We start from the raw sequence: 112,219 nt of genomic DNA, 5'->3' as shown, positions 1-112,219 counted from the left end.
CCGGCACGGTCTGGATACATCGGCATCGGGGCCGGCTTAGCTCAGCTGGTAGAGCGTCTGATTTGTAATCAGGGGGTCGGGGGTTCGAGTCCCTCAGCCGGCACCATAAATTTCGAACATTCAACGGTTGGCCCGCGCGAGAAAGCCGACCGCGATCAACCCCACGGCGGTGATCATCAGCGCCGCCGGCGCGGCCTCGGCGATGTTTTCGAGGCTGGCCTTGGCATGCACCCGCGTCGCCAGCGTGTCGTAACCGAAGGGGCGCAACAGCAGCGTTGCCGGCAATTCCTTCATGCAATCCACGAAGACCAGCAGCAGCGCCGAGCCGACGCTGGCGCGAATGAGGGGCACATGCACCCGCCGCAGCGTGCCGCCCGCCGTCTGACCGAGAGAGCGCGCTGCCATTGGCAGGCTCGGCGAGACCCGGCCCAAGGCCGCGTCGGCGGTGCCCTGCGCGATGGCAAAGAACCGCACGCAATAGGCCAGCACCAAGGCCGCCGCCGTGCCGGTAAAGATGAGGCCCGGATCGCGTCCCGTGAGGGCAAGGATCGCATCCGCCAGCGCGTTGTCGAAGAACGCCAGCGGGATCAGGATGCCGATGCCCAGCACCGCGCCGGGGGCGGCATAGCCGATCGCCGTCACCGGCAGGAGGAGCACCGGCAGGCGATGCCCCGAAAGCCGCGTGCCATAGACCATGAACAGCCCCGCCAGCACCGTGACGACCGCCGCCACGCCGCCTGTGGTCAATGTGTGATAGAACGCCTTGACCAGCCCCGGCGCCGCCCATTCGCGCGCGTCGAGCGCGTGGCTCACCAGCACCGCGACAGGCAGCACGAAGCCCGCGAGAAACGGCAGCAGGCAAGCCAGCGCGGCCAGCGCGCCGCGCCCGCCCGACAGGCGCATCGGCGTGACAGGGCGCGGCTGACGGGCCGAGCCGAAAAAGCGCGAGCGGCGGCGGCTCAGCTTTTCGAGCGTCACCAGAAACACGATCATCGCCAGCACCAGTGTCGCGATCTGCGCCGCGCCGCCAAGATTGCCCGCCTGCAGCCAGACGGTGAAGATGCCGGTGGTCAGCGTCTGCACCGCGAAATAGTCGACGACGCCGAAATCGTTGACCGTCTCCATCATCACCACCGCGACGCCCGCCGCGATCGCTGGCCGGATCAGCGGCAGGCCGACGCGAAAGAACCTGCCCCACGGGCCGACCCCCAAGGCCCGCGCCACCTCGAACCCCGCGCCGGACTGTTCGCGCAGGGCGGCGCGGGCCAGCAAATAGACATAGGGGTAGAGCGCCGCCGACAGCACGAGGATCGCCGCGCCGCGCGACCGGATCTGTGGAAAAGCGTAATCGCGCGCGTCCTGCCAGCCCATGATCCCGCGCAGGGCGGTCTGGACCGGGCCCGCATATTCGAGAAAATCGACCAGCGCATAGGCGCCCACATAGGCCGGTACCGCGAGCGGCAGCAAAAGTGCCCATTGCAACCAGCGATGGCCTGGAAAGCGGTACATCACAACGAGCCAGGCCGCCCCCGCCCCCACCGCGGCGGTAATCGCCCCGACCGAAAGCATCAGCAGCACCGTATTGCCCAGATAACGCGGCAGCGTCGTCGAGAGGAGATGCGGCCAGATGTTGTTCTCGGGGTTGAGCGCGAACCAGATCACCGACAGCACCGGCAGCAGCACCAGCGCGGCGATCGCCACGGCCCCGGTCGACCACGGGTCCAGACGGGTTCTCGACCCTTTCGTGGCGCTTGTCTGACTGGTTTGATCGGACATGGAGAGGCGGTAGCTCAAAGCAGTTTCGCTGTCCATATAACTCATTATATTGGGGTCGATACGCCGGGGTCGCGGCACAAGATCACAAGGGGCCACCAAGGCTGCCGCGATCGAACGGGAACGGGGACCGAAGCCGCATGGACATCGCCTTTCACATCGGCGCCAACTGCACCGATGACGACCGTTTGCTGAAATCGGTCGCGAAGAACCTGCCGCTTCTGGCGAGCCAAGGCACCCGCGTGCCCAACCCCGCGCGGTATCGCCGCCTGATCCGCGAGACGATCCAGCATCTGCGCGGCGCGCCCCCCGAACCCGGCACCCGGGACGTGCTGATCGATGCGATCCTCGATCACGGCGAGACCACCGAGCGGCTGGTCATGGGCAACCCGGCCTTCATCTGCACGCCGGCGCGGATCTGCGAGGCCGGGTGCTTTCACGAGATGGCGACTTTCAAGGCGCGTTCGCTGCGGGCGCTGTTTCCCGAGGATCGGATCGAGATGTTCCTGAGCATCCGCAACCCGGCGAGCTTCGTGCCCGCCTGCTGGGAGCAGACCCGCGGCCGTGGCTTCGACGCGTTCATGGCCGGTCTCGATCCGCGTTCGATCCTGTGGTCGGACGTGGTGGCCCGGCTGCGGCACGCGGCCCCCGACGCCGGGCTGACCGTCTGGTGCGACGAGGATTCGGCGCTGCTGTGGCCCGATCTGGTGCGGGCGCTGGCCGGGCTCGGGCCCGACGCGCCGATCGAGGGCGCACATGACCTCGTCTACGAGATCATGCACCCAGAGGGCGCGGCACGCCTGCGCGATTATCTCGAGGCGCATCCCCCAGCCTCGCCCGAACAGACCCGGCGCGTGGTGTCGGCGTTTCTCGACAAATACGCCCGCCCCGACGCGGTCGAAAGCGAGATCGACCTGCCAGGGTGGGACGCAGCGCTAATTGCCGATCTGACCGCGATCTACGAGGCCGACCTCGAACGGATCGCGCGGATGGAGGGCGTGCGCTTCCTCGCCGCCTGAGCGGCGAGGTGCGGCGTCAACTCATGCCAAGTGCTGCCTTGTACATGTCGAGCACCGCCTCTTCCTCGGCGATGTCGTCGGCGTCGCGCTTGCGCAGCGCGATCACCTTGCGCAGGATCTTGGTGTCGTAGCCGCGCCCCTTGGCCTCCGCCATCACTTCCTTGATGCCTTCGGAAATGTCCTTCTTCTCGGCTTCGAGATGCTCGACGCGCTCGATGAACTGGCGCAGTTCCTCGCCCGCCGCATTGCTTTGCACGTCGATGACGGATGACTCGCTCATGGGCTTCTCCTGATGGGCCGATAACGGGTCCATTCCCTAGCGCCCGGCCGGGCGGGCTTCAAGCGCCGCCGGGGCCCTGACGGGACGGGAGGCGGGCTTGTGCCGCCGCGGCGGCGGCTTTAGTGCGACAGGCGCAGGATCAGCGGGAGTGCGGGCATGGACATCATCATCTGGATCGGCGCGGCGATCACGCTGGCGGGCTTTGGCGCCATCGTCTGGAGCCTTGTCGCGGTGGTGCGGCTGCGGCGGCTCGGGCTCGATGACGCGCAGATGCGTGCGCGCCTCGCGCGGGTCGTGCCGCTCAATATCGGCGCGCTGATGCTGTCGATGCTGGGACTGATGATGGTGGTGGTCGGCCTCATCCTGTCCTGACGACCTCGCTGCGGCCCCGCCGCAGCGCCGCGTCGATGTCGTCATCCGTCTCAGTGGCGGCCCGCAGCAGGGACGGCGTATTGAAGACGGGGTCCTCCTCGGCCCAGAACTGCATCCGCTCCACCAGCGGGCCAAGGCCCTGCTGTCGGGCCTCGAAGAACGGCCCTCCCGTCAGCCGCGACCAGCCCAGACCGTGCACGGCCAGCGCATCGATATCCGAAGCGCGAGCCACGCGGCCCGCCGCAAGAAGCCGTGCACCCTGCGCCACCGATGCGGCGAGCCTGCGTTGGCCGCTCAGCCCTTCGCTGCCCCGCGTCAGCACCGCCAGAAGTCCCCGTCCCAGAGCGGTCGGACCGGCCCGGCCCGGCCTGCGTTCGAGCAGCGCCGTAGAAATTCGCCGCTCGGCGAAGTAGACATGTCGCAGCGCGAGAAACTGCGGATCGGCCAGCGCGTCGGCATGAGCCGTCCGCTCGAAGCGCAGTGCCGCACCGGCGGGGAGCAGCAGAGCCGCCTCGATGCAATCGACGATCCGCGCAGCGCTGCGCAGCGCAGCCTGAGCGATCGCGCTCTGCTTGCCCCGCACCGTGTCGAGCCACTCCGCCCCGTCAGCCGTCCGTTCGCGCCGACCCGCGACCGGACGGGGCCGGATACCCGCCGCCGCGAGTTGGGCCGCCAGCGCATGAGCCGCGCCAAGAAGATCGTCGGTCACAATGCCGTCAAGCACGCCCATCTCGCGCGCCACCTGCGCCGTGATGGGCCGCCCGCGCAATAACAGGTCGAGCGCGGCCCTAGCGCCGCACAGGGCGGCGAGGCGCTGCCCCCCCCCCGCCCCCGGCGGGAGGCCAAGCACGATATCGGGCAACCCAAAACGCGCCTCGCCTACCGCGAGGCGGTAATGCGCGGCCAGCGCCAGTTCGGCCCCGCCGCCGATGGCGCTTCCGGGCAGGGCCGCCACCACAGGGACCGGCAATCGCTCCAACCTGCGGCAGATCGCAGCAAGCTCGGCGCCCTTGCCCGGTCGATCCAGTTCGCGCAGGTCCACCCCGACCGAGAACACCCCGTTCGCCCCGGTGAGCACGACGCCGCGCGGGCCGTTGTCGCCCTGCAACGCGGCTTCGATCCTGGAAAGCGCGGCGGCGAGCGCATGGCGCGTGGCGGAATCGAGCGCATTGCCCGGGCTCGATTCGAGCGTGATCCGCGCGATGCCGTCGATCAGCCGCGTCGTGACCGTCCCTCCCTGCATCGCCGTTCTCCCCGCATGCTGCCTAGCTTTCGCCATGATCGGCGGCGCGCCGCACAGGCGCAAGTCCCGGCGATTCCGCGGTCCCGGCCAATGGCAGCCGCGCAACGCGTCTGGACGTGTCAGCGGCGAGACGGTAATCATCGCCGCATGGACATACGCCGCATCAGCCCCGACTACGCCGTCAGCCCGCAGATCGAGCCGGAGGACATTCCCGCCATCGCCGAGGCCGGATTTACCACGGTCTTGTGCAACCGCCCCGACGAGGAGGTTCCCGTCGAGCTGCAGGCCGAGACGTTGCGCATCGCCGCCGAAGCGGCCGGTCTGCGCTTTGCGGTCAACTCGGTCACGCATCAGGGGCTGAACCGCGAGATCGTCGATCGGCAGATGCAGGTGCTCGACGGCTCCGACGGCCCGGTTCTCGCCTATTGCGCGTCAGGCACGCGCTCCTCGATCGTCTGGTCGCTCGGCCAGGTCGCGCGGATGGAGACCGACGCCATCATCGAAGCCACCGCCAAGCAGGGCTACGATCTCGAACGCCTGCGTCCGCAGCTCGATGCGCTGCGCGAGGACGACGAAGCCGAGGGTTAGCCCTCGACCGCCGGACGCGCCCTTGATCGTTGATGGCATGGCGCCCGTGATATCCTGCAACCGATCAAGATGCCGACCGTTCGAGCCGGACCTTGCGACATGGCAGCGCGTTCGCTTTCGATACACGAGGTGTCGCGCGATAGAGGTCGAAAGCCTCATTCAGACCTTGGTTAGGTGCCCATGCTGCGCCGGGGCCCACTGGTGGACCCGTTCGTGCGCACGAGGACACCGGATCTGATTTGGCGGTGGGACTTCAACGTGTCTCGCTGGTCGGAGAGGGCGGCAGTTCGACCCGAAAGACACCGCCGCCCTGGCCGGGGAGATAGCGGATGCCGCCACCCAGCCGGGTCATGATCTCGCGGCAGATCGCAAGGCCGAGCCCGGCTCCGCCAGCCTTGCCGGCATCGCTGAGCCTCGAGAACTTCTCGAAGATAACCCGTCCCTGATCGGGGGGAATGCCGGAGCCGTTGTCGATGAAGTCGACGGCGTGGACGGCCGGGTTCCAGACGATGCGCAGCTCGGGCCGCGGCGCGTCGCAATATTTGCGGGCGTTGGCGATCAGGTTGATGAAGACCTGTGCGAGCCGATCGGGATCGGTCACGACCTCCAGCCTGTCGAGTTCGGGATCACGGTGCAGCCCGAGCCCGTCGCGCAAGGGCAATGCCGCATCGAGCGCACGATCGACCACCCCGCCCAAAGAGGTCGGGCGCAGGTCGAGCAGCCCCTGCCCCGCTTCGAGCACCGACAGATCGAGCAGGTCGTCGAGCAGCCGCGTCAGGCGCCCCGCCTCATCCCCGATGATTCCGGCGAAACGCTCCTGCTCGGCCTCGTCGAGCCCGCCCTCGCGCAGGATCTCGGCAAAGGCGCGGATGGAGGTCATCGGCGTGCGCAGTTCGTGGCTGATCTGGCTCAGAAAGCCGTCCTTCTGTACCGAGAGCGCAGTGAGCTTGGCATTGGCCTCGCGAAGCGCCGCCGCCGTGCGCCCGAGCTCGGCCGACTTCTGTTCCAGCCGATTCGAATATTCCATGATCTGCGCGGTCTCGTCCGCCACGGCGATCAGGTCCTCGACCGAGACGCTGACGCCCTCGGTCATCTGGCCGATCATCGCATGCGCCGTCGCCGCTCCGACCGAGCCCGCGAGTTCGCGCTCCAGCGCGCGGATGAATTCGGGGGTGACGTCCGGCAGCCGTCCCTCCTTGCCCTGAAGGGCCGCGTGGCTGGCAAAGATCGCCTGCGCCTCGGGCGCGCCGATGATGCGCTGGGCCATGACAAGCAGCGGCTCGGCGTCGGCGGCCCCGCGTGCCCAGCTTCCCGGCCCTTCGGAGAGTTCGAAGACGCCGACGAACTGCGCACCCTGCAATCGCTCCACCGGGCCGGGAAAGCTCGCCAGCGACACCGCGACAAAGCCCGCGACGTTGAGCGCCAGAGACCACAGCGCTGCGTGCAGCACCGGGTCGAGCCCGCCGGTCCAGAACAGCGCCTGCGGGCGCAGGAAATCAATGCCGAACGGCCCTGCCTGCATCACCCCGGCCGGGATCGCTGTGCCGTCGCCGACGCTGGGCAGGAACATCGCCCAGAACCAAACTGCAAAACCCAGCAGCAGCCCCGTCGCCGCGCCGCCGCGCGTCGCCCCGCGCCAGAACAGCCCGCCGACGAGCGCCGGCAGCACCTGCACCACGCCCACGAAGGCCACCAGACCGATCGAGGCCAGCGCCGTGCCGCCGCCCGACAGCCGGAAATAGAGATAGCCCAGCCCCAGCACACCGAGGATCGAGGCCCGCCGCGCCGTCAGCACCATGGCGCGCACATCGCCCGCCATCATCGCGCCGCCCCTGCGCGAGCGCAGCCACATCGGCACGATGATGTGGTTCGACATCATCGTGGCAAGCGCGATCGTCGCAACCATCACCATCGAGGCGGCCGAGGAAAACCCGCCCAGAAAGGCCCAGACTGCCAGCCCGTCGCGCCCTTGGCTCAGCGGCACCGTCAGCACGAACATGTCGGGGTTGGTGCCTGCGGGCAGGATGTCGAGCCCGGTTACGGCGATCGGCACCACAAAGAGGCTCATCAGCGCGAGGTAGAGCGGAAAGGCCCAACTCGCGGTGGCGAGGTGGCTCTCATCCGCGTTCTCGACCACCAGCACCTGAAACATACGCGGCAGGCAAAGGAAGGCCCCCGCCGAAAGCAGCGTGAAGCCGATCCAGCGTCCGCCCGACTGCTCCCAAGCGGCGATGGGAGAGGCGTCGAGCCGAGCCAGCATGTCGGAGACGCCGCCGCCCAAGCCCCAAACCACGTAGATGCCCAAGCCGACCAGCGCGCCGAGCTTGACCACCGCTTCGACCGCGATCGCCATGACGATGCCGTGGTGGCGTTCGTTGCTGTCGAGGTTGCGGGTGCCGAACAGGATGGTGAAGAGCGCCAGCCCCACGGCCGACCACAATGCTGCCGAGCCGCCGTCCCGCGCCGTCCAGCCGCCCTCTCCGCGTGCCGCGAAGACGTCGAGCGACTGTGCGATAGATTGCAGTTGCAGCGCGATGTAGGGCGTGACGCCGACCACCGCCAGCAGGGTCACGATTACCCCCAGAAGGCTCGACTTGCCAAAGCGCGAGGACACTAGATCGGCGATCGAGGTGATCCTCTGGGCGCGGCCGATGCGCACCAGCTTGCGCAGCAGCCACCACCAGCCGATCATCACGAGGCTGGGACCGAGATAGATGGTAAGGTATTCCAGACCTGAGCGGGCGGCATAGCCGACCGCGCCGTAGAAGGTCCAAGCGGTGCAATAGATCGACAGCGACAGAGTGTAGATCCACGGGCTGCGCAGCCAGCCGTCGCGACCCTGCGCGGCACGGCGCTCGGCCGCGAAGGCCACGCTGAACAGGAAGGCGCCGTACAGCAGCGCGATCGAGACGAGGGCGTTGAAGCCGAGCATCGGCCTAGCCGTCCGTATCAGTGTCGCGTTCGGCCCGGCGCAGCGCACGGGCAAGCGCCGCCGAAGCCAGCACGCTCAGGCCCCATGTCACGAAGAGATAGACCAGCACCGCCGAGACCTGCGTTTCGCCATGCGGCCAGAGCAGCGGCAAGGCCCACAGGAACGCTGCCGCCACAGGGGCCAGACGGGCCGTGTCGTGCAGCCTGCGGCGGCGGTAGGAGGCGCGGGCGAGAAAGACCGGAGGCCTCGTTCCCGAACGCGGGCCCTCAGCCATTGGCAAGCGCGCGCACCCGGTCGAGCACTTCGGCGTTCGAGAACGGCTTGGTCATAAAATGGGTGGCCCCCAAGCGCATCGCCAGATCGCGGTCGCGCGCCTGACCGCGCGCGGTCAGCATCATCACCGGCAATGTCCGCGTCGCCGGATCGCCGCGCAGCTCCTGCAGAATGTCAAAGCCCGAACGGCCCGGCAACATCGCGTCGAGGATCACCAGATCGGGCGGATGCGCGCGCACTCTCTCGACCGCGCTAAGCCCGTCTGAATGGGTGTGCACGGTCCAGCCATCGCGCGACAGGATGAAGCTCACGGCCTCGATGATGTTCGGCTCGTCCTCGATCAGCAGGACACGTCTGGCCATCCTCGGCCCCTCCCTCGCGCACGGTCCTCCCCCGGACCGCGTGCTTTTACCGCGCCACTATCGCCGGGGCGTCCGGTGCTGTCAAAGCCTCCTCTTCCGGGCGCGGCAGCAGCGGCGGCTCGCGCCGGGCCGCGCAGCCGCGACGCGGACACAACCGGCAGCCCGGTCCGACCGCCCTCTCGGGCAGCGTCTGGGGCGCGGCATCCTGTGGCAGCATCAGCATCACCGCCTCGACCCTTGGCGCCGCACCCCAATCCGCGGTGGGCATAAGCGTGGCGACGGTGCAGCACAACACGCCGCCGGTCCCGTCTCCCGTCTCCTCCTCCGCGCCCGGCAACCGCGCCACCGCGCGCAGTGGCCGTCCGGGGCGCACCAGCGCCTCGAACAGCGGCCAGAGCGGACAGGCCGCGCCGCCGCGCGGAAGCGTCAGCCCGTCGAGCGGGCGGCGCCGCAGTATCGCGCCCGACGCGTCGCAGACCACGAGACCCGCCCGGGGCGGGCCGATCCCCGCCGGCAGCGTTGCAAGACGACGCATCACCCGCTCCAGCGGCTGGTTCAGCCACGCTGCGATCACCAGCGGGTCCGGGCTGTCCTGCCAAGCCTGCGCCACGGCGTCGAGCGGCAGCGCCGCGGCATCGGCGCGGTAGATGTCGAGTTGGTGTTTCAGCACGCTTTGCGCCGCGGCGTCGAGCCCCGGCGCGCCGGAGGCGATCTCGTCGGGGCGCATCGCGGGCTGCGCTCCTTCGAGCGCGGGAAGGTGGTGGTCCATCGTCTCGAGGAACCGCTCCACCTGCTCGTGGGGCGATAGTGCGGCCCCGCCCGGATCGCCGCCCGGCGCCTCGAGATAACCTGCGAGCCTGCGGCTGCTATCGGCGAGCCGCAGGCTCTCGGCGTGGATATTGCGGTGAAACCGGGCCTGCCAATCCCGGTCGAGCGTCTCGCTCCCCGCGAGGATCGAAGCGGTGGAGCGGATTGCCGTGGCAGCGGTGATCACCTGATGCAGGGAGGCCGAAAGCTCCGGATCATGGGCAAGCCGGTCGCCCAGCGCCGCGACCTGCCCCTCTAGCGTCTCGATCTGCCGCGCCTGCGCATCGACCAACGCCGCCCAGTCCGGAAACCGCCCAGCGAACTCCTCCGGCGCGCTTCCAGGCCGTCCCTGCGCCGCCGCCGCCGCCGCGAGCCGCGCGACCAGCGCACCGCCCGCCCCTTCGGAAAGCAGCGCGGGCTCGAGATCGAGCGCGCGCGCGATGGCGTTGAGAAGCTTGCCGCCGATGCGGCGGCGATTGTGTTCGATCAGATTCAGATAGGAGGGCGAGACGCCGATGCGCCGCGCAAGCTCACCCTGCGCCACCCCCGCATCCAGCCGCCGCGCCCGGATCCGCGTCCCGGCAAGCGCGCCGCTCGCGGATGGTCCGACGCTCATGCTGCGGTGCCGTTGCTGCAAGCGCGAGAAAAGGGATTTACCGGTTTACGATGGGTCATGTCGATAAATTTACAGCAAATGGCCAACAGTCCAAGCACTTGTTGCGCGATTTTCATCGAAGCCCCGATACTGCCCTTGCATCGAAAGATGTGGCGGCGCGGGTCGGGCGGAGGAGGTCCGGCGCGCATCGACCGGAATATCAGGGAGGAGACCACATGAGACGACAGAACTTCTCGCGGCGCGGCCTTTTGAAGACCGGCGCCGTGGGCAGCGCGGGTCTGGCGATGCCGACGATCTTCGCGTCCGGCGCTTCAGCCTTCACCAACAACCCGACCGGCGGCTCGGTCACGCTCGGCTTCAACGTGCCGCAGACCGGGGCCTATGCCGACGAGGGCGCCGACGAGCTGCGCGCCTTCGAACTCGCGGTCGAGCATCTCAACGGCGAAGGCGACGGAGGAATGCTCAACACGTTCTCCTCCAAGGCGCTCGACGGCACCGGCATCATGGGCAAGAAGGTCGAATTCGTCACCGGCGATACCCAGACCAAGTCCGACGCCGCCCGCGCCTCTGCGCAGTCGATGATCCAGAAGGACGGCGCGATCATGATCTCCGGCGGCTCGTCCTCGGGCGTTGCCGTCGCCGTGCAGGGCCTGTGTCAGGAGGCGGGCGTAATCTTCATGGCCGGTCTCACCCATTCCAACGACACCACCGGCAAGGACCGCAAGGCCAACGGCTTCCGCCACTTCTTCAACGCCTACATGTCGGCCGCAGCACTCGCGCCGGTGCTGCAGAACCTCTACGGCACCGATCGCAAGGCCTACCACCTGACCGCCGACTACACCTGGGGCTGGACCCAGGAGGAATCGATCGCCGCGGCAACCGAGGCGATGGGCTGGCAGACCGCCGAGAAGGTGCGCACGCCGCTCGGCGCGGGGGACTTCTCCTCCTATATCGCGCCGGTGCTGAATTCGGGCGCCGACGTGCTGGTGCTCAACCACTACGGCGGGGACATGGTGAACTCGCTCACCCAAGCCGTGCAGTTCGGACTGCGCGACCGGCAGGCCAATGGCAAGGACTTCCAGATCGTCGTGCCGCTCTATTCGGAGCTGATGGCGCGCGGCGCGGGCTCCGCCATCTCGGGCATTCCCGGCTCGCAGAACTGGGACTGGAAGCTTGAGGACGAGGGCACCAAAGCCTTCGTGAAAAGCTTTGGCGAGAAATACGGCTTCCCGCCATCTCAGGCCGCGCACACCTGCTACGTGCAGACGCTGCTCTATGCGGACGCCGTGACAAGGGCGGGCGACTTCAATCCCTGCGCCGTGGTCGAGGCGCTGGAGGGCTTCGAGTTCGACGGCATGGGCAACGGTCCGACGCTGTACCGGGCCGACGATCACCAGTGCTTCAAGGACGTGGTGGTGGTGAAGGGGGCCGAGAACCCGCAGGACGAATTCCACCTCGTGGAAATCGTCGAGGTCACGCCGACCAAGCAGGTCACCTATGCGCCGGACCACCCGATGTTCGCGGGCGGCGCGCTGGGCGAGTGCAACCCGGGCGCCTGAGCGCCTTTACCATAATCAACCGGTCGCATGATCCGCGACCGGTCCCTCCCGACGCGCGCCCCGAGGGGTGCGCGATCGGGGGCGGTATGACCATCCTCACAAATGGACGGGGACCATGGACGCCATACTCATCCAGATCCTGAACGGGCTCGACAAGGGGTCGGCTTACGCGCTGATCGCGCTGGGCCTGACCCTCATCTTCGGCACGCTGGGCGTGGTGAACTTCGCCCATGGCGCCCTGTTCATGATCGGCGCCTTCTGCGCCGTGACCTTGCAGAAAATCCTGACCATCAGCGTCACCACCATCGATCCCGAGAGGACCGATTTTCTCGGCAACCCGATGAAGGTGCAGACCCCCTATGTCGAGAACTGGTTCGGCCCCGAGTTGGGCGCGGCCATCATCGACTGGTCGGTGCCACTGGCGATCCTGCTGGCGATCCCGGTGATGGTGCTGGTGGGCTTCGTGATGGAGCGCGGGCTGATCAAGCATTTCTACAAGCGCCCCCATGCCGACCAGATCCTCGTGACCTTCGGCCTCGCCATCGTGCTGCAGGAGGTGATCAAGTATTTCTACGGCGCTAACCCGATCCCGATGCCCGCCCCGTCGGCCTTCAAGGGCAGCCTCGACATCGGCGCCTGGCTCGGCTTCGATCCCTATTCGATCATCTACCCCTACTGGCGGCTGGTCTACTTCTTCTTCGCGGCGATCATCATCGCGGGCGTCTTCGCCTTTCTGCAGTTCACCACCTTCGGCATGGTGGTCCGCGCCGGCATGGCCGACCGCGAGACCGTGGGGCTTTTGGGCATCGACATCGACCGCCGCTTCACGCTGATGTTCGGGCTTGCCGCCGCCGTCGCGGGGCTCGCGGGCGTGATGTACACGCCGATCCTCAGTCCCAACTACCACATGGGCATGGATTTCCTGGTGCTGAGCTTCGTGGTGGTCGTCGTGGGCGGCATGGGCTCGCTGCCCGGCGCCGTGCTGGCGGGGTTCCTCCTGGGCATCCTGCAGAGCTTCGCCTCGATGAACGAGGTCAAGTCGCTCCTGCCCGGCATCGACCAGATCATCATCTACCTCGTCGCCATCGTCATTCTGCTGACCCGTCCGCGGGGCCTGATGGGCCGCCGTGGCGTGATGGAGGAATAAGCCATGCTCGGACTTGAGCGCAGAGACACCCTTCTCCTGATCGCGGTGGCCGTCATCACGCTGTTCGCCCCGATCATCCTCAACCCCTTTCCGACAGGATCGGCGCTGGCGCAGTTCAACGCGGGCTATCCCGACCTGATGCAGCGCTTCGTGATCTTCGGGATCTTCGCGATCGGCTTCAACATCCTGTTCGGTCTCACCGGCTACCTCTCCTTCGGCCACGCGGCGTTCCTCGGCATTGGCTCCTACTCGGCGGTGTGGATGTTCAAGCTCTTGTCGATGAACGTGCTCCCGGCGATCCTGCTGTCGGTGATCATGGCCGGGCTTTTCGCCCTCGTGATCGGCTTCGTCAGCCTGCGCCGTTCGGGCATCTACTTCTCGATCCTGACGCTGGCCTTCGCGCAGATGAGCTACAACCTCGCCTATTCGGTGCTCACCCCGATCACCAATGGCGAAACCGGGCTTCAGCTCACCCTGTCGGACCCGCGCATCCTCGACGGCGCCTCGACGGGCGGCCTGCCGGTCACCTCGCTCTTCGGGGCCGAGATGCGTGACACCACGACGCTCTTCGTCGGTCCGTGGTCCTGGGACTTCTCGGTTGGCTACTACTTCTGCGCGGTTCTGCTGCTCGTGGCCTTCTACATCTCGGTGCGGATCTTCCGGTCGCCCTTCGGGATGATGCTGCGCGCGGTGAAGTCGAACCAGCAGCGGATGAACTACACCGGCCTCAACACCCGGCCCTACACGCTCGCGGCCTTCGTGATCTCGGGCATGTATGCGGGCCTCGCGGGCGGGCTTCTGGCGGCGATGGACCCACTGGCGGGCGCCGACCGGATGCAGTGGACCGCGAGCGGCGAGGTGGTGCTGATGACCATCCTCGGCGGCGCGGGCACGTTGATCGGGCCGGTGCTGGGTGCGGGCTTCATCAAGTATTTCGAGAACATCTTCTCGAAGATCAACGACGGCATCCTGCACCAGTGGTTCGCCTTCATGCCCGACGGCCTTGAGAATGTCATCGTCGCCGTCCTCCACCCCTTCATCGGCAAGGGCTGGCACCTGACGCTGGGCCTCATGTTCATGCTGGTCGTCATCTTCCTGCCCGGCGGCCTCGTCGAAGGCGCGCAGCGGACCGGTCGCCTGTTCCGCCGCCGCGACCGTAACGCCGACCACGTGGAATCCGACGCCGCGCGCCAGCGCGCCGCCGCGGAATAAGGAGCGCGACGATGGGCATTCTCGAAGTCAAAGGCGTCAACAAGCGCTTCGGCGGCCTGCAGGCGCTGGGCGACGTCAACCTCTCCATCAAGGAGAACACCGTCCACGCCATCATCGGCCCCAACGGGGCGGGCAAGTCGACGCTGCTGAACTGCCTCGTCGGCAAGTTGATCCCGGATTCGGGCAGCGTCATGTTCGACGGGCAGTCGGTGCTTGGCCGCAAGCCGCACGAGATCAACCAGATGGGCATCTCCCGCGTGTTCCAGACGCCCGAGATCTTCGCAGATCTCACGGTGCTGGAAAACGTGATGATCCCGTGTTTCGCCCGGCGCGACGGCGCGTTCCGGCTGCATGCTTACGAGACGGTGCGCAAGGAAACGGGCATCCGCGAGCAAGCCGAGGAGATGCTCGCCGACGTCAACATGCTCGACAAGCGCGGCATGACCGCCTCGAGCCTGTCGCGCGGCGACAAGCGGCGCCTCGAGATGGCGATGTGCCTGGTCCAGAAGCCCAAGCTGCTGCTTCTGGACGAGCCGACGGCGGGCATGGCGCGGGCCGACACCAACAACACCATCGACCTGCTCAAGGAGATCAAGTCCAAGCGCGACATCACCATGGCGATCATCGAGCATGACATGCATGTCGTGTTCTCGCTCGCCGAGCGGATCACCGTTCTCGCGCAGGGCACGCCGCTGGTCGAGGAAACGCCCGAGAACATCAAGGGTCACCCCAAGGTGCGCGAAGCCTATCTGGGCGAAGCGCAGGTCTGAACGCGGGAGCGAGAACATGGCAGAGACAGCGACATTCGACCGCGATCGCAACAGCGCCGCGACCCACCCCAAATTCCTCTCGGTCTGGGACATCCAGGCCTATTACGGCGAAAGCTACATCGTCCAAGGGGTCAGCTTCGACATCCACGAAGGCGAGATCCTCGCACTTCTGGGCCGCAACGGCGCGGGGAAGACCTCGACGTTGCGCACCATCGCCCGGCTCGACAACCCGGCGCTCAGGCATGGCGAGATCTGGCTCGATCACAAGCCGCTGCACAAGATGAAGGCGCATGAGGCGGCGGGCAACGGCATCGCGCTCGTGCCCGAGGACCGGCGCATCATTCCCGGCCTCACCGTCGAGGAGAACCTGCAGCTGGCGCAGATCGCGCCGCCCGTGGGATGGTCGCTGGAGCGGATCTACGGGCTGTTTCCGCGCCTCAAGGAGCGGCGGCGACAGGAGGGCGTCACGCTGTCGGGCGGCGAGCAGCAGATGCTCGCCATCGCCCGGGCGCTGGCGCGCGACATCAAGGTGCTGCTGCTCGACGAGCCCTACGAAGGTCTCGCTCCCGTGATCGTGCAGGAAATTGCTAAGACGCTGAACGTGATCAGGGATCAGGGGATCACCACGATCATCGTGGAGCAGAACGCCGTCGCCGCGCTCAAGCTCGCGGACCGGGCCGTGATCCTTGACACAGGCTCGGTCGTCTATGACGGATCGGCGCAGGAGGTGCTCAAGGACGAGGCGTTGCGCCAGCGCTACCTCGCGATCTGAGCATCAGGGAGAGAAGAGGAAAAGCTCATGACACCGCAGCTTCACGAGCCAAGCAAGGACACCGTCGCTCGCGCCCATGCCGACCGCGCCGCCTATGACCGGATGTACGCGCAGTCGATGCAGGACCCGGAGGGATTCTGGGCCGAACAGGGCAAACGGCTCGACTGGATCAAGCCCTATGACAAGGTCAAGGAGACCGATTTCACGCTCGGGCAGGTCTCGATCAAATGGTTCGAGGACGGCACACTCAACGTCGCGCAGAACTGCATCGACCGGCATCTCGCGACGCGCGGCACACAGACCGCCATCATCTGGGAGCCAGACGACCCGCAGGCCGAAGCGCAGCACATCACCTACCAGCAGCTGCATTCGCATGTGGGCAAGTTCGCCAACGTGCTAAAGACGATGGGCGTAAAAAAGGGCGACCGCGTCGTCATCTACATGCCGATGATCCCGCAGGCGGCCTATGCGATGCTGGCCTGCGCCCGGATCGGCGCGATCCATTCGGTGGTCTTCGCGGGCTTTTCGCCCGATGCGCTGTCGGCACGGGTGACGGGCTGCGACGCGAAGGTGGTGATCACCGCCGATGAGGCGCCCCGGGGCGGCCGCAACACGCCCCTCAAGACCAATGCCGACAAAGCCTTCGAGAAATGCCCCGAAGGCACGCAGATGCTCGTGGTCAAGCGTACCGGCGGCGCGGTCGAGATGGTCGAGGGCCGCGACCACTGGCTGCACGAGATGGAGGATGGTGTCTCCGACGACTGCCCGGCCGAGGAGATGGGCGCCGAGGACGAGCTGTTCATCCTCTACACTTCGGGCTCCACCGGCCAGCCCAAGGGCGTCGTGCACACGACCGGCGGCTATCTCGCCTACACGGCGATGACGCATCAATACACCTTCGATTACCATGATGGCGACGTCTACTGGTGCACCGCCGATGTCGGCTGGGTCACCGGGCACAGCTATATCGTCTATGGGCCGCTGGCCAATGGCGGCACGACGCTGATGTTCGAGGGCGTGCCGACCTATCCCGACGCCTCGCGCTTCTGGAAGGTCTGCGAGAAGCACAAAGTGAATCAGTTCTACACCGCCCCCACCGCGATCCGCGCCCTGATGGGCAAGGGTGAGCAGTGGGCGGAGGGCTGCGATCTGTCGTCGCTCAAGGTGCTGGGCACCGTGGGCGAGCCGATCAACCCCGAGGCTTGGGAGTGGTACGACCGCGTCATCGGCAAGGGCCGCGTGCCGATCGTCGATACGTGGTGGCAGACCGAAACAGGCGGCCACATGATCACCTCCCTGCCGGGCGCGATCGCGACCAAGCCCGGCTCGGCCACCCTGCCTTTCTTTGGCGTCAAGCCGGTCGTGCTCGACCCGCAGTCGGGCGCAGTGCTGGAGGCGACCGAGGTCGAGGGCGTGCTCGCCATCGCCGACAGCTGGCCCGGTCAGATGCGCACGATCTGGGGCGATCACGACCGCTTCGAGCAGACTTATTTCTCGCAATACAAGGGGTTCTATTTCTCAGGTGACGGCTGCCGTCGCGACGCGGATGGCTATTACTGGATCACCGGCCGCGTCGACGACGTGATCAACGTGTCAGGTCACCGCATGGGCACGGCCGAGGTCGAGAGCGCGCTGGTGGCACACAAGGCCGTCTCCGAAGCCGCCGTGGTCGGCTATCCGCACGAGATCAAGGGACAGGGCATCTACGCCTATGTCACGCTGATGGAAGGGGTGGAGGCCACCGACGAATTGCGCCGCGAACTGGAAGGATGGGTGCGCCGGGAGATCGGCCCCATCGCCAAGCCCGACTGCATCCAGTGGGCCCCCGGCCTGCCCAAGACCCGCTCGGGCAAGATCATGCGCCGCATCCTGCGCAAGATCGCCGAGAACGATCACGATAGCCTCGGCGACACCTCGACGCTGGCCGAGCCGCAGGTTGTCGAAGACCTGATCGCCAACCGAATGAATCGCAACTGATCGCGCCACCGAGCGGGTCCACGGCGACGTGGGCCCGCCCCGACCCCGTTCTTCGTGGTTTGTTCATATTCTACGGCCAAACTCATCCTGATCGCGACCAATGATTCGGGAGCTTTGAATGGAAACCCCTAGATCGATGCCAACGCTGTCCGGCCCGACGATCTCGGCCAACCTGCGCGCGCCGGTCGAAACCCTGCCCGCCTCGCCTTCGAGATCCGACCCGCTGCCCGTCACCCGCCCGTACGCCCCAGCCGTCATCGTGCCGCGCCCGCCCGATCAGGTCAAAATGGGCCTCGTACAAGCCGCGCTGCTCGGCAATGATGTGTCGCCCAAGTAATATTCTCCCCAAAGGGTGCTCAAGCCCTGGGGCATCACCATCCGGCCAAATAGTGAACGCGCGCGGGAGCATCGCGAGGCCGACATGGAACGCGAGCGGCAAGCCACGTTCGCGCCCCGGAACCAGAACAGGATGGCGGCACGGACTTGGCCCGCCCCATCTCCGAGACGCCCCTGATCCCGCCAGAAAACGTACCGCAGGGCCTTGGCACCGGAACCGAGCCGCTGCGCGTCGCCGATTGACGCCGCGCCGTGGCCCGGTCCCGGTCGCGGGCTGCTTTCCTCGTCCGGAGAACCGGCGTATAAGCCCCCGGAACTGCTGCCCGGACGGGCGCTATACGAGGGGCCCTGAGACATGAGCGACACGACCAGCCACGACAGCGACGTCAGCTTCATCCGCGCGCTGGCGGAACTGCTGAACCAGAACGACCTGACCGAGCTTCAGGTCAAGCGCGATTACGGCGAGAACGACAGCCTGAACGTCCGCGTCAGCCGTGCCCGCGAAGTGGTCCAGCAGGTCGCCATGCCGCAGGCGTCGAGCGCCCCCGCGGCACCCGCCGCGTCGATGACCGCCGCCGCCCCTGCCGCCGCCGCCGCGGCCCCTTCGGATGACCCGGCGAGCCACCCCGGCGCCGTCACCTCGCCCATGGTCGGCACCGCCTATCTTCAGGCCGAGCCCGGCACGCCCGCTTTCGTGACCCCTGGCGCGCAAGTGAAGGAGGGCGACACCGTCCTCATCATCGAGGCGATGAAGACCATGAACCAGATTCCCGCACCCCGCTCCGGCACGGTCAAACGCATCCTCGTCGAAGATGGCAGTCCCGTCGAATTCGGCGCGCCGCTGATGATCATCGAGTGAGCCCCATGTTCGACAAGATCCTCATCGCCAATCGCGGCGAGATCGCGCTTCGGGTCGTGCGCGCCGCGCGCGAGATGGGCATCAAGAGTGTCGCGGTGCATTCGACCGCCGATTCGGATGCCATGCATGTCCGCATGGCCGATGAGGCGATCTGCATCGGGCCGCCGCCCTCCTCGCAATCCTATCTTTCCTTCCCTGCGATCCTCTCGGCCTGCGAAATCACGGGCGCGCAGGCGATCCATCCGGGCTATGGCTTCCTATCCGAAAACGCCGCCTTCGTGCAGGCGGTCGAGGACCACGGGCTGACCTTCATCGGCCCCTCGGCGGAGCACATCCGCATGATGGGCGACAAGATCACCGCCAAGGACACGATGAAGGCGCTCGGCGTGCCTTGCGTGCCCGGCTCGGATGGCGGCGTGCCGAGTGTCGAGGCCGCTCGAAAGGTCGCCGCCGAAATCGGCTACCCGGTGATCATCAAGGCCACCGCCGGCGGTGGCGGACGCGGTATGAAGGTCGCCAAATCCGAGGCCGAGATCGAGCGCGCCTTCCAGACCGCGCGCTCCGAATCCAAGGCCGCCTTCGGCAATGACGAAGTCTATATCGAGAAGTACCTTACCACGCCGCGCCATATCGAGATCCAGGTCTTCGGCGACGGCAAGGGCCGCGCTGTGCATCTGGGCGAGCGCGACTGCTCGCTACAGCGGCGCCATCAGAAGGTGCTCGAGGAGGCGCCTGGCCCTTGCATCACGCAAGCGCTGCGCGACCGCATCGGCAAGGTCTGTGCCGACGCCGTGGCCAAGATCAAGTATTCGGGCGCGGGCACGATCGAGTTCCTGTTCGAGAACGACGAGTTCTACTTCATCGAGATGAACACCCGCCTGCAGGTGGAGCATCCGGTGACCGAGGCTATCTTCGGCGTCGATCTGGTGCGCGAGCAGATCCGCGTGGCTTCGGGCCTGCCGATGTCGTTCGCCCAAGACGACCTGCACATTCGCGGCCATGCGATCGAGGTGCGGATCAACGCCGAGAAGCTGCCGAACTTCGCGCCCTGCCCAGGCCGGATCACGCAGTATCACGCCCCCGGTGGCCTCGGCGTGCGCATGGACAGCGCGCTCTATGACGGCTACCGAATCCCGCCCTATTACGACAGCCTGATCGCCAAGCTGATCGTGCATGGCTCCGACCGGGCCGAGGCGCTGGCCCGGCTCAACCGGGCCTTGGGCGAATTGATCGTGGACGGGATCGACACCACCGTGCCGCTGCATCACGCGCTTCTGGGTGAACCTGACATTCTGTCGGGTGACTACAACATCCACTGGCTCGAGCGGTGGCTCGAACAGACGCTGCAAGGGTAGGACGGGGGGCCGCGCATGTCCCCTGCCCGGCTCACGCCCGAGCTGCTGCTGCATGGCTACGCGCAGGGCGTGTTCCCGATGGCCGAAAGCCGGGACGACCCGGAGATCTTCTGGGTCGACCCGCGCCAGCGCGGAGTGTTGCCACTCGACGATTTTCGCCTGTCGCGCAGCCTCGCGCGGCGGATGCGCCGGGGTGGCTTCGAGATCGTCGTGAACAGCGATTTCGAAGGTGTGGTCGCAAGCTGCGCCGACAGGCCCGAAACCTGGATCAACGACGAGATCTTCGAACTCTACGCCGCGCTGCACCGCATGGGGTTCGCCCATTCGGTCGAGGTGCGCCATGAGGGTCAGCTCACGGGCGGCATCTACGGGGTCACGCTGGGTGGGGCGTTCTTCGGCGAAAGCATGTTCTCCCGCCACACCGATGCATCAAAGCTGGCGATGGCCTGGCTGGTGGACCGTCTGCGGCTGGGCGGGTTCACCCTCTTCGATGCGCAGTTCCTGACGCCGCATCTGGCCAGCTTGGGTTTTGTCGAGATCCCGCGCGCGCGTTACCGCGCGGCGCTTGCGACGGCGCTGGAGCAACGGGGCGATTTCATTGCGCCCGGTGCCCCGGCCCCGGTTCAGGACGTCCTGCAGCGCAATGCCCAGACGTCGTAACGCGGATGGTCCATCGCGTTGAGCGCGGGGGCCGATGCGATCATCCAGCCCTGAAACACCGGCGTTTCGACCTCCTGATACCGCACGATCAGCCGCTCATAGGCGTCACCCGCCGGGTTGTCGGCGGGATAGCGGCATTCATCGAGTTCGATCGACAGGTGGCCGACCGTCGCGCTTTCACCCGTGGCAAGGTCGAGATCGGTGACCGCTCCGGTGATCTTGTCGAGCACGCGCAGCACGCCGCCGGGCGCCTGCGCCGCCTGCTGGGCGCCCGCCGGGGCGGCGAGCAGCGCCAGAACCAGCGCCGCGCGGCGGATCATTCGGGCTGCCACGCGTCGTAATCCTTGGTCACGACGGGGGCCGCGCGACGGATTGATCCCGCGGGCGCATAAGCCTGCGCGGTGCCGGTGTGGTTCGGCTCGTGCGCCTTCTCCCAAGGGCGATGGACCATGGGGCGCGTGGTCGGCGGCTCGTCCCAGGTCCGGTGCAGCCAGCCATGCCACTCCGGATCGATGCGGCTCGCCTCGATTTCGCCGTTGAAGATGACCCAGCGCTTCGAGTCGTCGGCGTTGCGATAAAAGATGTTGCCCTGCTTGTCCTCGCCCACCTTCTCACCCTTGCGCCAGGTGAAAAGCTGGGTGCCGAAGGTCTGACCGTTCCACCAGGTGAAGGTCCGCTTGAGAATGCTGCCGAGGCTCATGACTGGTCTCCTGTCCTGCGCCCCGTCATGCCGCAAAGCAGGCGCGAGGTCCAGTGGTCAGCGGGGCCTCGGCGCAGCCGCGCCGTGACCTCGACCTCGATCCGCATCGCGGGCTCCATGAGGCTGCATTCGATCATCGTCGCGGCCGGCGGCGCAGCACCCCATGCGGCCCGCAAGAAAGGCCAACAGGCTGGAAATTCGGCCCTGTCGGGAGCATGTAGGTGACACGCACCACGCGTTCCATGCCCGATCCCGCTGCCTCCAGCGCCGCCGCGACGTTGGCCAAGGCAGCTTGGCACTGCGCCTCGATGCCCTTAGGCAGCGTCATGCTGGTATAGTCGTAGCCTGTGGTGCCGGAGGCGAAGACCCACCCATCGCAAAGGACGGACCGGCCGTAGCCGATCCGTCCCTCGAACTCCGATCCGGACTTGAAACGCTCCATCGCCTCAGCCCGCGGAGGCAGTTTCCTTCTTCGCGCCGTCGGCGTGGATCATCAGCGGCTTGCCGTCGCCGACCGCCTCCTCGTTGACCACCACCTCGGTGACGCTTTCAAGGCTCGGCAATTCGAACATCGTGTCGAGCAGGATGCCCTCCATGATCGAGCGCAGGCCGCGCGCGCCGGTCTTGCGTTCGATCGCCTTGCGCGAGATCGCCTTGAGCGCATCCTCGGTGAAGGTGAGCTTGGTATCTTCGATGTCGAACAGGCGCTGGTACTGCTTGACCAGCGCGTTCTTGGGCTGGGTCAGGATGGTGACCAGCGCCTCTTCGTCGAGATCGGTCAGCGTCGCGATCACCGGCAGGCGGCCGACGAATTCGGGGATCAGGCCGAACTTGAGCAAATCCTCAGGCTCCAGATCGCCGAAGATCTCACCGATGCCACGATCGTCCTGACCGCGCACATCGGCGTTGAAGCCCATGGCCGATCCCTTGCCGCGCTGCGCGATGATCTTGTCGAGACCGGCGAAGGCGCCACCGCAGATGAACAGGATGTTGGTGGTGTCGACCTGCAGGAACTCCTGCTGCGGATGCTTGCGCCCGCCCTGCGGCGGCACGGAGGCCACGGTGCCCTCCATGATCTTCAAAAGGGCCTGCTGCACCCCCTCGCCCGAAACGTCGCGGGTGATCGAGGGGTTGTCGGACTTGCGGGTGATCTTATCGACTTCGTCGATATAGACGATGCCGCGCTGCGCCCGCTCGACGTTGTACTCGGAAGCCTGAAGCAGCTTGAGGATGATGTTCTCGACATCCTCGCCGACATAGCCCGCCTCGGTCAACGTCGTCGCGTCCGCCATGGTGAAGGGCACATCAAGGATACGGGCCAGCGTCTGCGCGAGCAGCGTCTTGCCGCAACCGGTAGGGCCGATCAGCATGATATTGGATTTCGACAGCTCGATGTCGCTGGCCTTGGCCGCGTGGTTGAGCCGCTTGTAGTGGTTGTGGACTGCGACCGAGAGCACGCGCTTGGCATGCATCTGGCCGATCACGTAGTCGTCGAGCACGTCGCAGATCTCGCGCGGCGTCGGAACGCCCTCGGCGGATTTCAGGCCGGAGCCCTTGGTCTCTTCGCGGATGATGTCCATGCACAGCTCGACGCATTCGTCGCAGATGAACACGGTCGGTCCCGCGATGAGCTTGCGCACCTCGTGCTGGCTCTTTCCGCAAAAGCTGCAGTAGAGCGTGTTCTTGCTGTCGCCGCCGGACGTGCTTGCCATATCGAACCCCCGGGCCATCGGCCCTGCTTTATCTCTCGGTCTGCCCTTGCTTGAACGATAGGGCAGCCATTTCGTGGCCACAACGCCAAAATCCCGGCGCGGCGGTGACGGTCACCCCCTGCCGAGGGGATGACCGGCGCCGGATCAACCGGCGGTATTGGGCGTCTTGTCGTCGCCTTGCGACCGGCTGGTCAGGATCTCGTCGATCAGGCCCCAGTCGCGCGCCTCGGTCGGCGACATGAAGTTGTCGCGCTCCAGAGCGGCCTCGACCTTTTCGAGGGGCTGGCCGGTGTGGTGTACATATATCTCGTTGAGCCGGTTCTTGAGCTTCTGCGTTTCGGCGGCGTGGATCATGATGTCCGTCGCTTGCCCCTGATAGCCGCCAGAGGGCTGGTGCACCATGACGCGGGAGTTGGGCAGCGAGAAACGCATGCCCTTCTCACCAGCAGTGAGCAGGAGCGAGCCCATCGAGGCTGCCTGCCCGATCACCAGGGTCGAGACCTTGGGCCGGATGTATTGCATGGTGTCGTAGATCGACAGGCCGGAGGTGACGACACCACCGGGGCTGTTGATATACATCGAGATCTCTTTTTTCGGATTCTCGGCTTCGAGGTGCAGGAGCTGCGCGACGATGAGCTGGCTCATGCCGTCATGCACCGGGCCGTTCACGAAGATCACGCGCTCTTTGAGCAGCCGCGAGAAGATGTCGTAGGCGCGCTCGCCCCGGCTGGTCTGTTCGACCACCATCGGCACGAGGTTCATGTAGGTCTCAACGGGATCGTGCATCTGCTCTGCCTTTTCGGGAACGCTTGCGTCTCATGCGGATCTTGTCCTGACAGAGTCTTAGTGGTCCGCTCCGGGGGTTTCAACTGCACCTCCCCTCCGGCGTCACCGGTAAGGGGCCGCTCGCCATACCCCGGCAGAAGGGGTCTCGCGAGCGGCGCCCGTGACCGTCCGGCAGCGAAACGGCCATGGTCCTCGTGCGCCCTGCAGTCAGTCGTCTCCGCCCGTAAGCAGAAATATCAGGAACGCGACCACCACCAGACCTGCAAGGGCGGCCACCATCGTCGCGATGGTCATGGCGTCCTCATGGGTCGTGTCGTGTCAGGCTGAAACGCACGCGTCGGTGCGAGGTTCCGCCGCGTTGCGGCGTGTCAGACCATCGCCTCGGGCACACCCGGCAGGTTGCGCCCCAATCGCCAGGCCGGTCGCAGCGGATAGGGCAACAAGAACCCCTTGCGCAGCTCGGGCACTTCGGCGCGATCAGCATGGACCATGCCGCGCCAGCGTGCCACCAGCGCGCGGCCGCTTTCGCCCTCGCGCGGGAGGGCGTCGGGGCCCATCCAGTGCGACATGCAGGCCTCCATCAGCGGCATCACCTCGACCCCCGACGACAGCCGCACCCCCGCCTCGGTGTCCCAATGCATGGAGCGGCCATTGAGGTTGGCCGAGGAAACGATGGCATCCCTGCCGTCGGCGATGGTGACCTTGGCATGCACATAGATGATGGGCGCGCGCCAGATCCGCGCACGCGGTCCGCGGTCTTCCTTGGTGGCGCGCCTTGGCGCGGCGGGCGACACGATCAGGGCCCGATCGCCGAAGGCGCGGGCGATCTTGCGCACGCAGCGCGCCTGGAGGTAGTCGCCGTAACGGGCATCGACTCCGGCCGCGGAAAAGGCCGCGTCCTCGGGGGCGGCAGGAAGCACGAGGACGAGGCCGAGATCGGGCTGCGCATGCGCCGCGCGGGCCAATTCGCGCGCCAGATTGCGGTCGCGCATGAACTGCGTCTCGATATAGAGAAGGTCGCGCGCGCCCGAAAAGACATTGCGCTGGGCATCGAAAATTTCGGACACCTTGCGCTCGGGCGACATGCGCAGCACGGCGGGGCTGCGATGCGCCGACAGCGTGCGAATAACGCGGCCCGTGGGCTCGGGCGTACCGCCCGAGTTCACCGCGAGATAGCTGTCGAGATGCCGGTGTGCATCCGCCACCGCCGAGCCGCCCATGAGCAGCTGCACGTCGTGCCATGTCTCCTGCGCGGGCCGGTCGTGCCGCAGCGTGTCGTAGCGGCGGTCGTCGAGATCGAGCCCGCCGATATAGAGCCAGCGGTCATCGAATATGGCCAGCTTTTGGTGATGCGTGGCGAGGTACAGCTCAGGGATCGGCCAGCGCTTGGCCACCAGCTGCCCGCCGCGATAGGCCAAATGCCCTTCGAGGCCGGGCCTGAGGCGCAGCATCTCCTCGCGCTCATCCTCGGGCAGCGCGCCGATCTGCCGCGCGGTGTCGCGCAGCCTGCTCCAGGTCTGGTACCATAGGAGCGCGCGCGGCACGGCCCCCACCCGTGCGGGGTGCATCGCCGCCCGCAGCTTGAGCCGTTCGGGATGGCCCGAGGCCTCGCCTGCCGCAATCAACCCGCGCATCGCGTCCCAAGTCATCGCATGCATCGCGTTGACCGCGATCGGATCGAAATCGGTGATGGCGATCTCGACCTCGAGCCCTTCGCGCAGCTTGTGCGCGATCAGGTCGAACCAGATCTCACCGATTTTGCGGGCGCTCTCCGAATGCAGCTGCGTGAAGGGATCGAACACCCGGAACGACATGCGCACCCGTTTGGTGGCCTCAAGAAAGCACCGCTCGAACACCGGGTAGGCCTGCTCCGCGGTGATCAGCGGCATCGGCACCTCCGGGTCGTCCGGCAGGACCGGGTCGGGCAAGGCCTCGCGACCCCAGCGCGCATGCGCGGGATCGTTCTCGGCATAGTCCGTATCGGTCTTGGAGGTGCCGCGCCGCTCGCGCAGCGGGAACCCCATGCCGTCTTGTCTGCCGCGCGTCATCAGTAATCCTGTGGGTCATATTGCATTTCCCGAACCGGGAACCGGGTCGAGAGCTTGTAGACCCCCAACTCATGCCGGGTTTCGCTGGGTCCACCGAGCTGTGCCGCAAAGGCCTGAATGAGGTTGGTCCCGAGGCCTTGGGCCCGCGGGCGCATGGTGGTGGCATCTCCGTTTTCGGTGGCGGCGGAGTTGGCGATCTCCAGACATACCATATCCTCGGCCTCGCGGCGAAGCGAGACCGCGACCCAAGGCTTGCCGTTCTCGCCGGGAGCCGCATTGCTCAGCGCATTGGCGAGTGCCTCGGAGGTGAGCAAGGACAGCGGTACGGCCTGATCGGGCAGAAGTTCCAGATCCTCGAGGTCGAGCTTGGTTTCGAGATCCGTTCCTGCTCCGGAGGCGACGCTTTGCTGTGCCACGATCTCGCGCAGCAGCCGAGCGGCATTGACCCGGCCCACATCCTGGCTCTCGTAGAGCGTGCGGTGAATCGTCGCGAGGCCAAGCACCCGATCCTGAAGCCGACTCAAAATCTCGCGGGTCGTGGCGTCCGGCGTGCGTCGCATCTGCATCGACATGATCGAAGAGATAAGCTGCAGGTTGTTCTTGACCCGGTGGTGCACCTCCTTGAGCAGGATGCCGCGCTCGCGTAGCTGATCCTCGACCCGAGCCTCGTCCTGCAGGATATTGCCCGCCATCTGCACGAACTCGCCCTCGATCTCGCGCAGTTCGCGCGACATATCGCCCGTGCTGGCCTGTGCCGGCAGCTGCCGGTTGGCACCGAACCGCCGCATGGAGCGGCCCAGATTGCGGACATGGCGGATCACCAGCCGATGAATCGCGTAATAGGCCACCAGCAGGCTCGCGGCCCACATCAGGATCGGAAACAGGCTGGGCAGGAGCGGCGACGCGAACCCCTCGGAGGCGGGCCAGATCCCCAAGGCAAAGACCGCCCCCGTCACCAGCGGCGTCACCGCATAGACAAGTCGTTCCCCATCAGGCGACAGACCGGCAGTGGCGGTCGGGCGCAGACCGGTCTGCGACGACAGATCGAAATCCTCGGGCAGCAGCGTCTCGAGCGGCCGATCTGGGTTCTGCAGGGTCAGGCGCTCGCCCAACTCGTTGTAGGTCACGAGCTGGATCGGGCGGCGCTCGGCCGCGATCAGTCCGGCGGGGGCGGCGATGCGTCGCTGCGGGATGGCGAGCTGCACGTATCCCATGAACTGCCCGTTCTCCTCGATCGGGCTTGCCACGTTGATCACCGGCTCATCCGCGATCTCAGGCCGTTGGCTCAGAGTGACGATGGTCGAAGGCGTCACCGACATCTGCTTCCAGATGCCGGTGTCGCGCATGTCGAGCGGCTGTGCGAGCGAGGAGCAGCGCATGGTGCCGTCGGAATCAACCAAACCGATCATCGCATAGAGCCTGCGCCCCTCAATGTAGCGGTTGAGGTAGCTCGAACAGCTTGTTGGATCGTCAAGTTCGTCGATGACCACGCCAAGCGCTTCGGCCACGCCGAAGGCGCGCTCGATGGTCTGTTCCACCGGCGCGCCGGCCTGCGCGGTAAGCGCAAGCAAGGAAAGTTCGGACCGCCGCAATGTCTCACGCTGAAACTCGGCGGTTTGATAAATCGCAATCAGTCCGATGGGCATAAGCGCGATGGTCAGGAAAGCGACCACGCGCAGCACCAGCCCATGCGCGCTGAACCAGCCGCCGGCTTGCGCCGTCCGGTCCCGCTCGCCTGTCGTGTCCGTCACAAGTGAGGCCCGCCTTGTGCCGCCAGAACGGCCATGGTCGCCTCGTCCGTCATGCTGAGATTGTCGCCCTCATCGAGATGCAACAACTCGGCCAAACGTACGCGCGCGCGGTTGGCCCGGCTCTTGATCGTGCCGATCGCCACGCCGCACATTCCCGCAGCCTCCTCGTAGGAAAAGCCCGAAGCCCCCACCAGAGCCAACGCCTCGCGCTGCTCGTCGGGAAGCTGCGCGAAAGCCCGCAGGAAGTCGTTCATCTGCAGACGGCCGTCATGCGCAGGTTTCTCCGCAAGGCTCGCCGTGAACACGCCATCGACATCCGCCACCTCGCGCTGTGCCTTGCGGCGGCCCGAGTAGAAGGTGTTGCGCAAAATGGTGAACAACCACGCCCGCAGGTTCGTGCCCGGCTTGAACTTGTCGAAATTGGTCCACGCCTTGACCACCGTGTCCTGCACGAGGTCATCGGCCTGGGCGCCATTACGCGTCAGCGACAGCGCAAAGGCCCGCATGGCCGGGAGGTGCCCGACCAGTTCATCTCTCGGATCCTGATGGCTCATTCTAGCCCCTGCCCACCTTGCCTACATGCGCCGATTCCCGATCCGGCTCTGGCTGGCTGGTCTCGGACGATGCGTTCGCCGCACCCTCACCGGATCGCAGCTTCGCCAGAAGGTCCGTGAACCTGTCCGGTAGCGCCTCATCGGTGAGCTGCTGGAACGCACGTTTGAGGTGGGCGTCAATATCGCCGCGCGCGTTCCCTTGGTCCCGCTGTGTCATTCCCGCTTATACCCTCGTCATTTTCGGCAGCCTCGCATAGCATGACTGCATCATGGAACCACAATGCCGATGGCAGCGTTCGGTTCCAGAAAAAATGAATTTGGGGACTCTCAGCCGATGACGACAACCACCACCGCACCCGACCTCGCCACGGTGATCGGGCACGAGCTGCCCTATCTGCGCCGCTATGCGCGGGCGCTGACAGGAAGCCAGGACAGCGGTGATACCTACGCCGCAGCCACCCTTGAGGCGATTCTCGAGGATCGCTCGGTCTTCGATACCGACTCCTCCCCGCGTACGGCGCTGTTCCGGGTCTTTCACCTGATCTGGCAAAGCTCCGGCGCCCCGGTCTCCGGTGACGAGAGCGGTCTTGCCGCCGCGGCGCAGGCACATCTGGCCAAGCTGACCCCGAACACCCGTGAAGCCCTCCTGCTCAATACCATCGAAGACTTCTCCACCGCGGAGATCGCCGACATCATGCAGACCGACGTGGACGAGGTCGAGCATCTCGTGAAGATCGCGCGTCAGGAGATGGAAGACAGCATTTCGGGCCGCATCCTCGTGATCGAGGACGAAGCGATCATCGCCATGGACCTGCAATCGATCGTTTCAGACATGGGCCATGCCATCACCGGTGTTGCGCGCACCCGCGACGATGCCGTGCGCCTCGCCCAGCAGGAAAAGCCCGATCTCGTTTTGGCCGACATCCAGCTCGCCGACAATTCCTCGGGCATCGACGCGGTGCGCGACATTCTCGAAGCGCATGGCAACCTGCCGGTGATCTTCATCACCGCCTTCCCCGAACGCCTGCTCACGGGCGAGCGTCCCGAGCCGGCCTTCCTGATCTCCAAGCCTTACGGCGAGGAACAGGTGCGCTCCGCAGTGAGCCAAGCGATGTTCTTCTCTTCGACCGGCCCACTGCACGGCTAAGTTCCGACATACTCCCCGCCGCTCAGGCGGCGGGGGCCACCAATGCCTGAACGTGGCGGCGAACCGCCTCCGGCACGATCGGTCTCGGCTCGATGAACCATCCCGGCGCGAGCGGACCAGGAGGCGTCACCCGATCGGTTATCACCACCCGCTTCACCCCCTGCCTGAGCGCTTCATGCGCAAAAAGTCTGGCGCGCTGCTCGGCCTCCACACCGACGAAGGCGAGATCGGCCGTTTCCAAAGCCCCCAGAAAAGCGTTCATCTGCGGTAGGCCGCGCAGGATGTGCACGGCAACGTCGGGGCGGCATTCGCTGATGATCTCCATCAAATCCTGCGCCACAAGCGGGACGCGCTCGACGATCAGTACGTTCATCATTCCAATACCTTGTTTCCGAGCCGACAATCGGCCCCACATGGAACATTCCGAACGACCTCGCATTAAACTACGACATAGTGACAGCGAGTTCCGATGAGCACACCCTGCTTGGCCTGCCCCCTTCGCGCACGACGCATCTTCGTAGAGCTTGGGCAGCAGGAAATCCGCGCAATCCAGCGTTTCAAGGCGGGTGAGTTGCGGATCGGACCAGGAACGCCGCTGCTGCTCGAAGGCTCCAACAGCCCACAACTTTACACGGCCCTGTCAGGGATGGGGCTACGTTACAAGACACTCGCCGACGGGCGTCGGCAGGTGATCAACTTCATTTTTCCGGGCGATTTCCTCGGGCTGCAGGCTGGAATGATGGGAGAGATGCAGCATTCGGTCGAGGCGACGACTGACATGACGCTTTGCGTCTTCGACCGCAGCGAGTTTTTTCGCTTTTTCAGCACCCATCCTGCGCGCGCCTTCGACATCACATGGATGGCCGCCGTCGAGGAGCATTTCCTCGGCGAAGCCCTCGCCAGCCTCGGCCAGCGCAGCGGCCTGTCGCGTCTCGCCTGGGCGATCACGCGGATCTATCTGCGAATGCAAGCGCTGGGGCAGATTGACGCAAGCGGCGGGTTCCCCCTGCCCTACCGCCAACAGGATCTGGCGGACGCACTGGGGCTCAGCCTCGTTCACACCAACAAGACGCTGGCCAAGCTGCGCGACAGGCAGCTGCTTTCCTGGAACGAGGGGCGGATGCAGATCCACGATCTGCGGGCGCTAGCCGATCTGGCGGGGGCCGATATCGAGGCCGAGGTCGTCCGGCCGCTTCTCTGAGCGCAGGCTGCGTTGCCACACGACGTTGACCGCCGCGCCCAGCAACACCAGAAATGCCGAGATGTACAGCCACATCAATAGCGCAATCACCGCCCCGATCGAGCCGTAGACTTCGTTGTAATTGCCGAAATTCGACAGGTAAAACGAAAACCCGGCCGATGCGACGAGCCAGAACAGGATTACCAGGAACGCCCCCGGCGTGATCCAGCGGCCTCGCGCGCCGCGCATGTTGGGACCAAACCGATAAAGCACACCAAGTCCCGCCAGAACGATGCCGAAGGCGGCAATCCAGCGGATCGCCTCGAGCAACCAACCGGTGCCTCGTTCCAGCGGCAGCACCTTGATAAGGATCGGCGCGATCACCACGACCAGCATCGCCATTACCGCGATCGAGATCAGCGACAGCGTCAACAAAATCGCTACTGCGAGCTGTCGCAAGCCGTTGCGATTGGGTCTCCCATAGATCTGGTTCAGCCCGAGTATCAGCGAGGCCACACCATTGCGCGCCGAGAATAGCGCCACGAAGGTCGAGAGCAGCGTGGCGAATCCCAACGTTTCGGGTCGCGTCGCGAGCATGAGGTTCAACTGTTCACGCAACAATTCGTAAGCTTCGACCGGGATGATCTCCTCCATCATCACCAGTTGTGTCTCGATCACCGTAGGGTCGGCCAAGAGGCCGAAGATGGCGATGAGGGCTGCCACTGCCGGAAAGATGGCGAAGATCGAGTAGAAGGCGACGCCCGCCGCGATCAGCCCCAACTGCACCTCGCCCGACAGCGCCCAGATCCCGACCAGCAATCGCCAGATCCGACGCGGCGTCAGAAGAAGGAGGGGGGCTGTCTGGTTCATGCGCGCTCCGCTCGCAGGTCCCGGACCCGGTCCGGGTGAGCGGCAAGTCGCTCATGCGCAAACTGACATGGCACGTTCGGGTTGTGAAGGGTGTCGGGAGGGGTGGCCGGCGGCGGGATCTTCTCCGAGGGAATGATCGAGAAGGGCCGCCACCGGCCTTTGGGGAATGCGAGAGACGAGGGAACGGCGTCTCTTCATTCGGTGAACACGCGAGGAGGCAATGGGTTCCCCATATTGTCACCCCATCAGAGGATCAGTTCGCGGCGACCGGAGCTTTTTGTTGCAAAGCAGCAAGATAGGTCCGCGTCCACCATGTAATGTCTGTCTCGCGGATCGATTGCATCAAGCTTAGATGTCGCGATTGCCGCTCGTGCAGCGGCATAGACAGCGCCTGTTCAATGGCGCGCGCGGTCTCGCCTGGATCATAGGGATTGACCATCAAGGCCGCCTCCATCTGCTCGGCCGCCCCGGCAAAGTGCGACAGTATGAGCACGCCCGGATCGGCACCGTCCTGTGCGGCGACGAATTCTTTGGCGACCAGATTCATGCCATCGGCCAACGGCGTCACGAGGCAGGCATCCCCGCGCCGGTACAACCCCGCGAGAATCTCCCGCTCGATGTTGCGCCGGATATAGCGGATCGGGGTCCAGTCCAGTTCGGCCATCTCGCCGTTGACCCGCCCCGTGATGGTCTCGAGTTCCTGACGAATATCCTTGTAGGCCTCGACATCCTCGCGAGAGGGCGGTGCGATCTGAAGCAGGGTCGCCCGGATCTGCGGATCAGGCCGATGCGAAAGGTACTCTCCGAAGGCCGCAAAGCGCTGCGGCAGGCCCTTGGAATAGTCGAGACGATCGACGCCCAGCACCAACCGCTCGCCCGGAGACAGGCGCAGATGCTCGCCCGAATCCGCATGCGCCTCAGCAGCTTCGACAAAGTCGTCCACATCGATACCAATCGGAAAGCTTGCGATCTCAAAGGTGCGGTCCTGGTATTTCATCTTGCCGCGCAACAGGATCTCCGCGCCGTTGTCGCGCAGGAAATCGAGCGCGTTCGATACGTCGCGACGCGTCTGCAGCCCAATGAGGTCGAAGGACGACAACCAATCTGGCATCTGCTTGCGCTCGGGCAAGGCGGGCATGTCGGATGGGTTCGGAAAGGGGATGTGCAGGAAAAATCCGATCCGGTTCATCACACCGCGCTTGCGCAGCGCCTCGGCCAGCGGAAGGAAGTGATAGTCATGCACCCAGAGCACGTCGCCCGGCTGCACGACCTCCGCAATCAGCCCGGCCACACGATCGTTCACTTCGCGGTAGACGCGGGCCTGATCGGGATCGACCGCGAGGAGATCGGTGCGGTGATGGAACAGCGGCCACAGGGTGGCGTTCGCATAACCCAGATAGAAGCCCTGATGCTCTTCTTCAGTGAGATCGAAGCTGTAGCGCTCATAGGGGGTCTTCGCGATCTGGGTCAGACCATGAGCCGCCTCCTCGGGGTAGACCCGCTTGCCGGAGTTTCCGATCCAGACGCCGCCGCGCTCCTTGAGCGCGTCATGAAGCGCCACGACGAGCCCCCCGGACGGGGCCGCCTCCGTAGGAATCCGGTTCGAAACGACGATGAGGCGACCCTCTTCCATGGTCACGCCTCGGCCCAGCGTCGCAGCGTCCTCCGAGCGGCTTCGGGATCACCCAGCCGACAGCCCGCCGCGGTCTCTCCTTCGCCCACCTTCACGGCCAGCCCTCCCTGCTCGGCCACCCAATGCAACGCCGGTTCATCAGTGACATCATCACCGAAGAAGATCGGCATGGTGCCGCTGAAGCCATCGCCTTTCATCATCCGGCGCATCGACACGTCCTTGCCGATTCCGGTGGGGCGCAACTCGTAGGCCATCTTGGAGTGATGCAGATCGAAACCGTCATGGGTCTCCGACAAGGCCCGCAGGAAGGCATAAGCCTGCGCGGCCAGATCCTCATTCTGTCGGAAATGCAGCACCACGCCCGTGGGCTTGCGCTCGCAGACCAGACCGGGATGGGTCGCAGCGAAGGCCTGCGTCATCTCGCCCAGATGTCCAACCACTTCGGGATTGGCCAACTCATGGTTGCGGATCTCCCCTGACAGGCGCTCCTGCGCGCCGTGGCCCCCGATGATCGGCCCGTCGAACCCCTTGAGATACTGCGTCACATCCTCGATCGCACGGCCGGTGATGATCACGACGCGGCCTTGGGTCTTTTTCGAAAGCGCGCGCAAAAGATCATCGAGACCGGGGTCCACGTCGATCGCATCTGGGCGATCGGCCAGTTCCACTAGCGTGCCGTCAAAGTCGAGGAACAGGGTCGAGCGATCGAGCTTTGGCTCGGGCACCCCGTCGACAGTGTGCTCGCTCTGGTGCTCTCCGTGAAATCCGATCATCTCGTAGTACATTCCCTGTCTCCAATACCGAAGGCCATCCGGCCCGCCGCGACCCGGATCCGAAGGAGCCGGGGGCTGCAGAGCACAACCCACGGGCGGAGGTGCGGGTTCCCGTTCGGTACGGGTTCCGCGCCTGCCGCCGCGGCAGCTTGCCACTCAGTTGTCGGGCATGGGGATGCCGTTGACAAGCGTGTCAGCCGGCGGCGAAGCCTGCATGCGTATTGAGCAGGAACTGTGCGAAGACCGGACCGCAGGCCGCGCCGAGACCGCGCGCGTTGCCCCCCACAGCGGCGGCCTCGACCCGGGCGGGAACCAGCCCGCGCAGATCGACGTCCCGCAGCGCCGCGCGAACCCGCGTCACCAGCGCCTCGCGCACCTCTGCCGGAAAGCCCCCATCGATCAGCACCGCCTCGAAATCGATCACGGCGCAGACGGTGGCCGCGGCACGGGCCAGTTCGGCCCCTACCCCGTCGAGCCATGGCTCCAGCACCTCGTCCATGCCGGTCCAGTCCTGCGGCAGCGTCCAGAGCCGCGCCGGATCGTGCCCCGCCGCGACCAGCCGACGTTCCAGCAAATGCAGGGATGCGGTGTCGATGAGCTGCGCGGGACGGCCCCCGGCATCGCGGGTCGGCAGGGAGCCCATCGCGCCCGCGTTGCCGCGCGCCCCGTCGAAGACGGAGTGGTTGAGAACAATGCCACCGCCGATGAAGGAGCCGATGAAGAAATAGGCGTAGTCCCGAAACTCGCGACCGCGCCCATAGACCTGCTCGGCGCGGCAGGCGGCGGTGGTGTCGTTCTCCACGAAGACCGGAAGCGGGGAGAACCGCGCGACCTCCTGCGTGAAATCGATGTCGCGCCAGCCGTCGAGCGCCGCGGGCGGCGCCCCGATGGTCTCCGGCCAGATCCAGAGCTCGTGCGGGCGCGCGACACCTATCCCCGCGATGCGCCCCCGCAACCGCGCGGGCAAGACGGCGGTCAACTCCCCGATACCGCGTTCGAGAAACCCCATGACCTGCCGGATGTCGGGGTAGGCATAGGTGTCCTGAATCTGTCCGCGCACCTGTCCGTGCAGATCCATGATCAGCAGATCGGCGCTGCGCCGACCGATCTTGAGCCCGATCGAGAACGCCCCGTCCGGATTGAGCCCGACAGGCACGCGCGGCTTTCCGACGCGACCTCGCTGTGGCGCACCGCGCGAAATCATGCCATCCTCATCGAGATGTCGCAGGATCACGGAGACTGTCTGCGGCGACAGACCCGAGAGCCGTGCCAGTTCGCTGCCGGGCATCGGACCGTGCCGCTGCATCAACGACAGCAGCAGCCGTCCGTTGTGATCGCGCAGGCCGCGCTGGTTCGCACCGCCTGCGAGGCTGCGCACTTCGGAGTTCTCCATCCTCCGTCCTCCCTACCCCATAATGGCGCTCCCCTTATTAATAAATCAATATGATTTATTTATTGACGGGTCTTCGAAAACGTCGTTACCGTTGGGCATTCCCGGCGGTTGAGGAGCCACGGGGAACATCTGGGAGGATTTAGACGATGAAACACCTTTTCACGGGTACGGCGCTTGCCCTGATCACCGCCGCCGGAGCGGCTCAGGCCGAGAGCCACATGGCGGATGTCTCCGCCTGCCTGATCACCAAGACCGACACCAACCCCTTCTTCGTGAAGATGCGCGAAGGCGCCCAGCAGGCCGCCGAAGAGATGGGCATCACGCTCAATGCCTATGCGGGCAACGTCGACGGCGACCATGAAACGCAGGTCGATGCGATCGAGACCTGCATCGCCAACGGCGCCTCGGGCATCCTGATCACCGCCTCCGACACCTCGGCCATCGTTTCGGCCGTGACGCAGGCGCGCGATGCGGGTCTTCTGGTCATCGCGCTCGACACACCGCTCAACCCGATCGACGCTGCCGACGCCACCTTCGCCACCGACAATTTTCTCGCTGGTGAGTTGATCGGCCAATGGGCCGCGGCCAAGCTCGGCGAGGAGGCTGCCAACGCCAAGATCGCGATGCTCGATCTCGGCGTCAGCCAGCCTTCGGTCGACGTACTGCGCGATCAGGGCTTCCTGACCGGTTTCGGCATCGACACCAAGGACCCCAACAAATGGGGTGACGAGGACGACCCGCGCATCGTCGGCAACGACGTGACGGCGGGCAACGAGGAAGGTGGCCGCACGGCGATGGAGAACCTTCTCGCCAAGGATCCCGAGATCAACGTCGTCTACACCATCAACGAGCCTGCCGCCGCGGGGGCCTACGAGGCGCTGAAATCCTTCGGCCGCGAGAACGACGTGTTGATCGTCTCGGTCGATGGCGGCTGCCCCGGCGTGGCCAATGTCGCCGACGGGATCATCGGCGCCACCTCGCAGCAATATCCGCTGGAGATGGCCAAGCTCGGCGTCGAGGCGATCGCACAATACGCCGAGGACGGCACCCTGCCCGAGAACACCGAAGGCAAGGATTTCTATGATACCGGCGTGAAGCTCGTCACCGACGAGCCGGTCGACGGGGTCGACTCGATCTCGGTTGAGGAAGGCCAGGAGCTCTGCTGGGGCTGACCCGGCGTCACAAACCATTTGGCCTGCGTCCGCTTCGGGGCGCAGGATGACCCTGAGGGGGCGGGCCCGAGCGCCCGCCCCGCTCACGAGAGCCGTGCCATTCGCAGGGCCCGGCCCTTGACGTTCGCCACGGGAGGGGCGCGACATGCCGACAGATACAGATCATTATGAAACCTCGGTGCGAGAGAGACGCGCCGAAGCGGTGGCCGAATTCGCCGATCACAAGCCGAGTCCGCTGCAACGGGTCCAGCACGCACTTCACGTGACACCGGCGCTGGTGCCGTTGATCGTGCTTCTGGCCTCGATCGTGGTCTTTGGCGCGCTCTTGGGCTCGCGCTTCTTCTCGCCCTTCGCGCTGACGCTGATCCTGCAGCAGGTGCAGATCGTCGGCATCGTCGCCGCCGCCCAGAGCCTCGTGATCCTGACCGCCGGCATCGACCTCAGCGTCGGCGCGATCATGGTGCTGAGTTCGGTGGTGATGGGCCAATTCACCTTCCGCTATGGCATCCCGGGTCCGGTCGCGGTGGCCTGCGGCCTCGCCGTCGGCACCGCCTGCGGCTTTCTCAACGGCTGGCTGGTGGCGCGCATGAAACTGCCGCCCTTCATCGTGACGCTAGGCACATGGCAGATCTTCCTCGCAACGAACTACCTCTACTCGGCGAACGAGACGATCCGCGCGCAGGACATCGAGGCCACGGCGCCGATCCTGCAATTCTTCGGGACCAAGTTCTCGATCGGCGGCGCGGTGTTCACCGTGGGCGTGGTGTTCATGATCGCGCTGATCCTCGGGCTGGGCTGGGTGCTGCGCCACACCGCGTGGGGCCGGCATGTCTATGCGCTGGGCGACGACGCCGAGGCCGCGCAGCTGTCGGGCGTCGACGTCAAGCGCACGCTGATCTCGGTCTACATGCTGTCGGGGCTGATCTGCGCCTTCGCAGGCTGGGCCCTCATCGGCCGCATCGGCTCGGTCTCGCCGACCTCGGGCTACGACGCCAACATCGAAAGCATCACCGCCGTGGTGATCGGGGGCATCTCGCTCTTCGGCGGGCGCGGCTCGATCATGGGGTCGCTGTTCGGCGCGCTGATCGTGGGCGTGTTCTCGCTCGGCCTGCGCCTTCTGGGTGCGGATGCGCAATGGACCTATTTCTTCATTGGCGTGCTGATCATCGCCGCCGTGGCCGTGGACCAGTGGATCAGGAAGGTGTCGGCATGAGCATCGGACAAAAGCGCGAGCCCATCCTCACGGGCCGCAACCTCGTGAAGCGGTACGGCAAGGTCGTCGCCCTCGATCACTGCGACTTCGACCTCTACCCGGGCGAGATCCTCGCCGTCATCGGCGACAATGGCGCGGGCAAGTCGACGCTGATCAAGGCGCTCTCGGGTGCCGTGATCCCGGATGCGGGCGAAGTGAGGCTCGAGGGCAAGCCGGTGCACTTCGCCTCGCCCAACGACGCGCGCCACGCCGGCATCGAGACGGTGTACCAGACGCTGGCGATGTCGCCCGCCCTGTCGATCACCGACAACATGTTCATGGGGCGCGAGATGCGCAAACCGGGGTTCCGAGGCAAATGGCTGCGTCAGCTCGACCGGCCCGCGATGGAGAAATTCGCTCGCGACAAGCTCAACGACCTCGGGCTGATGACGATCCAGAACATCAACCAAGCGGTCGAGACGCTTTCGGGCGGCCAGAGGCAGGGCGTCGCGGTGGCGCGCGCGGCGGCCTTCGGCTCGCGGGTGATCATCCTCGACGAGCCGACGGCGGCACTGGGCGTCAAGGAGAGCCGCCGCGTGCTCGAGCTGATCCTCGACGTGCGGTCGCGCGGCATCCCGATCATCCTGATCAGCCACAACATGCCTCATGTGTTCGAGCTGGCCGACAGGGTGCATGTGCACCGTCTGGGCAAGCGCCTGTGTGTTATCGACCCCAAGAATCATTCGATGTCCGACGCGGTTGCCTATATGACGGGAGCGAAGCTCCCCGAGACCGAGTTCGAGACCGCGTGACGGCCGACAACACAGATGAGGCGCGATTGCTTGACGTGACTTCGCACATCAACGCCGTGGCCGACCGGGTCCATGATCTGGCCGGCCGCAAGCCCCGGGTGATCGTCGGCATCGCCGGCGCCCCCGGAAGCGGCAAGTCGACGCTGGCGACCGAGCTGGCCCGTCGTCTGGAACGGCAGAAGCTGGTCACGCGCATCGTACCGATGGACGGGTTCCACCTCGACAATGGCGTGCTCGATCTGTGGGGGCTTCGCACCCGCAAGGGCGCGCCCGAAACCTTCGACGCGCGTGGTTTCCTGCTTCTGATCAAGCGCCTTGTGCGCGGCGAGGAGGTGGTGGCCCCGGTGTTCGACCGCGCGCGCGACATCGCCATCGCTGGCGCGCAGCTCGTCGAGGCCGACGCGCAGGTGGTGATCGTCGAGGGCAACTACCTGCTGTTCGACGAAGCGCCGTGGTCCGAGTTGGCGCGGCTGTGGGACGTCTCGGCTTTTCTCGACGTGCCGCTTCCCGAACTGCGCGCGCGGCTCATCGCGCGCTGGCTCGGCCATGGCCTGAGCCGAACCGCCGCAACCCAGCGTGCGATGCACAACGACGTGCCCAACGCCCAGCGCGTGATCGAACGTCTTCTGCCCGCCGATCTTCTTCTGCGCCCCTCCTATGAGAGCCGACCGCCGCAGCCGGTACAGCATCGCCGCTCCGACTGAGGCCAGTGGCTCGGCATTTGGTGGCGCGATCGATTAATCAATCCGCCGAAAAAACTCGTGAATCCCGTAGCTTCCAATGTTGCTTTGAACATTGCGGGAGACCGATTCTGCCCTATGCTCACAGGAGAGTGAGCCGTACCCCCGGAGGAATGGCGCACCGGGTCGGTTAACGAGGACACGGGACAGGGAGGCCCGTCATCATGCAACATACACATCGCAGACTATCCCAGCGCTCCATGGCCTTCGTGCTGGCCGGCGGGCGCGGCTCCCGACTGCGCGAACTGACGGACCGCCGGGTCAAGCCGGCCGTCTATTTCGGCGGCAAGGCGCGGATCATCGACTTCGCGCTCTCCAACGCCATGAATTCTGGCATCCGCAAGATGGCGGTGGCGACGCAGTACAAGGCCCACAGCCTGATCCGTCATTGCCAGCGCGGCTGGACCTTCTTTCGCGCCGAGCGCAACGAGTTCCTCGACATCCTGCCCGCCTCCCAGCGGGTATCCGAGAGCATGTGGTACCGTGGCACCGCCGATGCCGTGACCCAGAACATCGATATCGTCGACGGCTACGACGTCGACTACGTGGTGATCCTTGCGGGCGACCACATCTACAAGATGGATTACGAACTCATGCTGCAGCAGCATGTGGATTCGGGGGCCGACGTGACCGTCGGCTGTCTCACCGTGCCACGCATGGAGGCGGTCGCCTTCGGCGTGATGCATGTCGACGAGAACAGCCGCATCACCTCGTTTCTGGAAAAACCCAAGGACCCGCCATCGATCCCCGGTCAGCCCGACAAGGCCCTGGCCTCGATGGGCATCTACGTCTTCTCGTGGCCGTTCCTGCGTGACCTGCTGACGCGCGACGCCGAGGACGAGAATTCGAGCCATGACTTCGGCACCGACCTGATCCCCGACATCGTCAAGAATGGCAAGGCGATGGCGCATCGCTTCGACGATTCCTGCGTGCGGGCCGAGGGCCGCGAGGCCTATTGGCGCGACGTCGGCACGGTCGATGCCTTCTGGCAGGCCAATATCGACCTCACCAATTTTGATCCTGAACTGAACCTGTGGGACCGCGACTGGCCGATCTGGACCTATTCCGAGAGCGCGCCGCCCGCCAAGTTCATCCATGACGAGAAGGACCGTCGTGGCTCGGCCGTCTCCTCGATGGTGTCGGGCGGCTGCATCATCTCGGGCACCGAAGTGCGCAATTCGCTCCTGTTCACCCAAGTGCACACCAATTCCTACTCGGTGCTCGATCACACCGTGGTGCTGCCTTACGTCAACGTCGCCCGTCACGCGCGGCTCAAGAACGCGGTGATCGACGCGGGCGTGGCGATCCCCGAGGGGCTGGTGGTGGGCGAGGATCCCGAGGAGGATGCGAAATTCTTCCGCGTCTCGGAGGGCGGCGTGACGCTGATCACGCAGGCGATGCTCGACAAGCGGGCCGCGTCCCTGTGATGCGGGTTCTCTCCGTCGCCTCCGAATGCGCGCCACTGGTCAAGACCGGCGGGCTCGCGGACGTGGCGGGCGCCCTGCCCGCCGCCCTGCGCGCCGAAGGCGTCGAGATGCGCACCCTCCTGCCGGGTTATCCGGCGGTGATGGCCGCGCTCGATCCCGGCGCGGTTCAGGTGATGACGGAGAGCGCGCTCTTCGGCGGCCCGGTGCGCGTGATCGCGGGCCGGGCCGCCGGGCTCGATCTCTTCGTGATCGACGCGCCGCATCTCTACGGGCGCGAAGGCTCGATCTATCTCGGGCCGGATGGTCACGACTGGCCCGACAACCCGCAGCGTTTCGCGGCGCTGAGCTATCTAGCCGCGCGGATCGGCACCGAAGGGGTGACGCTGGACGCACATGAATGGCGTCCCGAACTGCTGCACTGCCACGACTGGCAGGCGGGCTTCGTGCCCGATTATCTCGCGCAGATGGGCGGGCGCTGCGCTACGATCCTGACGATCCACAACATCGCCTTTCAGGGCCTGACCGGCCACCACATGATCGAGACGCTGCGCTTGCCGCGGTCGCGGTTCCATGCGGAAGGCTTCGAATATTACGGCAAGCTCTCGGCCCTGAAGGCCGGGCTGATGCGCGCCGACCGGCTCACCACCGTGTCGCCCACCTATGCGGCCGAACTGATGCGGCCCGAATTCGGCATGGGCCTCGACGGGGTGATGCGCGCGCGCCGCCGCGACCTGTCGGGCATCCTCAACGGCATCGACGAGGCCGCGTGGAACCCCGCCTCGGACCCGCATATCGTCGAAGGCTACCGTCACCCGGCGGGCAAACAGGCGAACCGCGCCGCGCTGCGCGCCGAGATGGGCCTGCCCGAGGCTGCCGGTCCGCTGTGCTGCGTCGTCTCGCGGCTCACCGAACAGAAGGGCCTCGACCTGCTGCTCGACGCCCTGCCCGCTCTGCTGGAGCGCGGCGGTCAACTTGCGCTTCTCGGCTCGGGCGACCGTGCCCTGGAGAACGCCTTTCGGGATGCCGCACGCGAAGACGGGGTGGCGGTGCGCATCGGCTATGACGAGGCCCTGTCGCATCGGCTTATCGCTGGGGCGGACGCGATCCTCGTGCCATCACGATTCGAGCCTTGCGGCCTGACGCAGCTCTACGGGCTGCGCTATGGCACGATCCCTCTCGTGGCGCTCACCGGCGGGCTAGCCGATACGGTAATCAACGCCTCGCCCGCGGCACTCGACCGGGGCGTCGCCACGGGGCTGCAGTTCCACCCGGTATCGGCCGACCCGCTGGCTGTGGCATTGGGGCGGCTGTGCGATCTTCATGCCGAACCGGACACATGGGCGCAGATGCAGGCCAACGCGATGCGCCAGCCCGTGGGATGGTCCAGCTCGGCGAGGGCCTATGCGGCGCTCTACCGGGATGCTATCGCCACGGCATGAGCACCAGAACACGGATCAGCGCCGGCCGGCCGCACCCGCTCGGCGCCACGCCCGATGCGGGCGGCGTCAATTTCGCCGTCTTCAGCCAGAACGCGACGCGCATGCAGCTGTGTCTGTTCGAGCGGTTCGGCCGCGAGACCGCGCGGATCGACATGCCCGAGCGCGAGGGGCATGTCTGGCACTGCTACGTCGCCGGACTGAAGCCGGGACAGCATTACGGCTTTCGCGCGCATGGGCCGTACCGCCCTGACGAAGGGCACCGCTTCAATCCCAACAAGCTGCTCCTCGACCCTTATGCCCGCCAGATCAGCGGTCACGCGATCTGGCACGACGCGCTGCATGGATACGACACGCGCTCGCGGCTCCATGACCTGAGCTATGACACCCGCGACAGCGCGCCCTACATGCCGCGCGCGGTGGTCTGTGACACCTCGAAGCTCTTGCCCGCGCGGCATCCTGACCGCCCCATGGCCGATACGGTGATCTACGAAGCGCATGTCGCCGGGCTCACTGCCGACCGGCCCGACATCGCGAGCCGCGGTCGGTTTCAGGGCCTCGCCTCCGACAAGATCATCGATCATCTGGGACGGCTCGGCGTCACCGCGATCGAGTTTCTGCCCGTCCACGCCTTCGTCAACGACCGGTTTCTCGTGGAGAAGGGGCTTTCGAACTACTGGGGCTACCAGTCGATCGGTTTCTTCGCGCCAGAGCCGCGCTATCTCGCCAGCCACGACATCGCCGAGTTTCGCGCCATGGTGGACCGGTTCCATTCGGCCGGAATCGAGGTGATCCTCGACGTGGTCTACAACCACACCGGCGAAGGCAACCAGATGGGGCCGACCCTGTCGTTCCGGGGCCTCGACAACGCCAGCTACTACCGGCTGGCCGAGAACCGGCGCTACCACATCGACGACACCGGCACCGGCAACACCCTCAACATCGAGCACCCGATGGTGCTGCGGATGGTGATGGACAGCTTGCGCTACTGGGTCGAGGTGATGGGGGTGGACGGCTTCCGCTTCGACCTGTGCACCGCGCTGGGCCGCCGCGCCGAGGGGTTCGACCGCAACGCCCCCTTCTTTCAAGCGCTGCGGCAGGACCCCGTGCTGGGGCAGGTCAAGCTCATCGCAGAGCCTTGGGACATCGGGCCGGGCGGCTATCAGCTCGGCGCCTATCCCGCGCCGTTCTCGGAGTGGAACGACAAGTTCCGCGACGAGGTGCGCGACTTCTGGCGCGGCACGTCCGGCATGATCGGCAAGATGGCCGCCCGCATCTCGGGCTCGGCGCAGCAGTTCGACCACGACAACCGCCCCGCGACCTCATCGGTGAACTTTCTCACCGCGCATGACGGCTTCACGCTGATGGACGTGGTCTCCTACAACGAGAAGCACAATCAGGCCAACGGCGAGGACAACCGCGACGGCCACTCGGCCAACCACAGCGACAACATGGGCGTGGAAGGGTCGAGCGACGATCCCAAGCTCTCGGCCGCCCGCGCGCGCAGGCGGCGCAACATGCTGGCGACGCTGATGATCTCCCAAGGCACGCCGATGATCCTCGCCGGGGACGAGCTGGGCAACAGCCAGATGGGCAACAACAACGCCTATTGCCAGAACAACGCGCTGGGCTGGGTGAACTGGGACGCCACCGACCCCGAATTCCTCGGCTTCGTCCGCAATCTCGTGGCGTTTCGTCACGCGCATCCGATTCTGCGGCAGAAGCGTTTCCTTCACGCGCGCAGCCGCAAGATCGACAACCGCACCGACCTGTTCTGGCGCCGTGCCGACGGCCGCCCGATGACCGAGGCCGATTGGGAAGACCCCGAGCGCCGCCTGCTGGCCTTCGAGATGCGCACCGCGTCGGGCACGCCCGATTACGCGGCGCTCGAATACGCCCTCTTCGTCGTCATCAACAACGGGGGGCCGCGCTTCGTCTCCCTGCCCGCCCCGCCGGAGGGCCATGTCTGGGTGCGCCATATCGACAGCGCCCGGCCCGGTGCGCCCCCCAGACCGCATATGGGCCGCACCCGCATCCGGGGACGCTCCGTCGTCGCCATGGTGCTGGAGCCCGCCGAGCCCCCATCCGAACCCGCAAGCCGAGGAGAATGAACCAGTGCAGCAGATCACGGTGAACACCAAGCCCATTCAGGGCCAGAAGCCCGGCACCAGCGGATTGCGCAAGAAGACCAAGGTCTTCAAGGAGCCGCATTTTCTCGAAAACTATGTGCAGTCGATCTTCGACGGCATCGGCGGGATCGAAGGCAAGACGCTCGTTCTGGGCGGCGACGGGCGCTATTTCAACGACCGTGCCAGCCAGGTGATCCTGCGCATGGCCGCCGCCAACGGCGCGGCCAAGGTGATCGTCGGCCAGAACGCGATTCTGTCGACGCCGGCCGCCTCGCATCTCATCCGCAAGCGCGGCACCGATGGCGGGCTGATCCTCTCGGCCAGCCACAACCCCGGCGGCCCCGACGAGGATTTCGGTCTCAAGTACAACGCCGCCAATGGCGGACCCGCGCCCGAAGGCATCACCGACAAGATCTATGCCGCGACCCAAGGCCTCACCCGCTACCGCATCGTCGAGGCGCAGGACATCGACCTCTCCAGTCCCGGAACCTCGACGCTCGGCCAGATGCTGATCGAGGTCATCGACCCGGTCGCCGATTACGCGATGCTGATGGAGGATCTGTTCGACTTCGACGCGATCCGCGCACTACTCGCAGGCGGGTTCCATCTGCGCTTCGACGCGATGCATGCGGTCACCGGCCCCTATGCGGTCGAGATCCTCGAAAACCGCCTCGGCGCGGCGTCGGGTTCGGTGGTCAACGCCACCCCCTCGCCGGATTTCGGCGGCGGCCATCCTGATCCGAACCCGATCTGGGCCAAGGATCTGGTTGAGGCGATGATGGCCGATGACGCGCCCGATTTCGGTGCGGCCTCGGATGGTGACGGTGACCGCAACATGATCATGGGGCGCGGCGTCTATGTCACCCCGTCCGACAGCCTCGCGCTGCTCGCGGCCCATGCGCATCTCGCCCCCGCCTACAAGGGCGGGCTCAAGGGCGTCGCGCGCTCCATGCCGACCTCGGCGGCCGTCGACCGCGTGGCCGAGAAAAAGGGCATTACCTGCTTCGAGACGCCCACCGGCTGGAAGTTCTTCGGCAACCTGCTCGACGCCGGGAAGGCGACGCTCTGCGGCGAGGAGAGCGCCGGCACCGGCTCTGACCACGTGCGCGAGAAGGACGGTCTCTGGGCGGTGCTTTTGTGGCTCAACATCCTTGCCGAGACGAAGAAGAGCGTGAAGCAGCTGCTCTCCGATCACTACGCGGAATACGGGCGCAACTACTACTCGCGTCACGATTACGAGGACGTGGAGGCCGACCGCGCCAACGCGCTAATGGACGAGTTGCGCGGCAAGCTGGGCAGCCTTCCGGGCCAGAGCTTTGCCGGACAGACGGTGAAGACCGCCGACGAGTTCTCCTATGATGATCCGGTCGACGGGTCGCGCGCCACCGCCCAGGGGCTGCGCGTGGGCTTCGAAGATGGCGGCCGCGTCGTGTTCCGCCTGTCGGGCACCGGCACGGTGGGGGCGACGCTGCGCGTCTATCTCGAATCGCTGGAAACGGATGCCTCGAAGACCGATCGCGACCCGCAGGAGGCGTTGGCCCCGATCATCGCCGCCGCCGACGAGATCGCGGGCATCAAGGCCCATACCGGCCGCGACGCGCCCAACGTCATCACCTGATTGATGTCACCGACCCCGCCGCCCGGGCGGCAGGGTCCCCTCAGAGCCAGCCCTTGGCCTTGAACCAGACCCATGTGCCAACCGCCGAGGCCACCATCGCGCCGAGCGCGATGTAATAGGCGTAAGGCTCGTTCAGCTCGGGCATGTTGGCGAAGTTCATCCCGTAGATCGACGCGATCAGCGTCGGCGGCAGGAACAGCGCTGCCACGACCGACAGGGTCCGCACCACGGCGTTCTCGTCGAGATTGATCATGCCCAGCGTCGCGTCGGTGGCCAGCGCCACGCGGCTGTTGAGAAAATCCAGATGAACCTCCAGCGCGTTGATGTCGCGCATCTGCGCCTTGGCGAGCGTGCCGATCTGCGGATCGCGGTGCTTCATCGTGCCGTTCCAGACGATGAAGGTCGACAGCATCCGCTCCATCGTGAACAGTGCCAAACGCACCTTGGCGGTCAACTCGCCCTGCTGGCCGATGTCGCGCAGCGCCAGCCGCAGCCCTTCGACGTCGTTGGCCTCCTCGCCGTAAACCTCGCTCGCCACGCGGTCGAGCACGCGGCCGGTCGCCTCCAGCAGGTCGGCCTGCCGCGCGATGATCTCCTCGACCAGTCCGAGGAAGATGCGCACCGGCGTGCCCGAGCCCGCGCTCGACCTTTCGGCGCGGGTGGCGAAGGTCTCGAAGGGGCGCGGGCTGTGATGGCGCACCGTCACCAGCCGCTCGGGCGTCAGAAGAAAGGTCACGGGGGCCGAGAACTGCCGTCCTTCGTCGTCGCGGCCCGGCAGCATTACCGTCATCACCTGACAATCGCCTTCGCGGTGCAGCCGGTTGGAGATCTCGATCTCTTCCATGTCCTCGAGCGTGGGCACGTCGATGCCCAAGGCCTCGACCAATGCGGTCTCCTGCGCATTGGGCGACAGAAGGTCGATCCAGAGCGCCGATTCCGGGCCATGTCCCTCGGGCAAGAGAGCAAGTCCTGCCCCGTCAGGCTGATAGGCGGCGATCATCGGCAGTCTCCTAATCCGGGGTGGGGTCATCGAGAGAGGGAGCTAGCGCGCCCGCGCCCGCGTCCAGAGCGGCAGGAGGATTGCGCGAGGCCTCAGTTCTTGTCGTCCGTCCCGTCGCGCGGCGGGTCGAAGACCACGAAGAACTGGTAGGCGCACCAGAGCCCGGCGGCGGCGAAGAGCGCCGCCCAGCCGAGCGAGCCGCGCGACAGTTCGACCAAGGCCCAGAGCAGCGTCACCGCGACCACGAGCACCCGCCGCCACAGGGGAATGAAGAACGGGCTTTGAACGTCGAACAGCTTGCCCATGCGAGACCTCCGCCTTGTATGCCACAGGGCCAAATACGACCGAAACAATTGGTCGCTCTCTTTCGCCCGGCCTGGTTTTCCTTAGCGAAGCCCGGTCTTTGCGATGATCTGCGCAAGCTGCGTCATCGCCATGGCCCGGGCAGCGGCGACACCGCTGGCGCCTTCGGCTTGCGGGATCGGCACGGCAATCTCGAAGGTCTCGGCCCGGTCGCGGCCCAGCGCGTCGCGGGTCGCCACGAAGTACTGCCCGGCCACTTTAAAACGGCCCTGCGCGTCGGCGAGGAACTCCTCGACGCGGACCTCGACACGGGCCTCGGCGAAATCGTCGAAGGGCCACGGCTCGGAGGCCACGCGCGCCCCGGTCGAGAGCCTGAGTGCACGCGACAGCTCCAGCGTCGCGGCGCGCACCGGGTCGTCGGCCCAGAGCAGGTCCTCGGCGGGGGTGATCACCCCCTCGGGCGTCTCGACATAGATCTCCTCGAGCGCCGCATAGGTCGGCAAGGTGATCTCGCGTAGCTCGACCGAGGCGAAGGCGATGGACACCTTCTCCGCCGGGGCGATCTTCGGCACCGCGTAGCGCAGCTCGGGGCCGCCGCAGGCGGCGAGCCCGGCCAGCAAGCCCATGGCGAGAATGGGGCGTTTCATCATAGCCTAGCGTCCTGTCAGAAGCGAATTGGGGCGGCGTTCGATCGCGCGGGCCAGCGAGCCCACCGCCTCGGCGGCCTTGGAAACGTCGCGCAGCGCCGAGCGCAGGTCTCGCAGCGCGGGCTCGGTGCCGTCACCGATCGTGGCAACGGTGCCGTTCGAGGTCACCAACAGCGCCTCGGCGCGGCTGACCAGAGAGGGCAGCGTGCGCGCGGCCTCGGCGAGGCGGTCGGCCGCGTTGGCGGCGGAGGCGAAGGTGGCGTTGGCATTTTCGACCACGCCGCCCTCGCTCACTTGGGCAAGGATCACGCGCAGCTGCGCCAAAGCACTATTAAGCTCGCCCGGCAGCGCTCGCGCCGTGTCCTGCTTGAGGATGCGATCGGCGCTGTTGACGAAGCTGCTCGCCTCGGCGACGAGCACCTCGAGCGGCAGATCGGCGGCCTTGCCCGCCACGGCGTTGAGGCTGTCGATGAGCTGCGGCGCGCCGGCGAGCGAACGGTCGAGCGAATCCGCCGCACTGGCGGCGCTTTCCAGTGCCGCCACGAGGCTTTCGCCGCCACCGCCCGCATTGACCTCGGCCAGAAGTGTGCGCGCCTCGGCCACGCCCAGTTCCAGCTCGCCCGCAAGCGTGCCGATCTGGCCGGGCAGAGCGCGCGCGGCCTCGGTGCCGATCAGGGCGCGGGCGTCCTGCGCCAGACCCGAAACGCGGTCGAGCAGCGCGTCCACGGGCAGCTCCTGCGCCATCGCCGCTACGGCGTCGATCCGCTCGACGAGCTGCGGCACGCCCTCCAGAGAAGCATCGAGCGACGCCGCCGCGGCCCCCGCCGCGTCGACCGTATCGAGCAGCCGCGCCACTCCCTGCTCCTCGTTCAGGCTGGCGATGAGCGTGCGCGCCTCGGCGGTGCCGGTTTCCAGCTCGGCCAGAAGTGCGTTCACGCGGCCCGGCAGGGCGCGCGCGTCGTCGGTGTCGATCAGGCCACGCGCCGCCCCGGCAAGGCCGGTGACCTCGGACAGGAGGCTCTCGAGCGGCAATTCATTGGCAGTGGCGGCCAACGCGTCGATCCGGTTCACCAGCTGCGGAACGCCCGCCAGAGAGGCGTCGAGCGTCCGCACGGCCGCGCCCGCGGCGTCCACCGTGTCCAGCAGACGGGTCACCGCCTGCTGCTCGTTCAGTCCGGCGATCAGACTGCGGGCTTCGGCGGTGCCGCCCTCCAGCTCGGTCAGCAGGGCGCTCACGCGGCCCGGCAGCGCCTGCGTCTCCTCCGCGCCCACGATGGCACGCGCCTCTTCGGCGAGCCCCGACACCTCGGTCAGGAGCCGGTCAAGCGGCAGTTCGGCGGCGGTTTCGGCGACCCGGTTGAGGTTGCCGATGAGCTCGGGCACCCCGTCGAGAGCGGTGTCGAGATCGGCGGTCACGGCGGTCGCGCCATCCACCGCATCGAGGACGCGGCGCACGGCCTCGGCCTCGCGCACCTCGTCGAGGATCTGGCGGACATCGGACACGGCAAGCTCGATCTCGCTCATCACGACGCCGATCTGACCGGGGACCGCCTGCACCTCTTCCGATCCGACGAACCCGCGGATGTCGCCCAGAAGCGCGCGCACGTCGCCCGGCGTCTGCTGCAGATCCTCCGAGCCGATCAGCCGGGCCGAGTTCTCCAGAAAGCTGGTGGCCGAGGCGAGGAGTTCCTCGATCGGCAGGTTGTTGATCCGGTCGAGCGTGCCCTGCGCCGTCGCCTGCACATCCGAAATTTCGCTGCCGGTCACCGGCACCGACGGATAGGGCAGCGCGTCGAGGTCGAGTTCCGCCTGCTCCACGCCGGGCACGTCGATAAGCTGCACCTTGAGACCGCCGGTGAGGATCGAGCCGGTGACGAGCCGCGCACGCAGCCCGTCGGCGACCTCTTCGGTAAAATATTGCAACGCCTGCTCCACGCCGCCGTCATCGGCCATGCCGAGCCGCGAGGGCAGAATGTTGAGCACGGTCTGAAGCCGCACGCCGCGATCGCCGAACCGTTCCGCATCGACGAGACCGTTGAGCCCGGTGACCGAGCCCACGCGCACGCCGTCCAGTTCGACCGCGGCCCCCACGGCAAGGCCCGACACGTTGCCGTCGAAAACCGCCACGAGATTGAGTGAAGGGCCGTCGGGGGTGTTGAAGACAGAGTTCCGCGCCGTTTCCTCGGCGTCGTAGACCTCGAAGATCTGCCCGTCCTCGGCTAGCGTCGCGCCCGACACGAAGGTGTCGAAAGCCAGACCGCCCGCGAGCAGCGCCGCCACGCTGTCGAAGTCGATCTCCGCGCCGCCGGTACCGATCTTGACCGAGAAGCCCGAGGTGTCCCAGAACCGCGTGGTCTCGGTGACGAGGTTGTCATAGGGCGCGTAGATCACCCCCGGTGCCTCGACATAGAAACCGTCGGTCGACACGCCCGCCGCGCCGATCCGACCCGCCTCGACCCCCTTGTAAAGGATCGGGCTATTGCCCGAGAGCACGCCCTCGGTGGCGCGGAGCGTGATCTCGATGCCCTGCTGATCGGGGCCGAGAAGCGGCGCATGGTCGAGGCCATCGAAATCCGTCAGCACCTCGCCCTTGCGCCCGTCCCACTGGCCGCGCAGATAGACGCCGGACAGCACCGTATCGAGCCCCGACACGCCTTCGGTCGTCACCTCGGGGCGCACCACCCAGAACTCGGCATCCTCGTCGATGAAGGGTGCGATGTCCTTTGCGACGCGGATCGAGATCCGCACCCGGTCGAGGCCCTCGGTGAAGCCCACCTCTTCGACCAGACCCACCGCCACGTCGCGGAACCGCAGTTCGGTCTCGCCAGCGAGCACGCCGCCCGCGTCGTCGAAGATCACGTCGATCAGGGGGCCCTGATCCGACCATTGCTTCCAGCCGATGCCCAGCGCCACGGCGAGCGCGCCGATGGGAACCAGCCAGACCACGGAGACGCGGCTGGCGAGCGAACGGCGCGGGCCGTCGAGCGGCACTTCGGGCAGGTCCTCGCTCACGCGCGTGCGGCCCGGTCGTGACGGTCATCATCCGCGCGATCCCAGATCAGGCGCGGGTCGAAGGCTTGGGCGGAGAGCATCGTGAAGATCACCGAGAGTGCGAAGGCGAGCGCCGCCGGGCCCGGCTTGATCGAGGCGGCAAGATTCAACTGCACCAGCGCCGTCAGGATCGCAACCACGAAGACGTCGATCATCGACCAGCGCCCGATGTACTCGACGATTTCGTAGAGCCTGTGGCGCGCATGCGGCTTGGCGCGGCTACCGCGCCTCACCGAAATCGCGAGCCAGGCGATGGCCGCGAACTTCCCCATCGGAATGGCGACCGAGGCGATGAGGATGATCAGCGCCACCACCGGCGCTCCATGTGTCGCAAGCTCGATCGCGCCCTCGACGATGGTGTCCTCGGAAACGGTGAACAGCACCTGCGTGCGCAGCATCGGATAGAGATTGGCCGGAATGTAGCACAGCACCCCCGCCACCCACCACGCCCAGACCCGGCTGAGGCTGTGGCCATCGCGTGACACCAATGCTTTGCCGCAACGCCCGCAGCGCGCCGTCTCGGCGGGCCAGACGCGGGTGCAGCGGGTGCAGGCGACGAGCCCGGCCCTGCGCGCAGTGATTGCGGGCGTGTCGGTGACGGTGCCGCTCATGCCGCCGCCCCTTTGGTGCGGCGCGCGCCATAGCCATGCTCCAGCGCCTCCCAGACCGACCAGCGACACATCCAGCGGTCGTGGATCACGGTGAGAAAGACCAGAGCGGCGAACATCCAGAAGGCGGGGCCGAAGCTCAGATGCGCGAGGTCGGCCACCTTGACCAGCGCCACGGCGCAGCCCAGCGCGAAAATCTCGGCCATCGACCACGGGCGCAGCGCCTCGGCCAGAGCGAAGAGCCGCAGCGCGCCCGGCGGCGCGGGCCGGTCGAACACCAATGGCCCGAGCACGTAGATGGTGAGGATGGCGCGCGCCAGCGGCACCAGCACGATCAGCGCCGTCACCGCCAGCGACAGAAGCAGCAGCGGCCCACCGGTGAAGCTCAGCGCCGCGTCGAGCAACGTCGCCTCGTTGACGAAGCCCTGCCGGCTGATCTTGAGGAACGGAAACCAGACCGCCCCGAGCACGAGGATCAGCGAGGCAGCCGAGAGCATAATGATGATCATGCCCGCGCTCTTGCGCGGCGCGATCAGCACGGTGTGACAGCGCGCGCAGACGGCGCGTTCGCCGTGACGGGGCATCCGCGCGCGGTAGATCGCATCACATTGCGGGCAGGCGATGAGTTGCGCCGGATCGGCGCGGGCGATGTCTGTGCTGTGCATGGGGTCCGCCCGTCAGATCACTCGGGGCGAATGATAGTGCCGTGCAAGGGGAAAGGCCACGGGGCCGGCGCACACGGGACCGTGACGCCACCGGCCATGACGAGGTGACCAGCGGGAACACCCCCTGTCTCGCGGCCATGGCGGGCCTTCCACGTTTCAGCTTACTCCGAGCGAGGGCCGCGATGCTCACGCTTAATCCTTTGGCCCGACCCCGCCCGGCGTCGGCGTCACCACCGTCACCGCCTCTCCCGCCGCGAGCCATGTCTGCGCGCAGGCCGCAAGCGTCTCGACCGTGCCGTCGCGCCGCCGCACTTCCGTGCGCCCCACCTCGCCCGCGCCACCGCCATCGAGTCCTTCAGGCGGGCGGTGCCGGTGCGAGGAAAGGATCGACAGGTCCATGTCCTCGAGAAAACGCAGCGTCCGCCGTGTGCCATCGCCCCCGGGCCACGCACCGTCGCCGCCCGAGCCGGGGCGCAAGGCGAAACTTTCCAACAAGACCGGGAACCGCGTCTCCAGCACTTCGGGGTCGGTCAGCCGCGAATTGGTCATGTGGGTGTGTACGCCCGAGGTCCCGGCGAAGCCGCGCCCGTCGTTCATCTTGCCCGCCGGGCTGCCCGAACAGATCGTCTCATAATATTGATAAGCGTCGTTGCCGAAGGTGAGGTTGTTCATGGTCCCTTGGGCGTTGGCGAGCGCGCCCAGCGCCTGAAACAGCGCGTTGGTGACATGCTGCGAGGTCTCGACATTGCCCGCCACCACGGCGCGCGGCCAGGCGGGACGTAACATGGAGCCTTCGGGAATCACGATATCGATGGGCCGCAGACAGCCCGCATTCATCGGGATCGGTTGCTCGCACATCACGCGAAACACATAGAGCACGGCGGCACGGGCCACCGGTTCGGGCGCATTGAAGTTGTTGTCGCGCGCCTCCGAGGTGCCGGTGAAATCAACCTTGGCGCGCCGGGCCTCACGGTTCACGGTAATCCGCACCCGGATCACCTGCCCGGTGTCGGTCGCGTAATCGCAGGCACAATCCGACAGCCGCCCGATGAGGCGGGCTACCTCCTCGGCGGCGTTGTCCTGAACGTGTCCCATATAGGCGCGCACCACGTCGAGGCCGAACTCATCGACCATCCGCCGCAGCTCGGCCGCGCCACGGGCGTTGGCCGCGACCTGCGCCTTGAGGTCGGCAATGTTCTGGTCTGGGTTGCGGCAGGGCCACTCATGATCGGTCAGCAGATCGCGCAGCGCCGCCTCACGAAAGTTGCCGCGATCCACAAGGTGGAAGTTGTCGATCAGCACGCCTTCTTCGTCCACATTCGTCGCCAGAGGCGTCATCGACCCCGGCGCGGTGCCGCCGACATCGGCATGGTGGCCCCGGCTCGCGCTCCAGAACAGGATTTCACGGCCCGCCTCGTCGAACACAGGCGAGACGACGGTGATGTCGGGTAGATGCGTGCCGCCATTATAGGGCGCATTGAGCGCGAAGACGTCGCCGGGGCGGATCACCGGGTTCTGGCGAATGATCGCCTCGACCGACCGGTCCATGCTCCCCAGATGCACCGGCATGTGCGGCGCGTTGGCGACGAGCGCGCCGTCGCGGTCGAACACGGCGCAGGAAAAATCGAGCCGTTCCTTGATGTTGACCGACTGGGCCGTGTTCTGTAGCGCCATGCCCATCTGTTCGGCGATGTTCATGAAGAGGTTGTTGAACACCTCAAGCAGGATCGGATCGGCCTTCGTGCCCGCCGCGATCTGTCGCGGCGCGGCCTCCTGGCGGGTGAGCAGGATGTCGTCCCGTCCGGTGAGCGCAGCCGTCCAGCCCGGCTCGACCACGATGGTCTGGTTCGGCTCGATGATGAGAGCAGGCCCGCGCATTTCATGGCCGGGCGCCATATCGGCGCGGCGGTGTACCGTGGCCTCATGCCACGCGCCTCCCGAAAAGAAGCGCGTCTTCTCGTCCGCCTTCGCCCGGCCTCGCTCCAGCACATGGGCTACGGACTTGGCCGCGGCATGCGCGGGCTCGGTCCCCTCGACCTCGACCGCCTCGATCACCAGTTCGCGCTCGGGGCTCAGAAACCCGAACTGCGCCTCGTGCGCCGCTTCGAACCTTGTGCGCGCCGCCGCCATGTCACCCGCGTAATCGACCTGAAGCGCGGTGTCCGTACCGGTGTAGCGCAAATGCAGCCGGGTGGCGTAGCTCGCGCCAGACATGCCCTGCCCGGCCAGATCGGCGCGCACCTGCGCCGAAAGCTCCGCGATCAGCCTGTCGAGAGCGTCGCGCGTGTCCTCCTCCAGCAGTTTCACCAGCCCCTGCTGGCGGCCGACCGAAACCGTGGCGAGGCCGATGCCGTAGGCCGAAAGCAGCCCCGAGAGCGGATGCACCAGCACCGCCTCCATGCCCAGCGCATCGGCCACGAGGCAGGCATGCTGCCCGCCCGCGCCACCAAAGGAGTTGAGCAGGTAGCGCGTCACGTCATGGCCGCGCTGAACAGAAATCTTCTTGATCGCGTTCGCCATGTTCTCGACCGCGATGCGTACGAAGCCCTCGGCCGCCTCCTCCGCGCCGCGGTCCTTCGCGATCACCTCGAAGGCCTTGCGCACGCCATCGCGGTCGAGCGGCTGATCCTGACCGGGGCCGAAAATCGCCGGGAAAAGATCGGGGTCGAGCTTGCCCAGCATGACGTTGGCATCTGTCACGGTGAGCGGCCCGCCGCGCCGGTAGCATAGCGGCCCCGGATCAGCCCCGGCGCTGTCGGGCCCGACGCGGAACCGGTTCGCATCGGCGTGCAGCACCGAACCGCCGCCCGCCGCCACCGTGTGAATGCGCATCATCGGCGCGCGGATGCGTACGCCCGCCACCTCGGTGTCGAAGGCCCGCTCGAACGCACCCGCGCAATGCGCGACATCCGTCGAGGTGCCGCCCATGTCGAAGCCGATCACCTTCTCCCAGCCCGCCGCGTGTGCCGTCTCGACCATGCCGACGACGCCGCCCGCCGGGCCCGACAGGACCGCGTCCTTGCCCTGGAACGCCTCGGCCGCTGTCATGCCGCCCGAAGACATCATGAATTGCAGCGTCGGACCCGGCTTGCCCGGCGGCGTGGCCCCCAACGCATCCGAGACCCGTGCGACGTAGCGGCGCAGGATCGGCGAGAGGTAGGCGTCGACCACCGTGGTGTCGCCGCGCCCGACGAGCTTGAGAAGCGGCGAGACCTCGTGGCTGACCGAGACCTGCCCGAAGCCCATGTCGCGCACCATCCCGGCCAGTGCCGCCTCATGCGCGGGCGCGTTCCAGGCATGCATCAGGACGATCGCCACGGCGTCGATGCCCTCCGCCCGAAGCCGGTCAAGCGCCGGGCGCAGCGCCTCCGCGTCAAGCGGCGTCTCGACCGTGCCGTCGGCGCGCACGCGCTCCTCGACCTCGATGACGCTGTCGTAGAGCTGCTCAGGCAGCACGATTTCCTTGGCAAATATGTCGGGACGACCCTGATAGGCGATGCGCAGCGCGTCGCGAAAGCCTCGGGTGATGAGCAGCGCCGTCCGGTCGCCCTTGCGCTCCAGAAGCGCGTTGGTGGCGACGGTCGTGCCCATCTTGACCGTGCCGATGTGCGCGGGCTCGATCGCGCCGCCCAAGAGCCGCCGAATGCCCGCGATTGCGGCGTCCTCATAGCCTTCGGGGTTTTCGGACAAAAGCTTGAGCGGGTGCAGGGTGCCATCCGGCTCGCGGCCCACCACATCGGTGAAGGTGCCGCCACGGTCGATCCAGAAATCCCACACGCTCATGCCCGGTCCCTTGTGCTGCCCACCAAGGGGTGCGCAATCCCCCTTCGATGGTCAAGTGAAGCCCCCTGCGCGCAGACGCCCAGCCTATGGGCAAATGCCCGAAGCTATGGCAGTCTGCGACCGGGAGAATTTCGACGGCTGACGGCGAGGAGGACGGCATGGCGCGCGACTGGGATCTCATCATCTTCGACTGCGACGGAGTGTTGATCGACAGCGAACTGCTGAGCGCGGAGGTGCTGATAGACCTGTTGGCCACCGACGGGGTCGTCATCGACTTCGACCATGTGCGCCGCAATTTCCTCGGCCGCAGCTTTCCCACGGTGGCGCGGCACATCCGTGAGGAGCTGGGCCACGACCTCGCGCCCGATTTCGAGGCGCTCTACCGTGCGCGCCTTCTGAAGCGGTTCGAGACCGAGTTGAAGCCGATGCCGGGCATCGCCCCGGTGTTGGCAATGCTCGGCGCGCGCGGCGTTCCGGTTTGCGTGGCGACCTCGTCCTCCCCGCCCCGCGTGGCGCGCTCTCTCGAAATCGTGGGACTGGCCCCGGCCCTGCCGCATGTTTTCACGGCCAGTCAGGTGGCGCGCGGCAAGCCCGCGCCCGATCTGTTCCTGTTCGCCGCCGAAACCATGGGCGCGGCCCCGGCCCGCTGCCTCGTGATCGAGGACAGTCTGCCGGGGCTCGAAGCCGCGCAGGCCGCCGGCATGTCCGCCGTGCGCTATACGGGTGGCAGCCACCTCGCCCGAGCCCAACTGCGCCACGACCCCGGCATGCCGATCCTTTCGGACTGGGCCGAGTTGCCCGCCCTGCTCGACCGGCTGCGGCCGGAGGCGGTGGGATGAGCCAGTCGCGCTTCACCCCCGAGACCACGCGGCTTGACGACGCCGCGCGCGCGGGCTGGCTCTATTACGTCGCTGGCAACACGCAGGACGAGATCGCGAAGAAGCTTGGCGTGTCGCGCCAGTCGGCGCAGCGACTGGTGTCGCTCGCCGTGTCGGAAAAGCTGGTCAAGGTCCGACTCGACCATCCGATCGCGCGTTGCATGGACCTATCCGGCGCGCTGGCGCAGCGGTTCAAGCTCAAGGTGATCGAGGTGGTCCCCACCGATCCGACCGCGCCGGAACTGCTGACCGGGATCGCCATCGCCGCCGCGGCCGAGATGGAGAAGCTGCTGAAGAGCCCGGAGGAAAGGATCATCGCTTTGGGCACGGGGCGTGCGCTGCGCGCCTGCGTGGAACAGCTGCCGCGCATGGACTGCCCGCAGCACCGCATCGTGTCGCGCCTTGGCAACATGATGTCGGACGGGTCGGCCACGCCCTACAACGCCGTGATCCGTATGGCCGAACGGGTCGGCGCAAAGCATTACCCGTTTCCGCTCCCGGTGGTGGCGCGCGACGAAGAGGAGCTGCGGGTGATGCATGGGCAAGAGCCCGTGCGCCACACGATGCAGCTTTGCGCGCGGGCCGATTTCACGCTTGTCGGCGTGGGTCAGATCGGGATGAACGCCCCCTTGCATGTCGACGGCTTCATGCAGGCTCACGAGATGAACACACTGGTGGCCCAAGGCGCGGCAGGCGAGATCACCAGTTGGGTCTATGACACCGAAGGACGGGTGATGGACTGCGCCTTCAACATGCGCGTCGCCTCGGCACCGCTGACGGTCGGCGGCGACGCCCCGGTGGTCGGACTCGCGGCCGGACCGGACAAGGCGGAGGCGATCCGCGCCGCGCTGCGCGGCGGTCTCATCAACGGGCTGATCACCGATGAGGCGACGGCCGAGCGGCTGCTGAAACAGTAGCCACCCGGCCTGTTCTTGAACTCACCCGCGGGCGTAACGCTCGAGGGTGGCGGCGACGCCGTCGGTCCAGAGCGCCCTGATCTGCCGGGCGAAGGCATCGGCGAAGGCGGGCTGCTGTCCCAGATCGCCGAAGACGGTCTCGTTCGACAGGAACGCGGCGGGATCGTCCTTGGCAGCGATCGCGCGGGTCTTCAGCTCCTCGGCGTGGTCGTCGTTCGGCGCGAGCGCCTCGCCCGCATCGTTGGTGCCGGCGCAGTAGCGGCACCACAACGCCACTTCGAGCGCAAGGCCATCGACATCGCGGCCTGCCGCCAGCGCATCGCGGATCACCGGCAGCACGAATTTCGGCTGCCGGTTCCAGCCGTCGAAGCACAGCCGCGGGATCGTGTCGCCAATCTCGGGGTTCGAGAAGCGCTCTTCGATCTTGCGGCGATAGGCTTCGAAATCGACACCCTCGATCGGCTCGAGCGTCGGGATGATCTCCCGCGCCTCAAGCGCCGCGAGCCAGGACTTGATCCGCGGATCGGCCATGGCGTCATGCACGAAATGATGGCCCAGCAGCGCCGAAGGATAGGCGATGGCCGCGTGGCCGCCATTGAGGATGCGCAGCTTCATCAGCTCGTAGGGCGCGACATCGGCCACGAACTCCGCCCCGACCTTTTCGAGCGCCGGACGGCCTTGCGGGAAGTTGTCCTCGAGCACCCATTGGCGGAACGGCTCGCAGGCGACCGGCACCGCATCGACGAGGTCGAAGCGGTCCTTGACCAGCGCGCGCTCGCGGTCCGAGGTTGCGGGGGTAATGCAATCGACCATCGAGTTCGGGAAGGCGACGTTGTCGGACACCCAATTCGCGAATTCCGGGTCCGACAGCTCTGCCAGCCCGACGACCGTCTGCTTGGCCACGTGCCCGTTCTCGGGCAGGTTGTCGCAGGACATCACAGTGAAGGGGGCCGTGCCCGCATCGCGGCGCTGCCTGAGCGCGGCGAGGATCATGCCGAAGGCAGTCTTCGGCGCGTCAGGGGTCTCGGCGTCGTGGCGAATGTCGGGATGGGACGCGTCGAAGCCGTTGGTCTTGGCGTCGACGAACCAGCCGCCCTCGGTCACGGTGAGCGACACGATGCGGATCGCCGGATCGCTCATGCGCGCGACGAGCTTGGCCGCATCGATCTCGGTGAAATCGATCATGGCACCCGTGACGCGGGCCGAGAGACCGGCAGGGTCGAGCTCGACCACGGTGGTGAGCCAGTCCTGCTTTAGCAGCAGGTCCCGCATCCGCGAGTCGCCGGCGCGTACGCCCGCGCCGCTGATCGCCCAGTCGTGATCCGCCCCGGTCGAGAACAGCCGATCGAGATAGACGGCCATGTGGGCGCGGTGAAAGTTGCCGACGCCGATATGCACGATGCCCGCCGAAAGACCGGCGCGGTCGTAGCTCGGCCCTTCGACGCCTTCGGGGAGGCGATCGAGGGCAGCGGCGTTGAGATCAATGGCCATGTCAGCCTCCTGTAGGAAAGGGATGAGCCGTCAGCTCATCCATTGGCCGCCGTCGACGTTGTAGGTCTGCGACACGATATAATCGGCCTCGTCCGAGGCCAGGAACACGGCCATGCCGGTCAGATCGGCAGGCGTGGCGAAGCGTCCGGCGGGCACGCCGGCGGCGACCTCGGCCTTCTTCTGGCCGGGCTGCTTGCCTTCGAGCCTCGCGAACATGCCATCGACATGCTCCCAATGTTCGCCGTCGACCACGCCGGGTGCGATGGCGTTGACGTTGATGCCGTGCTTGATGAGGTTGAGCCCCGCCGACTGCGTCATTGAGATGACGGCTGCCTTGGTCGAGCAATAGACCAGCACCAGCGGCTCACCGCGACGACCGGCTTGGCTCGCCATGTTGATGATCTTGCCGCCATGGCCTTGGGCGATCATCTGCCGGGCGGCGGCCTGCATGGTGAAGAGCGCGCCTGCGACGTTGACGGCGTAGAGCTTGTCGAAGCTCTCGCGCGTGATGTCGACCGTCTCGGCCGCGTCAAAGAGGGCTGCGTTGTTGACGAGGATATCGATCTTGCCTGCGGTCTCGACAACCTGCGCGATAGCGGCGTCGATGCTGTCCTGATGGCTCACATCCATCTGCACCGCATAGGCGGCATCGCCGATCTCCGAGGCGGCGGCCTGCGCCGCCTCGAGATTGATGTCGGCGATGGCGACGGTCGCGCCCTCCTCGGCATAGCGCTTGGCGAAAGCCAGCCCGATGCCGCGCGCGGCCCCGGTGATCAGCGCGGATTTTCCCGCCAGTTGGGTCATGCGATCCGCAACCCCTGTGCGTCGAAGCGGTGGATCTTGTCGGCCTGCGGCGTCAGATAGACGGTGTCGCCGTGATGCAGACCCACCTCGCCACCGGCCCGGATGGTCAGCGTTTCGGCCAGACCCGTGTCGTGCACGTGGAAGAAGGTGTCCGAGCCCAGATGCTCGGCCACGCCGATCCGGCCCTTCCAGGCGCCGTCGGTGGGTGAGACGTCGATGTGCTCGGGACGCACGCCGATGGTGGCGGCGTCGTGCTTGCCGGCCTCCGCGCCGTCGATCAGGTTCATCTTGGGGCTGCCGATGAAACCCGCGACGAAGGTGTTGCGCGGCGCCTTGTAGAGTTCGAGCGGGCTTCCGACCTGCTCGATGTTGCCGGCGCGCAGCACCACGATCTTGTCGGCCATGGTCATCGCTTCGACCTGGTCGTGGGTCACGTAGATCATCGTGGTATCGAGCTTCTTGTGCAGCTCGGAGATCTCCATCCGCATGCCGACGCGCAGCGCCGCGTCGAGGTTCGACAGCGGCTCGTCGAAGAGGAAGGCCGCCGGTTCGCGGACGATGGCCCGGCCGATCGCGACCCGCTGGCGCTGGCCGCCCGAAAGCTGGCCGGGGCGGCGGTCGAGATAGTCGGTGAGGTTGAGCGCGCGCGCCGCGTTGTCGATGCGCCGCCTCTGCTCATCCTCGGGCATGCCCGCCATCTTCATCGGGAAGGCGATGTTCTTGCGCACCGACATATGCGGGTAAAGCGCGTAGCTCTGGAACACCATTGCCAGGCCGCGCTTGGCGGGCGGCAGGTCGGTGGCGGGTTTACCGTCGATGCGGATCTCACCGGCGGTGACGTCTTCCAGCCCGGCGATCAGCCGCAGAAGCGTGGATTTGCCGCAGCCCGAGGGGCCGACGAAGACGACGAATTCGCCGTCATTGATGGTGAGATCGAGAGGCGGGATGACCTGAACGTCGCCGAACTGCTTGGTCACCTTGTCGAGCGTGATGCGTCCCATTGGTGTCTTCCTTATTTCACTGCGCCGAAGGTGAGCCCGCGGACGAGCTGCTTCTGGCTGAACCAGCCGAGGATGAGGATCGGCGCGATGGCCATGGTCGAGGCGGCCGAGAGCTTCGCGTAGAACAGGCCCTCTGGGCTCGAATAGCTGGCGATGAAGGCGGTGAGCGGCGCGGCCTTGGCCGCCGTGAGGTTGAGCGTCCAGAACGCCTCGTTCCAGGCGAGGATGACGTTGAGGAGCAGCGTCGAGGCGATGCCCGGCACGGCCATCGGCGTCAGCACGTAGATGATCTCGTCGCGCAGGGACGCGCCGTCCATCCGCGAGGCCTCGAGGATCTCGCCCGGGATCTCCTTGAAGTAGGTGTAGAGCATCCAGACGATGATCGGCAGGTTGATCAGCGTCAGCACGATGACGAGGCCGGTCTTGGTGTCGAGCAGGCCGAAGTCCCGGAAGATCAGGTAGATCGGGATCAGCACGCCGACCGGCGGCAGCATCTTGGTCGAGAGCATCCACATCAGCACGTTCTTGGTCTGCTTGCCCGGCACGAAGGCCATCGACCAGGCGGCGGGGATCGCGATGATCAGGCCCAGCACGGTCGAGCCCAACGAGATCACGACCGAGTTCCAGAAGTGCCGGAAGTAGTTCGAGCGCTCCAGAACAGTGGAGTAGTTCTCCGTGGTCCAGTTGAAGAACAGGAACGAGGGCGGTGAGGAAATCGCCTCTGCCTCGGTCTTGAAGCTGGTGATGATGGTCCACAGGATCGGGAAGAAGATCGCGAAACCGATGATCCAGGCGAGGATGGTGTAGCCGGCCTTGCGGCGGGTGGAGACGGCGCGAGCCATGTCAGACGCTCCCTGTGTTCGGCATGCGGTGCGATGGGCGGGGGTGGCGCGGGGTCAGGCCCCGCGCGGCGAAGGTGATGTGCTTAGGCATCGAGGTTCTTTCCGATCATCCGCATCAGGAAGATCGCGACGATGTTGGCGAGGATGATCGCGACCACACCGCCGGCCGAGCCGCCGCCCACATCGAAGTTCAGAAGCGAACGAGCATAGACGAGGTAGGTCAGGTTGGTGGAGGCCACGCCCGGACCGCCATTGGTGGTCACCAGGATCTCGGCGAAGACCGACAGCAGGAAGATGGTCTGAATCAGGATCACCACGGTGATGGCGCGGCTCAGATGCGGCAGCGTGATGTACCAAAAGCGCGAGAGCGGCGAGGCCCCGTCCATTTCGGCCGCTTCCATCTGCTCGGAATCGAGCGACTGGATCGCGGTGAGCAGGATCAGCGTGGCGAAGGGCAGCCACTGCCACGACACGATGCCGATGATCGAAGCCAGAGGCGCGTGGGTAAGGAAATCGAAAGGTTGCAACCCGACTGCCTTGGAAAACTCCGCGAAGAGCCCTGAGACCGGGTTCATGAACATGTTCTTCCAGACCAGCGCCGAGACGGTGGGCATGACGAAGAAGGGCGCGATGACGAGGATGCGCACGATCCCCTGCCCCCAGATCGGTTGATCGAGCAGGATCGCCAGCAGAATGCCTCCGACCACGGTGACGATCAGGACGCCGCCCACGAGCAGCAGCGTGTTGATCAACGCGGTGAAGAAGGCCGGGTTGTTGAAGAACAGCTTGTAGTTGAGGAATCCCACGAAGCGTTCGGTGCCCGGCATCAGCAGGTTGTACCGCAAAAGCGAGAAATACACCGTCAGGACCAGCGGCACGATCATCCAGATCAGCAGCAGTCCGACGGCGGGCGAGATCATGATCCGCGCGGCGGAGCGGGAATGTTGGGTGGCCATCGGTCTCTCCGATTGTCAGGACGGGCGGCGGCACGCCGCCCCCAGGCCCGGTCGCGCTTGGGGCGGCCGGAGGGGACGGCGGGCGGCAGCCCGTAGCGATGGTGGTGAGGGGGCGGTCGTCGGGGTCGTCTGGGTAGGGTGGCGAGGCCGGCCGGGAGGGTCCGGCCCCGCCTGTCAGGCAGGGATTACTGTCCGTAACCCGCAGCCTGCATCTCCTGCGAGGTCAGATCCTGAGCCGCACTGAGCGCCTCTTCGGCCGACATCTGACCGGCGAGTGCTGCCGACATCTGCTGACCTACCGCGGTGGCGATGCCCTGGAACTCGGGGATCGCGACGAACTGCACGCCGGTATAGGGCACGGGGTCCACGGTCGGGTTGTTCGGATCAGCCGCGTTGATGCTCTCAAGGGTCATCTGGGCGAAGGGAGCCGCGTCCAGATACTCCTGGTTTTCGTAGAGCGAGGTGCGGGTGCCCGGCGGCACGTTGGCCCAGCCTTCGTTCTCGGCGACGAGCGATGCGTACTCCTTGGAGGTCGCCCAGGCCACGAAGGTCTTGGCGGCGTCCTCGGCATCGGTGCCCGCGGGGATCGCCAGCGACCATGCCCAGAGCCAGTTGCCGCGCTTGCCCAGACCGTTGTCGGGGGCCAGAGCGAAGCCGACCTTGTCGGCCACGGTGCTGTCGTCACCGGTCACGAAAGAGGCCGCCACGGTGGCGTCGATCCACATGCCGCACTTGCCCTGCTGGAACAGTGCGAGGTTCTCGTTGAAGCCGTTGTTCGCGGAACCCGGGGGGCCGTATTCGTTCAGCAGCATCAGGTAGTCGTCGAGCGTCGCCTTCCATTCGGGGCTGTCGAACTGCGGGGTCCAGTTCTCGTCGAACCAGCGCGCGCCGTAGCTGTTGGACATGGCGGTGAGGAAGGCCATGTTCTCGCCCCAGCCGGCCTTGCCGCGCAGGCAGATACCGTAGACCTCGTTCTCCTTGTCGGTCATCGCCGCGGCGGCTTCTTTGATGAAGTCCCAGGTCGGCGCGTCGGGCATCTCGAGCCCGGCCTCTTCGATCAGGTCGCTGCGGTACATGACCATCGAGCTTTCGCCGTAGAACGGCGCGGCATAGAGCGTGCCGTCGATCGACAGACCGCCGGCGATGGCGGGCAGGATGTCGTCCGCATCGTAGTCCTCGGGGAGGTCGTCGAGGGCCACGAGCCAATCCTGCTTGGCCCAGATCGGAACCTCGTAGGTGCCGATGGTCATCACGTCGTACTGGCCACCCTTGGTGGCGATGTCGGTGGTCACGCGCTGGCGCAGCACGTTCTCTTCAAGGGTCACCCAGTCGAGTTCGATGTCGGGGTGCTGCTCCGTGAAGTCCGAAGCCAGTTCCTGCATGCGGATCATGTCACCGTTGTTGACGGTGGCGATGGTCAGCGTCTCGGCCTGCGCGATGGCAGCCATGCCGCAAAGGGCGGTGGCCCCCATGAGGGCGCGGGTAGTGTTGGTCATATCTCTCCTCCCAAAGTCCGCCAGGGCAATTGCCTAGCTGATGGGCAATTACTCACCCATCTAGTGAGTCGTGTCAAGAGGAACGCATGACGGCATTGCGCCACGCGCATGGTTAATGATTGGTAACTGGCCATGATGTGATGCCCGGCAGACTTCGCTTTCCGGCATTCCGCCCCTAGACTTCAGGGACATCAGGAAGGGCCGCGACGCATGGACGAGACGACAGGAACAAGTCTTGCGGAGACGCGCGGCCTGCGCCAATCGCGAGAAATCGAAGCGCATCTGGCATGGCTCGACAGTTTCACCGGCACCGCGCTGGGCGTGCTGTCGGTGGCCAGCGGCATCTATACCTATCTCGGCGTGTCGTCTCTGCTCGACGATACAGGCGCGCTTTCCGTCTTCGCGGCGATGGCCTATTCAATCGCCGTCTCGGTCGGCATCTTCGTCTTCTGGTCCTACATGCTGCGGCTGTTGCCGGCGGTACGCTCGGCGGCTTCGCGGATCGGGCTGATGGTATCGATGGCGCTTGGGTCGCTTGCCATCGTCGCGATGTCGTCATGGCTCAACGCCGCCGCTCTCGCGGGCGCCGCTGCGGTGGAACAGCACCTCGCGACCACCGTGCAGGAGTACCAGAACGCGCTGGAGCGGGCGAACACCATCGCCATCTCGGCCCAAGGCCTCGGTCGCGACGTGGCGCGCGTGCGCACGAGCTTCGAAGATCTGGGCGAACAGGAGGCCTCCGGCGGACTGTCCGGTTTCGCCGGGCGCGGTGCGGTGTTCCGACTGCTGCGTCAGAAATCCGACGAGCTGACCGCCTTGGAGACACAGATTGCCAGCCAGCAGCCGCTGCTCGATGCGGCCTTTGCCGAAGGCAACGCGACGCTGAGCCGGATGCGCGCGCTGACCGTGGCCCCCGGCCCGGTCGAGACCCGTTCGGTCGAGTTCTCCGAGGAAGCGGTACGCCTCGCGGGCGTCATCACGACGCTGCGTCAACTCTCGGTTGCCCCCCTCGTGGCGCGAGCGGCGCGCGATCTCTCGGCCTCGGTGGTGCTGCCGCAGCTCGATGGCGGCGACGACGCGGCGCGGTCCGGCCAGCAGGCGACGATCGATTCGGTGCTCACCGTTCTGGGCCAGCGCGCCCAGACGCTCGCCTCTGCCGCCGATACAGTGATCGCCATGCCGCCGCCGCCCGACACGACCTATACGCCGATCTCCGCCGCCGATGCGGTGATCCTCTATGCGCGCAACTTCGTGCCCTCATGGGCCGGCGCCATCGCCATCGACCTGCTGCCGGCGGTTCTCGTGCTGATCGTGTCGGTGGCGCAGGCGGCGGTGCGCTCGGGGCGCGAAGGCGTGGCTGTCGAAGAACAGATGACGCTATCGGAGTTGCGCGGCGCCTTGCTCGCTCTGCGCGAGATCGAGGCCACGGCGCCCGCCCCTGCCGCTCCTGCCGATAGGCCACCTTCGGACGCGGCCGATCCGTCAGAGCCGCCGCGCCCGGTCGACCTCGCCCGGCCCGCCGAATGAAGGGTCCGCGCCGTTGGCTCGTCGCTGTGCTCGCCGCCGAGGTGGCGATCGGCGCGCTGCTGTTCGGCGGCGATCTCGCCCGCGCGCTGCCGCGTATCGCATGGCCCTCGACCGCGCCCGGGCTCACCGAACCGGTGCGCCCCGGTGACCAGACCCGGCAGTTCCGCCCCGACCGTCTTCCCACCCGCGACCCTGCGCGCGAGGAACCGGGCGGCAGGCCCCTGCCCGACACTGGCGACATGCCTGACAGACTGCGCATGGAACCGGTCGCTGACGGCATCAGGCTCAGGGGTCGGATAGCTCCAGGCGATGCGGTGCGGCTGACGCCCCTGCTCGACGCCGCCGATCCCCGCCCCGCCATCGCTTGGCTCGACAGCCCCGGCGGTTCGGTCGCGGACGCGCTCGAACTTGGGCGGGTGCTGCGGAACGAAGGCATCGACACCGCTCTCTCGGCCGAGGCGGTCTGCCTTTCGGCCTGTCCCTATCTGCTTGCGGGCGGTGCGGCGCGCCGGGTGGCCGAGGGCGCATGGGTCGGTGTGCACCAGCACTACTTCGACCAGAACGCCGCCCTGCCCGCCATCTTCGCGGTCGAGGACATTCAGCGCGGACAGGGCGATGTGATGGAATACCTGATCGAGATGGGGATCGATCCGGCGCTGATGCGCCACGCGCTCGTCACGCCGCCCGACGAGATCTACCTGCTCCTGCCCGAGGAGCTGGAGCGCTACGGGCTGACCACGCCCGATCCCGCCGGTTGAACACCGCCTCCGCACGCGCCTCTTGACGCGGCGCGTCCGCCTGTCACAAGGCGACCATGAGCACCGGCGCCCTTACGATCGACCTCGACGCGCTCGCCGCAAACTGGCGGGCGCTTGATTCCATGACCGCCTGCGAGACCGGCGCGGTCGTCAAGGCCGATGGCTACGGTCTCGGCGCGCCCCGCGTGGCCCGCAGGCTGGCGCAGGAAGGGGTGCGACGCTTCTTCGTGGCGGTGGCCGAGGAAGGCGCGGTCCTGCGCCGCGCATTGGGCCCCGAACCCGAGATCTACGTGTTCTCGGGGCATATGGAAGGCGACGGCCGCAAGCTTGCCGGTGCGGCGCTGATCCCGATGCTGAACTCGATCGAACAGCTGGCCCGGCATCTCGAATCGCTTCCCGGTCACGCCTTCGGCATCCAGCTCGACACCGGCATGAACCGGCTCGGCTTCGAATGGGCCGACTGGTCCGAAGCCGCGGGCATCGCGCTCGACCATGACCCGCTCTGGCTTACCAGCCACCTCGCCTGCGCCGACGAGCCCGATCACGGGATGAACAGCTACCAACTCGACATCTTCCGGCAGATGACCGACGGACTCGGCGTGCCGCGCTCGCTTTCGGCGACGGGCGGCATCCTGCTCGGCCCCGACTATCATTTCGACCTGACCCGTCCCGGCATCGGCCTTTACGGCGGACATCCTTTCGATGCCGCGCAGCCGGTGGTCCGGCTCGATCTGCCGGTGGTGCAGTGCCGCAACCTGATGGAGGGCGAGGTGGTGGGCTATGGCAACGCCTGGCAGGCGGAGCGCCCGAGTCGCATCGCAACCGTGTCGGGCGGATACGCCGACGGGCTGCTTCGCGCCCTTTCGGGCCGCGCCACCTTCTATCATGGCGACACGCCCTGCCCGCTCGTCGGTCGGGTGTCGATGGACCTCATCACCGTCGACATCACCGATCTGGGCACCGACCCTGATTTCCTGACCCTACTGGGTCCGGCTCAGGGCGTCGATGCGCTGGCACGGGTCGCCGGGACCATCGGCTACGAGGTCCTGACCTCACTCGGATCGCGGTACACGCGGCTCGACAATTCGGGATGATCCCGCCGCGATTTGGGCGATCTGTTCGCACATAGCGACAATAGGATCACAATTTTTGGTGATCATGCGCTTTGAGGAACCGGCGGAGACCCGCCGAGGTTATGGTGGAAACTGACACATCCGTGCCGGAGACCGCCCGTGACACAGACGAACCAGACCGCTTTCGCCACCCGCGCCATGCAAATGATCGCGATGACGATGTTGGCCCTTGCTGCCACCGCCGCCGCCGCCGCCACGATCGCGGCGGCGCTGGGATACCTGCCATGGCTCGAACTCACCGCCCGATTCGGTGAGACGACGCTGCCATGGGCCGGGATGGCGCTTCAGATCTTCCTGACGGTGCTGCTGGTCACGCTGGTGTTCTTCCTGCCCTCCGCAAGCCGCGTTCTCGCGCTCGAAAACAGCCACCGCAATTTCCGCGTCTCTATGAACGACGTGGCGCGCGCCTATCATGTCGCCCACACGGCGGATCGCGCCGGTGTCTTCACCATGTCGTCCGAATTTGACGCGGTGCGCGAACGGCTGGCCTTCCTGCGCGATCATCCCGATTTGGGGCATCTCGAACACGACGTGATGGAAGTTGCGGCCCAGATGGGCGAGCAGGCGCGTGATCTGGCGGATATCTATTCGGATGAAAAGGTTTCTCGCGCCCGCAAATTCCTTGCCCAGCGTCAGGAAGACGCCGAGCGCCAACAGGAACGAATAGTCGAGGCGCTGCATGTGTGCCGCGAGATGAAGCGTTGGGCCGATCAGGTCGAGCTCGAGGAAAGCGTCGTCGCCAGCCAGCTCGCGCAGCTCGACGACCAACTGCAGGCGATGCTGCCGGAACTGGGTTTCGAGCCGCCGCGCCGAGCCGAGCCGTCGGACACCGCGATGCCCGAGGAAGCCCCCAAGGTCGTCAACATGAAGCCGGCGGCGGAATAGGCTCCGAGCGGTCAGGGCCTGCCGTCAACGCAAGGTGAACATTAATGGCCCGGCGCATCGCGCCGGGCCATTGCTCGTGGTGCCATGATCGGGGAAAAGAGCAGCATGGCCAAGGATCTCAACTATGTCTGCACCGAATGCGGCGCGACTCATTCGAAATGGTCGGGGCGCTGCGACGCCTGCGGCGCGTGGAACACCATTCAGGAAGAGACGCCGCTTACCACCGGCCCCGGCGCAAAGGCGATCGGCGCGCATCGTGGTCGCAAGGTGACACTGACCGACCTCGCCTCCACCCCCGAAGCGCCGCCGCGCACCATGTCCGGCGTGGCCGAACTCGACCGCGTGTTGGGCGGTGGTCTGGTGGCGGCCTCGGCGCTGCTGGTCGGCGGCGATCCCGGCATCGGCAAATCGACGCTGCTGCTGCAGGCCGCCGCGCGCTTCGGGCGCAACGGTCTCAAGGTAATCTATGTCACGGGCGAGGAATCTGCGGCGCAGGTGCAGATGCGGGCGCAGCGCCTCGGGCTGACCGACAGCCCCGTGACGCTGGCCGCCGAAACCAACCTGCGCGACATCTTGACCACTCTCGACGCCGAACGCCCCGACCTCGTGATCATCGATTCGATCCAGACCATGTGGTCCGACAAGGTCGAGGCGGCCCCCGGCTCGGTCTCCCAAGTGCGTACCGCGGCGCATGAGCTGACGACCTTCGCCAAGACACGCAACATCGCCGTGATCATGGTCGGCCACGTCACCAAGGAAGGCACGCTCGCGGGTCCCCGCGTGGTCGAGCATATGGTCGATTGCGTGCTCTATTTCGAGGGCGAGCGCGGGCATCAGTTCCGCATCCTGCGCGCCCACAAGAACCGCTTCGGCCCGGCCGACGAGATCGGCGTGTTCGAGATGACCGGCAAGGGCCTCGCCGAGGTCAAGAACCCCTCGGCACTGTTTCTCTCCGAGCGCGACACAGCGACGCCGGGCTCGGTGGTCTTTGCAGGTATCGAAGGCACGCGGCCGATCCTGTGCGAGATTCAGGCGCTGGTCTCCCCCGCCCAGCCCGGTCAGACGCGGCGCTCGGTCGTCGGTTGGGACGGCGGAAGGCTGGCAATGATCCTCGCGGTGCTCGAAAGCCGCTGCGGCGTCTCTTTTGCCGGGCTCGACGTCTATCTCAACGTCGCGGGCGGCCTGCGCATCGGCGAGCCCGCCGCCGATCTCGCCGTGGCGGCGGCGTTGATCAGCGCGCGCGAAGACGCCGCCCTGCCGGTCGATTGCGCGATCTTCGGCGAGATTTCTTTGTCCGGGGCGGTGCGTCCGGTGGCGCAGACGGAAAACAGGTTGAAAGAAGCTGCGAAACTTGGTTTCACGCAGGCCATCCTGCCACAGCGCCCCAAGCGCCGCGCCGGGACGGAAACGGCGGCCGGGCTGGACCTGCGCGAAATGCGCGACCTGCCGGGATTCGTCGATACGGTGTTCGGTCTGGCGCCCGGCGAACGGGAATAAGGGTTCTCATGGAAAGTTTCACGATCATCGACGGCATCGTCGCGCTCATCGTCGTGGTGTCGGCACTTCTCGCCTATTCGCGCGGTCTGGTGCGCGAGGCTCTGGCCATCGCGGGCTGGATCGGCGCGACCGTCCTCGCCTTCATCTTCGCCGATCAGGTGCGCCCGCTGGTGCGCCAGATCCCGGTGGTAGGCGATTTCATCGGCGACAGCTGCGAATTGTCGATCATCGCCGCCTTCGCGGTGGTCTTCGCCATCGCACTGGTGCTGTTCTCGATCTTCACCCCGGTCTTCTCAGGCGCGGTGCAGCGTTCCGCCTTGGGTGGCATCGATCAGGGCCTTGGTTTCCTGTTCGGCGTGGCGCGCGGCGTGCTGCTCGTGGCGGTGGGCTTCTTCGTCTACGAGGTGATCCTCTCGGCGCAGCAGATCCCGATGGTCGAGAACAGCCGCGCGGCGGCGGTATTCGGTCAGCTTACCCAAAGCTTCACCACCGAAGAGCCGCAGGCGGCGCTGGCATGGGTGACGCTGCAATACGAGCAGCTCGTCGGCCTGTGCGGCACCCCCGCCTGATCTCAGAGCAGAAAGGCGCGGATGGCATAGGCCACCGCGCCGACCGTGGCCACGCCCATCGCCCAGAGCGCCACGAACCAGATGATCCGCCGCAGCATCAATGATATCCCTTTTCGGGATCGAGCTTGCCGCGGAACACCCAGTAGGCATAGCCGGTATAGGCGAGGATGATCGGCACCAGAACGATCGCGCCGACGAACATGAAAAGCTGGCTCTTGGCCGGCGCCGCCGCCTCCCACAAGGTAATCTGCTGCGGCACCGCCAATGGCCAGATCGAGATCCCCAGCCCAAGAAAACACAGCGCGAAGAGCACCAGCCCGAGGATGAAGGGGAGCCGATCCCGCTCGGGGTGGAACAGCGTGCGCAACAACAAGAGCGCGATCCCGGCGATCAGGATCGGTACCGGCGCGGTCAGCGCGAGTTGCGGCCAGCCGAACCAGCGCGCGGCATAGCCCGCACCGAGGAACGGCGTCGCGAGACTGACCGCGAAGATGCCGATGATCGTCGCGAAGAAGAAAACGCGCGCCATGACCCGCACCCGGTGCTGAATCTCGCCTTCGAGCTTCATGTTGAGCCAGCAGGCCCCCAGAAAGGCGTAGCCCGCCACCACCGACACGCCGCACAGCACCGAAAACGGCGTCAGCCAATCCCACCAGCCACCCGCATAGGCCCGGCCCTCGACCTCGATGCCCTGCAGGAACGCGCCCAAAATGATGCCTTGGGCCAGCGCCGCCGTGACCGATCCACCAATGAAGGCCGCGTCCCAGGCGCGCTTCGACAGGCGCGACGTGGCGCGCCAGCGATATTCGAACGCCACGCCCCGAAAGATCAGCGCCAGCAGCATCGCGATGATGGCCGGGTACACGGCGGGCATGATGATCGCATAGGCCAGCGGAAAGGCCGCGAAGAGCCCGCCGCCGCCCAAGACCAGCCATGTCTCGTTGCCGTCCCAGACCGGGGCGACCGAGTTCATCATGATGTCGCGGTCCTCTTTCTCCCGGAAGAACGGGTAGAGGATGCCGATCCCGAGATCGAAGCCGTCGAGCACGACATAGACGAAGACCGAAAAGGCCAGCAGCAGCGCCCAGGCGACGGTGAGGTCGATGGAGTAGAACATCAGTTGGCCTCCGGTGCGATGTCGTGGCCGCTTTCGCGCATCTGCCGATCGGGGTTGATGCCCGAGCTGCGGATCGGGCCGGGCTCGACCCGGACGCCGCGCTCGCCCAGCGCCGGGGCATGGTGCATGAGCTTGAGGATGTAGGCGACGCCCGCGCCGAAAACGACGAAATAGATCACCACGAAGGCGATGAGCGAGGTGCCGACCGCGCTCGCCCCCAGCGGCGAATGCGCTTCGGCCGTGCGCAGCGCGCCATAGACGACATAGGGCTGGCGGCCCACCTCGGTGGTGATCCAGCCTGCGATCACCGCGACCAACCCCGAGGGTCCCATCACCAGCGCGGCGCGATGCAGCCACTTGGCATCGTAAAGCCGCCCGCAAAACCGCGCCCAGAGCGAAAGCACCCCCACCCCCAGCATCGCGAAGCCCAAGCCCACCATGATCCGAAAGCTCCAGAACACGATGGCGACGGGAGGCTGATCCTCACGCGGGATCGTGTCGAGCCCGTCGAGCGGTGCATCAAGGTGATGCTTGAGGATGAGCGAAGACAGCTTGGGGATGCCGATGGCATAATCCAGCGTCTGGTTTTCTTGGTCGGGAATGCCGAAGAGATAAAGTGGCGCGCCGTCAGGATGGCTCTCGAAATGCCCCTCCATCGCCATGACCTTGGCCGGCTGATGCTCGAGCGTGTTGAGACCATGCGCGTCGCCGAGGAAGATCTGGATCGGCGCGACGATCGCCGCCATCCACATCGCCATGGAAAACATGGTCCGCACGCCGGGGTTCTGCCGCTCGCCACGCAGCAGGTGCCACGCACCCACCCCGCCGACGATGAAGGCGGTGGTAAGATAGGCGGCCGTCAGCGTATGCGCGAGGCGGTAGGGGAAAGACGGGTTGAAGATGATCGCCCACCAGTCCTCGGGCACGAATTGGCCGTTCTCGGCGATGGAAAAGCCCTGCGGCGTCTGCATCCACGAGTTCACCGAGAGGATCCAGGTGGCCGAGATCGCCGTGCCGACCGCCACCATAAGGCACGCGAACATGTGCAGGCCGGGGCCGACCTTGTCGCGCCCGAAGATCATGATGCCCAAGAACCCGGCTTCGAGGAAGAACGCCGTCAGCACCTCATAGGCCATGAGTGGCCCGATAACCGGGCCGGCCTTGTCAGAGAACACCGACCAGTTGGTGCCGAACTGGTAGGACATGGTGATGCCCGACACGACCCCCATCGCGAAGCAGATCGCGAAGATCTTGAGCCAGTACTTGAACAGCCGCAGATAGGCCTCGTCCCGGCTCCACAGGTAGAGCGCGTTAAGCACCGCCAGAAAGCTCGCCAAGCCGATCGAAACCGCCGGAAAGATGAAGTGGAAGGCGACGGTGAAGCCGAACTGCATCCGGGCCAGTGTGACCGCGTCGAAGCCGAGAAAGGTGTCCATGGGCGAAATCCTTCTGCCTGATCCTGACTTAGGGACAGGGCGCGGGGAAGCAACGCGACATCGTGCCCCCCTATGTGGGAGGCTGCAACGCGCCTCGCGGTGGTGGCGGTCGGGCACGGGCGCGACAACGTGACCGCGAAACGCCTGCTTCGCCTTGCGCAGCGGCGCGCGACAGGGCATTGGGCGACCCGACGGAAAGGATGATATGATCCTTTCGTGACACTCGCACGCAGAGGCCGTACACGGTCTTCGCAACGCACCGGATTCGGAGCCAGCCAGATGCGCGATTTTCCCGCCCACCCCTTCGATGACGACAAGCTCAGGGAGGAATGCGGCGTATTCGGCGTCATCGGCGTCTCGGACGCCGCGAATTTCCTCGCTCTGGGCCTGCATGCGCTGCAGCACCGCGGACAGGAAGCCGCCGGCATGGTCACCCATGACCCCGATGCCGGGTTCTGCTCGGCCCGCCGCATGGGATATGTGCGCGACAACTTCACCTCGCGCGAGGTGCTCGAAACCCTGCCCGGCACGCTCGGGATCGGCCATGTCCGCTACTCGACCTCCGGCCACAAGGGCCAGACCGCGATCCGCGACGTGCAGCCCTTCTTCGGGGAGTTCTCGATGGGCGGCGCCGCCGTCGCCCATAACGGCAACCTGACCAACGCCACGGCGCTGCGGCGCGAGTTGATCGAGCGCGGCTCGATCTTCCAGTCCTCGTCCGACACCGAATGCATCATCCACCTGATGGCGCGCTCCATGGGCCGGTCCATCCCCGACCGCATGGAAGAGGCGCTGCGCAAGTGCGAGGGCGCGTTCTCCATCGTTGCGATGACCCGGACCAAGCTGATCGGCTGCCGCGACCCGCTGGGCGTGCGTCCGCTGGTTCTCGGCAAGCTCGGCGATGGCTGGGTGCTGTCGTCCGAGACCTGTGCGCTCGACATCGTCGGGGCCGATCTGGTACGCGAAATCGAGCCGGGCGAGATGGTGGTCATCACCACCAACGGCGTCGAGAGCAACTTCCCCTTCAAGAGCCGCGCCTCGCGCTTCTGCCTGTTCGAGCACGTCTATTTCTCGCGTCCCGACAGCATTCTCGGCGGCCGCTCGGTCTATGAGACGCGCCGCCAGATCGGCATCGAACTGGCTCGCGAAGCGCCCGTGGAGGCGGATCTCGTCTGCCCGGTCCCCGACAGTGGCACCCCCGCCGCGATCGGCTTCAGCCATGAGAGCGGCATCCCCTATGGCATGGGGATCATCCGCAACCAGTACATGGGCCGGACCTTCATCGAGCCCTCCGAGCAGATCCGCAACATGGGCGTGCGCCTCAAGCTCAATGTCAACCGCGCGCTCATTCGCGGCAAGCGGGTGATCCTCGTCGACGACTCGGTGGTGCGCGGCACCACCTCGCGCAAGATCAAGGAGATGATCCTCGACGCGGGCGCGGCCGAGGTCCATTTCCGCATCGCCTCTCCGCCGACCGCCTGGCCCTGTTTCTACGGCGTCGACACGCCGGAGCGCGAAAAGCTGCTGGCCTCGCATATGAGCGAGGAGGAGATGCGCCGCCATCTTGACGTCGACAGCCTGAAATTCATTACGCTCGACGGTCTCTACCGCGCGGCGGGCGTGGCTGAAGGCCGCGATCCCCAAGCTCCGCGCTATTGCGACGCCTGCTTCTCGGGGGACTATCCGGTCGTCCCGGCGGACATGATCGAAAAGGGCTTCCAGCTCAAGACTGCGGCGGAATAATCCCTCGGTTCAGCGATCCGTCGGCTCCTCCCAAGGGGCGGGCTCCTCGGCCGAACTTCGGCTCCGGGCATCGTTCGCGAACGCCGCCTCAAGATCGTCGATCTCCACCTTGCCCATCTCCATGAAGGCTTGCGCGACCCGGCCTGCCGCGTCGCGATCCGCCTCTGCCAGCAGTTTTGGCAGGGCGGTTGGCAGGATCTGCCACGAGAGGCCGAACCGATCCCGCAGCCAGCCGCAGCGTCCGCCTTCGCCACCCTCGGCGGTCAATGCCGACCAAAGCCGGTCGATCTCGGCCTGATCGCGGGCCAGAACGGAGATAGGCACGGCTTCGGTCAAACGAAGATGCGGACCCGCGTTGAGGGCGACATAGCCGATGCCACCAAGCGTGAATTCGATCACGCTCGGACTTTGATCCGCCTCCGAGTAGCGCACGCGGTCGATCCGGCTATCAGGCAGGAGCGACACGTAAAAGCGCGCTGCCTCCTCGCCCTGCGTATAGAACCACAGGCAAATCCTCTGCATCTTTCGTGTCATCCGCGCCCTTCCGTCCTGCAGGACAGATAGCACGCGATGGCCTCATGTCTTCACTTGGTACCCAATCCGACACTGACGTCAGCGTTGCCAATGGCCCAACTGCGACCAGACGGCGCGGGCGCCGCCGATGGCCAGCGCCGTCTTCACGACCTTGCCGACGAGAAACGGCACGGCCCCCGTCATCACCGCCTCGCCCAGCGTCAGGGGCGTCCGCATGGCCAGCCAGACCACGCCCGGAACCAGCAGGGCCAAGGATGGCAGATACACCGCGAGAAAAAGCCAGCCGAAGCCGTCGTGCCCCCATCGCTGTACCAATCGGGCCGTCAGCCAAGCCATGACGACGAACCCCCACAGATACCCCGCCGTAGGACCGTAGAGCGCCGCGACACCGCTGCCGCCACCGGCAAAGATCGGAAGCCCCACGGCACCAAGCGCGAGATAAACGATGAGCGCGGTTGCGGCCAGCCGCGGCGTGCAGAGCAAGCCGACGAGCGAAACTGCAAGTGTCTGCAGCGACATCGGCACCGGATACATCGGCACGTCGATCTGTGCACCAACGCCCACGAGAAACGCGCCCCCGAAAGCGACACCCATCGTAACCGCCATCCCCTGCCGCGGCAAACCGTCTATCCCTTCGGATGCCTGTGGCATGATCCGTCTCCTCTCGATCGGGATGATGGGCCGCATACTCCGGCTTTCCGGCCTCGCTGGTCAACGCCGAAGCCCTTGCCGGGCGGGGGATAATACTTCAAATGCAGGACATATGACCGATCCACGGCCCTTCGCTGGTGCGTCAGAGCGCCCCGACCGCATCCTTGTGCTTTGCACCGGGCGCTGCGGATCGACCACGCTTGCGCGGGCCTGCGGGCACCTCGACAACTGGAGCGTCGCCCATGAAAGCCGCAGTCACCTCACCGGGGCGGCACGGCTGGACTTCCCGCCCCGCCACATCGAGATCGACAACCGGCTAAGCTGGTTCCTGGGCCGTCTGGACCGGGATCTCGGCGATCGGGCGGGCTATGTGCACCTGCTACGCGACCCCGAAGAGGTCGCCCGCAGCTTCGCGCGCCGCTCGGGTCAGGGGATCTTGCGCGCCTACCGGCAGGACATCCTGACCCACACCCGCTGGCGCGAGCCCAAGTCGACCCTCATCGAACAATGCCGGGACCATGTCGAAACGGTCACCGCCAATATCGAGGCCTTTCTGGCCCACCGGCGCCACAGCATGACGATCCGGCTCGAGAGCATCGAGCGGGACTTCGACCGCCTGTGCGACTGGATCGGCGCGCGAGGCGATCTCGACGCCGCGCGCGCCGAACTCGCGCGCCGCCACAACGCATCCACGGGAGACCCAGCGGCATGACCGAGACCACCTTGCCCGTCCTGATCACCGGCGCCAGCCGCGGCCTTGGCGCCGCCCTCGCCGAAGCCCTCGCACCGGATCGGCACATCATCGCGGTGGGGCGCACCACCGGCGCGCTTGAGGAGCTCGACGACCGTATCCGCGCCGCGGGCGGTCAGGCCACGCTCGCGCCCATGGACATCACCGTGCCCGAGGCGATGCAGCAGCTCTGCCGTTCGATCCACGACCGCTGGGGCGGTCTCGCGCTCTGGGTCCATGCCGCGATCCATGCGGGTCCGCTCGCACCCGCGCCACATCTGGCCGACAAGGACCTCGATCGCTCCATCGCGGTGAACCTGCGCGCCACGGCGCGGCTCGTCTCCTATGTTGCGCCGCTGCTGGGCCAGACCGGACGTGCCGTATTCTTCGATGACCCCGTGGGCGGCAAGAAGTTCTTTGGCCATTACGGAACCACCAAGGCCGCGCAGATGGCGCTCGTGCGCTCGTGGCAGGCCGAAACGGTGAAGACCGGCCCACATGTGCGCATCCTCGCTCCGCGCCCCATGCCCACCGCGACCCGCGCGCGGTTCTATCCGGGCGAGGACCGGGGCAATCTCACCGATATCCACAGCGAGGCCGCGCGCCTGCTGCCGGAGATCCTCGAGGCCTGAGACGCGGGCGTGAGCGTGGCCCGAAGACCGCTCTCGCACGGTTTGGTGAAGGCGGCGCCCTGAGGCGGCCGTCCGCCGGCCGGAATGCTTGCCGCCTCCCGGCCGCTCCCGTAACAAGGGGCCAAAGGGGGCCGCATGCGCATTCTCATCACCAATGACGACGGCATCAACGCACCGGGCCTCAAGGTGCTCGAGGAGATCGCCGCCGAGATCGCAGGCCCTTCGGGCGAGGTCTGGGTCGTGGCCCCCGCCTTCGAGCAATCGGGCGTGGCGCATTGCATCTCCTATACCCATCCGACGATGATCGCCGAGCTTGGCCCCCGCCGCTTCGCCGCCGAGGGCAGCCCTGCCGATTGCGTGCTTGCCGGGTTGCACGACGTGATGGCCCAAGGCCGCCCGGACCTCGTGCTTTCGGGCGTCAACCGCGGCAACAACGCCGCCGAGAACGCCATGTATTCGGGCACCATCGGCGGCGCGATGGAGGCGGCGCTGCACGGTCTGCCAGCGATCGCCCTGTCGCAGTTCTATGGCCCCGGCAACGCCCGCCGCGACGACCCGTTCGAGGCGGCGCGGCAACATGGAGCGGCAACGGTGCGACGCCTGCTCGATCACGCGATCTGGGACGCCGAGGCCGATTACCGGCTGTTCTACAACGTCAACTTCCCCGCCCTGCCGGGGGCCGAGGTACGCGGGCTGCGCGTCGGCCGGCAGGGCTTTCGGCGCGATACCGCCTTTGGGGTGCAGCCGCACGTGTCGCCCTCGGGGCGGCGATTCCTGTGGGTCAAGGGCGGTCGGCAAGACATTCCCACCGGACCCGGCACCGACGCGCAGGACAACCTCGACGGCTATATCTCGGTCGTGCCGATGCGCGCCGACCTTACCGCGCATGACGCGCTCGAGGCGGTGACCGCCGCGCTCGAAAATGGCGCGCCATGAGCTTTGACGCCGATGCAAAGATGCGGTTCCTCTACGCGCTGCGCTCGCATGGGGTGACCGACAGCCGCGTGCTCGACGCGATGGAGAAGATCGACCGCGCGCGCTTCGTGAAGGGTCTTTTCGCCGAGCGCGCCTATGCCGACATGCCGCTGCCCATCGCCTGCGGTCAGACCATCAGCCAACCCTCGGTGGTGGCGCTGATGACCCAGGCGCTCGACGTGCAGCCGCGCGACAAGGTGCTCGAGGTGGGCTGCGGTTCGGGCTATCAGGCCGCGATCCTCAGTTTTCTGGGGCGGCGCATCTATACCATCGACCGGTTTCGCAGCCTCGTCTCCGAGGCGCGCGCGATCTTCGAGGAGATGGACCTGCCCAACATCACGGCGATCACCGCCGACGGCTCCTTCGGGTTGCCCGAACAGGCCCCCTTCGACCGCATCATCGTGACCGCCGCGGCGGAGGATCCGCCCGGCCCGCTCTTGGCGCAGCTTCGGGTGGGCGGTATCATGGTGCTTCCGGTCGGCCAATCGGACACGGTGCAGAGCCTGATCCGGGTGACGCGAACCGAGAGCGGCTTCGACTACGAGGAACTGCGCGCGGTGCGCTTCGTGCCTCTGGTCGAGGGGCTGGGACAGGACTGAAGCGGGGGCTTCCCGCAGGTATCAACCCCCGGGGGACACGGGGGGCAAAGGGAACGAGGACGAGATCGATGCAGACCACCCTATTTCGCCGCGCATGGCGGCCGCTCGCATGCTCCACCGCTCTGGCGCTGCTCGCGGCCTGCGCGGAGCCGTTCGATCCGGACCTGCGCGACATGGGCAACGGGTTCGACACCTCGGCCGCCGCCCTGAACCCGCCGCCACGTCCCCGCCCCGACGATCGCGGCGTGATCTCCTATCCCAACTACCAGGTCGCCGTGGCGCGTGAGGGCGATACGATCGTTTCGCTGGCCTCGCGCCTCGGGCTGGAGCCGGGCACGCTCGCGCGCTACAACGGCGTCTCCGCCGACACCAGCCTGCGCGGCGGCGAGGTGATCGCCCTGCCGAGCCGCGTGGCCGAACCCTCGCCCGCGACCGGCGCGCAGATCACCGGTCCGATCACGCCCAGCAACCCGCCCGTCAGCAGCTCGTCGACCGGCTCGGGTCGGATCGACGTCACTACACTTGCCGGTGCCGCGATCGACCGCGCGACGCCCCAGTCGACGCCCACCAGCCCCGCGGCGGCACCGCAGACCCCCGCCGCGAGCGCCACGGCAAGTTCGCTACCCTCGGCCCCACGCGCCCTGCCCAGCGGTCAGGAGCCGGTGCGCCATCAGGTCGGACGCGGCGAGACGGCCTATTCCGTGGCGCGGCTCTACAACGTGCCCGTGCGCAGCCTCGCGGAATGGAACGGTCTTGGTTCTGACCTCGCGGTGCGCGAGGGACAGTTCCTGCTGATCCCGCCGGGTGGCACGGCGCAGGCCGCGCCTGCCCCAGCGGCACAGCCCGCCCCAGTTGCCGCCCCCGTCACCCCGCCCGGCGCCGGCAGCCCGACGCCGACGCCGCCATCCGCCACGGCCCCCCTGCCCGAGGAACGCCCCGCGCCCGTCGCTTCGGCTCCTGCCGCGACGCCGAGCGCGGCAGCCAACACGCCAACCGCCGCGCCCACGCCTGCACCCGCACCCGCCCCCACGCCGCAGCCGGTGGCCGAGCAGTCCCAGCCCAAGGCCTCGGCCATGGCGATGCCCGCGCAAGGCAGCATCATTCGCGCCTATGCCAAGGGCCGCAACGACGGCATCGACATCGGCGCGCCCGCCGGGAGCGCCGTGAAGGCCGCAGCTGCGGGCACGGTCGCCGCGATCACCACCAACACCGAAGGCATCCAGATCGTCGTGATCCGCCATCCCGACGAGCTTCTGACGGTCTATACCCATGTGGTCGATCTCGCGGTCGAGCGCGGCGCCAGCGTGTCCAAGGGCCAGACCATCGGCAAGGTGAAGGCCGGAAGCCCGAGCCTGCTGCACTTCGAAGTACGCAAGGGCATGGAAAGCCAAGACCCGACCAACTACCTGCCCTGACCGGGGGGCATGCGAAAGGGCCGCCCCGAGGGGCTGGCGCATTCCGGATTTTGGGACACGATCGGCTCCTCGGAAAAAATTTCACCCGGCGCAGAAATGTGCCGGGTGATACCGTCATCTGGTCTCGAACTTTTTCCAGAGAGGCGTTCCATGGAACAGCCATGGGCGGTAGAGCACGCGACGAGGGTTCATGGCTTTGCGTGTTAGGTCGGTCATGCGGCGCGCATCTACTCCCAGCCGCAGGGCGGGCGTGTCCAGGATGGGCGTGATTTTGCGCACTTGCGGAACTTCCACTGTTGCGGAAGACCCTGGGCGTCTCCTCGTGCGCACGGTGCCCGTGGCTACTTTGGTGTTTTTCCGACGGGCCGCGTGGGCGGCGTAAGGCCGATCTTCGAACCAGTTGAAATAAATCCGATAGATGTTCAGGAAGGCTGTTAGCATAGCAGGATTGAATGTCGCGCCGTTGATGTAGCTTGGCCCGTTGCGAGCTGATTTGCCGCCAGCGCGCTTTGTTGGCTTTGTCCGCTCTCGCATCGAGTTCATGAAGGCGGATACTGGCTGAATCGTAGCGTTCAGGTATCTCCGAGCCAACGCGTCCCGAAGATCCTGGTCAACCGGGATTGTGTCGAAGGCAGTCTGCTTGAGCCGATGCCTATAAGCCTTTCGAATGATCGGAAATCCAACGGTTTTCAGGGTTTCGCCACGGATTTCGACTTGGGATCTGACCCATAGTTGGGGAAACTGTGCCGACTGAAAGTTGCTGATCGGGAAGGGGTAGATCTCCCCATGCGGATCGACCTTTATGGACGGCCGCATGGTGTTTTCACAGAACCCCGTGAGCAGTTCCCAATCAGAGGCTACGGTGGCATCCGAGTCGAGCACGCGCTGTTTGTAGGCATCAAATGCGTTGGTGAATGCATCGGACCGCTGACCAATCTGTGGTTCAGATGCTTCCTTATCGAAGGTCATCACATGCCATTCGAAACGATCTTGCTTGATAAGTTCGCGGAATACATGCGGCACTACGCGTGCCATGTTCGCCTCTTGCTCTCCGATGATCGTGAGGCGCTTCGCTGGCAGGAAGTCCCGAAGGCAGGCCAGATGGGCCGCCTTCGTGTAGGTCTGCTTGACCACAGCTCCATTGAAGCTTCCACGGTTGTCGCGATTGGTTTCCTTAAAGCTGAAGTAGTCGTTGCGCAGGACATCGAGGGCCTGCCGATGTGCAGCGGTCAGCCTGATCTCATCAGCAATATGCTCGGGGAGTTTCAGAACCCCATCTGCTTTGAATGCGGCCTCGATGCGCTGCGCATAGACACGCCAATGGCTTTCTGCGCTGGCGAACAGGGCAGCTTCGTCGAGGCGTCCGCTGGGGCGCTGAAAATGCATGGCTGGCACGGTGAAAGCCTTGCCCGATTGCTGGCAATAGTGGCGCCGGATGTTCTTGGGTTGCAGGTTTGAGTCGAGGTAGTGGCCCTCGACGAATGCCACCGGGTCGATTGTCGTGTCGATATTCGCGTCGATCCGGAACACATAACCTGAATCAATGTCGGCGCTGATCGAGCACTGTAGAGGTGTCAGGCGACGGTCGGATCTGGTCTCCCAGTTCAGACTGACGACCGCATCGTCATGAGCGATACGCATGTGCGGGATGCCGCCTTCCGCTTCCCTCTTGTCGCGCCACTCCTTCAGCTTTGCGCGTTCGAAGGCGAGAAGCGTTTTTTCGAGCCAGAGGATACGATTGTAAACACGGCTGACACCGCATCTTTTTCCGGTGTCCGGGTCCGCCAGCAATCTGCGAAGGGTCGTAATCCCAGCTCCATTCACGAGGGCGCGGAGGAGCTGAACATTGTCATGCATCTTCTCCTGCTGTTGATGGTCGAGCGAAACAGAAATCCTGGCGCCCGGCATGCCCTTGCAAGGCTTGTGGATGATCCGGAATGCAGCCGGCTTTGCCTTGCGGCCGTTCTTGCCGGCAGAGATCTTTCCGTGGGTGCCGTTGAAGACGAACTCATCTGGGCGTGCCAGATATCGCGCGCCACAGTTCCCACAAACTGGGCCCTCCAGAACGCCATTGTGGGTGTTGAGGCGGTCGAGCTCCGTCTCGAAGTGCTCGTTCGACAGCGCGGAGAAAGAGACCTCGCAATCACGGTTGCCGCGCATGTGGTGGCAAACGAGTTTCTTGCCGTCCTCCCATCGGTGCGGATCACCCGCATACTCGAATGCCGTGGATACGACCTGGAAGGTATCATCGCCTGACAAAGTGTAGCGACCCCGCCCGCGGGCGAGATCGGGGTTCTCCGTGTAGGCTTTCAGCTTTCGAGCAGCGGCGTTTCGGCCAACGAAGCTCAGGTGAATGAAATCCGGCGCCAGGCCGAAGTTGCCGCAGTCAGGATCACCGCAGCAGTTAAGATTGATTGATCCACGGATCGTGGGGTATATCTGTGGGAGAGAGAGCTTCGGCACGGACTTGGACACGACACAGCCTTTCGTTCTGTTTCGCTTTGACAAGTCAGTCTCCGGTGGCGGGTCAGATATTGGCCAAAGTCCGGAGAACCGAAGCCTTCATCGACAGATTTTTGAGATGTGTGGCTCCGGGACTTTTCTCCCGGAGATCGCGTCGCTGACTACCATAAAAGTTTGTTGAAAATCAAACGCCTGCCGAGCGAAAACTCGGCAGGCGTTGTTTTTGTGTCCCAGAACCCGGAATGCGCCACCGAGGGGCGGCCCTTTTTTCGTTTCCGGCCAGAGCTGTCTTAGCCGATCTTCACGCCCTCGCGGCCTGCCAGATCGGTAAAGAACTGCCACGCCACGCGGCCCGACCGGCCGCCCCGCGTCGCCTGCCACTCGATCGCTTCGGCACGTAGCCGTGCCGCATCGACGGTCAGGCCGAAGGCATCGCAATAGCCTTGGACCATGGACAGGAATTGATCCTGATCACAGGGGTGAAAGCCCAGCCAGAGACCGAAGCGGTCCGAAAGCGAGACCTTTTCCTCGACCGCCTCCGACGGGCTGATCGCGGTGGAGCGCTCGTTCTCGATCATGTCGCGCGGCATCAGGTGACGCCGGTTCGAGGTGGCATAGAGCACGACGTTCTCGGGCCGCCCTTCGATGCCGCCGTCGAGCACCGCCTTCAGCGACTTGTAATGCGCATCGTCATGGCTGAACGACAGGTCATCGCAGAACAACACGAAACGCTGCGGCGCGGCGCGCAGGATCGCGAGGCAGCGGTCGATGCTCTGAAGATCCTCACGCTGCACCTCGACGATCTTGAGCTGCGGAAACTCGCCCTGAAGAGCACCGTGCACCGCCTTGACGAGGCTCGACTTTCCCATTCCCCGCGCGCCCCATAACAGCGCATTGTTCGCGGGCAGGCCCTGGGCAAAGCGGCGGGTGTTGGCAAGCAGCGTGTCCCGCGCGCGGTCGATGCCCACGAGCAGCGAAAGATCGACGCGGCTCACGCGCGGTACCGCGACCATCCGGTCGGGATCAGGCTGCCACATATAGGCGGGCGCTCCGCGCAGCGAGGGCGCGGGCTGGGGCGGCGGGCTCATCCGCTCCAGCGCCAAGGCGATACGGTCGAGCGCGTCCTGGCTCATTTCGGCTCCTCCGGCTCATCCTCGTCCTCGATCCAGAGCCCCTCGGCCCGAAGATGCGCCTCGCGCTTGCGCTCGACGCGCGCCACGAGAAGGATCGAAATTTCGTAAAGCCCGTAGACCACGGTGAACAGGATCACCTGGCTCACGACATCGGGCGGTGTCGCGACGGCGGCGAGCAGCAGGATCGCAACAACCGCGTATTTGCGCACCGCGCCCAGCCCCTTGGCCGAGACCAGCCCCGCCTTGCCCATCAGCGTCAGCAACACCGGCAACTGGAAGCACAGGCCGAAGGCCACGATGAACTTGATGGTCAGCGCGAGATAGGCCTGTGCGGAGCCTTGGAACGCGATGCCAGCCACCGCCGTGTCGTTCTCGACACCGTTGGCCAAGCTGCCCGGTTGCTGGAAGCCGAGGAAGAAATCGAAGGCCAGCGGCGTGACGATGTAATAGGCGAAGGAAGCGCCCAGAAAGAACATGAAGGGCGACGCCAGCATGAACGGCAGGAACGCCCCCTTTTCGGACTTGTAGAGGCCCGGCGCCACGAAACGCCACATCTGGTAGGAGATCACCGGGAAGGACAGTGCCAGCCCGCCCAGCATCGAGATCGACACCGCCACGAAGAAGCCTTCCTGAAGCGCGATCAGGATCAAGCCGCAATCCTCCTGCCCCCGCGCCGCCATGGCGGTGCACAAGGGTCGGGTCAGAAAGTCGAAGATCGGGTTCCAGACCGTGAAACACACGATCATGCCCGCCACGAAGGCAAGTACCGAGCGGATCAGGCGGGTGCGCAACTCGGCGAGGTGCTCGATCAGCGGCGCCGAGCTGTCCTCGATCTCGTCAACGGGGCTCATGATGTCGTGTCATCCTTTCGCGCGGGCGTCGACTCGGCGGGCTCCAGCGGCTCGGCGGGTGCGCTGATCGGCCCTGTTTCGCGGTCCGGCACGATGGAGGGCTCGAGATCGGCCAGCTCCTCCTCGGTTGGGGCCATCGCCTCGCGGGCCTGCCGGTCGGTCGCGGCCTTGGCGGTGGCCTCCTCGACCTTGCGGCGGGCCTCGGCGCGGTCCTCCGAAAGCGTCCCGGTCCCGCCCGGCTTGAAGTTCTTCTTCAGCGCGTCGGTGCCGAACCCCTTCGGGTCGGCGGCGGCCTTGATGGTCTTCTGGATATCGCGCATGCCGCTCTCGTCCGCGGCATCTTCCATGGCCCGCGAGAACTCCCGCGCCATCGCCTTGGCCTTGCCAGTGAAGCGTCCGACTTCACGGAACATCCCCGGCAAATCCTTGGGGCCGACCACGATCAGCGCCACGACCCCGATCAGCAGAAGCTCGCTCCAGCCCAGATCGAACATGTCTGTCCATCCTGTCTCGGGTTACACCCGGTCCTTGTCCTTCACGGTGCCCGCGTCGTGCAGGGTGCCCGGCTCGTGCACGGTGCCCGCCTCGTTCACGGTATTGGACTGATCGTCGATCTCGCGCTTGCCGTCGTCGACGCCGCGCTTGAAGGCGGTGATGCCCTTGCCGACTTCGCCCATCAGCGAGGAAATCTTGCCCCGGCCGAACAGCACCAGCACCACGACGGCGATCAGAAGGAGGCCCGGAAGGCCGATATTGTTGAGCATGGCGTGTCTCCCATCCCGGCGGCCCGACAAGGCCGCGCATTGTCTCGCAGCCCCCAGATACGCGCCCCACCGTCCGGGTAAAAGGCCGGAAACCTTTTTCGTGGGGCAGCAATCCGCTTTTCTTGACACTAAGCTGTCAGTTGTCACTTTTGTGTCAGTTAAAAGGACCTCCCATGCCCCGAGCCGACCGGCTTGTCGAAATGATCCGGATCCTGCGCGACGGACGGCTGCACCGCGCCGAGGATCTCGCGTCCCGTCTGGGCACCTCGCTGCGCACGATCTACCGCGACATGGACCGGCTCATCGCCTCCGGCGTCCCGATCGAGGGGCGGCGGGGTCTGGGCTACCGCGCCACGGCGGCGGTGACGCTGCCGCCCTTGAACCTCACCATGACCGAACTCGAAGCGCTGCATCTTGGCCTCGCAGCGGTGGCGCAGTCCGAGGATGCGGAACTGCGCGAGGCGGCGCGCCTGCTGTCGGGGCGGATCGACGCGGTGCTGCCCGAGGATCGCGGGCGGGCCGGGGGGTGGAGCTTTGCCACGCCGCCGCTTGGCGACGCGGTGGCGGGGTTTCGGCACATGGCTTCGCTGCGCGCCGCGATCCGCGCGCGCCAGAAGCTTCAGGTGACCCTGCGTGGCCCAGAGAGCGCGCAGGTCTTGCGCCCGCTGCGTCTCGACTACTGGGGTCGGGTCTGGACCCTCGCAGGGTGGAGCGAAACGGCCAAGGGCTTTGCCGAGCTGCGGGTGGACCGGATCACCGCCCTGCGGGTCCTGCCGCAGCTTTTCGTGGACGAGGCTGGCCGGACCCTCGCGGATCTGGAAGCGTCGCGCGGCTAATCAGGGCTGGTCCGCCCCCGCGCCGTCTCAGCCTGCCCGCCTCTTGGGAAACACGAAACACCGGTCGCGCCGCATCATCAGCCACAGCCGCGTGCCGGGTTTGGGCAGGAACACAGACGGCACTGAGGCTCGCAGGATCTCACCGTCGTGGTCCATGCGGAATTCCACAAGGCTCGACGCACCCAAGAACCGCGCCCGCTCCACCCTGCCCGCCGCTGGCGTCCCCTCGCGCGTGGTGGGGTTGGGTCCGCGCCCCTGCCGGTCGAAGTCGATGCGCAAATGCTGTGGCCGGATCACGATCTCGACCTCGGTGCCGTCCGGCAGGCCCGGCGTCAGGAAATCTCCGAAGGGCGTGTCGCACAGCGCGCCCTGAACGGTGCCCTCGATCACGTTGATATCCGAGAAGAAGGCTGCTGCCTCGCGGTCCTTCGGCGCGTTGTAGATGTTGTAGGGCGCGCCGTACTGCACCACGTGGCCGTCACGCATCAGCGCGATCTCGTCGGCCATGCGCATCGCCTCGGCGGGCTCATGGGTGACGAGCAGCACCGCGGTGCCCTCGGCCTTGAGAACGGCGAGCGTCTCGTCGCGGATGTCGTCGCGCAGCCGATCGTCGAGCCCCGAGAACGGCTCGTCCATCAAGAGGATACGAGGAGAAGGCGCCAACGCACGCGCCAGCGCCACCCGCTGCTGTTCGCCCCCCGACAGCTCGTGCGGGAACCGGTCGATGTGGCGGCGCATGCCGACTTTGTCGAGCAGCGTCTCGACCCGGGCGCGGATCTCGGCCTTCGGCCCCTTGAGGCCGAAGCCTACGTTGCGCGCCACGTCGAGATGCGGGAACAAGGCGAAGTCCTGAAACATCAGGCCGATGCCGCGCGCCTCTGGAGGCATGTGCAACGCGCCCTCGGAAATCGCCACGCCATCGACATAGACACCGCCCGCATCCTGCCGATCGACGCCCGCGATGATCCGAAGTGTCGTGGACTTGCCGCAGCCCGAGGGGCCGAGCAGGCAGGTCACCTGCCCCGGCATCACCTTGAGCGACACGCCCGACACGACCTCGCGCCCCGCGAAGACCCGGCTGAGATCGCGGATCTCGAGCCGTGCGGCGGGCGCGGTCTGGACAGGGGCGGTCCCGGTGGGCGCAGCCCGGGCGGAGGCGGGTTGTTCGAACACGGCAAAATCCGATCAAATGCGTCGGATTGCCCTAGCAACACCGCCTCGCGCCCGCAAGCTTACATGGTCTGATTGCCGACCCCGCCATCGAGCAGCACGTTCTGACCGACCATGAACCCCGCATGATGCGAGCACATGAAGGCGCAGGTTGCGCCGAACTCGGCCGCCGTGCCGTAGCGCCGGGTCGGGATGCCGGCTTCGCGCTTTTTGCGGGCTTCCTCGACGCTGATGCCTTCCTTCTTGGACACTCCGCCATCGAGCGAGGCGGCGCGGTCGGTGTCATGGATGCCCGGCAGCAGGTTGTTGATGGTCACGCCCGAAGGGGCGACCTGCCGCGAGGTGCCCGCGACATAGCCGGTGAGACCCGCGCGCGCCGAGTTCGACAGGCCGAGCGCCGGGATCGGCGACTTCACCGATTGCGAGGTGATGTTGACCACCCGGCCCCAGCCGCGCTCCATCATGCCCGGCACCAGCGCCTTCATCAGCGCGATCGGCGTCAGCATGTTGGCATCGAGCGCACGGATGAAATCCTCGCGGTCCCAGTCGGTCCACAGGCCCGGCGGCGGGCCGCCCGCATTGGTGACGAGGATGTCGACACCCTGCGCCGCGTCGATCAGCTGCGCCTGCCCATCGGGCGTGGTCACGTCGCAGGCGACGGTGACGACCTCGACCCCGAACCGGTCGCGGATCTCCTGCGCCGCTTGCTCCAGCGCCTCGGCGCCGCGCGCGTTCATCACCAGATCGACGCCCGCCTCGGCCAGCGCTTCGGCGCAGCCACGCCCCAAGCCCTTGGACGAAGCGCAGACCAGCGCCCGTTTGCCCCTGATGCCCAGATCCATCAGATACCTCCCTGTTTACGCACATGGCCTAGCATCGGGTCGCGCGTCGGGCAATGATCGCCCGTCATGCGGCACCCGTCAGGAGAACAGATGACCGACGAGACCGAGCTGCAGCACCTCATGGTCTTCGATGCGGCGGATCTGCGCGTGTCGCACGGCGTGGCGCGAGGCGATCCGATGAGCTTTGCCGACGAGTTGGTGCCGGACGACATCTACCGCGTTGGGCCCGAGGCCCCGGCACGCCGGCTGACGCTACGCGCTAGGGCGGATGCCAGCTTTCGGGTGGTCGATGGCGCGGCGGACGGCCGGGGCGGCCGGACGCTGCACATCGACAGCTGTCTGACGCTGATGGCGCGCGATGGGACGGCGAGCGAGGCGATCGTGCTGGTCGAGGTCGAGGCGGATGCGGCGCTGGCCATCTACCTGTTGCCTCTGGGCCGGCTCGTGCAGGGTGAGGATTACCGCCTCGTGGGGATCGACCGTCACGCCGGGACCCCGCGGCTGGCCCAGCTGGCCTGCGTGTCCTTCACTCGCGGCACGCATATCGCGCTGGCCAGCGGCGCGCAGGTGCCGGTGGAGAATCTGCGCCCCGGCGACAGGATCCTGACGCGCGACGGGGGGCCGCAGCCGCTGCGCTGGGTGGGCCAGACCACGCTGCGCGCGACCGGGCGCTTCGCGCCCGTGCTGATCCGTGAAGGCGCGCTGCACAACGCGCGCGATCTTTGGCTCAGCCCAGATCACCGCATCTTCGTGTGGCAGCGCGAGGACTGCGTCGGCGCGGGCCGGGCCGAGCTGATGGTCCGGGTGCGCCACCTGATCAACGGCGACACCGTGGTGCAGAGCGAAGGCGGCTTCGCCCAGTATTTCCAGCTTGTCTTCGACGCGCATCAGATCGTCTATGCCGAGGGCATCGCCGCGGAATCGCTTCTGGTCGACCACCGCACCAAGGGCGCGCTGCCCGGCAGCATCTCGACCCATGCGACACCGCAGCACCTGTCCTACGAGGTCTCCGAGAGCCTGCTGTCGGGATCCGATGCGGCCGCCTTGTTGCGTCGCGCCTCGGGGCTCTGAACGCTGTCGGCAAGGCCGTTGGGGGCGATTGCTCCTTGCGCGCGCAGCCTTTATAGCGCGGGCATGAACAACCGCCCCGCCCTCCCGCCCGAAATCGCCCGCCGCCGGACCTTTGCGATCATCTCGCATCCCGACGCCGGCAAGACGACGCTGACCGAAAAGTTCCTGCTGTTCGGGGGCGCGATCCAGATGGCCGGACAGGTCCGCGCTAAGGGCGAGGCGCGGCGCACGCGCTCGGACTTCATGCAGATGGAGAAAGACCGCGGCATCTCGGTTTCGGCCTCGGCGATGTCCTTCGATTTCAAGAACTTTCGCTTCAACCTCGTCGACACGCCCGGCCACTCGGACTTTTCCGAAGACACCTATCGCACGCTGACGGCCGTGGACGCGGCCGTCATGGTGATCGACGGCGCCAAGGGGGTGGAGAGCCAGACCCGCAAGCTGTTCGAAGTCTGCCGCCTGCGCGACCTGCCGATCCTGACCTTTTGCAACAAGATGGACCGCGAAAGCCGCGACACCTTCGAGATCATCGACGAGATTCAGGAAAACCTCGCCATCGACGTGACGCCCGCCTCCTGGCCGATCGGCGTCGGGCGAGATTTCCTCGGCTGCTACGACCTGCTGCGCGACCGGCTGGAGCTGATCGACCGGGCCGACCGCAACCGCGTCGCCGAGAGCATCGCCATCGACGGGCTCGATGATCCCAAGATCGCCGAGCATGTCCCCGCGCATCTGCTCGAAAAGCTGCGCGAGGAGGTCGAGATGGCGCGCGAGCTTCTGCCCACGCTTGACCCTCAGGCGGTGCTAGAAGGCCACATGACGCCGATCTGGTTCGGCTCGGCAATCAACAGCTTTGGCGTCCGCGAGCTGATGGAGGGTATCGGCACCTATGGCCCCGAGCCCCAGGTGCAAAAGGCGATGCCGCGCGAGATCGCGCCCGAAGAGAGCAAGGTCGCGGGCTTCGTCTTCAAGGTGCAGGCCAACATGGACCCCAAGCACCGCGACCGCGTCGCCTTCGTACGGCTGGCCTCAGGGCATTTCGAGCGCGGCATGAAGCTCACCCATGTGCGCTCCAAAAAGCAGATGGCGATCACCAACCCGGTGCTGTTCCTCGCCTCGGACCGCGAACTGGCCGAAGAGGCCTGGGCCGGCGACATCATCGGCATCCCCAACCATGGCCAGCTTCGGATCGGCGACACGTTGACCGAGGGCGAAAGCATCCGCGTCTCGGGCATCCCCTCTTTCGCGCCCGAACTTTTGCAGACCTGCCGCGCGGGCGATCCGATGAAGGCCAAGCATCTCGACAAGGCACTGAGCCAGTTCGCCGAGGAAGGCGCCGCCAAGGTCTTCAAGCCGACCTTCGGTTCTGGCTTCATCGTGGGCGTGGTCGGTGCGCTGCAGTTCGAGGTGCTGGCGAGCCGGATCGAGCTGGAATACGGGCTTCCCGTGCGGTTCGAGCCGTCGCAGTTCACCTCGGCGCGCTGGATGGCCGGCGACAAGACCGCGGTCGAGGCCTTTGCGGCGAAGAACAAGCAGCATGTCGCGACCGACAATGACGGCGATCTGGTCTATCTCACCCGGATGCAGTGGGACATCGACCGGGTCGAGCGCGATCACCCGGAGATCAAGCTCGTGGCGACGAAGGAAATGATGGTCTGAGGCGCAGGATGTGAAAGAGGCGACCCGACAGGCCGCCCCTCTCGCGTCGAACCAGAGCCATTGGCTCAGACGAGTTTCGCGTCCATGGTGATCTCGGCGCCCTTGAGGACCTTCGACACCGGGCAGCCGGTCTTGGTGGCCTCGGCAGCCTTGCGGAACTGCTCCTCGGAGGCACCCGAGACCTTCGCGGTCACGTCGAGGTGGATCTTGGTGATCTCGAACCCTTCGCCCACCTGCTCGAGCGACACGGTGGATTGGACATCGATGTCGTCGGCCGTCAGCTCGTCCTTGCCCAGTTCGAGCGACAGCGCCATCGCGTAACAGGCCGCATGCGCCGCGCCAATCAGCTCCTCGGGATTGGTGCCGGGGCCGCCTTCGAAGCGGGCGTTGAAGCCATAGGCCTGATCCTTCAGGACACCGGTCTGCGTCGAGATCTCGCCGCCGCCTTCCTTGATGCCACCGCTCCAATGCGCCTTGCCATGTTTCTTGATCATCGGTCTCTCCATTTCGTGGCGCCCCGGTCACGGGGCTCTGAGGGCAACGCCCGCCGACCCGCCCCGTTCCCCCGTCAAACTTGACCGCGACAGGGTTTCGACATAAGGCACGCCCAAGTCGAACGACCCGGCAATCCGGCCGGGCGGGCCGCGCCTGCTCCTGCGGCCAATCGGTGCCGCAGTCTCGAAAGGCTCACATGACTCAATTCTCCGACCTCAATCTCGATCCCAAGGTGCTCAAGGCCATCGCCGAAGCCGGCTATGAGACGCCGACGCCGATCCAGGCGGGCGCCATTCCGCCCGCTCTCGAAGGCCGTGACGTGCTCGGCATCGCCCAGACCGGCACCGGCAAGACCGCGAGCTTCGTGCTGCCGATGATCACGCTTCTGGGCCGCGGTCGCGCCCGCGCCCGGATGCCGCGCAGCCTTGTGCTCTGCCCCACCCGCGAACTGGCGGCACAGGTGGCCGAGAACTTCGACACCTATGCCAAGCACACCAAGCTCACAAAGGCGCTGCTGATCGGCGGCGTCTCGTTCAAGGAGCAGGACACGCTGATCGACAAGGGCGTCGACGTGCTGATCGCCACGCCGGGCCGACTGCTCGACCATTTCGAGCGCGGTAAGCTTCTGCTTACCGGCGTGCAGATCATGGTCGTGGACGAGGCCGATCGCATGCTCGACATGGGCTTCATTCCCGACATCGAGCGGATCTTCGGCCTGACGCCCTTCACCCGCCAGACGCTGTTCTTCTCGGCCACCATGGCGCCAGAGATCGAGCGGATCACCAACACCTTCCTGTCGAACCCCGAGAAGATCGAGGTGGCCCGCGCCGCCACGACGGGCGAGAACATCAAACAGGGCGTGGTCATGTTCCGCGCCTCGCGCAAGGACAAGGAAGCCGCGGAGAAGCGGGACCTTCTGCGCGCGCTGATCGACGCCGAGGGCGAGGCCTGCACCAACGCGATCATCTTCTGCAACCGCAAGATGGACGTGGACGTGGTGGCCAAGAGCCTCAAGAAGCACGGATATGACGCGGAGCCGATCCACGGCGATCTCGACCAGAGTCAGCGCACGCGGACCCTCGACGGGTTCCGTGCAGGCAACGTGAAGATCCTCGTGGCCTCAGACGTCGCCGCGCGCGGCCTCGACGTGCCCTCGGTCAGCCACGTCTTCAACTTCGACGTGCCCAGCCATGCCGAGGATTACGTGCACCGGATCGGTCGCACCGGCCGGGCCGGGCGCAAGGGCTCCGCCATCATGATCTGCAATCCGCGCGACGAGAAGAACCTCGAGGACGTGGAGCGGCTCGTGCAGAACCCGATCCCGCGCCTCGACGATCCGCGCGGAGCCAAGGCTCCCGCCGCGGCGGCCCCGGCGACCGAGACCGCCACCGAGGAAGAGCGTCCACGCCGCTCCCGCACGCGCAGCCGGTCGCGCAGTCGCGACGAGGCCAAGCCCGAGGCTTTCGCCGATGCCGTCGCGACCGAGACCCCCAAGGTCGAGGCCCGGCCCAAGCAGAAGGCCGACGTCGAACCTGCGTCGAAAGCCGCGTCTGAGCCCGAACCCCGCGTCGAGGCCAAGCCGGCCCCGGACCCGGACCCTGTGCTCGAAGCCGCCCGTGAACAGGCTCCGGCCGAACCTCGCCGCACCGAGCCGCGTGGCAATGAGCGTGACCGCAATCGTGGTGGCCGGGATCGGCGGCGTCACGATCAGCGCGACGAGGAGGTCGTCGGCATGGGCGAGGACACCCCCGCCTTCATCGCCAAGAGCTTTGAGGAACGGCGCGCGGGCTGATGCGTACCTCGGCGTTCCTCACGCTTGCGCTGTTGCTTTCGGCCCTGCCCGCGCAGGCCGAGGAGCAACGCTGCACAGCGACTGTCAATGGCCGCGAGACCGTTGTCACATATGACGATGCCATCGCCTTCGACACCAAGCTCGGCACGCGCGAAAGGCTGTCGCGCTGGCCGGGCAAGGTCTGGAACAAGACCTGGGGCACGCCGCCCGCCTGCGACAGCCGGGTGCTCTATACCTATCTCTCGGTCGAACTGCCGCCCGAGGAGACCGAGGGCTATTGCCTCGATCCCGATCCCGACGACGAGGGTTGGCTCCTCGTGCCCGGCGAACGTGGCGCCACCGCGCAGTGCAGCGTCACCACCTGCGACCGTGTGAACGCAGCAGCCGACGGCGCGATCGACACCGGTGCGGCGCTGGCCGGGCTGGTCCTGACGCCGCCGCCCACCCCCGCCGAGGCCGTGGCCAAGCCGGAACGCCTGCTGCACAGCTCGGGCGCGTTGGTGCTTAAGGGCACGGCGGAATGGCTGGCGACCAGCATCGGCACTACGGCGCCCGGCGTCACGGCGGCGCTGACCGGCCCCGTGGCCATCGGGGCCGCCGCGGCCTCGGTCGTGGTCATCGGTAGCGCGGTCTATGTCTGCAGCGGTTGATCAACGAGACCAAGAGTAGCTTGAACACAAAAAGGGGAGCCGATGGCTCCCCTTTTTTTCATGCTTTATCGTTCGACAATGACGGGTCGGGGCATACCGCCCCGACTCGCCGCCGGTCTGATCAGCTCAGGCGGCTCACCACCACATTCACCTCGGGCTTCTTGCCGGTCTCGGCCTGCGTGGTCGAGCGCGCGATCCGCTTCAATTCGCGGTCAAGCTTGTCCTCGTCGCGCATCATCCGGCGGCCGGCCTTGTTCACAAAGGCGGCCAGATCAGATTCCAGCGTCTCGACCAGCTTGGCCCTGGAACGTCCCGTCTCGGGCAGGCCCATGATCTCGCACCACGGATCGCCCAAGGGCTCGTCATTCTCGTCCACGATCATCGTCACCGTGACATGGCCATTGAGCGCCATGCGGATCCGGTCGCGCACGATACCGTCCATCGCGCCGATCATCACGGACCCGTCGAGATAGCTGCGGCCGGTGTCGACATATTCGGCCACCTTGGGCGCGTTGCCCGACAGGTCCAGCATCATGCCATTGACCGCGACGATGCCCGGCAGGCCCCGCTCGAGACCGAGTTTCACATGCTCGCGCAGGTGGCGGTGTTCGCCATGCATCGGCACGAGGAACTGCGGACGCACGATGTCGTGCAAAAGCTGCAGGTCGGGCCGGTTGGCGTGGCCCGAGACGTGGAACAGGCCATGCGTGTCCTCGATCACGTCCACGCCCTTCTCGGAGAGCTGGTTCATGATCTTGATGACGCCGCGCTCATTGCCCGGGATGGTGCGCGAGGAGAACAGGAAGCTGTCACCCTCCTGCAGCTTCAGGCCGAGATAGGAGCCCTGTGCCAGCTGCGCACTGGCCGCGCGGCGCTCGCCCTGGCTGCCGGTAACGAGGAGCAGCAGCTTTTCGCGCGGGATCGACGCGGCCTCTTCGGGGCCCACGGTCTTGGGAAAACCGTGCAGCAGGCCGCATTCGGTCGCCGTCTCGACCATGCGGCGCATGGCGCGGCCCAGCAGGCAGACGGTGCGCCCGGCCCGGTCGGCGGCGATGGCGATGGTCTTGAGGCGCGCCACGTTCGAGGCGAAGGTCGTGGCAACGACCATGCCCGGCTGCGCCGCGATCAGCTTTTCGATCTCGGGCGCGAGTGTCGCTTCCGAGCGGCCCGGCTGCGGCGAGAACACGTTGGTCGAGTCGCAGATCAGCGCCTTGACGCCGCCCTTGGACACCTCGGCCCAGAGATCGGGGTTGAACGGCTCGCCCACCACCGGGGTGTGATCGACCTTGAAGTCGCCCGAATGCAGCACGCGGCCCTCGGGGCTGTCGATCACGAGACCCGAGCTTTCGGGGATCGAGTGGCTGATCGGCACGAAACCGACCTTGAAGGGGCCTGCGTCGACCGTGGCGGGCCAAGGCTCGACCACGTTGAGGATGCTGTCGGGCGCGCCGTGCTCGTCGAGCTTGTGGCGCGCAATCGCGGCGGTGAACTTGCGCGCGTGGATGGTCGCGCCGAGGCGTTTCCAGAAATGGCCGACCGCGCCGACATGGTCCTCATGGGCGTGGGTGATGAAGATCGCCTCGATGCGATCCTTGCGCGCCTCGAGCCACGAGATGTCGGGCATGATGAGATCGACGCCCGGCGTCGTGTCCATGTCGGGGAAGGTCACGCCGAGATCGACGACGATCAGCCGTTCCTGCCCCGGTTTGCCATAGCCGTAGACATAGGCGTTCATGCCGATCTCGCCGGCGCCGCCGAGAGGAAGGTAGATCAGTCTTTCGCCGCTCATGCGGTCTCCTTGTTGTATCTGTGGATGACGGTCAGCCCGTGCATCGTGAGGTCGTCTTCGATGTCGTCAAAGAGCATGTCGCCCTGCGCGAAGAGGGGCGCAAGCCCCCCGGTTCCGATGATCCGCATCGGGCGCTCGCGCTCCGCCCTGATCCGGTCGCATATGCCTCGCACCAAGCCCACATAGCCCCAGAAGATGCCAGATTGCATGCAGGCGACGGTGTTGGTGCCGATTACTTTCTCGGGCTTGCTCACATCGACATGCGGCAGTGCCGCCGCCGCCTGGTGCAATGCCTCAAGGCTCAGGTTCACGCCGGGTGAGATGACGCCGCCGACATAGGCCCCGTCGCGCCCGACCACGTCGAAAGTTGTCGCCGTGCCGAAATCGACCACCACGAGATCGCCGCCATGCCGGTCCCATGCACCCGCCGTGTTGACCAGTCGGTCGGGGCCCACCTGCGTACCAGCGTCGACGCGCGGCGCGACCGGCAGGCGGCATTCGGGCTTGCCCACCACGAGGGGGCGGCAGCCGAAGTAGCGATCCGCCAGAACGCGTAGGTTGAACACCACACGAGGCACGGTCGACGAGATGATCATCTCGTCGATCTGCGCCTCGATGCCGCCGATCTTCATCAGGGTCGAGAGCCAGACGAAATACTGGTCCGCCGTGCGCTGCCATTCGGTCGAGGTGCGCCAGGTCGCGAGGAATCGCTCCCCGTCCCAGATCGAGAACACGGTGTTGGTGTTACCGCAATCGATGGCCAGAAGCATCGTCGCCCCTTCTAGAAGAACACGTCGGCGGCGCTGATCGCGCGCAGGCCCTTGGGCGTGCGCAGCATCAGGTTGCCGGCCTCGTCCACGGTCTCGAACACGCCCGTGATCTCGTCGGTGCCGGTGCGGGCGGTGATCACCTCGCCCAGCCGGGCGGCGTGGCGCAGCCAGTCCTCGCGGATGCGGGCGAAGCCGAAGGCGTCCAGTTTGCCCTCTTCAGTGGCATAGGCGTTGGCCAGATGGGTCAGGAAGTCCTCCGGGTCAACTACCGGCCCGCCATCATCGGCGACCGCCACGGGTGGGAAAGACGCATCGCGCACGCCCTCGGGCCGGATGGCGAGGTTCACGCCGATGCCGATCGAGAGCCAGTCGACATAGGGTCCCTGCCCCGCGCTCTCCAGCAGGATGCCCGCGACCTTGCCACCATCGAGGAGCACGTCGTTCGGCCATTTCAGGGACAGCCGGGTCCGGTCGACATGGATCGCCAATGTCTCGAACAACGCGATGGCGGCGAGGAAGCTGCGCCGCGCGGCTTCGGTCGGCGTCGCCTCGGGTTTGAAGACCAGGGTGACCGCGAGGTTGCCGGACTCGCTGGTCCAGTCGCGGCCCCGCCGGCCCCGGCCCGCAGTCTGCTCATGCGCCATGATCCATGTAGGCCCGGCAAGGCCAGAGGCCGCGCGTCGCGCGGCCTCGGCCATGGTGCTGTCGACGGTGTCGAGAACGACCCGCTCCCACCCCTCGGGCCAGAGCCCGTGGGAGGCGGCGTCAGTTGACAAGGGTCGCCGCCGCGGCCGCGGCCAGAGGCTCGATGCCGAAGAGATTGATCACGCCGAACACCATCACGGCGGCCGAGGCCATCAGCACACCCCACAGGAGCGGCGAAGTGCCGGTATCGAGCGCCTCGCGCTCTTCGCCGAAATACATGTAGTAGACGATGCGCAGGTAGTAGAACGCGCCGATCACCGAGGCGATGACCCCGAGGATCGCGAGCCAGGTCAGACCGCCCTCATAGGCCGCTCGCAGCACGTAGAGCTTGCCGAAGAAGCCGACCATCGGCGGCACGCCGGCAAGGCTGAACAGCAGCACCAGCATGGCGAGCGCCCGCATCGGCGCATAGCGCGAATACATGTGCAGCGAATTGATGTCAGTGACGGGTCGCCCGTCGCGCTCCATCGACAGGATGAAGGCGAAGGTGCCGATGTTCATGGTGACGTAGATCGCCATGTAGATCAGCATCGCCTGCACGCCGAAGGCGGTGCCCGAGGCGAGGCCCATCAGCGCGAAGCCCATATGGGCGATCGAGGAGTAGGCCATCAGGCGCTTGATGTTGGTCTGGCCGATCGCGGCGATGCCGCCCCAGAACACCGAGACCACCGACAGGAAGGCGATGATCTGTTGCCAGTCGCCGACGATGCCACCAAAGCCGTCGAAAACGACCCGTGCAAAGAGCGCGATGGCGGCCATCTTCGGCGCGGTCGCCATGAAGGCCGTGACCGGTGTCGGCGCGCCTTCATAGACGTCGGGCGTCCACATGTGGAACGGCGCCGCCGAAACCTTGAAGGCGAAGCCGACCATCAGGAAGACGAGGCCGAAGATAAGCCCGAGCGGAACGTCGATCGCGGTGGCGAGGAAGATGCCCTCGAACTGCGTGGTGCCGGCAAAACCATAGACCAGCGAGGCGCCATAGAGCATCAGGCCCGAGCTAAGCGCGCCCAGCACGAAGTACTTAAGACCGGCTTCGGTCGACTTCTCGCTGTCGCGGCGCAGTGAGGCGACGACATACATGGCGAGCGACTGCAGCTCGATGCCCATATAGAGAACCATGAGGTCGTTGGCCGAGACCATCACCATCATGCCAACCACGGCCAAAGTGACGAGAACCGGGTACTCGAAGCGCAACAGGTTGCGGCGCGCGAGGTATTCCTGGCTCATCACCAGCACGATCGCCGCCGAGAGCAGGATCGTCACCTTGGAGAAGCGGGCGAAGCCGTCATCGATGAAGCTGTTGAGGAAGGCCGGGTCGGTGCCCTCGCGTGTGGCGATCAGGAAGGCCACGAGGCCGAACATCGCCGCCGTCGCCCAGATCAGGATGCCGGCGGACTTGTCCTTGGTGGTGTAGACGCCCGCCATGAGCGCGACCATCGCGTAGACCGCAAGGATCACCTCGGGCAGGACGGTCTGGAGATCGAGTGAGAACATGTGTCCTGGTCCTTAGTGCTGTGCCGGGGTCGCGGCGGTCGCCGAGGCGATGGCATTCTCGGAGCCATGCGCCGCGACCGCGACCTCGACCTGATCCACGAGACGGGCGACGCTCGGGCCGGTGATGTCGGTGACGAGGCTCGGATAGACGCCGAGCAGGATCGTCATCACGACGAGCGGCGCGAAGATCCATTTCTCGCGGGCGGTCATGTCGGTGATCGACTTGAGGCTCTCCTTGATCAGGTCGCCCATGACGACCCGGCGGTAGAGAAAGAGCGCGTAGGCGGCCGAGAAGATGACGCCCGTGGTGGCGACGGCGGCAACCCAGGTGTTGGCCTGGAACATGCCCATCAGCGTCAGGAATTCACCGACGAAGCCCGAAGTGCCCGGCAGGCCGACATTGGCCATGGTGAACAGCAGGAACACTGCGGCATAGGCCGGCATCCGGTTCACGAGGCCGCCGTAAGCGTCGATCTCGCGGGTGTGCATCCGGTCGTAGATCACACCGACGCCAAGGAACAGCGCGCCAGAGATGAAGCCGTGGCTGATCATCTGGAACACCGCGCCATCAAGGCCCTGCTGATTGAGCGCGAAGATGCCGGCGGTGACGAACCCCATATGCGCGACCGAGGAATAGGCGATCAGCTTCTTGATGTCTTTTTGCACCAGCGCCACGAGCGAGGTGTAGACGATCGCGATGGCCGACAGCCACAGCACCAGCGGCGCCCAGATCTCGGAAGCGACCGGGAACATCGGCAGCGAGAAGCGCAGGAAACCGTAGCCACCCATCTTCAGCAGGATCGCGGCGAGGACGACCGAACCGGCAGTCGGCGCCTGAACGTGTGCGTCAGGCAGCCAAGTGTGAACCGGCCACATCGGCATCTTCACCGCAAAGGAGGCGAAGAAGGCGAACCAGAGAAGCGTCTGCACGCCGCCCAAGATCTGCACCCCGAGGATCGGGAAGCTCTCGGCCGAGAAGTTGTAGGCCATCAGCGTCGGGATGTCGGTGGTGCCCGCCTGAGCGAACATCGCCACCATCGCCACCAGCATCAGCACCGAGCCGAGGAAGGTGTAGAGGAAGAACTTGAACGAGGCATAGATGCGGTTCTTGCCGCCCCAGATGCCGATGATCAGGAACATCGGGATCAGGCCCGCCTCGAAGAAAAGATAGAACAGCACGAGGTCCAGCGCTACGAACACGCCGATCATCAGCGTCTCGAGCACCAGAAAGGCGATCATGTATTCCTTGACCCGGTGCGTCACATCCCAGCAGGCCGCGATGACGAGGGGCATCAGGAAGGTGGTAAGCATCACGAACAGCAGCGAGATGCCGTCGACGCCCATCTTGTAGCGCATGCCGAGGAGCCACTGGCGATCTTCGACGAACTGGAAGCCCGCCGCGTCCGTCTTGAAGCCTGCGAGAATGAACAGCGACACTGCGAAGGTGAAGACCGTGGTGGCGAGCGCCACCCATTTGGCGTTGCGCTGCGCGGCCGCGTCGTCACCGCGCAGGAACAGCGCGAGGATGCCGGCGCCCAAAAGCGGGATGAAGGTGGTCAGAGAGAGAAGGTTGCCCATCTGTTATTCGGCCCCCCCGGCCAAGGTCATCCAGGTCAGGATCAGGGCAAGGCCCAGAACCATCGCGAAGGCGTAGGTAAAGACGTATCCGTTCTGCGCGCGGCCAGCGAGGCGAGTGAAGAAGGGCACGATGCCCATCGCCACGCCGTTGATGCCGCCGTCGATGACGTTGCCGTCGCCGCGGGTCCACAGGAACCGCCCGATGGCCTGAGCCGGGCGCACGAAGAGAAAGTCGTAGAGCTCGTCGAAGTACCACTTGTTGAGCAGGAAGTTGTAGAGCGGACGCTGGTTGCGCACGAGGGCGGCGGGCAGCTCCGGCCGACGGATATACATCAGCCAGGCAAGGCTCAGGCCAATCAGCATGGCGACGAAGGGGCTGACCTTGACCCAGACGGGGGCGTGATGCGCCTCGTCGATCACGTCGTTGCCCGGCGCCATGTAGATCGCTCCCATGCCCGGAGGCGCTACGGCCACATCGACGGCGGTCGGCACATGCGCCTCCTCGCCCATATCGGCATGCTCGCCCTCGGTCAGCGTGTCCTCGATCACCGCCTCGGCGGCATGTTCGAGATCGCCCTCGGCAAGCGAAGCGACCGCATCGACCGGCCCATGGCCTGCGGCCTCAGCCTCGGCGCCATGTTCGGCCACCGTCACGGGCATGCCGAAGAAGCGCTGCATCCGGGCCTCGTCGCCGAAGAAGGGCGCGTACCACAGCATGCCGGCGAAGATCGCGCCGAGGCTGAGCACGCCCAGCGGCACCAGCATGACGCCGGGGCTTTCATGCGCGTGGTCGTGGGTGTGGTGATCGCCGCGCGGCTTGCCGAAGAAGGTCATGAACATCAGGCGCCACGAGTAGAAGCTCGTCATCGCGGCGGCGAGTACCAGAAGCCAGAAGGCATAGGGCGTGGCCCCCGCATAGGCGCTTTCGATGATGGCGTCCTTGGACAGGAAGCCCGCGAAGCCGATCGAGGTAAGAGGAATGCCGACGCCGGTGATCGCGAGGGTACCGATCATCATCGCCCAGTAGGTATAGGGGATCTTCTTTCGCAGACCGCCATAGTTCCGCATGTCCTGCTCGTGGTGCATCGCATGGATGACCGAGCCGGCCCCGAGGAACAGCAGCGCCTTGAAGAAGGCGTGGGTGAACAGGTGGAACATCGCCACCGAGTAGACGCCCGAACCCGCGGCCACGAACATGTAGCCCAGCTGCGAACAGGTCGAATAGGCGATCACGCGCTTGATGTCGTTCTGCACGAGACCAACGGTCGCCGCATAGAAGGCGGTGGTGGCGCCGAGGAAAACGATGATCGATTTGGCGTCGGGCGCGAATTCGAGGATCGGCGACATGCGGCAGACGAGGAAGACGCCCGCCGTCACCATGGTCGCGGCGTGGATCAGGGCCGACACCGGGGTCGGGCCTTCCATCGCGTCGGGCAGCCAGGTGTGCAGCAGGAGCTGCGCCGACTTGCCCATTGCGCCGATGAAGAGCAGCACCGACACGATCTCGACGGCGCGGAACTCCAGACCGAGGAATTCGAGCTGCATGCGCGCGATCTGCGGCGCCGCGCCGAAGATGTCAGAGAAGTTGATCGAGTCCGCGAGGAAGAACAGCGCGAAGATGCCGAGCGCGAAGCCGAAATCGCCAACGCGGTTGACGATGAAAGCCTTCATCGCGGCGGCGTTGGCCGACGGCTTGCGGTAGTAAAATCCGATGAGCAGGTAGGAGGCGACGCCCACCCCTTCCCAGCCGAAGAACATCTGCACGAGGTTGTCGGCGGTGACCAGCGACAGCATCGCGAAGGTGAAGAACGACAGATAGGCGAAAAAGCGCGGGCGATAGCTTTCGCCTGGGCGGAAGTTCTCGTCATGCGCCATGTAGCCGAAGCTGTAGAGATGCACGAGGAAGGAGACTGTGGTGATCACGATCAGCATGATCGCGGTCAGACGGTCGAGCCGAATAGCCCAGTCCGTGGCAAGGCTGCCGCTCTCGATCCAGCGCAGGATCTGAATCTGCTCCATCTGGCCGTCGAAGCCTAGGAACACGATCCACGACAGCAGACAGGCGAGGCCGACCAGCGAGGTGGCGACCCATTGCGCGCCCGCCTCCGAAATCAGCCGCCAGCCGAAGCCCGCGATCAATGCGCCGACGAGCGGCGCGAAGAGGATGATCGTTTCCATGAGCGCCTCAGCCTTTCATCACGTTGACGTCTTCGACGTCGATGGTGCCGCGGATCCGGAAGAAGCAGACGAGGATGGCGAGGCCGATCGCGGCCTCCGCGGCCGCGACGGTCAGCACGAAGAGCGTGAAGACCTGCCCCACCAGATCGCCCAGATAGGCCGAGAAGGCGACGAAATTGATGTTCACCGCGAGCAGCATCAGTTCGATCGACATCAGGATGATGATGACGTTCTTGCGGTTCAGGAACAGCCCGAAGATGCCGATGACGAACAGCGCCGCCGCGACGGTGAGATAATGTTCGAGCCCTATCGGGGCTTCAGCGAGATAAGCGTCCATCAGTGTCCCTCCGGGCTTTTGCCCGTTCGCGGTCTATCAGAGGCCCTGGCCGGGCTTCACGTCCTTGAGTTCCAGCGCCTTAGCCGGATCGCGGTACATCTGCGCCAGGATGTCCTGACGCTTCACATCCTTGCGGTGCCGCATCGTCAGCACGATCGCGCCGATCATCGCCACCAGCAGCACGAGGCCGGCGAGCTGGAACAGCAGGATGTAGCGATCATAGATCAGCAGGCCCAGAAGCTGCGTGTTCTCGATATCGAAGACGAAGGGCGCGGCGAGGCGCTCGTCATAGCCTTCGGAGTAATCCCAGACGCCGAAGGCCAGAGCCAGCTGCATCAGAAGGACGACGCCGATCAGCAGCGCCAGCGGCATGTATCGGGCCATTTCGGCCTTGAGCTCGGCGAAATCGACGTCGAGCATCATCACCACGAAGAGGAACAGCACCGCGACGGCGCCGACATAGACGATGACCAGAAGCAGCGCCACGAACTCGGCGCCGACCAGCACGAACAGGCCCGCCGAGCTCAGGAAAGCGAGGATCAGCCAGAGCACCGAGTGCACCGGGTTGCGCGCGATCACGGTGAACAGACCGCCCACCACGGTCGAAATCGCGAAGAGGTAGAAGATGATGGCGGCGGCGGTCATCGTGCAGTGTCCTTTCCGGTGTCCTCGTCCATGGCTTCGGTGGCAAGTTCCATCGCCTTGGTCATCGCGGGCACGCCGCCGAACATGCCCGCCTGGGCGATGGTCTCGGCGATCTCCTGTTTCGTGGCGCCCGCCTCGCGCGCATGGCGCACGGTGAGGCGAAGCTGGCTCTCGGCCTGCGCGCCGAGGATGGTCAGACCGGTCAGCGTGAGCAACAGCCGCGTCTTGGCGTCGAGCCCTTCGGGATTGAGGGTGCGTCCCATGAACGCCTCCATCATCTCCTTGGGCATGGTCGGCCAGAGCTGCTCAAAGCCCTTCGGCGTGAAGCTCTCGAGCGCGGGATTCATCTTCCGGGCCCAGTCCTGGCCCATCTTCATCATCTGCGCGAAGGGATTCTGATCGGTCATGGCCCTATCCTGTTCAGCGATACGGCGCGTCGAGCTCGAGGTTGCGGGCGATCTCGGCTTCCCAACGGTCGCCATTCGCCAGCAGCTTGGCCTTGTCGTAGTAGAGCTCCTCGCGGGTCTCGGTGGAATACTCGAAGTTCGGCCCCTCGACGATCGCGTCCACCGGGCAAGCCTCCTGACAAAAACCGCAATAGATGCATTTGGTCATGTCGATGTCGTAGCGCGTGGTGCGGCGCGAGCCGTCCTCGCGCGGTTCGGCATCGATGGTGATCGCCTGCGCAGGGCAGACCGCCTCGCACAGCTTGCAGGCGATGCAGCGTTCTTCGCCCGACGGGTAGCGACGCAGCGCATGTTCGCCGCGGAAACGCGCCGAGAGCGGGCCCTTTTCGTGCGGATAGTTCACGGTCGCCTTGGGCGCGAAGAAATACTTCAGCCCCAACTTCATGCCCTTGGCGAAATCCTGCAGCAGGAAATACTTGGCGGCGCGGGTATAGTCGATCTGCGTCATGCTCAGACTCCCAGGGTCCAGCGGGCCCAGAACCCACCGAGGACCTCGAATTTCGCGAGGAACGCCACGATCACGACCCAGGCGAGCGACATCGGCAGGAACACCTTCCAGCCCAGACGCATCAGCTGGTCGTAGCGGTAGCGCGGGGTGATCGCCTTCACCATCGCAAAGATGAAGAAGACGAAGATCATCTTGAGAGCCATCCACAGGATGCCGTCGGGCAGGCCGGGGATGGGCGACAGCCAGCCGCCGAAGAACATCAGCGACACCAGAGCGCACATCAGCACGATGGCCACGTATTCGCCGATCATGAACAGCAGGAACGGCGTCGAGGAATATTCCACCTGATAACCGGCCACCAGTTCGGACTCGGCCTCGGGCAGGTCGAAGGGCGGGCGGTTGGTCTCGGCCATGGCCGAGATCAGAAACAGGAACAGCATCGGGAAATGCGGGATCCAGTACCAGTTCAGCAGACCGAAATCGCCATCCTGCGCGGCCACGATGGCGCCGAAGTTCATGCTGCCGGTCGAGATAACGATGCCGATGATGATCAGGCCGAGCGAGACCTCATAGGAGATCATCTGCGCGGCCGAGCGCAGCGAGCCGAGGAAGGGGTATTTCGAGTTCGAGGCCCAACCACCCATGATCACGCCGTAGACCTCGAGCGAGGAGACCGCGAAGACGTAGAGCAGCGCCACGTTGAGATCCGCCAGCACCCATCCATCGGCGAAGGGGATCACGGCCCATGCGATGACGGCCATGACGAAGGAGATCATCGGCGCGAGGAAGAACACGGGGCGGTCCGCCCCGGCGGGCACGACCACTTCCTTGACGATGTATTTCAGAAAGTCGGCGAAGCTCTGCATCAGCCCGAAGGGGCCGACTACGTTGGGCCCGCGCCGCTGCTGAACCGCCGCCCAGACCTTGCGGTCCACGAGCAGCAGGAACGCCAATGCCACCAGCAGCGGCACGATCAGCAGGAGCGATTGCCCAAGGATCAGCAGCACGGCGCCGATGCTGGTTTCGGTGAAGAATTCGACCATGGTGCTTCCCTCAGACCGTCGGGATGCCGTTCAGACCGCAGTTCTGGACGGTGACTTCGGCATCGATCGTGCGTAGCCCTTCAGGCAGGGCCGGCGAGATGGTGTAAACAGCATCGGCGCGCCAGTTTCCAGCCGATTCATCGAGTTGCGTACGGACATGGCGCGCGAAGCCGAAGCCGCGGATCAACGCATATTGCGCCGCCGCGCATTCGGCGTAGGCGATCACGTCCTCGGCCCTAGCGCCGCCGCTCATCGCGACGTGAAAGTTCACGAGATCACCATCGAGCAGGCGCGTCTCGACGCCGTCATGCTTGGGCGCGCCTGCCCCGCCCCGCCCCGCCGAGGCATCCACCTCGGCGCAGCCGGCCACGAGGGCCGCCAGGGATATCGGGAGGGCGGCGCGCATCCTCACTCGGCCGCGATCTTCTGCTGCCGACGCGCGCGGGCCTTGCCCGCAAGCTCGCCCATCAGCTCGCTGGCGCGGGCGACGGGGTTGGTGAGGTAATGCTCGGCGACAATGCTTTCGAAATCGCCAAGGCTCTCGTCCATGGAGGCCAGCGTCAGCGGCTGCCACTCATTCTCGGCCACCTCGTCGAGACGGGCGAGGTGCGGATGCGCCGCGACCATGGCCTGACGCAACTGCGCGAGGCTGTTCCACGGTTGCACCGCGTCCATCTCGGCCGAGAGCGCGCGCAGGATGGCCCAGTTTTCCTTGGCCTGCCCCGGCGCGAAGCTCGCGCGCAGCGCCAGTTGCGGGCGCCCTTCGGTGTTGACGAAAAGGCCCTGCTCCTCGACCCAAGCCGCGCCCGGCAGGATCAGGTCGGCGCGATGCGCGCCCCGGTCGCCATGGCTGCCCTGATAGATCACGAAGGGGCCAGAGGGCAGCGCGATCTCGTCAGCGCCCATGTTGTAGATCACCTCGGCCCCTTCGAGCGCGGCTTCGACGCCGCTCTCGCAGGTGGCGCCGACATCCATCGCGCCGACGCGGCTCGCGGCCGAATGCAGAACCAGCAGCTTGCTCTTAGAACGCGTCGCCAACTCCATGGCATGGGCCAGAGCGGCCTCGCCATCGGCCCCGATCAGCGCGCCCTGCCCCACGACGACGACCGAGTCTTCGTCGAGCACGCGGTCGAAATCATGCTCCAGCAGATCGGCCAGCGCCTTGCGGCCGGTGCCTGCATGGGCCGCGTCATAGGTCAGATCGGCGGCTGCACCGACATGTCCCACATTGGCCCCGGCGAGCCATGCCTTGCGGATGCGGGCGTTGAGCACGGGTGCTTCGATGGCCGGGTTGGTGCCGATCAGCATGATGTGCTTCGCGGTATCGAGATCCTCGATCCGCGCGCTACCGACATAGGCCGATCGGTTGCCCGCGGGCAGCTTCGCGCCGTCGGTACGGCACTCGACGACACCGCCCTGCGCTTCGATCAGTTGCTTGAGCGCGAAGGCCGCCTCGGTCGGGACGAGATCGCCGACGAGGCCGACGGTCTTGCGGCCCTTCATGGCGGCGGCGGCGGCGGCGAGCGCCTCGGGCCATTCGGCTTTGCGCAGCTTGCCGTTCTCGCGGATATAGGGGCTGTCGAGGCGCTGACGCGAGAGGCCGTCCCAGACGAAGCGCGCCTTGTCCGACAGCCATTCCTCGTTCACGCCGTCGTGGTTGCGCGGCAGGATGCGCATCACCTTGCGGCCCTTGGTGTCGACCCGGATCGAGGAGCCGAGCGCGTCCATCACATCGACGGTCTCGGTCTTGGTCAACTCCCAAGGACGGGCGTTGAAGGCGTAGGGCTTGGAGACCAGCGCGCCTACGGGGCACAGGTCGATGATGTTGCCCTGCAGGTTCGAATCGAGCGTCTGGCCAAGATAGGAAGTGATCTCCGCATCTTCGCCGCGCCCGGTCTGGCCCATCTGGGAGATACCGGCCACCTCGGTGGTGAAGCGCACGCAGCGGGTGCACGAGATGCAGCGCGTCATATGCGTCTCGACCAGTGGGCCGAGATCGAGATCCTCGGTCGCCCGCTTGGGTTCGCGGTAGCGCGAGAAGTCGACGCCATAGGCCATCGCCTGATCCTGCAGGTCGCATTCGCCGCCTTGGTCACAAATCGGGCAATCGAGCGGGTGGTTGATGAGCAGGAACTCCATCACCCCCTCGCGGGCCTTCTTGACCATGGGCGAGTTGGTCTTGACCTGCGGCGGTGCGCCCTCGGGCCCGGGGCGCAGATCCTTGACCTGCATGGCGCAGGATGCCGCCGGTTTCGGCGGGCCGCCCACGACCTCGACGAGGCACATGCGGCAATTGCCGGCAATGGTCAGCCTCTCGTGATAGCAGAAACGGGGGATTTCGATCCCCGCGGTCTCGCAGGCCTGGATGAGCGTCATCGCCCCCGGCACTTCGATGACCTTTCCGTCGATGCTGACTTTGCGCAAATCGGACATGGCAGGCCGCCCCTTTCCTCGCGTCGGACGCATGCCCCCCTGTGGAGGCTGCGATCGAGGGGGGTTCTAGCGCGGCTCGCCCGGTGATGCCAGACGCATCCTCGTGCCGGATCGGGGAAATTTCCCTCCCCAGTCGTTTGCGGGCTGCGGCACGCGCGCGCAGCCCCGCAAGGTTTACTGAAGCAAGGTGCCGATCCGGCTGCCTGCGGCCATCTCGCGGCGGCCCACCTCGCAATAGGTTTCCCATTCGCCCTCGACGCCGCCCTTTTCACGCAGCAGCGCCCGGGCCTCGGCCTCGAGCTTCTTCTTTTCGGCCTTGTCGTCGATGAAGGCGCTGATCTGCGTGCGCGAATAGCCCAGTTCAAGCGCGTGGCTGCGTAGCGAGTTGAGATAACCGATGCCGGTCAGCCAGCGCGAGTCGAGGCTGTCGCATTTGCGGCCGATCTCGTAGGCGATCGCGGTCGAGATCAGCCCGTCGCGGATCTTGGCATTATCGCGCAAGGCCGGCAGCGCCGCCGTGGCCCCGGCGGCGATGGTGAAGCCGAGGATCAGCGCGGCCGTGCGGGCGAAATGGGATTTGGTCATGAGTGGTCTCTCCTATCGGGCCGGTTCGGAGGGCTGCTCATGTCCACCGCCGGCGCTTCTGGCCAAGACCTTGGCCTCGAACGGCCGATATTCAATATCACGCTGTGGAGAGGGTGCGTGGGGCGGCGGATCGCCGCCCGGCGGTCAGGCGTCGTGCCCACCCTCGGCCATCTCGGCCTCCTCGCGCTTCAACTGCGCCGCGCTCTCACCCTTGGCATGGGCGAGGCGCCTTTCCACCCATGGAACGGCGACATAGGAGATGAGCGGCACCGTGAAGGCGGTGGAGATCAGGATCTCCAGCCAGAGTGGCACACCGGGCGCCAGCCACGAGAACAGGTAGCTCGAAATCAAGACCGCCGGATAGACCGCGAGCCAGACGCCGAAGTTCTTCAGCGCCTGGTCGCGCCAGGTCACGCGGCCCCGAATGCGGCCGCCTTCGCTCACTGAGCCGCGACCGCCGCCGCAACGCCGCGACCGCGGATGCGGTCCTCGATCTCGTCGCGGAAATTGCGGATCAGGCCCTGGATCGGCCATGCGGCCGCGTCGCCAAGCGCACAGATCGTGTGACCCTCGACCTGCTTGGTCACGTCAAGCAGCATCTCGATCTCCTCGATCGCCGCGTCACCGCGCACCATCCGCTCGAGCACTCGCATCATCCAGCCGGTCCCTTCGCGGCAGGGCGTGCACTGCCCACAGCTTTCGTGCTTGTAGAACTTCGACAGCCGCCAGATCGCCTTCACCATGTCGGTCGACTGATCCATGACGATGACGGCCGCGGTGCCAAGGCCAGAGCGCTGCTCGCGCAGCCAGTCGAAATCCATGATCGCGTCTTCCATGGTCTCTGCGCGCAGCACCGGCACCGAGGAGCCGCCCGGTATTACCCCCTTGAGGTTCTTCCAGCCGCCGCGGATGCCGCCGCAATGCTTGTCGATCAGCTCCTTGAAGGAGATCGACATCTCTTCCTCGACGACACAGGGCTTGTTGACGTGGCCCGAGATCGCGAAAAGCTTGGTCCCGGTGTTGTTCGGACGCCCGAAGCCGGCGAACCATTCCGGCCCCCGACGCAGGATCGTCGGCGCGACGGCGATGGATTCGACGTTGTTCACCGTGGTCGGGCAGCCGTAGAGCCCTGCGCCCGCCGGGAAGGGCGGCTTCATCCGGGGCATGCCCTTCTTGCCTTCAAGGCTTTCGAGCAGCGCGGTTTCCTCGCCGCAGATGTAAGCGCCCGCGCCATGATGCAGGTAGAGGTCGAAATCCCAGCCCGAACCGGCGGCGTTGCGGCCCAGAAGGCCCGCGCCATAGCATTCGTCGATCGCCTGCTGCAGCGCCTCGCGCTCGCGGATGTATTCGCCCCGCAGATAGATATAGCTCGCATGCGCGTTCATCGCGAAGGAAGCGATCAGGCAGCCCTCGATCAGGGTATGCGGATCATGGCGCATGATCTCGCGGTCCTTGCAGGTGCCGGGTTCGGATTCGTCGGCGTTGACCACGAGATAGGACGGACGACCGTCGCTCTCCTTGGGCATGAAGGACCATTTCAGGCCGGTCGGAAAACCCGCGCCGCCGCGGCCGCGCAGCCCCGACGCCTTCATCTGTTCGACGATCCAGTCGCGGCCCTTCTTGATGATGTCGCCGGTGCCGTCCCAATGGCCACGGGATTGCGCGCCCTTCAGCGTGCGGTCGTGCATCCCGTAGATGTTGGTGAAAATGCGGTCCTGATCCTTGAGCATCGGCTCACCTTTCGTCGTCCCGACGCGCGCGCCAGGTTTGATATGTCATCCACAATCCCATGACGAACCCGGCAAGGGCCATCAGGTCGAACAATCCACGCCAGCGCATCGGCAGGTCGAGCGCATTGCCGGCAAACACCGCGATCACCCAGAACACACCCGTCCCGGCGAGCACAAGCGCCGCCTTGCGCCCCGCCGCGCCGCTCATGCCCCGTCCGTCAGCTCTCTGGCTTGGCCGATCCAGTCGTCACGCAGCACGCGGCCCTTGAAGCCCTCGAGGTGATCGTCGATCCATGCCGCCTCGCCCTCGGACCAGGCCGCGATCTGCGACAGGTGCCAGACGCCAAGCCGATTGAGCTGATCTTCGAGCTTCGGGCCGACGCCGCGCAGCCGCTTGAGATCGTCGGCATCGCCATGCGGCGCGTCGAGAAGCTCGGGCTTCCTGCGCAGATCGGCGGCCACCCCGTCCGGCATGTCCGGCGTCACGGCCTCGTCCTCGGCCGCCTCACGATCAAGCGCCTCGGCTTGCGAGACCTCTTCGCCGAGATCGCCCTCCGAGCTATTGCCATCATCGGCGTCGAGCACGGCCGTGTCATTCACTTTCCCGGCGTCGCGTGTCTCGGCCATGGCGTTCGGCGGCTCGCTTTGGGTTTCCCGGCCACCTGCCTCGGCCACAGCAGCGCCGGAAGCAGGCTCCATCGGGGTCTCGGACGCAGCTTCGGTTTCGGACGTCGTGGCCGTATCCATGTCCGCGACCTGTCCCTGCTCCGGACGGCCGTTCTTGGCGGGGGATGCGGGGGCGACCTCGTCAGATGCCTCCGCGTCGCGGCAGACCAGTGCCAGAAGCAGCAATGCCGAGGCCACCGCCAGCAGCGCCGCGATCAGCAGCGACGAGAACCAGCCGCGGTCGCCGAGCGCCAGCAGGATCCACAACACGACCCCACCGGCGATCGCGCCGCCGATGCTCATCATCCGACAATTTCCGCCGATGCCGTTCATGCCGTGTCCTCCGAATAGCCCAAGCAATGCGCCCCGCCCTTCTTATTAGGACGGATCGCCGCCGAATCAAACGGATGCGCGGACCGGGCGGGTCCGCGCATCCGTTGCGTGCCTGTCGAGGCCGCAGTCGCCATCACGTGTCGGTCGGCTTCTTCGGGGTCTTGCCGCTTTCGGCGGTGCCGCCCGGTTTCTGGGTCTTGGGAGCGTTGTAAACGCCACCCGGGGCGGCCGGATCGGCGGTGCCGACACGGTCTTCCGTGCTGTCATCCGCATCGGTATCGGGCGCTATCGGCCTGCCACCTTCGGGGGCCTCGTTGCCGACCGTCGCGTCCTGCGGTTCATCGGCCGGAAAGTCGGCCGAGACGGGCTTGGCCGCACTCGAGGCCGGGGCCTCCTGCTCGGTCACGCCGGACGCGTCGGCGCTGCGACCCTTGGCGGGGGTGGGCTCATCAGGATCGGCCTTGCCCTCGGCCACGTGATCGTCCTGACGCTGCCACGGCGTGGTCAGCGGCACCTCGGTGCCGTCGATCCGCTTGATAGTGTCACCGATCTTCACCGCCAGCGCCACGGCAGCGTTGTGCGGATCGCGGTCCTGCGCGCCGTCGGCGAGCGAGGTCAGGTTGTCGATCGGCTCGGCGGCATAGCGGCCGTTCTGCGGACCCGG

109 protein-coding genes and 1 tRNA gene (1 of these 110 cut by a window edge) are annotated in these 112,219 nt (G+C 66.2%); 43 read left to right on the top strand and 67 right to left on the bottom strand.

Annotated elements, in window-relative coordinates; translation table 11 throughout:
* Positions 1-30: 30 nt before the first annotated feature.
* A tRNA-Thr gene (locus ACJASC_RS07165) sits at positions 31-106 on the top strand.
* Between the two features lie 14 nt (positions 107-120).
* Here the strand turns inward: ACJASC_RS07165 and ACJASC_RS07160 are convergent.
* Complete coding sequence (locus tag ACJASC_RS07160; protein ID WP_415144750.1) at positions 121-1,776, bottom strand: ABC transporter permease; 1,656 nt, start codon at positions 1,774-1,776, stop codon at positions 121-123.
* A gap of 137 nt (positions 1,777-1,913) precedes the next feature.
* On the opposite strand from ACJASC_RS07160, the gene ACJASC_RS07155 reads away from it, so the two are divergent.
* Positions 1,914-2,792, top strand: coding sequence for a hypothetical protein (locus tag ACJASC_RS07155; RefSeq protein ID WP_415144748.1), 879 nt, complete (start codon positions 1,914-1,916; stop codon positions 2,790-2,792).
* Between the two features lie 16 nt (positions 2,793-2,808).
* On the opposite strand, the gene ACJASC_RS07150 is transcribed toward ACJASC_RS07155, so the two are convergent.
* The gene (locus tag ACJASC_RS07150) at positions 2,809-3,072 is read right to left on the bottom strand and encodes a DUF2312 domain-containing protein (RefSeq protein WP_021695317.1); all 264 of its coding nucleotides are present in this window, start codon (positions 3,070-3,072) and stop codon (positions 2,809-2,811) included.
* Positions 3,073-3,228: 156 nt separating this feature from the next.
* On the opposite strand from ACJASC_RS07150, the gene ACJASC_RS07145 reads away from it, so the two are divergent.
* Complete coding sequence (locus ACJASC_RS07145; protein ID WP_021695316.1) at positions 3,229-3,444, top strand: hypothetical protein; 216 nt, start codon at positions 3,229-3,231, stop codon at positions 3,442-3,444.
* Here the strand turns inward: ACJASC_RS07145 and ACJASC_RS07140 are convergent.
* On the bottom strand, positions 3,431-4,687 hold the full coding sequence (locus ACJASC_RS07140) for an enoyl-CoA hydratase-related protein (RefSeq protein WP_415144746.1): 1,257 nt from the start codon (positions 4,685-4,687) through the stop codon (positions 3,431-3,433). The genes ACJASC_RS07145 and ACJASC_RS07140 overlap by 14 nt on opposite strands.
* 147 nt (positions 4,688-4,834) lie before the next feature.
* Between ACJASC_RS07140 and ACJASC_RS07135 the strand changes: the two genes are divergently transcribed.
* Positions 4,835-5,275, top strand: coding sequence for a protein tyrosine phosphatase family protein (locus ACJASC_RS07135; protein WP_415144744.1), 441 nt, complete (start codon positions 4,835-4,837; stop codon positions 5,273-5,275).
* A gap of 253 nt (positions 5,276-5,528) precedes the next feature.
* On the opposite strand, the gene ACJASC_RS07130 is transcribed toward ACJASC_RS07135, so the two are convergent.
* From ACJASC_RS07130 to ACJASC_RS07115, 4 genes are read right to left on the bottom strand one after another with little or no spacing between them, the layout of a single operon-like run.
* Positions 5,529-8,207, bottom strand: a complete 2,679-nt coding sequence (locus ACJASC_RS07130) for an ATP-binding protein (protein ID WP_415144742.1) — start codon at positions 8,205-8,207, stop codon at positions 5,529-5,531.
* 4 nt (positions 8,208-8,211) lie between these two features.
* Positions 8,212-8,481 carry a hypothetical protein gene (locus tag ACJASC_RS07125; protein ID WP_415144740.1) on the bottom strand — a complete coding sequence of 90 codons (270 nt, stop codon included), beginning with the start codon at positions 8,479-8,481 and terminating at the stop codon, positions 8,212-8,214.
* A complete protein-coding gene (locus ACJASC_RS07120) occupies positions 8,474-8,842 on the bottom strand; it encodes a response regulator transcription factor (RefSeq protein WP_021695310.1) in 369 nt (122 codons plus the stop codon). The genes ACJASC_RS07125 and ACJASC_RS07120 overlap by 8 nt, the downstream gene beginning before the upstream one ends.
* 46 nt (positions 8,843-8,888) lie before the next feature.
* Complete coding sequence (locus ACJASC_RS07115) at positions 8,889-10,265, bottom strand: short-chain fatty acyl-CoA regulator family protein (protein ID WP_415144737.1); 1,377 nt, start codon at positions 10,263-10,265, stop codon at positions 8,889-8,891.
* Between the two features lie 215 nt (positions 10,266-10,480).
* Between ACJASC_RS07115 and ACJASC_RS07110 the strand changes: the two genes are divergently transcribed.
* The 10 genes from ACJASC_RS07110 (at position 10,481) to aat (ending at position 20,912) form a co-directional block, all read left to right on the top strand.
* Complete coding sequence (locus ACJASC_RS07110; RefSeq protein ID WP_415144735.1) at positions 10,481-11,824, top strand: substrate-binding protein; 1,344 nt, start codon at positions 10,481-10,483, stop codon at positions 11,822-11,824.
* Positions 11,825-11,939: 115 nt separating this feature from the next.
* Positions 11,940-12,971, top strand: a complete 1,032-nt coding sequence (locus tag ACJASC_RS07105; RefSeq protein ID WP_415144733.1) for a branched-chain amino acid ABC transporter permease — start codon at positions 11,940-11,942, stop codon at positions 12,969-12,971.
* Positions 12,972-12,974: 3 nt separating this feature from the next.
* Positions 12,975-14,183 (top strand): branched-chain amino acid ABC transporter permease, encoded by a 1,209-nt coding sequence (locus tag ACJASC_RS07100; RefSeq protein ID WP_415144731.1) that lies wholly within the window; start codon positions 12,975-12,977, stop codon positions 14,181-14,183.
* 11 nt (positions 14,184-14,194) lie between these two features.
* Complete coding sequence (locus ACJASC_RS07095) at positions 14,195-14,953, top strand: ABC transporter ATP-binding protein (RefSeq protein WP_021694230.1); 759 nt, start codon at positions 14,195-14,197, stop codon at positions 14,951-14,953.
* A gap of 16 nt (positions 14,954-14,969) precedes the next feature.
* Entirely contained in the window at positions 14,970-15,725 is a 756-nt protein-coding gene (locus ACJASC_RS07090) for an ABC transporter ATP-binding protein (RefSeq protein ID WP_415144728.1), read from the top strand.
* Positions 15,726-15,752: 27 nt separating this feature from the next.
* Positions 15,753-17,702, top strand: coding sequence for an acetate--CoA ligase (gene acs, locus ACJASC_RS07085; protein WP_415144726.1), 1,950 nt, complete (start codon positions 15,753-15,755; stop codon positions 17,700-17,702).
* 118 nt (positions 17,703-17,820) lie between these two features.
* Positions 17,821-18,039, top strand: a complete 219-nt coding sequence (locus ACJASC_RS07080) for a hypothetical protein (protein ID WP_415144724.1) — start codon at positions 17,821-17,823, stop codon at positions 18,037-18,039.
* Positions 18,040-18,393: 354 nt separating this feature from the next.
* Complete coding sequence (accB, locus tag ACJASC_RS07075) at positions 18,394-18,897, top strand: acetyl-CoA carboxylase biotin carboxyl carrier protein (RefSeq protein WP_415144722.1); 504 nt, start codon at positions 18,394-18,396, stop codon at positions 18,895-18,897.
* 5 nt (positions 18,898-18,902) lie between these two features.
* The gene (gene accC / locus ACJASC_RS07070) at positions 18,903-20,252 is read left to right on the top strand and encodes an acetyl-CoA carboxylase biotin carboxylase subunit (protein WP_415144720.1); all 1,350 of its coding nucleotides are present in this window, start codon (positions 18,903-18,905) and stop codon (positions 20,250-20,252) included.
* 15 nt (positions 20,253-20,267) lie between these two features.
* Positions 20,268-20,912: a leucyl/phenylalanyl-tRNA--protein transferase gene (gene aat / locus ACJASC_RS07065; protein ID WP_415144718.1), complete on the top strand. Its 645-nt coding sequence runs from the start codon at positions 20,268-20,270 to the stop codon at positions 20,910-20,912.
* Here aat and ACJASC_RS07060 read toward each other — a convergent pair.
* From ACJASC_RS07060 to ACJASC_RS07015, 10 genes are all read right to left on the bottom strand, one after another.
* Positions 20,876-21,232 carry a DUF2155 domain-containing protein gene (locus tag ACJASC_RS07060; protein WP_415144779.1) on the bottom strand — a complete coding sequence of 119 codons (357 nt, stop codon included), beginning with the start codon at positions 21,230-21,232 and terminating at the stop codon, positions 20,876-20,878. The genes aat and ACJASC_RS07060 overlap by 37 nt on opposite strands.
* Entirely contained in the window at positions 21,229-21,612 is a 384-nt protein-coding gene (locus ACJASC_RS07055) for an NADH:ubiquinone oxidoreductase subunit NDUFA12 (protein ID WP_415144716.1), read from the bottom strand. The genes ACJASC_RS07060 and ACJASC_RS07055 overlap by 4 nt, the downstream gene beginning before the upstream one ends.
* Positions 21,609-21,749, bottom strand: a complete 141-nt coding sequence (locus tag ACJASC_RS07050) for a hypothetical protein (RefSeq protein ID WP_415144714.1) — start codon at positions 21,747-21,749, stop codon at positions 21,609-21,611. Before ACJASC_RS07050 ends, ACJASC_RS07055 begins: the two co-directional genes overlap by 4 nt.
* Positions 21,746-22,054 (bottom strand): Rid family hydrolase, encoded by a 309-nt coding sequence (locus tag ACJASC_RS07045; protein WP_415144712.1) that lies wholly within the window; start codon positions 22,052-22,054, stop codon positions 21,746-21,748. The genes ACJASC_RS07050 and ACJASC_RS07045 overlap by 4 nt, the downstream gene beginning before the upstream one ends.
* A 4-nt stretch (positions 22,055-22,058) precedes the next feature.
* On the bottom strand, positions 22,059-23,324 hold the full coding sequence (gene clpX / locus ACJASC_RS07040) for an ATP-dependent Clp protease ATP-binding subunit ClpX (protein ID WP_021694239.1): 1,266 nt from the start codon (positions 23,322-23,324) through the stop codon (positions 22,059-22,061).
* Between the two features lie 144 nt (positions 23,325-23,468).
* Positions 23,469-24,110 carry an ATP-dependent Clp protease proteolytic subunit gene (locus ACJASC_RS07035; protein ID WP_021694240.1) on the bottom strand — a complete coding sequence of 214 codons (642 nt, stop codon included), beginning with the start codon at positions 24,108-24,110 and terminating at the stop codon, positions 23,469-23,471.
* 368 nt (positions 24,111-24,478) lie between these two features.
* Positions 24,479-26,158 (bottom strand): phospholipase D-like domain-containing protein, encoded by a 1,680-nt coding sequence (locus ACJASC_RS07030; RefSeq protein WP_415144710.1) that lies wholly within the window; start codon positions 26,156-26,158, stop codon positions 24,479-24,481.
* Entirely contained in the window at positions 26,158-27,909 is a 1,752-nt protein-coding gene (locus tag ACJASC_RS07025; protein ID WP_021694242.1) for a sensor histidine kinase, read from the bottom strand. The genes ACJASC_RS07030 and ACJASC_RS07025 overlap by 1 nt, the downstream gene beginning before the upstream one ends.
* Positions 27,906-28,463: an RNA polymerase sigma factor gene (locus ACJASC_RS07020; RefSeq protein ID WP_045320020.1), complete on the bottom strand. Its 558-nt coding sequence runs from the start codon at positions 28,461-28,463 to the stop codon at positions 27,906-27,908. The genes ACJASC_RS07025 and ACJASC_RS07020 overlap by 4 nt, the downstream gene beginning before the upstream one ends.
* A gap of 1 nt (position 28,464) precedes the next feature.
* Positions 28,465-28,680 carry a NepR family anti-sigma factor gene (locus tag ACJASC_RS07015; RefSeq protein WP_045320021.1) on the bottom strand — a complete coding sequence of 72 codons (216 nt, stop codon included), beginning with the start codon at positions 28,678-28,680 and terminating at the stop codon, positions 28,465-28,467.
* Between the two features lie 117 nt (positions 28,681-28,797).
* On the opposite strand from ACJASC_RS07015, the gene ACJASC_RS07010 reads away from it, so the two are divergent.
* The gene (locus ACJASC_RS07010; RefSeq protein WP_415144707.1) at positions 28,798-29,610 is read left to right on the top strand and encodes a response regulator; all 813 of its coding nucleotides are present in this window, start codon (positions 28,798-28,800) and stop codon (positions 29,608-29,610) included.
* Between the two features lie 22 nt (positions 29,611-29,632).
* On the opposite strand, the gene ACJASC_RS07005 is transcribed toward ACJASC_RS07010, so the two are convergent.
* Positions 29,633-29,983, bottom strand: coding sequence for a hypothetical protein (locus ACJASC_RS07005; RefSeq protein ID WP_131505538.1), 351 nt, complete (start codon positions 29,981-29,983; stop codon positions 29,633-29,635).
* A 96-nt stretch (positions 29,984-30,079) separates the two neighbouring features.
* On the opposite strand from ACJASC_RS07005, the gene ACJASC_RS07000 reads away from it, so the two are divergent.
* Positions 30,080-30,811, top strand: a complete 732-nt coding sequence (locus ACJASC_RS07000) for a Crp/Fnr family transcriptional regulator (RefSeq protein WP_045320023.1) — start codon at positions 30,080-30,082, stop codon at positions 30,809-30,811.
* Here the strand turns inward: ACJASC_RS07000 and ACJASC_RS06995 are convergent.
* The 4 genes from ACJASC_RS06995 to ACJASC_RS06980 all read right to left on the bottom strand — a co-directional run bounded on the left by ACJASC_RS06995 (position 30,755) and on the right by ACJASC_RS06980 (position 35,459).
* Entirely contained in the window at positions 30,755-31,660 is a 906-nt protein-coding gene (locus ACJASC_RS06995; protein ID WP_415144705.1) for a YihY/virulence factor BrkB family protein, read from the bottom strand. The two genes, ACJASC_RS07000 and ACJASC_RS06995, sit on opposite strands and share 57 nt — an antisense overlap.
* A gap of 253 nt (positions 31,661-31,913) precedes the next feature.
* Positions 31,914-33,293, bottom strand: coding sequence for an alpha,alpha-trehalose-phosphate synthase (UDP-forming) (locus ACJASC_RS06990; protein WP_415144703.1), 1,380 nt, complete (start codon positions 33,291-33,293; stop codon positions 31,914-31,916).
* Positions 33,294-33,295: 2 nt separating this feature from the next.
* Positions 33,296-34,078: a trehalose-phosphatase gene (gene otsB / locus ACJASC_RS06985; protein ID WP_021694248.1), complete on the bottom strand. Its 783-nt coding sequence runs from the start codon at positions 34,076-34,078 to the stop codon at positions 33,296-33,298.
* 181 nt (positions 34,079-34,259) lie between these two features.
* Positions 34,260-35,459 (bottom strand): ROK family transcriptional regulator, encoded by a 1,200-nt coding sequence (locus ACJASC_RS06980; protein ID WP_415144700.1) that lies wholly within the window; start codon positions 35,457-35,459, stop codon positions 34,260-34,262.
* A 146-nt stretch (positions 35,460-35,605) separates the two neighbouring features.
* On the opposite strand from ACJASC_RS06980, the gene ACJASC_RS06975 reads away from it, so the two are divergent.
* The 8 genes from ACJASC_RS06975 to ACJASC_RS06940 all read left to right on the top strand — a co-directional run bounded on the left by ACJASC_RS06975 (position 35,606) and on the right by ACJASC_RS06940 (position 45,985).
* Positions 35,606-36,631, top strand: coding sequence for a sugar ABC transporter substrate-binding protein (locus tag ACJASC_RS06975; protein WP_021694250.1), 1,026 nt, complete (start codon positions 35,606-35,608; stop codon positions 36,629-36,631).
* A 145-nt stretch (positions 36,632-36,776) separates the two neighbouring features.
* Entirely contained in the window at positions 36,777-37,844 is a 1,068-nt protein-coding gene (locus tag ACJASC_RS06970) for an ABC transporter permease (RefSeq protein WP_415144698.1), read from the top strand.
* Positions 37,841-38,635, top strand: coding sequence for an ATP-binding cassette domain-containing protein (locus ACJASC_RS06965; protein WP_415144696.1), 795 nt, complete (start codon positions 37,841-37,843; stop codon positions 38,633-38,635). The genes ACJASC_RS06970 and ACJASC_RS06965 overlap by 4 nt, the downstream gene beginning before the upstream one ends.
* A gap of 26 nt (positions 38,636-38,661) precedes the next feature.
* Positions 38,662-39,339, top strand: coding sequence for a nucleoside/nucleotide kinase family protein (locus ACJASC_RS06960; protein ID WP_415144694.1), 678 nt, complete (start codon positions 38,662-38,664; stop codon positions 39,337-39,339).
* A 200-nt stretch (positions 39,340-39,539) separates the two neighbouring features.
* The gene (gene glgC, locus ACJASC_RS06955; RefSeq protein WP_415144692.1) at positions 39,540-40,802 is read left to right on the top strand and encodes a glucose-1-phosphate adenylyltransferase; all 1,263 of its coding nucleotides are present in this window, start codon (positions 39,540-39,542) and stop codon (positions 40,800-40,802) included.
* Entirely contained in the window at positions 40,802-42,241 is a 1,440-nt protein-coding gene (glgA, locus tag ACJASC_RS06950; protein WP_415144690.1) for a glycogen synthase GlgA, read from the top strand. The genes glgC and glgA overlap by 1 nt, the downstream gene beginning before the upstream one ends.
* Complete coding sequence (gene glgX / locus ACJASC_RS06945) at positions 42,238-44,349, top strand: glycogen debranching protein GlgX (protein WP_415144688.1); 2,112 nt, start codon at positions 42,238-42,240, stop codon at positions 44,347-44,349. Before glgA ends, glgX begins: the two co-directional genes overlap by 4 nt.
* A 4-nt stretch (positions 44,350-44,353) precedes the next feature.
* Positions 44,354-45,985, top strand: coding sequence for an alpha-D-glucose phosphate-specific phosphoglucomutase (locus tag ACJASC_RS06940; RefSeq protein ID WP_415144686.1), 1,632 nt, complete (start codon positions 44,354-44,356; stop codon positions 45,983-45,985).
* Between the two features lie 40 nt (positions 45,986-46,025).
* Here the strand turns inward: ACJASC_RS06940 and ACJASC_RS06935 are convergent, their stop codons facing one another.
* The 7 genes from ACJASC_RS06935 to ACJASC_RS06905 form a co-directional block, all read right to left on the bottom strand.
* Positions 46,026-46,985, bottom strand: coding sequence for a magnesium transporter CorA family protein (locus ACJASC_RS06935; protein WP_415144684.1), 960 nt, complete (start codon positions 46,983-46,985; stop codon positions 46,026-46,028).
* Between the two features lie 92 nt (positions 46,986-47,077).
* Complete coding sequence (locus ACJASC_RS06930) at positions 47,078-47,290, bottom strand: hypothetical protein (protein ID WP_415144682.1); 213 nt, start codon at positions 47,288-47,290, stop codon at positions 47,078-47,080.
* Between the two features lie 81 nt (positions 47,291-47,371).
* On the bottom strand, positions 47,372-47,938 hold the full coding sequence (locus tag ACJASC_RS06925) for a PqiC family protein (RefSeq protein WP_415144680.1): 567 nt from the start codon (positions 47,936-47,938) through the stop codon (positions 47,372-47,374).
* A 3-nt stretch (positions 47,939-47,941) separates the two neighbouring features.
* Complete coding sequence (locus ACJASC_RS06920; protein ID WP_415144678.1) at positions 47,942-50,947, bottom strand: MlaD family protein; 3,006 nt, start codon at positions 50,945-50,947, stop codon at positions 47,942-47,944.
* Positions 50,944-51,597 carry a paraquat-inducible protein A gene (locus ACJASC_RS06915; RefSeq protein ID WP_415144676.1) on the bottom strand — a complete coding sequence of 218 codons (654 nt, stop codon included), beginning with the start codon at positions 51,595-51,597 and terminating at the stop codon, positions 50,944-50,946. The genes ACJASC_RS06920 and ACJASC_RS06915 overlap by 4 nt, the downstream gene beginning before the upstream one ends.
* The gene (locus tag ACJASC_RS06910; RefSeq protein ID WP_415144674.1) at positions 51,594-52,259 is read right to left on the bottom strand and encodes a paraquat-inducible protein A; all 666 of its coding nucleotides are present in this window, start codon (positions 52,257-52,259) and stop codon (positions 51,594-51,596) included. Before ACJASC_RS06910 ends, ACJASC_RS06915 begins: the two co-directional genes overlap by 4 nt.
* A gap of 192 nt (positions 52,260-52,451) precedes the next feature.
* Positions 52,452-56,042, bottom strand: coding sequence for a hydantoinase B/oxoprolinase family protein (locus tag ACJASC_RS06905; RefSeq protein ID WP_415144672.1), 3,591 nt, complete (start codon positions 56,040-56,042; stop codon positions 52,452-52,454).
* Positions 56,043-56,200: 158 nt separating this feature from the next.
* On the opposite strand from ACJASC_RS06905, the gene ACJASC_RS06900 reads away from it, so the two are divergent.
* Positions 56,201-56,881, top strand: coding sequence for an HAD family hydrolase (locus ACJASC_RS06900; protein ID WP_415144670.1), 681 nt, complete (start codon positions 56,201-56,203; stop codon positions 56,879-56,881).
* Complete coding sequence (locus ACJASC_RS06895; protein ID WP_415144668.1) at positions 56,878-57,837, top strand: sugar-binding transcriptional regulator; 960 nt, start codon at positions 56,878-56,880, stop codon at positions 57,835-57,837. The genes ACJASC_RS06900 and ACJASC_RS06895 overlap by 4 nt, the downstream gene beginning before the upstream one ends.
* 21 nt (positions 57,838-57,858) lie before the next feature.
* On the opposite strand, the gene ACJASC_RS06890 is transcribed toward ACJASC_RS06895, so the two are convergent.
* The 6 genes from ACJASC_RS06890 to ACJASC_RS06865 all read right to left on the bottom strand — a co-directional run bounded on the left by ACJASC_RS06890 (position 57,859) and on the right by ACJASC_RS06865 (position 64,427).
* A complete protein-coding gene (locus tag ACJASC_RS06890) occupies positions 57,859-59,328 on the bottom strand; it encodes a mannitol dehydrogenase family protein (protein WP_415144666.1) in 1,470 nt (489 codons plus the stop codon).
* Positions 59,329-59,358: 30 nt separating this feature from the next.
* A complete protein-coding gene (locus tag ACJASC_RS06885; protein ID WP_021695721.1) occupies positions 59,359-60,132 on the bottom strand; it encodes an L-iditol 2-dehydrogenase in 774 nt (257 codons plus the stop codon).
* Complete coding sequence (locus ACJASC_RS06880; protein WP_415144663.1) at positions 60,129-61,133, bottom strand: ABC transporter ATP-binding protein; 1,005 nt, start codon at positions 61,131-61,133, stop codon at positions 60,129-60,131. The genes ACJASC_RS06885 and ACJASC_RS06880 overlap by 4 nt, the downstream gene beginning before the upstream one ends.
* A gap of 11 nt (positions 61,134-61,144) precedes the next feature.
* Complete coding sequence (locus ACJASC_RS06875) at positions 61,145-61,975, bottom strand: carbohydrate ABC transporter permease (RefSeq protein ID WP_415144661.1); 831 nt, start codon at positions 61,973-61,975, stop codon at positions 61,145-61,147.
* A gap of 83 nt (positions 61,976-62,058) precedes the next feature.
* On the bottom strand, positions 62,059-62,931 hold the full coding sequence (locus ACJASC_RS06870; RefSeq protein ID WP_021695516.1) for a carbohydrate ABC transporter permease: 873 nt from the start codon (positions 62,929-62,931) through the stop codon (positions 62,059-62,061).
* A 185-nt stretch (positions 62,932-63,116) separates the two neighbouring features.
* Positions 63,117-64,427, bottom strand: coding sequence for an ABC transporter substrate-binding protein (locus ACJASC_RS06865; RefSeq protein ID WP_021695517.1), 1,311 nt, complete (start codon positions 64,425-64,427; stop codon positions 63,117-63,119).
* Between the two features lie 210 nt (positions 64,428-64,637).
* Between ACJASC_RS06865 and ACJASC_RS06860 the strand changes: the two genes are divergently transcribed.
* The 6 genes from ACJASC_RS06860 (at position 64,638) to ACJASC_RS06835 (ending at position 70,796) form a co-directional block, all read left to right on the top strand.
* Positions 64,638-65,954, top strand: a complete 1,317-nt coding sequence (locus ACJASC_RS06860; RefSeq protein ID WP_415144658.1) for a hypothetical protein — start codon at positions 64,638-64,640, stop codon at positions 65,952-65,954.
* On the top strand, positions 65,951-66,712 hold the full coding sequence (locus ACJASC_RS06855) for a COG3904 family protein (RefSeq protein WP_415144656.1): 762 nt from the start codon (positions 65,951-65,953) through the stop codon (positions 66,710-66,712). Before ACJASC_RS06860 ends, ACJASC_RS06855 begins: the two co-directional genes overlap by 4 nt.
* Before the next feature lie 56 nt (positions 66,713-66,768).
* Complete coding sequence (gene alr / locus ACJASC_RS06850; protein WP_415144654.1) at positions 66,769-67,806, top strand: alanine racemase; 1,038 nt, start codon at positions 66,769-66,771, stop codon at positions 67,804-67,806.
* A gap of 138 nt (positions 67,807-67,944) precedes the next feature.
* On the top strand, positions 67,945-68,730 hold the full coding sequence (locus ACJASC_RS06845; protein ID WP_415144652.1) for a DNA repair protein: 786 nt from the start codon (positions 67,945-67,947) through the stop codon (positions 68,728-68,730).
* A 105-nt stretch (positions 68,731-68,835) separates the two neighbouring features.
* The gene (gene radA / locus ACJASC_RS06840) at positions 68,836-70,227 is read left to right on the top strand and encodes a DNA repair protein RadA (RefSeq protein WP_415144650.1); all 1,392 of its coding nucleotides are present in this window, start codon (positions 68,836-68,838) and stop codon (positions 70,225-70,227) included.
* A gap of 8 nt (positions 70,228-70,235) precedes the next feature.
* A complete protein-coding gene (locus ACJASC_RS06835; protein ID WP_021695523.1) occupies positions 70,236-70,796 on the top strand; it encodes a CvpA family protein in 561 nt (186 codons plus the stop codon).
* 2 nt (positions 70,797-70,798) lie between these two features.
* On the opposite strand, the gene ACJASC_RS06830 is transcribed toward ACJASC_RS06835, so the two are convergent.
* Genes ACJASC_RS06830 through ACJASC_RS06820 form a run of 3 tightly spaced genes read right to left on the bottom strand, consistent with a single transcriptional unit; the run spans position 70,799 to position 73,349 of the window.
* Positions 70,799-70,894 (bottom strand): DUF2474 family protein, encoded by a 96-nt coding sequence (locus tag ACJASC_RS06830; RefSeq protein ID WP_045320442.1) that lies wholly within the window; start codon positions 70,892-70,894, stop codon positions 70,799-70,801.
* On the bottom strand, positions 70,894-71,913 hold the full coding sequence (gene cydB, locus ACJASC_RS06825; protein ID WP_021695564.1) for a cytochrome d ubiquinol oxidase subunit II: 1,020 nt from the start codon (positions 71,911-71,913) through the stop codon (positions 70,894-70,896). Before cydB ends, ACJASC_RS06830 begins: the two co-directional genes overlap by 1 nt.
* Positions 71,913-73,349: a cytochrome ubiquinol oxidase subunit I gene (locus ACJASC_RS06820; RefSeq protein ID WP_415144647.1), complete on the bottom strand. Its 1,437-nt coding sequence runs from the start codon at positions 73,347-73,349 to the stop codon at positions 71,913-71,915. The genes cydB and ACJASC_RS06820 overlap by 1 nt, the downstream gene beginning before the upstream one ends.
* 279 nt (positions 73,350-73,628) lie before the next feature.
* Here ACJASC_RS06820 and purF point away from each other — a divergent pair, with 279 nt between their 5' ends.
* Positions 73,629-75,092, top strand: a complete 1,464-nt coding sequence (gene purF, locus ACJASC_RS06815) for an amidophosphoribosyltransferase (RefSeq protein WP_415144645.1) — start codon at positions 73,629-73,631, stop codon at positions 75,090-75,092.
* Positions 75,093-75,101: 9 nt separating this feature from the next.
* Here purF and ACJASC_RS06810 read toward each other — a convergent pair whose 3' ends face one another.
* Positions 75,102-75,614 carry a VOC family protein gene (locus ACJASC_RS06810; protein WP_021695567.1) on the bottom strand — a complete coding sequence of 171 codons (513 nt, stop codon included), beginning with the start codon at positions 75,612-75,614 and terminating at the stop codon, positions 75,102-75,104.
* A 90-nt stretch (positions 75,615-75,704) separates the two neighbouring features.
* Positions 75,705-76,220, bottom strand: a complete 516-nt coding sequence (locus ACJASC_RS06805) for a biotin transporter BioY (RefSeq protein WP_415144643.1) — start codon at positions 76,218-76,220, stop codon at positions 75,705-75,707.
* A gap of 169 nt (positions 76,221-76,389) precedes the next feature.
* On the opposite strand from ACJASC_RS06805, the gene ACJASC_RS06800 reads away from it, so the two are divergent.
* From ACJASC_RS06800 to ACJASC_RS06780, 5 genes are all read left to right on the top strand, one after another.
* Positions 76,390-76,989 (top strand): hypothetical protein, encoded by a 600-nt coding sequence (locus tag ACJASC_RS06800; RefSeq protein WP_021695569.1) that lies wholly within the window; start codon positions 76,390-76,392, stop codon positions 76,987-76,989.
* Positions 76,986-77,639 (top strand): SDR family NAD(P)-dependent oxidoreductase, encoded by a 654-nt coding sequence (locus ACJASC_RS06795; RefSeq protein WP_415144640.1) that lies wholly within the window; start codon positions 76,986-76,988, stop codon positions 77,637-77,639. The genes ACJASC_RS06800 and ACJASC_RS06795 overlap by 4 nt, the downstream gene beginning before the upstream one ends.
* Before the next feature lie 135 nt (positions 77,640-77,774).
* Positions 77,775-78,575: a 5'/3'-nucleotidase SurE gene (gene surE / locus ACJASC_RS06790; RefSeq protein WP_415144638.1), complete on the top strand. Its 801-nt coding sequence runs from the start codon at positions 77,775-77,777 to the stop codon at positions 78,573-78,575.
* Positions 78,572-79,213 carry a protein-L-isoaspartate(D-aspartate) O-methyltransferase gene (locus tag ACJASC_RS06785; RefSeq protein WP_415144636.1) on the top strand — a complete coding sequence of 214 codons (642 nt, stop codon included), beginning with the start codon at positions 78,572-78,574 and terminating at the stop codon, positions 79,211-79,213. Before surE ends, ACJASC_RS06785 begins: the two co-directional genes overlap by 4 nt.
* Before the next feature lie 68 nt (positions 79,214-79,281).
* Positions 79,282-80,628 (top strand): peptidoglycan DD-metalloendopeptidase family protein, encoded by a 1,347-nt coding sequence (locus ACJASC_RS06780; RefSeq protein WP_415144634.1) that lies wholly within the window; start codon positions 79,282-79,284, stop codon positions 80,626-80,628.
* A 114-nt stretch (positions 80,629-80,742) separates the two neighbouring features.
* Here ACJASC_RS06780 and ACJASC_RS06775 read toward each other — a convergent pair whose 3' ends face one another.
* The 5 genes from ACJASC_RS06775 to ACJASC_RS06755 form a co-directional block, all read right to left on the bottom strand.
* A complete protein-coding gene (locus tag ACJASC_RS06775; RefSeq protein ID WP_415144632.1) occupies positions 80,743-83,103 on the bottom strand; it encodes a hypothetical protein in 2,361 nt (786 codons plus the stop codon).
* A gap of 278 nt (positions 83,104-83,381) precedes the next feature.
* Positions 83,382-84,224, bottom strand: coding sequence for an ATP-binding protein (locus tag ACJASC_RS06770; protein WP_021695672.1), 843 nt, complete (start codon positions 84,222-84,224; stop codon positions 83,382-83,384).
* A complete protein-coding gene (gene tatC / locus ACJASC_RS06765) occupies positions 84,221-85,075 on the bottom strand; it encodes a twin-arginine translocase subunit TatC (protein ID WP_415144630.1) in 855 nt (284 codons plus the stop codon). Before tatC ends, ACJASC_RS06770 begins: the two co-directional genes overlap by 4 nt.
* The gene (tatB, locus tag ACJASC_RS06760; RefSeq protein WP_415144628.1) at positions 85,072-85,569 is read right to left on the bottom strand and encodes a Sec-independent protein translocase protein TatB; all 498 of its coding nucleotides are present in this window, start codon (positions 85,567-85,569) and stop codon (positions 85,072-85,074) included. Before tatB ends, tatC begins: the two co-directional genes overlap by 4 nt.
* A gap of 21 nt (positions 85,570-85,590) precedes the next feature.
* Positions 85,591-85,839 (bottom strand): twin-arginine translocase TatA/TatE family subunit, encoded by a 249-nt coding sequence (locus tag ACJASC_RS06755; protein WP_021695669.1) that lies wholly within the window; start codon positions 85,837-85,839, stop codon positions 85,591-85,593.
* Positions 85,840-86,012: 173 nt separating this feature from the next.
* On the opposite strand from ACJASC_RS06755, the gene ACJASC_RS06750 reads away from it, so the two are divergent.
* Positions 86,013-86,675 (top strand): helix-turn-helix transcriptional regulator, encoded by a 663-nt coding sequence (locus ACJASC_RS06750; RefSeq protein ID WP_415144626.1) that lies wholly within the window; start codon positions 86,013-86,015, stop codon positions 86,673-86,675.
* Between the two features lie 27 nt (positions 86,676-86,702).
* Here the strand turns inward: ACJASC_RS06750 and ACJASC_RS06745 are convergent, their stop codons facing one another.
* Both ACJASC_RS06745 and ACJASC_RS06740 read right to left on the bottom strand, forming a co-directional pair.
* The gene (locus ACJASC_RS06745; protein WP_415144624.1) at positions 86,703-87,848 is read right to left on the bottom strand and encodes an ABC transporter ATP-binding protein; all 1,146 of its coding nucleotides are present in this window, start codon (positions 87,846-87,848) and stop codon (positions 86,703-86,705) included.
* 59 nt (positions 87,849-87,907) lie between these two features.
* Positions 87,908-88,687: an SDR family oxidoreductase gene (locus tag ACJASC_RS06740; RefSeq protein ID WP_415144622.1), complete on the bottom strand. Its 780-nt coding sequence runs from the start codon at positions 88,685-88,687 to the stop codon at positions 87,908-87,910.
* Between the two features lie 90 nt (positions 88,688-88,777).
* Here ACJASC_RS06740 and ACJASC_RS06735 point away from each other — a divergent pair, with 90 nt between their 5' ends.
* Entirely contained in the window at positions 88,778-89,758 is a 981-nt protein-coding gene (locus ACJASC_RS06735) for a Hint domain-containing protein (protein ID WP_415144620.1), read from the top strand.
* Positions 89,759-89,821: 63 nt separating this feature from the next.
* On the top strand, positions 89,822-91,417 hold the full coding sequence (locus ACJASC_RS06730; RefSeq protein WP_415144618.1) for a peptide chain release factor 3: 1,596 nt from the start codon (positions 89,822-89,824) through the stop codon (positions 91,415-91,417).
* 65 nt (positions 91,418-91,482) lie between these two features.
* On the opposite strand, the gene ACJASC_RS06725 is transcribed toward ACJASC_RS06730, so the two are convergent.
* Complete coding sequence (locus ACJASC_RS06725; RefSeq protein WP_415144616.1) at positions 91,483-91,911, bottom strand: OsmC family peroxiredoxin; 429 nt, start codon at positions 91,909-91,911, stop codon at positions 91,483-91,485.
* A 197-nt stretch (positions 91,912-92,108) separates the two neighbouring features.
* On the opposite strand from ACJASC_RS06725, the gene ACJASC_RS06720 reads away from it, so the two are divergent.
* Together ACJASC_RS06720 and ACJASC_RS06715 are read left to right on the top strand one after the other, a co-directional pair.
* Positions 92,109-93,704: a DEAD/DEAH box helicase gene (locus ACJASC_RS06720; protein WP_415144614.1), complete on the top strand. Its 1,596-nt coding sequence runs from the start codon at positions 92,109-92,111 to the stop codon at positions 93,702-93,704.
* Positions 93,704-94,354, top strand: a complete 651-nt coding sequence (locus tag ACJASC_RS06715) for a hypothetical protein (protein WP_021693280.1) — start codon at positions 93,704-93,706, stop codon at positions 94,352-94,354. Before ACJASC_RS06720 ends, ACJASC_RS06715 begins: the two co-directional genes overlap by 1 nt.
* A gap of 121 nt (positions 94,355-94,475) precedes the next feature.
* Here the strand turns inward: ACJASC_RS06715 and ACJASC_RS06710 are convergent, their stop codons facing one another.
* From ACJASC_RS06710 to nuoE, 19 genes are all read right to left on the bottom strand, one after another.
* The gene (locus ACJASC_RS06710) at positions 94,476-96,143 is read right to left on the bottom strand and encodes a ribonuclease J (RefSeq protein WP_415144612.1); all 1,668 of its coding nucleotides are present in this window, start codon (positions 96,141-96,143) and stop codon (positions 94,476-94,478) included.
* Entirely contained in the window at positions 96,140-96,913 is a 774-nt protein-coding gene (locus ACJASC_RS06705; RefSeq protein WP_415144610.1) for a type III pantothenate kinase, read from the bottom strand. The genes ACJASC_RS06710 and ACJASC_RS06705 overlap by 4 nt, the downstream gene beginning before the upstream one ends.
* Before the next feature lie 11 nt (positions 96,914-96,924).
* Positions 96,925-97,689 (bottom strand): biotin--[acetyl-CoA-carboxylase] ligase, encoded by a 765-nt coding sequence (locus ACJASC_RS06700; protein ID WP_021693277.1) that lies wholly within the window; start codon positions 97,687-97,689, stop codon positions 96,925-96,927.
* Complete coding sequence (gene nuoN / locus ACJASC_RS06695; protein WP_415144607.1) at positions 97,679-99,112, bottom strand: NADH-quinone oxidoreductase subunit NuoN; 1,434 nt, start codon at positions 99,110-99,112, stop codon at positions 97,679-97,681. Before nuoN ends, ACJASC_RS06700 begins: the two co-directional genes overlap by 11 nt.
* A 12-nt stretch (positions 99,113-99,124) precedes the next feature.
* Positions 99,125-100,690, bottom strand: a complete 1,566-nt coding sequence (locus ACJASC_RS06690) for an NADH-quinone oxidoreductase subunit M (RefSeq protein WP_021693275.1) — start codon at positions 100,688-100,690, stop codon at positions 99,125-99,127.
* A 3-nt stretch (positions 100,691-100,693) separates the two neighbouring features.
* On the bottom strand, positions 100,694-102,868 hold the full coding sequence (gene nuoL / locus ACJASC_RS06685) for an NADH-quinone oxidoreductase subunit L (protein ID WP_415144605.1): 2,175 nt from the start codon (positions 102,866-102,868) through the stop codon (positions 100,694-100,696).
* Between the two features lie 7 nt (positions 102,869-102,875).
* On the bottom strand, positions 102,876-103,205 hold the full coding sequence (gene nuoK / locus ACJASC_RS06680; protein ID WP_021693273.1) for an NADH-quinone oxidoreductase subunit NuoK: 330 nt from the start codon (positions 103,203-103,205) through the stop codon (positions 102,876-102,878).
* Between the two features lie 36 nt (positions 103,206-103,241).
* On the bottom strand, positions 103,242-103,850 hold the full coding sequence (locus ACJASC_RS06675) for an NADH-quinone oxidoreductase subunit J (RefSeq protein WP_021693272.1): 609 nt from the start codon (positions 103,848-103,850) through the stop codon (positions 103,242-103,244).
* Entirely contained in the window at positions 103,847-104,257 is a 411-nt protein-coding gene (locus tag ACJASC_RS06670) for a carboxymuconolactone decarboxylase family protein (protein ID WP_415144602.1), read from the bottom strand. Before ACJASC_RS06670 ends, ACJASC_RS06675 begins: the two co-directional genes overlap by 4 nt.
* A 13-nt stretch (positions 104,258-104,270) precedes the next feature.
* Positions 104,271-104,765 (bottom strand): NADH-quinone oxidoreductase subunit NuoI, encoded by a 495-nt coding sequence (gene nuoI / locus ACJASC_RS06665; RefSeq protein ID WP_021693270.1) that lies wholly within the window; start codon positions 104,763-104,765, stop codon positions 104,271-104,273.
* 2 nt (positions 104,766-104,767) lie between these two features.
* A complete protein-coding gene (gene nuoH, locus ACJASC_RS06660; protein ID WP_415144600.1) occupies positions 104,768-105,808 on the bottom strand; it encodes an NADH-quinone oxidoreductase subunit NuoH in 1,041 nt (346 codons plus the stop codon).
* Positions 105,809-105,818: 10 nt separating this feature from the next.
* Positions 105,819-106,214, bottom strand: coding sequence for a hypothetical protein (locus ACJASC_RS06655; RefSeq protein ID WP_415144598.1), 396 nt, complete (start codon positions 106,212-106,214; stop codon positions 105,819-105,821).
* Positions 106,215-106,216: 2 nt separating this feature from the next.
* Positions 106,217-108,241 (bottom strand): NADH-quinone oxidoreductase subunit NuoG, encoded by a 2,025-nt coding sequence (nuoG, locus tag ACJASC_RS06650; RefSeq protein ID WP_415144596.1) that lies wholly within the window; start codon positions 108,239-108,241, stop codon positions 106,217-106,219.
* A gap of 174 nt (positions 108,242-108,415) precedes the next feature.
* Positions 108,416-108,826, bottom strand: a complete 411-nt coding sequence (locus tag ACJASC_RS06645) for a DUF5333 domain-containing protein (RefSeq protein ID WP_021693266.1) — start codon at positions 108,824-108,826, stop codon at positions 108,416-108,418.
* Positions 108,827-108,970: 144 nt separating this feature from the next.
* Positions 108,971-109,240 (bottom strand): hypothetical protein, encoded by a 270-nt coding sequence (locus ACJASC_RS06640; protein WP_131505509.1) that lies wholly within the window; start codon positions 109,238-109,240, stop codon positions 108,971-108,973.
* Positions 109,241-109,266: 26 nt separating this feature from the next.
* Complete coding sequence (gene nuoF / locus ACJASC_RS06635) at positions 109,267-110,556, bottom strand: NADH-quinone oxidoreductase subunit NuoF (RefSeq protein WP_415144593.1); 1,290 nt, start codon at positions 110,554-110,556, stop codon at positions 109,267-109,269.
* Between the two features lie 4 nt (positions 110,557-110,560).
* Positions 110,561-110,764: a DUF5337 domain-containing protein gene (locus tag ACJASC_RS06630; RefSeq protein WP_021693263.1), complete on the bottom strand. Its 204-nt coding sequence runs from the start codon at positions 110,762-110,764 to the stop codon at positions 110,561-110,563.
* Positions 110,761-111,525, bottom strand: coding sequence for a hypothetical protein (locus tag ACJASC_RS06625; protein ID WP_415144591.1), 765 nt, complete (start codon positions 111,523-111,525; stop codon positions 110,761-110,763). Before ACJASC_RS06625 ends, ACJASC_RS06630 begins: the two co-directional genes overlap by 4 nt.
* 163 nt (positions 111,526-111,688) lie before the next feature.
* Positions 111,689-112,219, bottom strand: the 3' portion of a protein-coding gene (gene nuoE, locus ACJASC_RS06620) for an NADH-quinone oxidoreductase subunit NuoE (RefSeq protein ID WP_021693261.1). It continues 528 nt past the right edge of the window; only the last 531 of its 1,059 coding nucleotides appear in the window; its start codon lies beyond the right edge, outside the window — the gene reads right to left on this strand; it ends in the stop codon at positions 111,689-111,691.

Origin of the sequence: Limimaricola cinnabarinus (genome assembly GCF_047631075.1) — a bacterium.
Classification (GTDB): Bacteria; Pseudomonadota; Alphaproteobacteria; order Rhodobacterales; family Rhodobacteraceae; genus Limimaricola; species Limimaricola cinnabarinus.
This window is presented reverse-complemented; position numbering and strand designations above follow the sequence as displayed.

Coding starts and splice junctions, on each gene's coding strand:
- ACJASC_RS07160 (WP_415144750.1), bottom strand. CDS start 1,776: ATGTCCGATCAAACCAGTCAGACAAGCGCCACGAAAGGGTCGAGAACC.
- ACJASC_RS07155 (WP_415144748.1), top strand. CDS start 1,914: ATGGACATCGCCTTTCACATCGGCGCCAACTGCACCGATGACGACCGT.
- ACJASC_RS07150 (WP_021695317.1), bottom strand. CDS start 3,072: ATGAGCGAGTCATCCGTCATCGACGTGCAAAGCAATGCGGCGGGCGAG.
- ACJASC_RS07145 (WP_021695316.1), top strand. CDS start 3,229: ATGGACATCATCATCTGGATCGGCGCGGCGATCACGCTGGCGGGCTTT.
- ACJASC_RS07140 (WP_415144746.1), bottom strand. CDS start 4,687: ATGCAGGGAGGGACGGTCACGACGCGGCTGATCGACGGCATCGCGCGG.
- ACJASC_RS07135 (WP_415144744.1), top strand. CDS start 4,835: ATGGACATACGCCGCATCAGCCCCGACTACGCCGTCAGCCCGCAGATC.
- ACJASC_RS07130 (WP_415144742.1), bottom strand. CDS start 8,207: ATGCTCGGCTTCAACGCCCTCGTCTCGATCGCGCTGCTGTACGGCGCC.
- ACJASC_RS07125 (WP_415144740.1), bottom strand. CDS start 8,481: ATGGCTGAGGGCCCGCGTTCGGGAACGAGGCCTCCGGTCTTTCTCGCC.
- ACJASC_RS07120 (WP_021695310.1), bottom strand. CDS start 8,842: ATGGCCAGACGTGTCCTGCTGATCGAGGACGAGCCGAACATCATCGAG.
- ACJASC_RS07115 (WP_415144737.1), bottom strand. CDS start 10,265: ATGAGCGTCGGACCATCCGCGAGCGGCGCGCTTGCCGGGACGCGGATC.
- ACJASC_RS07110 (WP_415144735.1), top strand. CDS start 10,481: ATGAGACGACAGAACTTCTCGCGGCGCGGCCTTTTGAAGACCGGCGCC.
- ACJASC_RS07105 (WP_415144733.1), top strand. CDS start 11,940: ATGGACGCCATACTCATCCAGATCCTGAACGGGCTCGACAAGGGGTCG.
- ACJASC_RS07100 (WP_415144731.1), top strand. CDS start 12,975: ATGCTCGGACTTGAGCGCAGAGACACCCTTCTCCTGATCGCGGTGGCC.
- ACJASC_RS07095 (WP_021694230.1), top strand. CDS start 14,195: ATGGGCATTCTCGAAGTCAAAGGCGTCAACAAGCGCTTCGGCGGCCTG.
- ACJASC_RS07090 (WP_415144728.1), top strand. CDS start 14,970: ATGGCAGAGACAGCGACATTCGACCGCGATCGCAACAGCGCCGCGACC.
- acs (WP_415144726.1), top strand. CDS start 15,753: ATGACACCGCAGCTTCACGAGCCAAGCAAGGACACCGTCGCTCGCGCC.
- ACJASC_RS07080 (WP_415144724.1), top strand. CDS start 17,821: ATGGAAACCCCTAGATCGATGCCAACGCTGTCCGGCCCGACGATCTCG.
- accB (WP_415144722.1), top strand. CDS start 18,394: ATGAGCGACACGACCAGCCACGACAGCGACGTCAGCTTCATCCGCGCG.
- accC (WP_415144720.1), top strand. CDS start 18,903: ATGTTCGACAAGATCCTCATCGCCAATCGCGGCGAGATCGCGCTTCGG.
- aat (WP_415144718.1), top strand. CDS start 20,268: ATGTCCCCTGCCCGGCTCACGCCCGAGCTGCTGCTGCATGGCTACGCG.
- ACJASC_RS07060 (WP_415144779.1), bottom strand. CDS start 21,232: ATGATCCGCCGCGCGGCGCTGGTTCTGGCGCTGCTCGCCGCCCCGGCG.
- ACJASC_RS07055 (WP_415144716.1), bottom strand. CDS start 21,612: ATGAGCCTCGGCAGCATTCTCAAGCGGACCTTCACCTGGTGGAACGGT.
- ACJASC_RS07050 (WP_415144714.1), bottom strand. CDS start 21,749: ATGATCGAATGCAGCCTCATGGAGCCCGCGATGCGGATCGAGGTCGAG.
- ACJASC_RS07045 (WP_415144712.1), bottom strand. CDS start 22,054: ATGGAGCGTTTCAAGTCCGGATCGGAGTTCGAGGGACGGATCGGCTAC.
- clpX (WP_021694239.1), bottom strand. CDS start 23,324: ATGGCAAGCACGTCCGGCGGCGACAGCAAGAACACGCTCTACTGCAGC.
- ACJASC_RS07035 (WP_021694240.1), bottom strand. CDS start 24,110: ATGCACGATCCCGTTGAGACCTACATGAACCTCGTGCCGATGGTGGTC.
- ACJASC_RS07030 (WP_415144710.1), bottom strand. CDS start 26,158: ATGACGCGCGGCAGACAAGACGGCATGGGGTTCCCGCTGCGCGAGCGG.
- ACJASC_RS07020 (WP_045320020.1), bottom strand. CDS start 28,463: ATGAGCCATCAGGATCCGAGAGATGAACTGGTCGGGCACCTCCCGGCC.
- ACJASC_RS07015 (WP_045320021.1), bottom strand. CDS start 28,680: ATGACACAGCGGGACCAAGGGAACGCGCGCGGCGATATTGACGCCCAC.
- ACJASC_RS07010 (WP_415144707.1), top strand. CDS start 28,798: ATGACGACAACCACCACCGCACCCGACCTCGCCACGGTGATCGGGCAC.
- ACJASC_RS07005 (WP_131505538.1), bottom strand. CDS start 29,983: ATGAACGTACTGATCGTCGAGCGCGTCCCGCTTGTGGCGCAGGATTTG.
- ACJASC_RS07000 (WP_045320023.1), top strand. CDS start 30,080: ATGAGCACACCCTGCTTGGCCTGCCCCCTTCGCGCACGACGCATCTTC.
- ACJASC_RS06995 (WP_415144705.1), bottom strand. CDS start 31,660: ATGAACCAGACAGCCCCCCTCCTTCTTCTGACGCCGCGTCGGATCTGG.
- ACJASC_RS06990 (WP_415144703.1), bottom strand. CDS start 33,293: ATGGAAGAGGGTCGCCTCATCGTCGTTTCGAACCGGATTCCTACGGAG.
- otsB (WP_021694248.1), bottom strand. CDS start 34,078: ATGTACTACGAGATGATCGGATTTCACGGAGAGCACCAGAGCGAGCAC.
- ACJASC_RS06980 (WP_415144700.1), bottom strand. CDS start 35,459: ATGGAGAACTCCGAAGTGCGCAGCCTCGCAGGCGGTGCGAACCAGCGC.
- ACJASC_RS06975 (WP_021694250.1), top strand. CDS start 35,606: ATGAAACACCTTTTCACGGGTACGGCGCTTGCCCTGATCACCGCCGCC.
- ACJASC_RS06970 (WP_415144698.1), top strand. CDS start 36,777: ATGCCGACAGATACAGATCATTATGAAACCTCGGTGCGAGAGAGACGC.
- ACJASC_RS06965 (WP_415144696.1), top strand. CDS start 37,841: ATGAGCATCGGACAAAAGCGCGAGCCCATCCTCACGGGCCGCAACCTC.
- glgC (WP_415144692.1), top strand. CDS start 39,540: ATGCAACATACACATCGCAGACTATCCCAGCGCTCCATGGCCTTCGTG.
- glgA (WP_415144690.1), top strand. CDS start 40,802: ATGCGGGTTCTCTCCGTCGCCTCCGAATGCGCGCCACTGGTCAAGACC.
- glgX (WP_415144688.1), top strand. CDS start 42,238: ATGAGCACCAGAACACGGATCAGCGCCGGCCGGCCGCACCCGCTCGGC.
- ACJASC_RS06935 (WP_415144684.1), bottom strand. CDS start 46,985: ATGATCGCCGCCTATCAGCCTGACGGGGCAGGACTTGCTCTCTTGCCC.
- ACJASC_RS06930 (WP_415144682.1), bottom strand. CDS start 47,290: ATGGGCAAGCTGTTCGACGTTCAAAGCCCGTTCTTCATTCCCCTGTGG.
- ACJASC_RS06925 (WP_415144680.1), bottom strand. CDS start 47,938: ATGATGAAACGCCCCATTCTCGCCATGGGCTTGCTGGCCGGGCTCGCC.
- ACJASC_RS06915 (WP_415144676.1), bottom strand. CDS start 51,597: ATGAGCGGCACCGTCACCGACACGCCCGCAATCACTGCGCGCAGGGCC.
- ACJASC_RS06910 (WP_415144674.1), bottom strand. CDS start 52,259: ATGCACAGCACAGACATCGCCCGCGCCGATCCGGCGCAACTCATCGCC.
- ACJASC_RS06905 (WP_415144672.1), bottom strand. CDS start 56,042: ATGAGCGTGTGGGATTTCTGGATCGACCGTGGCGGCACCTTCACCGAT.
- ACJASC_RS06900 (WP_415144670.1), top strand. CDS start 56,201: ATGGCGCGCGACTGGGATCTCATCATCTTCGACTGCGACGGAGTGTTG.
- ACJASC_RS06895 (WP_415144668.1), top strand. CDS start 56,878: ATGAGCCAGTCGCGCTTCACCCCCGAGACCACGCGGCTTGACGACGCC.
- ACJASC_RS06890 (WP_415144666.1), bottom strand. CDS start 59,328: ATGGCCATTGATCTCAACGCCGCTGCCCTCGATCGCCTCCCCGAAGGC.
- ACJASC_RS06885 (WP_021695721.1), bottom strand. CDS start 60,132: ATGACCCAACTGGCGGGAAAATCCGCGCTGATCACCGGGGCCGCGCGC.
- ACJASC_RS06880 (WP_415144663.1), bottom strand. CDS start 61,133: ATGGGACGCATCACGCTCGACAAGGTGACCAAGCAGTTCGGCGACGTT.
- ACJASC_RS06875 (WP_415144661.1), bottom strand. CDS start 61,975: ATGGCTCGCGCCGTCTCCACCCGCCGCAAGGCCGGCTACACCATCCTC.
- ACJASC_RS06870 (WP_021695516.1), bottom strand. CDS start 62,931: ATGGCCACCCAACATTCCCGCTCCGCCGCGCGGATCATGATCTCGCCC.
- ACJASC_RS06865 (WP_021695517.1), bottom strand. CDS start 64,427: ATGACCAACACTACCCGCGCCCTCATGGGGGCCACCGCCCTTTGCGGC.
- ACJASC_RS06860 (WP_415144658.1), top strand. CDS start 64,638: ATGGACGAGACGACAGGAACAAGTCTTGCGGAGACGCGCGGCCTGCGC.
- ACJASC_RS06855 (WP_415144656.1), top strand. CDS start 65,951: ATGAAGGGTCCGCGCCGTTGGCTCGTCGCTGTGCTCGCCGCCGAGGTG.
- alr (WP_415144654.1), top strand. CDS start 66,769: ATGAGCACCGGCGCCCTTACGATCGACCTCGACGCGCTCGCCGCAAAC.
- radA (WP_415144650.1), top strand. CDS start 68,836: ATGGCCAAGGATCTCAACTATGTCTGCACCGAATGCGGCGCGACTCAT.
- ACJASC_RS06835 (WP_021695523.1), top strand. CDS start 70,236: ATGGAAAGTTTCACGATCATCGACGGCATCGTCGCGCTCATCGTCGTG.
- ACJASC_RS06830 (WP_045320442.1), bottom strand. CDS start 70,894: ATGCTGCGGCGGATCATCTGGTTCGTGGCGCTCTGGGCGATGGGCGTG.
- cydB (WP_021695564.1), bottom strand. CDS start 71,913: ATGTTCTACTCCATCGACCTCACCGTCGCCTGGGCGCTGCTGCTGGCC.
- ACJASC_RS06820 (WP_415144647.1), bottom strand. CDS start 73,349: ATGGACACCTTTCTCGGCTTCGACGCGGTCACACTGGCCCGGATGCAG.
- purF (WP_415144645.1), top strand. CDS start 73,629: ATGCGCGATTTTCCCGCCCACCCCTTCGATGACGACAAGCTCAGGGAG.
- ACJASC_RS06810 (WP_021695567.1), bottom strand. CDS start 75,614: ATGCAGAGGATTTGCCTGTGGTTCTATACGCAGGGCGAGGAGGCAGCG.
- ACJASC_RS06805 (WP_415144643.1), bottom strand. CDS start 76,220: ATGGGTGTCGCTTTCGGGGGCGCGTTTCTCGTGGGCGTTGGTGCACAG.
- ACJASC_RS06800 (WP_021695569.1), top strand. CDS start 76,390: ATGACCGATCCACGGCCCTTCGCTGGTGCGTCAGAGCGCCCCGACCGC.
- ACJASC_RS06795 (WP_415144640.1), top strand. CDS start 76,986: ATGACCGAGACCACCTTGCCCGTCCTGATCACCGGCGCCAGCCGCGGC.
- surE (WP_415144638.1), top strand. CDS start 77,775: ATGCGCATTCTCATCACCAATGACGACGGCATCAACGCACCGGGCCTC.
- ACJASC_RS06785 (WP_415144636.1), top strand. CDS start 78,572: ATGAGCTTTGACGCCGATGCAAAGATGCGGTTCCTCTACGCGCTGCGC.
- ACJASC_RS06780 (WP_415144634.1), top strand. CDS start 79,282: ATGCAGACCACCCTATTTCGCCGCGCATGGCGGCCGCTCGCATGCTCC.
- ACJASC_RS06770 (WP_021695672.1), bottom strand. CDS start 84,224: ATGAGCCAGGACGCGCTCGACCGTATCGCCTTGGCGCTGGAGCGGATG.
- tatC (WP_415144630.1), bottom strand. CDS start 85,075: ATGAGCCCCGTTGACGAGATCGAGGACAGCTCGGCGCCGCTGATCGAG.
- tatB (WP_415144628.1), bottom strand. CDS start 85,569: ATGTTCGATCTGGGCTGGAGCGAGCTTCTGCTGATCGGGGTCGTGGCG.
- ACJASC_RS06755 (WP_021695669.1), bottom strand. CDS start 85,839: ATGCTCAACAATATCGGCCTTCCGGGCCTCCTTCTGATCGCCGTCGTG.
- ACJASC_RS06750 (WP_415144626.1), top strand. CDS start 86,013: ATGCCCCGAGCCGACCGGCTTGTCGAAATGATCCGGATCCTGCGCGAC.
- ACJASC_RS06740 (WP_415144622.1), bottom strand. CDS start 88,687: ATGGATCTGGGCATCAGGGGCAAACGGGCGCTGGTCTGCGCTTCGTCC.
- ACJASC_RS06735 (WP_415144620.1), top strand. CDS start 88,778: ATGACCGACGAGACCGAGCTGCAGCACCTCATGGTCTTCGATGCGGCG.
- ACJASC_RS06730 (WP_415144618.1), top strand. CDS start 89,822: ATGAACAACCGCCCCGCCCTCCCGCCCGAAATCGCCCGCCGCCGGACC.
- ACJASC_RS06725 (WP_415144616.1), bottom strand. CDS start 91,911: ATGATCAAGAAACATGGCAAGGCGCATTGGAGCGGTGGCATCAAGGAA.
- ACJASC_RS06720 (WP_415144614.1), top strand. CDS start 92,109: ATGACTCAATTCTCCGACCTCAATCTCGATCCCAAGGTGCTCAAGGCC.
- ACJASC_RS06715 (WP_021693280.1), top strand. CDS start 93,704: ATGCGTACCTCGGCGTTCCTCACGCTTGCGCTGTTGCTTTCGGCCCTG.
- ACJASC_RS06710 (WP_415144612.1), bottom strand. CDS start 96,143: ATGAGCGGCGAAAGACTGATCTACCTTCCTCTCGGCGGCGCCGGCGAG.
- ACJASC_RS06705 (WP_415144610.1), bottom strand. CDS start 96,913: ATGCTTCTGGCCATCGATTGCGGTAACACCAACACCGTGTTCTCGATC.
- nuoN (WP_415144607.1), bottom strand. CDS start 99,112: ATGTTCTCACTCGATCTCCAGACCGTCCTGCCCGAGGTGATCCTTGCG.
- ACJASC_RS06690 (WP_021693275.1), bottom strand. CDS start 100,690: ATGGGCAACCTTCTCTCTCTGACCACCTTCATCCCGCTTTTGGGCGCC.
- nuoL (WP_415144605.1), bottom strand. CDS start 102,868: ATGGAAACGATCATCCTCTTCGCGCCGCTCGTCGGCGCATTGATCGCG.
- nuoK (WP_021693273.1), bottom strand. CDS start 103,205: ATGGACGCTTATCTCGCTGAAGCCCCGATAGGGCTCGAACATTATCTC.
- ACJASC_RS06675 (WP_021693272.1), bottom strand. CDS start 103,850: ATGACCGCCGCCGCCATCATCTTCTACCTCTTCGCGATTTCGACCGTG.
- ACJASC_RS06670 (WP_415144602.1), bottom strand. CDS start 104,257: ATGACCGATCAGAATCCCTTCGCGCAGATGATGAAGATGGGCCAGGAC.
- nuoI (WP_021693270.1), bottom strand. CDS start 104,765: ATGACGCAGATCGACTATACCCGCGCCGCCAAGTATTTCCTGCTGCAG.
- nuoH (WP_415144600.1), bottom strand. CDS start 105,808: ATGGTCGAATTCTTCACCGAAACCAGCATCGGCGCCGTGCTGCTGATC.
- ACJASC_RS06655 (WP_415144598.1), bottom strand. CDS start 106,214: ATGCGCGCCGCCCTCCCGATATCCCTGGCGGCCCTCGTGGCCGGCTGC.
- nuoG (WP_415144596.1), bottom strand. CDS start 108,241: ATGTCCGATTTGCGCAAAGTCAGCATCGACGGAAAGGTCATCGAAGTG.
- ACJASC_RS06645 (WP_021693266.1), bottom strand. CDS start 108,826: ATGACCAAATCCCATTTCGCCCGCACGGCCGCGCTGATCCTCGGCTTC.
- nuoF (WP_415144593.1), bottom strand. CDS start 110,556: ATGCTCAAGGATCAGGACCGCATTTTCACCAACATCTACGGGATGCAC.
- ACJASC_RS06630 (WP_021693263.1), bottom strand. CDS start 110,764: ATGAGCGGCGCGGCGGGGCGCAAGGCGGCGCTTGTGCTCGCCGGGACG.
- ACJASC_RS06625 (WP_415144591.1), bottom strand. CDS start 111,525: ATGAGCATCGGCGGCGCGATCGCCGGTGGGGTCGTGTTGTGGATCCTG.